Annotated in this window: 98 protein-coding genes, 2 tRNA genes and 1 pseudogene (2 of these 101 cut by a window edge); 41 read left to right on the forward strand and 60 right to left on the reverse strand. The window is 63.8% G+C overall.

Features of this window, described 5'->3' with window-relative positions:
• Nucleotides 1-1368, reverse strand: the 5' portion of a protein-coding gene (locus BLT92_RS02140) for a heavy metal translocating P-type ATPase (protein WP_231938979.1). 819 nt of this gene lie to the left of the window's left edge; the window shows 1368 of its 2187 coding nt (coding positions 1-1368); it begins with the start codon at nt 1366-1368; the stop codon falls past the left edge of the window.
• A gap of 580 nt (nt 1369-1948) precedes the next feature.
• On the opposite strand from BLT92_RS02140, the gene BLT92_RS02145 reads away from it, so the two are divergent.
• The 5 genes from BLT92_RS02145 to BLT92_RS02165 all read left to right on the forward strand — a co-directional run bounded on the left by BLT92_RS02145 (nt 1949) and on the right by BLT92_RS02165 (nt 7985).
• Nucleotides 1949-2881 carry a hypothetical protein gene (locus BLT92_RS02145; protein ID WP_092102626.1) on the forward strand — a complete coding sequence of 311 codons (933 nt, stop codon included), beginning with the start codon at nt 1949-1951 and terminating at the stop codon, nt 2879-2881.
• A 332-nt stretch (nt 2882-3213) separates the two neighbouring features.
• The gene (locus BLT92_RS02150) at nt 3214-4722 is read left to right on the forward strand and encodes a GntP family permease (protein WP_172802538.1); all 1509 of its coding nucleotides are present in this window, start codon (nt 3214-3216) and stop codon (nt 4720-4722) included.
• Nucleotides 4719-6104, forward strand: coding sequence for a four-carbon acid sugar kinase family protein (locus tag BLT92_RS02155; protein WP_092102629.1), 1386 nt, complete (start codon nt 4719-4721; stop codon nt 6102-6104). The genes BLT92_RS02150 and BLT92_RS02155 overlap by 4 nt, the downstream gene beginning before the upstream one ends.
• A gap of 76 nt (nt 6105-6180) precedes the next feature.
• A complete protein-coding gene (gene pdxA, locus BLT92_RS02160) occupies nt 6181-7224 on the forward strand; it encodes a 4-hydroxythreonine-4-phosphate dehydrogenase PdxA (RefSeq protein WP_172802539.1) in 1044 nt (347 codons plus the stop codon).
• A gap of 29 nt (nt 7225-7253) precedes the next feature.
• The gene (locus tag BLT92_RS02165) at nt 7254-7985 is read left to right on the forward strand and encodes a DeoR/GlpR family DNA-binding transcription regulator (RefSeq protein ID WP_092102632.1); all 732 of its coding nucleotides are present in this window, start codon (nt 7254-7256) and stop codon (nt 7983-7985) included.
• A gap of 44 nt (nt 7986-8029) precedes the next feature.
• Here BLT92_RS02165 and BLT92_RS02170 read toward each other — a convergent pair whose 3' ends face one another.
• From BLT92_RS02170 to BLT92_RS02185, 4 genes are read right to left on the reverse strand one after another with little or no spacing between them, the layout of a single operon-like run.
• Entirely contained in the window at nt 8030-9004 is a 975-nt protein-coding gene (locus BLT92_RS02170) for an NADP-dependent oxidoreductase (RefSeq protein WP_197679658.1), read from the reverse strand.
• Between the two features lie 49 nt (nt 9005-9053).
• On the reverse strand, nt 9054-9971 hold the full coding sequence (locus BLT92_RS02175; RefSeq protein WP_092102635.1) for a dioxygenase family protein: 918 nt from the start codon (nt 9969-9971) through the stop codon (nt 9054-9056).
• Nucleotides 9972-10011: 40 nt separating this feature from the next.
• On the reverse strand, nt 10012-11082 hold the full coding sequence (locus BLT92_RS02180; protein WP_092102638.1) for a maleylacetate reductase: 1071 nt from the start codon (nt 11080-11082) through the stop codon (nt 10012-10014).
• Complete coding sequence (locus tag BLT92_RS02185; protein WP_092102641.1) at nt 11079-12956, reverse strand: FAD-dependent oxidoreductase; 1878 nt, start codon at nt 12954-12956, stop codon at nt 11079-11081. Before BLT92_RS02185 ends, BLT92_RS02180 begins: the two co-directional genes overlap by 4 nt.
• A 33-nt stretch (nt 12957-12989) precedes the next feature.
• Between BLT92_RS02185 and BLT92_RS02190 the strand changes: the two genes are divergently transcribed.
• Together BLT92_RS02190 and BLT92_RS02195 are read left to right on the forward strand one after the other, a co-directional pair.
• Nucleotides 12990-14159, forward strand: a complete 1170-nt coding sequence (locus BLT92_RS02190) for a helix-turn-helix transcriptional regulator (protein ID WP_092102643.1) — start codon at nt 12990-12992, stop codon at nt 14157-14159.
• A gap of 17 nt (nt 14160-14176) precedes the next feature.
• Nucleotides 14177-15793, forward strand: a complete 1617-nt coding sequence (locus BLT92_RS02195) for a nuclease-related domain-containing DEAD/DEAH box helicase (RefSeq protein WP_092102646.1) — start codon at nt 14177-14179, stop codon at nt 15791-15793.
• Nucleotides 15794-15811: 18 nt separating this feature from the next.
• Here BLT92_RS02195 and BLT92_RS02200 read toward each other — a convergent pair whose 3' ends face one another.
• From BLT92_RS02200 to BLT92_RS02210, 3 genes are read right to left on the reverse strand one after another with little or no spacing between them, the layout of a single operon-like run.
• Nucleotides 15812-17374 (reverse strand): AMP-binding protein, encoded by a 1563-nt coding sequence (locus BLT92_RS02200; RefSeq protein WP_092102649.1) that lies wholly within the window; start codon nt 17372-17374, stop codon nt 15812-15814.
• 1 nt (nt 17375) lies between these two features.
• Nucleotides 17376-18041 carry a TetR/AcrR family transcriptional regulator gene (locus BLT92_RS02205; protein ID WP_092102652.1) on the reverse strand — a complete coding sequence of 222 codons (666 nt, stop codon included), beginning with the start codon at nt 18039-18041 and terminating at the stop codon, nt 17376-17378.
• Nucleotides 18038-18799, reverse strand: a complete 762-nt coding sequence (locus tag BLT92_RS02210) for an SDR family NAD(P)-dependent oxidoreductase (RefSeq protein ID WP_092102655.1) — start codon at nt 18797-18799, stop codon at nt 18038-18040. The genes BLT92_RS02205 and BLT92_RS02210 overlap by 4 nt, the downstream gene beginning before the upstream one ends.
• A 181-nt stretch (nt 18800-18980) precedes the next feature.
• On the opposite strand from BLT92_RS02210, the gene BLT92_RS02215 reads away from it, so the two are divergent.
• On the forward strand, nt 18981-20123 hold the full coding sequence (locus BLT92_RS02215) for a thiolase family protein (protein ID WP_092102659.1): 1143 nt from the start codon (nt 18981-18983) through the stop codon (nt 20121-20123).
• Between the two features lie 60 nt (nt 20124-20183).
• Entirely contained in the window at nt 20184-21350 is a 1167-nt protein-coding gene (locus BLT92_RS02220) for an acyl-CoA dehydrogenase family protein (RefSeq protein ID WP_092102662.1), read from the forward strand.
• Nucleotides 21351-21367: 17 nt separating this feature from the next.
• On the opposite strand, the gene BLT92_RS02225 is transcribed toward BLT92_RS02220, so the two are convergent.
• Entirely contained in the window at nt 21368-22339 is a 972-nt protein-coding gene (locus BLT92_RS02225; RefSeq protein ID WP_092108692.1) for an NADPH:quinone oxidoreductase family protein, read from the reverse strand.
• Nucleotides 22340-22527: 188 nt separating this feature from the next.
• Here BLT92_RS02225 and BLT92_RS02230 point away from each other — a divergent pair, with 188 nt between their 5' ends.
• The 4 genes from BLT92_RS02230 to BLT92_RS02245 all read left to right on the forward strand — a co-directional run bounded on the left by BLT92_RS02230 (nt 22528) and on the right by BLT92_RS02245 (nt 27487).
• Nucleotides 22528-23562: a phosphotransferase family protein gene (locus BLT92_RS02230; protein WP_092102665.1), complete on the forward strand. Its 1035-nt coding sequence runs from the start codon at nt 22528-22530 to the stop codon at nt 23560-23562.
• On the forward strand, nt 23559-24491 hold the full coding sequence (locus tag BLT92_RS02235; protein WP_092102668.1) for an SDR family oxidoreductase: 933 nt from the start codon (nt 23559-23561) through the stop codon (nt 24489-24491). The genes BLT92_RS02230 and BLT92_RS02235 overlap by 4 nt, the downstream gene beginning before the upstream one ends.
• On the forward strand, nt 24475-25680 hold the full coding sequence (locus BLT92_RS02240) for an acyl-CoA dehydrogenase family protein (protein ID WP_092102671.1): 1206 nt from the start codon (nt 24475-24477) through the stop codon (nt 25678-25680). The genes BLT92_RS02235 and BLT92_RS02240 overlap by 17 nt, the downstream gene beginning before the upstream one ends.
• A gap of 70 nt (nt 25681-25750) precedes the next feature.
• The gene (locus BLT92_RS02245) at nt 25751-27487 is read left to right on the forward strand and encodes a class I adenylate-forming enzyme family protein (RefSeq protein ID WP_092102673.1); all 1737 of its coding nucleotides are present in this window, start codon (nt 25751-25753) and stop codon (nt 27485-27487) included.
• A gap of 132 nt (nt 27488-27619) precedes the next feature.
• Here the strand turns inward: BLT92_RS02245 and BLT92_RS02250 are convergent, their stop codons facing one another.
• Entirely contained in the window at nt 27620-30268 is a 2649-nt protein-coding gene (locus tag BLT92_RS02250; RefSeq protein WP_092102675.1) for an AAA family ATPase, read from the reverse strand.
• Nucleotides 30265-31398 carry a metallophosphoesterase family protein gene (locus BLT92_RS02255; RefSeq protein ID WP_092102678.1) on the reverse strand — a complete coding sequence of 378 codons (1134 nt, stop codon included), beginning with the start codon at nt 31396-31398 and terminating at the stop codon, nt 30265-30267. Before BLT92_RS02255 ends, BLT92_RS02250 begins: the two co-directional genes overlap by 4 nt.
• A gap of 199 nt (nt 31399-31597) precedes the next feature.
• Here BLT92_RS02255 and BLT92_RS02260 point away from each other — a divergent pair, with 199 nt between their 5' ends.
• From BLT92_RS02260 to nhaC, 10 genes are all read left to right on the forward strand, one after another.
• The gene (locus tag BLT92_RS02260) at nt 31598-32506 is read left to right on the forward strand and encodes an ABC transporter ATP-binding protein (RefSeq protein WP_331712224.1); all 909 of its coding nucleotides are present in this window, start codon (nt 31598-31600) and stop codon (nt 32504-32506) included.
• Nucleotides 32507-32572: 66 nt separating this feature from the next.
• On the forward strand, nt 32573-33628 hold the full coding sequence (locus BLT92_RS02265; protein ID WP_092102681.1) for an ABC transporter substrate-binding protein: 1056 nt from the start codon (nt 32573-32575) through the stop codon (nt 33626-33628).
• Nucleotides 33629-33631: 3 nt separating this feature from the next.
• Complete coding sequence (locus BLT92_RS02270) at nt 33632-35767, forward strand: iron ABC transporter permease (RefSeq protein WP_092102684.1); 2136 nt, start codon at nt 33632-33634, stop codon at nt 35765-35767.
• Between the two features lie 328 nt (nt 35768-36095).
• Nucleotides 36096-37667: an ABC transporter substrate-binding protein gene (locus BLT92_RS02275; RefSeq protein ID WP_092102686.1), complete on the forward strand. Its 1572-nt coding sequence runs from the start codon at nt 36096-36098 to the stop codon at nt 37665-37667.
• 2 nt (nt 37668-37669) lie between these two features.
• Nucleotides 37670-38740, forward strand: a complete 1071-nt coding sequence (locus BLT92_RS02280) for an ABC transporter permease (RefSeq protein ID WP_092102689.1) — start codon at nt 37670-37672, stop codon at nt 38738-38740.
• On the forward strand, nt 38737-39678 hold the full coding sequence (locus tag BLT92_RS02285; protein ID WP_092102691.1) for an ABC transporter permease: 942 nt from the start codon (nt 38737-38739) through the stop codon (nt 39676-39678). Before BLT92_RS02280 ends, BLT92_RS02285 begins: the two co-directional genes overlap by 4 nt.
• Complete coding sequence (locus BLT92_RS02290) at nt 39675-40469, forward strand: ABC transporter ATP-binding protein (RefSeq protein ID WP_092102693.1); 795 nt, start codon at nt 39675-39677, stop codon at nt 40467-40469. The genes BLT92_RS02285 and BLT92_RS02290 overlap by 4 nt, the downstream gene beginning before the upstream one ends.
• Nucleotides 40466-41275 (forward strand): ABC transporter ATP-binding protein, encoded by an 810-nt coding sequence (locus BLT92_RS02295; protein ID WP_092102696.1) that lies wholly within the window; start codon nt 40466-40468, stop codon nt 41273-41275. The genes BLT92_RS02290 and BLT92_RS02295 overlap by 4 nt, the downstream gene beginning before the upstream one ends.
• Nucleotides 41276-41310: 35 nt before the next feature.
• The gene (iadA, locus tag BLT92_RS02300; RefSeq protein ID WP_092102699.1) at nt 41311-42453 is read left to right on the forward strand and encodes a beta-aspartyl-peptidase; all 1143 of its coding nucleotides are present in this window, start codon (nt 41311-41313) and stop codon (nt 42451-42453) included.
• Nucleotides 42450-43892: a Na+/H+ antiporter NhaC gene (gene nhaC, locus BLT92_RS02305; RefSeq protein ID WP_092102702.1), complete on the forward strand. Its 1443-nt coding sequence runs from the start codon at nt 42450-42452 to the stop codon at nt 43890-43892. The genes iadA and nhaC overlap by 4 nt, the downstream gene beginning before the upstream one ends.
• 40 nt (nt 43893-43932) lie before the next feature.
• Here nhaC and BLT92_RS02310 read toward each other — a convergent pair whose 3' ends face one another.
• On the reverse strand, nt 43933-44844 hold the full coding sequence (locus BLT92_RS02310; RefSeq protein WP_092102705.1) for a helix-turn-helix transcriptional regulator: 912 nt from the start codon (nt 44842-44844) through the stop codon (nt 43933-43935).
• Nucleotides 44845-44862: 18 nt separating this feature from the next.
• Between BLT92_RS02310 and BLT92_RS02315 the strand changes: the two genes are divergently transcribed.
• A complete protein-coding gene (locus BLT92_RS02315) occupies nt 44863-45282 on the forward strand; it encodes a VOC family protein (protein ID WP_092108696.1) in 420 nt (139 codons plus the stop codon).
• Nucleotides 45283-45293: 11 nt separating this feature from the next.
• Here BLT92_RS02315 and BLT92_RS02320 read toward each other — a convergent pair whose 3' ends face one another.
• From BLT92_RS02320 to BLT92_RS02385, 13 genes and pseudogenes are all read right to left on the reverse strand, one after another.
• On the reverse strand, nt 45294-45965 hold the full coding sequence (locus BLT92_RS02320) for a hypothetical protein (protein ID WP_092102708.1): 672 nt from the start codon (nt 45963-45965) through the stop codon (nt 45294-45296).
• A complete protein-coding gene (locus BLT92_RS02325) occupies nt 45958-47496 on the reverse strand; it encodes a sodium/proline symporter (protein ID WP_092102711.1) in 1539 nt (512 codons plus the stop codon). The genes BLT92_RS02320 and BLT92_RS02325 overlap by 8 nt, the downstream gene beginning before the upstream one ends.
• The gene (locus BLT92_RS02330) at nt 47493-47723 is read right to left on the reverse strand and encodes a hypothetical protein (protein ID WP_092102714.1); all 231 of its coding nucleotides are present in this window, start codon (nt 47721-47723) and stop codon (nt 47493-47495) included. The genes BLT92_RS02325 and BLT92_RS02330 overlap by 4 nt, the downstream gene beginning before the upstream one ends.
• 201 nt (nt 47724-47924) lie before the next feature.
• Nucleotides 47925-49517 (reverse strand): molybdopterin-dependent oxidoreductase, encoded by a 1593-nt coding sequence (locus tag BLT92_RS02335; RefSeq protein WP_092102717.1) that lies wholly within the window; start codon nt 49515-49517, stop codon nt 47925-47927.
• A gap of 79 nt (nt 49518-49596) precedes the next feature.
• The gene (locus BLT92_RS02340; RefSeq protein ID WP_092102721.1) at nt 49597-49944 is read right to left on the reverse strand and encodes a hypothetical protein; all 348 of its coding nucleotides are present in this window, start codon (nt 49942-49944) and stop codon (nt 49597-49599) included.
• 61 nt (nt 49945-50005) lie between these two features.
• Nucleotides 50006-50893 (reverse strand): LysR family transcriptional regulator, encoded by an 888-nt coding sequence (locus BLT92_RS02345; protein WP_092102724.1) that lies wholly within the window; start codon nt 50891-50893, stop codon nt 50006-50008.
• Nucleotides 50894-50974: 81 nt separating this feature from the next.
• Nucleotides 50975-52225 (reverse strand): annotated as a pseudogene (locus BLT92_RS02350) (aldehyde dehydrogenase family protein); the annotation flags it as partial.
• Nucleotides 52226-52246: 21 nt separating this feature from the next.
• On the reverse strand, nt 52247-52459 hold the full coding sequence (locus BLT92_RS02355; RefSeq protein WP_092102730.1) for a hypothetical protein: 213 nt from the start codon (nt 52457-52459) through the stop codon (nt 52247-52249).
• Nucleotides 52452-53354, reverse strand: coding sequence for a dihydrodipicolinate synthase family protein (locus BLT92_RS02360; RefSeq protein ID WP_231938980.1), 903 nt, complete (start codon nt 53352-53354; stop codon nt 52452-52454). Before BLT92_RS02360 ends, BLT92_RS02355 begins: the two co-directional genes overlap by 8 nt.
• 404 nt (nt 53355-53758) lie before the next feature.
• The gene (locus tag BLT92_RS02370; protein WP_092102736.1) at nt 53759-54577 is read right to left on the reverse strand and encodes a Bax inhibitor-1/YccA family protein; all 819 of its coding nucleotides are present in this window, start codon (nt 54575-54577) and stop codon (nt 53759-53761) included.
• A 220-nt stretch (nt 54578-54797) separates the two neighbouring features.
• Nucleotides 54798-56381: an AbgT family transporter gene (locus BLT92_RS02375; protein ID WP_092102739.1), complete on the reverse strand. Its 1584-nt coding sequence runs from the start codon at nt 56379-56381 to the stop codon at nt 54798-54800.
• Nucleotides 56382-56694: 313 nt separating this feature from the next.
• Complete coding sequence (locus tag BLT92_RS02380; protein WP_092102742.1) at nt 56695-57780, reverse strand: inositol-3-phosphate synthase; 1086 nt, start codon at nt 57778-57780, stop codon at nt 56695-56697.
• A 185-nt stretch (nt 57781-57965) separates the two neighbouring features.
• The gene (locus tag BLT92_RS02385) at nt 57966-59528 is read right to left on the reverse strand and encodes a peptide chain release factor 3 (RefSeq protein ID WP_172802646.1); all 1563 of its coding nucleotides are present in this window, start codon (nt 59526-59528) and stop codon (nt 57966-57968) included.
• Nucleotides 59529-59663: 135 nt separating this feature from the next.
• Between BLT92_RS02385 and BLT92_RS02390 the strand changes: the two genes are divergently transcribed.
• Complete coding sequence (locus tag BLT92_RS02390) at nt 59664-60038, forward strand: hypothetical protein (protein WP_092102748.1); 375 nt, start codon at nt 59664-59666, stop codon at nt 60036-60038.
• A gap of 202 nt (nt 60039-60240) precedes the next feature.
• Here the strand turns inward: BLT92_RS02390 and hrpA are convergent, their stop codons facing one another.
• The 3 genes from hrpA to BLT92_RS02405 all read right to left on the reverse strand — a co-directional run bounded on the left by hrpA (nt 60241) and on the right by BLT92_RS02405 (nt 66577).
• Nucleotides 60241-64518 carry an ATP-dependent RNA helicase HrpA gene (gene hrpA, locus BLT92_RS02395; RefSeq protein ID WP_231938981.1) on the reverse strand — a complete coding sequence of 1426 codons (4278 nt, stop codon included), beginning with the start codon at nt 64516-64518 and terminating at the stop codon, nt 60241-60243.
• A 61-nt stretch (nt 64519-64579) separates the two neighbouring features.
• On the reverse strand, nt 64580-65185 hold the full coding sequence (locus BLT92_RS02400; RefSeq protein ID WP_092108702.1) for a DinB family protein: 606 nt from the start codon (nt 65183-65185) through the stop codon (nt 64580-64582).
• A gap of 66 nt (nt 65186-65251) precedes the next feature.
• Nucleotides 65252-66577: an Nramp family divalent metal transporter gene (locus BLT92_RS02405; protein WP_092102751.1), complete on the reverse strand. Its 1326-nt coding sequence runs from the start codon at nt 66575-66577 to the stop codon at nt 65252-65254.
• Nucleotides 66578-66710: 133 nt separating this feature from the next.
• Here BLT92_RS02405 and BLT92_RS02410 point away from each other — a divergent pair, with 133 nt between their 5' ends.
• The 6 genes from BLT92_RS02410 (at nt 66711) to BLT92_RS02435 (ending at nt 70449) form a co-directional block, all read left to right on the forward strand.
• A complete protein-coding gene (locus tag BLT92_RS02410) occupies nt 66711-67124 on the forward strand; it encodes a YidH family protein (protein ID WP_092102754.1) in 414 nt (137 codons plus the stop codon).
• A complete protein-coding gene (locus BLT92_RS02415) occupies nt 67121-67471 on the forward strand; it encodes a DUF202 domain-containing protein (protein WP_092102757.1) in 351 nt (116 codons plus the stop codon). The genes BLT92_RS02410 and BLT92_RS02415 overlap by 4 nt, the downstream gene beginning before the upstream one ends.
• Before the next feature lie 59 nt (nt 67472-67530).
• On the forward strand, nt 67531-67848 hold the full coding sequence (locus tag BLT92_RS02420; RefSeq protein WP_092108704.1) for a hypothetical protein: 318 nt from the start codon (nt 67531-67533) through the stop codon (nt 67846-67848).
• A 28-nt stretch (nt 67849-67876) separates the two neighbouring features.
• A complete protein-coding gene (locus BLT92_RS02425; RefSeq protein WP_092102760.1) occupies nt 67877-68803 on the forward strand; it encodes an AEC family transporter in 927 nt (308 codons plus the stop codon).
• 88 nt (nt 68804-68891) lie between these two features.
• Nucleotides 68892-69941: a TIGR01906 family membrane protein gene (locus BLT92_RS02430; RefSeq protein ID WP_092102763.1), complete on the forward strand. Its 1050-nt coding sequence runs from the start codon at nt 68892-68894 to the stop codon at nt 69939-69941.
• 298 nt (nt 69942-70239) lie between these two features.
• On the forward strand, nt 70240-70449 hold the full coding sequence (locus BLT92_RS02435) for a hypothetical protein (RefSeq protein ID WP_092102766.1): 210 nt from the start codon (nt 70240-70242) through the stop codon (nt 70447-70449).
• A 71-nt stretch (nt 70450-70520) separates the two neighbouring features.
• Here BLT92_RS02435 and ppk2 read toward each other — a convergent pair whose 3' ends face one another.
• Nucleotides 70521-71423, reverse strand: a complete 903-nt coding sequence (gene ppk2 / locus BLT92_RS02440) for a polyphosphate kinase 2 (RefSeq protein WP_092102769.1) — start codon at nt 71421-71423, stop codon at nt 70521-70523.
• Between the two features lie 103 nt (nt 71424-71526).
• Entirely contained in the window at nt 71527-72993 is a 1467-nt protein-coding gene (locus BLT92_RS02445) for an MFS transporter (RefSeq protein ID WP_269457389.1), read from the reverse strand.
• Here BLT92_RS02445 and BLT92_RS02450 point away from each other — a divergent pair.
• Nucleotides 72947-73023, forward strand: a tRNA-Leu gene (locus BLT92_RS02450). The two genes, BLT92_RS02445 and BLT92_RS02450, sit on opposite strands and share 47 nt — an antisense overlap.
• A 339-nt stretch (nt 73024-73362) precedes the next feature.
• Complete coding sequence (locus tag BLT92_RS02455; RefSeq protein ID WP_092102775.1) at nt 73363-73821, forward strand: hypothetical protein; 459 nt, start codon at nt 73363-73365, stop codon at nt 73819-73821.
• Nucleotides 73822-73890: 69 nt separating this feature from the next.
• Here BLT92_RS02455 and BLT92_RS02460 read toward each other — a convergent pair whose 3' ends face one another.
• Entirely contained in the window at nt 73891-74268 is a 378-nt protein-coding gene (locus BLT92_RS02460) for a winged helix-turn-helix transcriptional regulator (RefSeq protein WP_092102778.1), read from the reverse strand.
• A gap of 79 nt (nt 74269-74347) precedes the next feature.
• Between BLT92_RS02460 and BLT92_RS02465 the strand changes: the two genes are divergently transcribed.
• Nucleotides 74348-74953, forward strand: a complete 606-nt coding sequence (locus BLT92_RS02465; RefSeq protein ID WP_092102780.1) for an NAD(P)-dependent oxidoreductase — start codon at nt 74348-74350, stop codon at nt 74951-74953.
• A 174-nt stretch (nt 74954-75127) separates the two neighbouring features.
• Here the strand turns inward: BLT92_RS02465 and BLT92_RS02470 are convergent, their stop codons facing one another.
• From BLT92_RS02470 to BLT92_RS02490, 5 genes are all read right to left on the reverse strand, one after another.
• Nucleotides 75128-76501 (reverse strand): NAD(P)/FAD-dependent oxidoreductase, encoded by a 1374-nt coding sequence (locus BLT92_RS02470; protein WP_092102783.1) that lies wholly within the window; start codon nt 76499-76501, stop codon nt 75128-75130.
• An 80-nt stretch (nt 76502-76581) separates the two neighbouring features.
• On the reverse strand, nt 76582-77877 hold the full coding sequence (locus tag BLT92_RS02475) for a S8 family peptidase (RefSeq protein ID WP_092102786.1): 1296 nt from the start codon (nt 77875-77877) through the stop codon (nt 76582-76584).
• The gene (locus BLT92_RS02480; RefSeq protein WP_092102789.1) at nt 77874-78821 is read right to left on the reverse strand and encodes a Ppx/GppA phosphatase family protein; all 948 of its coding nucleotides are present in this window, start codon (nt 78819-78821) and stop codon (nt 77874-77876) included. Before BLT92_RS02480 ends, BLT92_RS02475 begins: the two co-directional genes overlap by 4 nt.
• 9 nt (nt 78822-78830) lie before the next feature.
• Nucleotides 78831-79361, reverse strand: a complete 531-nt coding sequence (locus BLT92_RS02485) for a DUF501 domain-containing protein (RefSeq protein WP_092102792.1) — start codon at nt 79359-79361, stop codon at nt 78831-78833.
• Nucleotides 79361-79852 (reverse strand): FtsB family cell division protein, encoded by a 492-nt coding sequence (locus BLT92_RS02490; RefSeq protein ID WP_092102795.1) that lies wholly within the window; start codon nt 79850-79852, stop codon nt 79361-79363. The genes BLT92_RS02485 and BLT92_RS02490 overlap by 1 nt, the downstream gene beginning before the upstream one ends.
• Before the next feature lie 560 nt (nt 79853-80412).
• Between BLT92_RS02490 and BLT92_RS02495 the strand changes: the two genes are divergently transcribed.
• Nucleotides 80413-81375, forward strand: a complete 963-nt coding sequence (locus BLT92_RS02495; RefSeq protein WP_231938982.1) for a hypothetical protein — start codon at nt 80413-80415, stop codon at nt 81373-81375.
• Nucleotides 81376-81698: 323 nt separating this feature from the next.
• Here BLT92_RS02495 and eno read toward each other — a convergent pair whose 3' ends face one another.
• From eno to mfd, 5 genes are all read right to left on the reverse strand, one after another.
• Nucleotides 81699-82979 (reverse strand): phosphopyruvate hydratase, encoded by a 1281-nt coding sequence (gene eno / locus BLT92_RS02500; RefSeq protein WP_092102796.1) that lies wholly within the window; start codon nt 82977-82979, stop codon nt 81699-81701.
• Nucleotides 82980-83119: 140 nt separating this feature from the next.
• The gene (locus tag BLT92_RS02505) at nt 83120-83920 is read right to left on the reverse strand and encodes a tyrosine-protein phosphatase (protein WP_092102799.1); all 801 of its coding nucleotides are present in this window, start codon (nt 83918-83920) and stop codon (nt 83120-83122) included.
• Nucleotides 83917-84369 carry a MazG nucleotide pyrophosphohydrolase domain-containing protein gene (locus BLT92_RS02510; RefSeq protein ID WP_231938983.1) on the reverse strand — a complete coding sequence of 151 codons (453 nt, stop codon included), beginning with the start codon at nt 84367-84369 and terminating at the stop codon, nt 83917-83919. The genes BLT92_RS02505 and BLT92_RS02510 overlap by 4 nt, the downstream gene beginning before the upstream one ends.
• Nucleotides 84370-84528: 159 nt before the next feature.
• Entirely contained in the window at nt 84529-84723 is a 195-nt protein-coding gene (locus tag BLT92_RS02515; protein WP_092102801.1) for a CsbD family protein, read from the reverse strand.
• 120 nt (nt 84724-84843) lie between these two features.
• Nucleotides 84844-88437 (reverse strand): transcription-repair coupling factor, encoded by a 3594-nt coding sequence (gene mfd, locus BLT92_RS02520; RefSeq protein WP_092102804.1) that lies wholly within the window; start codon nt 88435-88437, stop codon nt 84844-84846.
• 85 nt (nt 88438-88522) lie between these two features.
• Between mfd and BLT92_RS02525 the strand changes: the two genes are divergently transcribed.
• Both BLT92_RS02525 and BLT92_RS02530 read left to right on the forward strand, forming a co-directional pair.
• A complete protein-coding gene (locus tag BLT92_RS02525; protein WP_092102806.1) occupies nt 88523-89983 on the forward strand; it encodes an arylsulfotransferase family protein in 1461 nt (486 codons plus the stop codon).
• Between the two features lie 106 nt (nt 89984-90089).
• Nucleotides 90090-90842 (forward strand): rhomboid family intramembrane serine protease, encoded by a 753-nt coding sequence (locus BLT92_RS02530; protein ID WP_092102809.1) that lies wholly within the window; start codon nt 90090-90092, stop codon nt 90840-90842.
• 15 nt (nt 90843-90857) lie between these two features.
• On the opposite strand, the gene pth is transcribed toward BLT92_RS02530, so the two are convergent.
• The 6 genes from pth to BLT92_RS02560 form a co-directional block, all read right to left on the reverse strand.
• Nucleotides 90858-91457, reverse strand: a complete 600-nt coding sequence (gene pth, locus BLT92_RS02535) for an aminoacyl-tRNA hydrolase (protein WP_092102812.1) — start codon at nt 91455-91457, stop codon at nt 90858-90860.
• A 183-nt stretch (nt 91458-91640) separates the two neighbouring features.
• Nucleotides 91641-92276 carry a 50S ribosomal protein L25/general stress protein Ctc gene (locus tag BLT92_RS02540; protein ID WP_092102815.1) on the reverse strand — a complete coding sequence of 212 codons (636 nt, stop codon included), beginning with the start codon at nt 92274-92276 and terminating at the stop codon, nt 91641-91643.
• Nucleotides 92277-92437: 161 nt separating this feature from the next.
• Nucleotides 92438-93475 (reverse strand): alpha/beta fold hydrolase, encoded by a 1038-nt coding sequence (locus BLT92_RS02545; RefSeq protein WP_092102818.1) that lies wholly within the window; start codon nt 93473-93475, stop codon nt 92438-92440.
• 103 nt (nt 93476-93578) lie between these two features.
• Nucleotides 93579-94550: a ribose-phosphate diphosphokinase gene (locus BLT92_RS02550; protein WP_092102821.1), complete on the reverse strand. Its 972-nt coding sequence runs from the start codon at nt 94548-94550 to the stop codon at nt 93579-93581.
• On the reverse strand, nt 94543-96000 hold the full coding sequence (gene glmU, locus BLT92_RS02555; protein WP_092102824.1) for a bifunctional UDP-N-acetylglucosamine diphosphorylase/glucosamine-1-phosphate N-acetyltransferase GlmU: 1458 nt from the start codon (nt 95998-96000) through the stop codon (nt 94543-94545). The genes BLT92_RS02550 and glmU overlap by 8 nt, the downstream gene beginning before the upstream one ends.
• 33 nt (nt 96001-96033) lie before the next feature.
• A tRNA-Gln gene (locus BLT92_RS02560) sits at nt 96034-96105 on the reverse strand.
• Nucleotides 96106-96168: 63 nt separating this feature from the next.
• On the opposite strand from BLT92_RS02560, the gene BLT92_RS02565 reads away from it, so the two are divergent.
• Nucleotides 96169-96606, forward strand: a complete 438-nt coding sequence (locus BLT92_RS02565) for a hypothetical protein (RefSeq protein ID WP_092102827.1) — start codon at nt 96169-96171, stop codon at nt 96604-96606.
• Between the two features lie 61 nt (nt 96607-96667).
• Nucleotides 96668-99199, forward strand: coding sequence for a UvrD-helicase domain-containing protein (locus BLT92_RS02570; RefSeq protein ID WP_092102830.1), 2532 nt, complete (start codon nt 96668-96670; stop codon nt 99197-99199).
• 102 nt (nt 99200-99301) lie between these two features.
• Here BLT92_RS02570 and BLT92_RS02575 read toward each other — a convergent pair whose 3' ends face one another.
• The 3 genes from BLT92_RS02575 to purN form a co-directional block, all read right to left on the reverse strand.
• Nucleotides 99302-99484 carry an antitoxin gene (locus BLT92_RS02575; RefSeq protein WP_092102833.1) on the reverse strand — a complete coding sequence of 61 codons (183 nt, stop codon included), beginning with the start codon at nt 99482-99484 and terminating at the stop codon, nt 99302-99304.
• Between the two features lie 479 nt (nt 99485-99963).
• Nucleotides 99964-101547 carry a bifunctional phosphoribosylaminoimidazolecarboxamide formyltransferase/IMP cyclohydrolase gene (gene purH, locus BLT92_RS02585; protein ID WP_092102839.1) on the reverse strand — a complete coding sequence of 528 codons (1584 nt, stop codon included), beginning with the start codon at nt 101545-101547 and terminating at the stop codon, nt 99964-99966.
• A 49-nt stretch (nt 101548-101596) separates the two neighbouring features.
• Nucleotides 101597-102217 (reverse strand): phosphoribosylglycinamide formyltransferase, encoded by a 621-nt coding sequence (purN, locus tag BLT92_RS02590; RefSeq protein ID WP_092102842.1) that lies wholly within the window; start codon nt 102215-102217, stop codon nt 101597-101599.
• A 107-nt stretch (nt 102218-102324) separates the two neighbouring features.
• On the opposite strand from purN, the gene BLT92_RS02595 reads away from it, so the two are divergent.
• Nucleotides 102325-102771 carry a hypothetical protein gene (locus tag BLT92_RS02595; RefSeq protein ID WP_092102845.1) on the forward strand — a complete coding sequence of 149 codons (447 nt, stop codon included), beginning with the start codon at nt 102325-102327 and terminating at the stop codon, nt 102769-102771.
• 64 nt (nt 102772-102835) lie between these two features.
• Here BLT92_RS02595 and BLT92_RS02600 read toward each other — a convergent pair whose 3' ends face one another.
• Nucleotides 102836-104113, reverse strand: a complete 1278-nt coding sequence (locus BLT92_RS02600; protein ID WP_092102848.1) for a cell division protein PerM — start codon at nt 104111-104113, stop codon at nt 102836-102838.
• Nucleotides 104114-104229: 116 nt separating this feature from the next.
• Between BLT92_RS02600 and BLT92_RS02605 the strand changes: the two genes are divergently transcribed.
• Complete coding sequence (locus BLT92_RS02605) at nt 104230-105897, forward strand: hypothetical protein (RefSeq protein WP_092102850.1); 1668 nt, start codon at nt 104230-104232, stop codon at nt 105895-105897.
• Nucleotides 105898-105928: 31 nt separating this feature from the next.
• On the opposite strand, the gene BLT92_RS02610 is transcribed toward BLT92_RS02605, so the two are convergent.
• From BLT92_RS02610 to BLT92_RS02650, 9 genes are all read right to left on the reverse strand, one after another.
• Nucleotides 105929-107332, reverse strand: a complete 1404-nt coding sequence (locus BLT92_RS02610; protein WP_092102853.1) for an amidase — start codon at nt 107330-107332, stop codon at nt 105929-105931.
• Between the two features lie 52 nt (nt 107333-107384).
• Nucleotides 107385-109142: a dipeptide ABC transporter ATP-binding protein gene (locus BLT92_RS02615; RefSeq protein ID WP_092102856.1), complete on the reverse strand. Its 1758-nt coding sequence runs from the start codon at nt 109140-109142 to the stop codon at nt 107385-107387.
• Entirely contained in the window at nt 109135-110037 is a 903-nt protein-coding gene (locus BLT92_RS02620) for an ABC transporter permease (RefSeq protein ID WP_092102859.1), read from the reverse strand. The genes BLT92_RS02615 and BLT92_RS02620 overlap by 8 nt, the downstream gene beginning before the upstream one ends.
• On the reverse strand, nt 110034-110981 hold the full coding sequence (locus BLT92_RS02625) for an ABC transporter permease (protein ID WP_092102862.1): 948 nt from the start codon (nt 110979-110981) through the stop codon (nt 110034-110036). Before BLT92_RS02625 ends, BLT92_RS02620 begins: the two co-directional genes overlap by 4 nt.
• 13 nt (nt 110982-110994) lie before the next feature.
• Nucleotides 110995-112497 (reverse strand): ABC transporter substrate-binding protein, encoded by a 1503-nt coding sequence (locus BLT92_RS02630; RefSeq protein ID WP_092102865.1) that lies wholly within the window; start codon nt 112495-112497, stop codon nt 110995-110997.
• 183 nt (nt 112498-112680) lie between these two features.
• Nucleotides 112681-113286: an RdgB/HAM1 family non-canonical purine NTP pyrophosphatase gene (gene rdgB / locus BLT92_RS02635; RefSeq protein WP_092102868.1), complete on the reverse strand. Its 606-nt coding sequence runs from the start codon at nt 113284-113286 to the stop codon at nt 112681-112683.
• Complete coding sequence (gene rph, locus BLT92_RS02640) at nt 113283-114044, reverse strand: ribonuclease PH (protein ID WP_092102871.1); 762 nt, start codon at nt 114042-114044, stop codon at nt 113283-113285. The genes rdgB and rph overlap by 4 nt, the downstream gene beginning before the upstream one ends.
• A complete protein-coding gene (locus BLT92_RS02645; protein ID WP_092102874.1) occupies nt 114041-114862 on the reverse strand; it encodes an MBL fold metallo-hydrolase in 822 nt (273 codons plus the stop codon). The genes rph and BLT92_RS02645 overlap by 4 nt, the downstream gene beginning before the upstream one ends.
• Nucleotides 114859-115343, reverse strand: partial view of a DUF2017 family protein gene (locus BLT92_RS02650; RefSeq protein WP_092102877.1) — the 3' portion only. 91 nt of this gene lie beyond the right edge of the window; the window shows 485 of its 576 coding nt (coding positions 92-576); the start codon falls outside the window, past its right edge — the gene reads right to left on this strand; it ends in the stop codon at nt 114859-114861. The genes BLT92_RS02645 and BLT92_RS02650 overlap by 4 nt, the downstream gene beginning before the upstream one ends.

Here is a 115343-nt window from a genome sequence, read left to right on the forward strand (position 1 = left end):
CGAGAAGTTCGTCGCCGTGGGGATCTCGAGACCACGCTCCTCTGCGGCGCGGACGATGGCGCGGGCCAGCGGATGCTCGCTGTCCGCCTCGGCAGCTGCGGCGAGCGCGAGGATTTCGTCGTCCTTGTTGCTCGTCTCGCTGTTTGTGTCGACCGTTTCGACGGCGGTGACGGTCGGTTCGCCCTTGGTCAGGGTGCCGGTCTTGTCGAAGAGCACCGCATCGACAGTGCGCATCGTCTCGAGCGCCAGCCGGTCCTTGATGAGGACACCGGCGCGGGCCGCGCGTTCGGTCGCGATGGACACGACGAGCGGGATGGCCAGGCCCAGGGCGTGCGGGCAGGCGATGACGAGGACGGTGATCGTGCGGACGACGGCCGAGTCCGGCAGGCCCACCAGGGACCACACGAGCGCGGTGATGACGGCCGAGCCGAGGGCGAACCAGAACAGCCAGGCCGAGGCCTTATCGGCGATCCGCTGGGCGCGTGAGGTCGAGTTCTGCGCATCGGCGACGAGTTTCTGGATGCCTGCCAGAGCGGTGTCGTCGCCGATGGCAGTGATCTCGAGGCGCAGCCCGGAGTCGGTGGCGACGGTGCCGGCCACGACGGTGTCGCCGGTCGAGCGGCGAACAGTGGTCGATTCTCCCGTGACCATGGATTCGTCCATGCTGGCCGATCCGTCGATGACCCGACCGTCGGCGGGGACGGCTGCGCCGGGGCGAACGACGACGGTGTCGCCGAGTTCGAGCTCGGCCGGGTCGACCATCACAGTCTCTCCGTCGACGATCGTCTCCGCCTCGTCGGGCAGCAGAGCCGCCAGGCTGTCCAACGCCGAGGAAGTCTGTGCCAGCGACCGCATCTCGAGCCAGTGCCCGGCGAGCATGATAACTACGAGGAGTGCCAGCTCCCACCAGAAGTCGAGCTCGGCGTCGAGAACGCCGAGTGAGGACCCCCAGGAAGAGAGGAAGGCGACGGTGATGGCCAGGGCGATGAGGAGCATCATGCCCGGGTTGCGGTCCTTCAACTCGCTCAGACCGCCGGTCAGGAACGGCTTGCCGCCCCAGAAGTACATGACCGTACCGAGTATCGGCGAAAGCCACCGCAGCCAGCCGAGGATGCCAGCCTCCGGAACCTCGTAGCCGACGAGGTGGCCGAACATCGGGCTGAAGGCGATGACTGGGATCGCGAAGATGAGCATGACCCAGAAGAGGCGTCGGAACTGAGCGACATGGTCGCCATGGCCCGAGTGACCTGCGTGGCCGGAGTGGTCGCCGTGGGTCGCGTGGCCTCCGTGCTCCTCGTGCGCCTCGTGATTGAGATGAGCGTCGTGATTGAGATGAGCGTCGTGATTGAGATGAGCGTCGTGACTCATTCGCTCGTCCACTCCCGAGTGACCGGAGTGATTCTCGTGTTCATGCGGTGTTCCCATACCGTCACCGTATACCCCGCAAGGGTATATAACAACGGGCTTCGACCTAGCTCTGCAGTCCAACACGACGCGGAGATCCGGAGGGCGGTGCGACAGCCCGCTGTCCAGCGACTACCGCAATTGCGGGCGGTCACGGCCAACGGTCGGTAAATGGTGGTCGAAGAACGAGCTTGGGTCGACCACCGGTTACCGACCGTAGGCGGATCAACGAGCGGCGGGAGGCGGATCAACGGGGCGCGAATATTGATTCACCGGCGGGGCCCATCAGCCACTTGCGATCGTTTCGCTGTGTAAAGGCTCGGTCACTGTGGGCTCAGTCCTCGCCGGTCAGCGCCGATGACGAGTCTGCCGCAGTCTGAAATCCCACAGTGCTCGACGGTGACCAGGACGTATATCCATGCAAACTCGACTCCCCTATCGCAATCGCACTTCGACACATTTCAGGTGTGGATGACGGTGGACTATCCACAGGGCACCACTGGCTCCTGGACGCACTGGGCCCGCAGGCCCAATGTGGTCGGGTATGACGCATTGGCATTCTCAGCCCATCATCTTCCAGAACGCGCCGAGACCGTTCACCCGGAGCGATCTTGGGTCCAGACGCATCACTGCCCACGCACTCAAGACGAACTCCCGGTATGTGCGGGTCTTCACCAACGTCTGGATCGACCGAGACGATGACTCGGCGATGCCCACACCCTTATGGGCGGGAACCACTTGGTTGCGCGAGGCCACCAGATTGAGCGGATTTCGACTGTTGCGTTCGGACGTCGTCGGCACACTGTGGACGGCAGCTCGCCTCTACGGCCTGCCCGTTCCGAATCGGATCCGAGACTATGCGCTCCATATCGCTGGAGACGCCACATGCATCAGGATCAGCCGGCCCGGGGTGGTCCTTCATCGTCACCAGCGTCTGAACTACTACGACTTCTTCGATCTTCCGCTTCTCGCCGTACCCCATCTGCTGATCGAAGTCGCACCGTTCCTCGACATTTCTGAGCTCGTGCAGATCGGAGATGCTGCAGTCTCCACGCGCTTCAGCGGCCCGAGAACATCTGTCGAACAGCTTCGGGCCGAGCTGCTCTCGCGCAAGCAGGTGCGGAACCGGAGACTGCTCGAACACGCGATTTCACTCATCCGACCTGCAGTCGACTCACCCCGAGAGACATGGCTGCGACTGTGGATCATCAATCACGGATTTCCTGAGCCTCAAGTTCACCCGGAGGTCCACTCTCGCATCAAGAACATCGCCCTCCGCCCAGACCTCGGCTACCCCGACATCAAGCTGGCCATCGAGTACGAAGGCGACCACCACCGCACTTCACCGGAACAATTCGCCAAGGACATCGAACGACGACAACTCATGGAGGCAGAAGGATGGACGATTCTGCGAGTGTCGAAACGCACCGACATGGCCGCTTTCGGCAATCTCCTCAGCCAACACCTGAGCAGGTAGCGCCAAGGAGCCAACGGTCGGTAACTGGTGGTCGACCCAAGCACGTTCTTCGACCACCAGTTACCTACTGTTCGCGTGCAGCCGACGCAGCGGGCCGCGACCAAACCCGGGTGGACCGTTTCGGGGTCACAGGGCCGCCTCATCTCGCGAGCTGTACACGAGGTGCTTCACTGAGGAGTGAACGCGCGGTCCTGTACATTGCATAGTTGTACATCTATACGCAATACTTGCTCATGCTGTTCAACTTCGTGTCACACTCATCGGCCTCGCTGAGTGTCGACTCGGTTCAACCCCGACTCGCTGACTGTGTCGGCCTCACTGCGGAGGATCTTATGGATCTGCAACTCATTCTGGCGCTCATCGCCGGGATCGCGACGATCGTCGTCATCGTCTTGGCGACCCGCCTCGATGCCTTCATCGCACTTCTGGCGGCATCGGTCGTCACCGGCATCGTCGCCGGTCAGGACCTACTCTCGATCGTCGACGCCATCACCACCGGCTTCGGCAACACGCTGGCCAGCATCGGCATCGTCATCGGCCTGGGCGTGGGCATCGGCAAGATCCTCGAGGTCTCCGGCGCCGCGGACTCGCTGGCGCGTGCCTTCCTGCGTGCCTTCGGCAAGGGCCGCGAACCCTGGGCCATGGGCACCGTCGGTTCGCTGGTGTCCATCCCCGTCTTCTGCGACTCCGGCTACGTGATTATGAACCCGCTGGCCCGCTCGATCTCCCGCGTCAAGCGCGGCGGCTATGTCACCCTCGCACTGGCGCTGGGCTGCGGCATGACGCTGACCCACCACATGGTGCCGCCGACCCCAGGGCCACTGGCTGCCACGGGCATCCTCGGCGCCGACATCGGCTCCGTCATCCTCACCGGTGTCATCTTCACGGTCTTTCTCCTGCCGGTCGTCGTCATCTACGCGCGCTGGATCGGCCCGAAGCTCGAACCCGTCCTCAACGCTGCCGTCAAGCACGACGTGTACGGCTCGGTCACGGCCACCTCGGCGCAAGCACAGGGCGTCGAAGGCGGCGGCGAAAACGCTGGGCCCGGAAGCGTTTCCACCATCACTGGTGAAGACTCGGACAACTCCAGCGAAGCAGGCTCGGATGACGAGACGCCGACTGTCAACAACGAAACCGGCGCCACGAAGCACCCGGGAGCCTTCCTCGGGTTCCTCCCGCTCATCGTTCCGCTGCTGCTCATTGTCGGCAACACCGTGTCGACGGCGATCGACAAGAATGCCCAGGGCGAGCTCTCCGGCGATACCTACGAGCCCTCGGCCTGGGTCGCTCCGCTGGCGTTCCTCGGCAACCCCGTCATCGCACTCATGATCGGCCTCATCCTCGCCGTCTACACCCTGCTGCCCCGCGTGACCCCACGCAATAAAGTGCAGAACTGGCTGGCCGACGGGGCAGCCTCTGCGGGACTCATCCTCCTCATCACCGGTGCCGGTGGCGCCTTCGGCATGGTGCTCACCGAATCGGGAGTCGGCGACGCCCTGGCCGAGGCGATCGCCTCGATCAGCCTGCCCGCGTTCCTCGTCCCTTTCCTCATCGCTTCCCTCGTGCGCATCGCGCAGGGATCGGGCACGGTCGCAATGATCACCGCCGCCTCGGTCACCGCCCCACTCATCGCACCGCTGGGTCTGAGCCCGCTGGTCGCCGTGATGGCCTGCACCGCAGGGTCGATGGTCTTCTCCTACTTCAACGACTCGTACTTCTGGGTCGTCACCCGCTTCACCGGCCTCGACGGCATCAATGCCATCAAGGGCTGGTCGGGCATCACCACCGCCGTGTGGGCAGGTTCCATTCCGCTGCTGTTCGTGCTCGACTTGATCGTATGAGCCAGGACAGCCCCCGGATCCTCATCGTCGCCGACGACCTCACCGGCGGCAATGCCTGCGGTGCCCTCTTCGCCGAGGCGGGGCTGTCGACGATGACGATCACCGGCACCGGCGGTGGCGGCTCATCAAGCGGCACCGGTCTGCCTGACAGTGGTGACGGTGCAGCCCGCATCGCGGGTGCCCTCGATGACTATGACACCGTCGTCGTCAATGCGAACTCCCGGCACATGCAGCCTGGAGACGCTGCAGCCTTGACCGATGCTCTCCTCCGCAGTGCCGGCCCGGTTGACCTCGTGGCCTGCCGCATTGACACGACTCTGCGCGGCAACGTGGGACCCACCGCCGAGGCGGCTCTGCGCGCCCGCCAGGATCTGGCCTCCACAACGGGGTCGGGCCGAGTGATGGGGCTGTGCATTCCTGCCTTCCCCTCCTCGGGGCGGGTCACGGTGGGAGGCAGGCAGCTGCTGAACGGCAAGCTGCTCGAAGACACCGAGCTGCGCAACGACGTCCGCTCCCCCATGCGCACCTCCGTCGTCGCCGATATCCTGCGGGAGAACACCAAACTCAGGTGCCACACCGTGGAACTGTCCACGGTGCTTGCCGGCGCCGAGGCGATCCGCGCCGACGTGCTCAAGGCGCTTGCCGCGGGCACCGAGGTCATCGTGGCCGACGCGCTGACGAACGATCACATCGATCTCATCGCCCACGCCGTCGCCGACCTCAGCCAGGAAGAGAACCTGGAATGGGTGGCCATCGATCCTGGGCCGGGCAGCCTTGCTCTCGCTCGAGCGCTCCTGCCGAAACGAGAGCCCGGGGTCATCCTCGGCGTCTCGGGTTCTGCAACCGAGGTCACCCGCGCGCAGCTGGCCAAGCTCGATGAAGATCCCACGATCACTGTGCTGCAAGCGGCACTCGATGCGGACAATCTGCCCGATGTGCAGGCCACGGTCGAGCGGGTCCGGATGGCCGCCTCGGCGAGGGCGACCACCCGGGCGAGCGCATCGGCACAGACCGAACCAGTCAGGGCCATCATCGTCGCCACCGTCGTCGATGCCTCCGATCTGCTCGAACTCACCGACGAACAGTCCGAACTCATCCCCCGCAGGCTCGCCCAGATCACTGCCGAGGTGCTGGCCACGGCCACCCTCACCGGCCTCTACACCACCGGTGGAGATGTCACCGCGGCCGTGCTCGGTGAGCTGGGCGCGCTCGGCATGGAGATCCACACCGAGATTGTGCCCTTGGCCGTGGGCGGGAGCATCGTCGGCGGAAGCGCCGCCGGAGTGCCGATCGTCACGAAGGGCGGCCTCATCGGCGATGCGGGCACGGGAGTCCTGTGCCTGGACCACCTCATGCAGACTGCAGGAATGGGCCGCGCATGAGCCCCCACAGTTTCGCGCATCGTCGCAATGTCGACGCGCGCACCACACCTGAGAACACAACGTTGAGGAGACTGACATGACCGCACCCGTACTCGCCATGACCGTGGGCGACCCGGTGGGCATCGGCCCCGAGATCACCGCGACGGTGCTCGCCGAATTCTCCGGCCGCGATGACCAGCACGGAGTCGCCGTGGCCGACCTGGCCGTGATGAAACGCGCCGTGGACGTCCTGGGACTCGACGTCGAACTGCGGGCGATCACCGACTGGTCGACACCATCGGCCGGTCAGGGCGTCATCGACGTCTTCGACATCGGTGTCCTCGGTGATGATCTTCCCGAATGGGGCGTCGTCGATGCCCGTGCCGGTCAGGCCGCCGTGACCGCGATCGAGATCGCCACGAAGGCCGCGATGAATCGTGAGATCGCCGGCATCGTCACCGGCCCCATCAACAAGGAAGCCGTGTGGAAATCCGGGTCGAAGCACCTGGGCCACACGGAGATGCTGGGCGAGCTCACCGGCGTGACCAAACAGGACACGATGTTCGTCGTCGAGAACACGAAGGTGCCCGAGCACAAGCTCCAGGTCTTCTTCGCCACCCGCCACATGTCCCTGCGGAAGGCCATCGACGCACTGACCGTCGACACCCAGGTCGACTCGATCGAACGCGCCCACCGTGCCCTGCAGCTCTACGGCGTGGCCTCACCAAGGTTGGCCGTCGCCGCGCTCAACCCGCATGGTGGCGAAAATGGTGCCTTCGGTGACGAAGAGATCGAGATCCTGCGACCCGCCGTCGAGCGCGTCGTCGACTCCGGTCTCGAGGTCGCCGGTCCGATCCCAGCGGACTCGGTCTTTCACCAGGGTCTGTCGGGCCGCTTCGACGGGATCCTCTCCCAGTATCACGATCAGGGCCACATCGCTTCGAAGACCTTCGACTTCGACGGCACGATCTCTGTCACCGTCGGGCTGCCGATCCTGCGCACCTCGGTCGATCACGGCACGGCCTTCGACATCGCAGGCCAGGGCATCGCCGATGCCGGGACGATGCGCTCGGCCTACACCGCTGCCATCGGCTACGCTCCGTTCGTCGACGGCATCCGCGCCGAGTACCTGCCGAAGTAACCAGCACCTGCCGAAGTAGGAGTCTCATCATGGCGATCCGCACGGGCACACAGAAGCGCCGCGAGGACATCCTGTCACTGCTCAAGACCGGTTCGTGGACCATCGCCCGTCTGGCCGCCGAGCTGGACACCTCAGAGTCGACGATCCGCCGGGACCTGCGTGAGATGTCCGAGACCGGTGAGGTCATCCGCACGATCGGCGGGGCCACCGCCGCCGGCTACATCGAGCCTCCGCTGGGACAGCGGATGGAAGCCAACGCCGAGGCCAAGGATGCGATTGCCGCGGCCGCGATGGACTACCTCGACGAGGGGAACGTTCGCATGGTCTTCCTCGATGCCGGTTCGACGACGGTGCGGGTGGCCCAGCGCATCCGCGATCGTTCCGATCTCACCATCATTACGCGCGGGCTCGAGATTGCCTTGGCTCTTGCCCACCCCATGGGTCCGAAGGTCATCATGGTCGGCGGTGAGGTCTCGACGATGTCGCATGGGACGACGGGAGCGCTGAGCGATCATGCGCTCGGCCGGCTCCACGTCGATGTCGCCTTCCTCGGTGCCGATGCGGTCGATCCTGCCCAGGGCCTCGGCGAACCGACCCTCGACGAGGCACGGACGAAGGAGCTCATCGCCGACCGTGCCAGACGCGTCGTGGTGCTCGCGGACAGTTCGAAGGCCGGACGCGATGTGGCTGCGTGGGCGCCTCTGCCCGAGGGGTGGATCTGGATCAACGAGCGTGGGGCGCACAGCCAGGGTCGAGGGTGAGTATCCTCGCGAAGTCCGCACCCTCCATCACTCCATGGTCAGTCTTACTCCATGGTCAGCACCAGTTTGCCTGTCGTCGTGTTCGTCTCACCTGCTTCATGCGCCTTGGCCGCATCTGACAGCGGGAACGTGTCTGCGATCGTCGCCCGCAGCTGTCCGCTCTCCACGAGGGCAGCGATCTCGAGCATGCCCGCCTGATCGACCTCGACGAGGATGGTCTCGGCCCGAACTCCCAGAGCCTCGGCCTCCTCGAAGAGTCCTTTAGTCGGGACAGGAACCGTCGACACCATGATTCCACCTGGTTTGAGAGTCCGGAGGGAGCGCAGCTGGTAGTCGCCGCCGATGGTGTCAAAGGCGATGTCGATGTCGCGAGCAGCCTCGGCGAAGTCCTTCTCGCGATAGTCGATCATCTCGTCTGCACCCAGCCCGCGGACGAAATCATGCTTCGGTGCACTTGCCGTTCCGATGACATAGGCGCCTCGCGTCTTGGCGATTTGCACGGCCATGTGCCCCACTCCGCCAGCCGCGGCGTGGATGAGAACACGGTCACCGGGGGCGATCTTCGCGGTGTCGACCAGGGACTGCCACGCGGTCAACGCCACAAGTGGAATGGCTCCGGCCTGCACGTGGTCGACAGTGCCTGGCTTCGGCACGAAGGCTCGTGTCGGACCCACAGCGTATTCGGCGTGCGCGCCGACGCCGAAGGGATAGGGCAACATCCCGAATACTTCGTCGCCTGGCTTGAACAGGGTCACGCCGACGCCCACCTGTTCGACCACCCCGGAGACGTCCCAGCCGAGGACGAAGGGCGGATCGGGGAGGAAACGGGGGCCGCTGCGGTGCTTCCAATCCGTGGGGTTCACGCCCGATGCCTTCACCTTGATGAGGAGTTGGCTCGGCCCCGGCTTCGGCTTGGGCAGCTCCACCTCGTGGAGGACCTCGGGGCCGCCGAACTCGGTCTGGTGCATGGCCTTCATCGTCGCTGCGTCTGCGTGGGCACTGCTGTTCTCTTCGTTCATGTCCTCATCATGTCGGATGCCGACAATCGACACCAGTGGGTCGGGATACTCAGGCCCCTTCCGGTGCGAGCACAATGTCGAAGCGGGTGCGTGACCAGGTCTGGCCCTCCAGGTCACGGCCGTCGGGTTTGGGAGCATCCGCTGGCTGCTGTTCGAAGTTCTTGATGAGTGACTCCTTGACTCCGAAGACGGTGTCGGAGGTTAGCAGCTCATCGCCCTCGACGAAGATGTGAGTGACCAGAGTGCGCATCCGAGGTGCTGTGACCATGAAGTGCAGGTGGCTTGCCCGCATCGGCGAGCGTCCGACGGCTTTGAGCATCTGGCCGACCGGTCCGTCGTCTGGGATCGGGTAGGGCGTCGGGGTCAGGCCCCAGAAGCGGAATGATCCGTCATCCTCGGCGAACAGGTGTGCCCGCCCATAGACCCGGTCGTCCTCGTGCTGGACGTCGTAGAGTCCTTCCTCGTCGGCTTCCCACACCTCGATGCGGGCACCGGGAATCGGGTTGTCGTCGGTGTCGCGGACGACGCCTTCGACCCAGCAGGGCTGCCCGGTCCCTCCCCCGGCGATGTCACCCCCGTTGTCGATCAACGGCGCATCGTCGACGAAGAAGGGACCGAAGACCGTCGCCTCGGTGGCGTTCTTGTACGGCTGATTGCTGACGTTGATCGTCTGCATGGAGGCGCCGAGGACGTCGGAGAGGAGGATGAACTCCTGCCTCTGGTCGTCGGTGATGTCACCGACCTTGGTCAGGAACTCGATTGCGGCGTTCCATTCGGCCTCGGTCAGACGCACGTCTCTGATGAAGCCGTGCAGGTGTCGGACAAGGGACGTCAGAAGCTCTTTGAGACGTTCGTCGGTGGCCTGAGCGAATGAGGCCGTCACCGTGTCGATGAGCCGTACCTCCACCTCGGCCGGGGTGAGTCCATGGCCTTCGTTGGCTGCTGTGGTGTCGTTGCTGTTCGTCATGATGTGTCCTCCCGTGGTGCTTCGAATCAGGGGTTCGTGGTCAGTTGAGGGCGGCGGGGTCGCTGCCGTTCAGCGCTGCGGTGAGCAGGGCGGTCAGCCCTTCAGCGGTGACATCACGCGGGTTGTTCGCCGGAATCGCCGGCAGTGACAGTTCCACCGCTTGGGCGATGTCGTCGGATGTGAAGCCGAGGTCGGCCAGTGCTGTCGGCGCGCCGACGGCGCTGCGCAGCCTCTGCAGCCCGTCGAGGGCGGTCAGTGCCCCGAAGGCTCCAGCCATGCGCTGTTCCGCGTCCCCGGCAGCCGGAGCATTGTAGGCGAGGACGTAGGGCAGGATCGTGGCGTGCGTCTGCGCGTGCGGCAGGTTGAAGGTTCCGCCGAGCACATGGGCGATCTTGTGATGCATTCCCGACCCCGCCGAGGCGAACGCCACCGCAGCGAGATAGGCCCCGTAGAGGGTGCGTTCGAGTCCGTCCAGGTCCGTCGAATCCGCACGCATTGACGGCAATCCCTCGTTCAGCGCCCGGATGCCTTCGACGGCGAGCGCCTGGTTGATCGGGTCGACCCGTGGACCCCAGAGCGAATCGATGCAGTGTGCGAGCGCATTGAGTCCCGAGGCCACCGCGAGGCCCCCGGGCAGGTCACGGATGAGTTCGGCATCGTAGACGACCGTTGTCGGCAAGACCGTGTCGTCGATGCCGGTCCTTTTGCGGGCGTTCTCTGTCCGGCCCCACACATTCGTCGCCTCTGAACCGGAGAACGTGGTCGGCACGGCGATGATCGGGACCCTCGTCTCCAGTGCCACCGCCTTGCCCAGCCCTGTTGCTGAGCCACCGCCGACGGTGACGACGAGATCGATGTCCTTGTCACGGGCTGCGGCAACGGCCCGATCGGCCACCTCGGCGGGCACGTGCATGACGACTTCCCGGTGCCAGAGCGCCACGGTGAAGTGATCGTCAAAGTCTGCAACCTTCTCACTCGCGGAATCGGATGCGATGACCATGACGTGCTTCGCGTCGAGGCGGTCGATCTCCGCGGCGATCTTCTTCGCCGCTGCTCCTGTACCGAAGATGACCCGTTGGCCCAAGGTGGTGTGTTCGAAGTCCATTGTCATGAGCGAGCTCCCTCTTTATCGTGGGATGGTGCGTGTGCCGGGTGGCTATCCTCGCTCGGCGCCCGACCGACGGTGAGGCCCGAGTCGCGGCCCAGGACCGACGACAGTGCGTTCCTCAGCTCCGCCGCCGGATTCTCCGGCAGGGTCTGGATCCTCCAGGCAATGTGCTTGTCGGGACGCACGAGTATGGCCCCATCCTCGGCGATGCCGCGGACTCGATCCCAATCGAAGTAGAGGTCGGTGGTGTCCCGGTCGGGTCCGATCACGACCGTGTCGATGCCGACGCCGAGGTGGTCGCTGACTTCGCGAGCCGCATCCTCCCATGCCGATCCGGTCGTGCCGGTGAACACGGTGAACCGTGAGTAGTCGGCGAGGTCGTGGGTCGAGTGTTTGTCGCGCGAGTCCCCCACCCAGACATGGGGCAGCCGGACTCCGGGGTCGGTGGACGCCTCGTAGTAGAGCTCAGGGTCCCGCGGGTTCGGGGTCGGGCCCCGTTCGTCGCTGACGACGGCGGTCGATGCGTAGCGTTGGCCGAGTTCGACGCCGTGAGCGTTGAACTCGTAGTTCTTCAGCTCCATGGCTTCCCTGACCTTCGTGCGTTTCCTCGCTCCTTCGACCGAATTGTCCTTCCGGGAAGCGATGGCGGCATGCATCTCGTCCTCGGATTGGCCCGGCTCGAGTCCGAGTGCCTCGAAGAGTTTGCCGAATTCGCGGCCGGACTGGTTGGCGCGGGTGACGATCTGCTTGGCCACCGGTGCTCGTTCGACGCTGTAGGTCTCAAGCAGCGAATCATCTGCCTGACCGTAGACGACGGCTGCGATCTTCCACGCCAGGTTGTAGGAGTCCTGGATCGAGGTGTTCGATCCCAGGCCGTTCGACGGCGGATGCTTGTGCACGGCGTCACCGGCACAGAAGACACGGCCGGACTGCAGGTGGGTCGCATACTGTTCGTTGTTGCCCCAAAGAGAGGTGCCGGTGATCTCCGCGTCGAGGTCGGGCACACCGATGAGGTTGCGCACCACCTGCAGCGCATCGGCTTCGGTCACCTCCGGGGGACCTTGGCTGATGTCGAATCCCCAGACGATGAGCCATTCGTCCCAGGGCCGGATCATGCGGACGAGTCCGGCTCCGATGCCGCCGATGTTCGATCCCGGCTGAACGACCCAGTAGAGGACGGAGGGACGGTGCCCGACCAGTTTCGCGAGGTCAGCCTTGAACGTGATGTTCATCGAGCCTGCGATGTCCATCTCACCCTCGAGCGGCAGATCGATGTCCGAGGCAACCTTCGATCGTGCCCCGTCGGCTCCGATGAGGAATTTGGTGCGGATGGTGTATTCGCTGCCGGTGAGCCGATTGAACACGCGAACATCGACACCGTCGGCGTCCTGGACGTGGGAGAGGTATTCGGTGGAGAACTGCGTCTGCGTCCCGCGCATCGTCGCATTCTTGACGAGGATGGGCTCGAGGTAGGTCTGCGGGATGTCGCAGTTGAGCGAGGGTGAGGCGAGTTCGTAGTCGGCGTGCCTGGCTGGATGATTGCCCCAGGTGAGGATCCGACCGATCTCATCACCGGCGATGGAGGTGCAGAAGACGGTGTCGCCGATCATGTGATGCGGGGTCGCCTCGGCCAACACCTGGTCTTCGATCTCGACATCGCGGAAGATCTCCATCGTGCGCTGGTTCGTGATGTGCGCACGTGGTGTGTTCGCCGTCCACCGATACTTCGTGATCATGATGTTGTCCACCCCGAGGGTGGAGAGGAAGAGTGCGGCCGATGCTCCGGCCGGGCCCGATCCGACGATGAGGACGTCGGTGTCGACGACCTGGGAGTCGGGAGTGCGGGTCTCTGCGACCCCGTCGTTGAAGATAACCATGATGATGCTCCTTGCCCGTTGCTGCGGTGAAACATGGCGTTGATCCAACAGCCTGGCACCCATGCGGCCCGGGAGCACGAGCTCGCAGCGAACCTGGCCGAAATCGTCAAAAACGTGAGTGAGCACACGTCGGCGCCTGACGCAGTTACCATTGTGGGCATGGTCAGCGGAGGTGGGACGACGGCGAGCGCAGTGGTCGGTTCACGTTCGCTGGTCACTCCCGAACAGACCTGGTTCTCCACTGATTCCGTGCCGCCGGGCCGTCGGGTCACCGAGTGGGAGACTCACCATGCCAGCATGCTCGTTGGGCTGAGAACGCGACTGGGCACAGGCACCCAGCTGCGCGCACAGACCGCAACTCTGCGACTGCCCCGCGTTCGGGTCGCAAAGGTCAACGGCAGCCCGCACTCTGTGCAGAGGACAGCGGACGACGTCGCCGCCCACCCGGTATCGGGCGTCGTCGTCTACATTCCGCTGCAGGGTATGAACGAGTTCAGACACCGCACCGGTTCGCTCACCGTCGGGCCCGGACGCGGTCTCATCTGCGACGGTGACACCGCGTTCTCCCGCACCTTCCCGCAGGGAGTCAGCGAACTGGTCGTCCAGATCCCCCGCGAGACGCTGGCCCAGCTCACCGACTCAGACTCCGTGCGACGGCCGATGCCACTCGACCTTGACCCCAACGACTCGCTCAATCCCGCAGCTCGTGAACTCACACAGCTGGCTGCCGGGGCCCTGGATCGCGGGCTGCGTCAGGGGCAGAGACTCGAGACTCGCCTGCTTGACCTACTCTCCGGGGTGCTCTCGCGACCGCTGGCCAATACCGGACCGATGCAAGAGGCGATGGCTGTGATCGCCGAGTCGCACTGCGATCCGGGACTCAACGCCTCTCGCCTCGCCCAGTTCCTCGGCGTGTCCGAACGCCAACTCTCCCGACTGTTCTCCGCCACTGGTCGCAGCGTCCCACAGACCATCAGCGATGCCCGCCTGGCCACGGCTCGCCGCATGCTTGCCGACCCATCGCGGGCTAACGCCCCGATGGTCGAAATCGCCTCCACTTGCGGGTTCGGTTCGCAGGCCCAGCTCTCGCGCGGCTATCGCCGACGCTTCGGAATCGGACCGCTGCGTCACCGAAAACAGCTGCTGGAGGAATCGGGGCAGCTGCTGCAGGCAGGGGGCTCGTCGTACTGTCAGCGCCTGTAGTGGGTTAGTCTCGAGCCATGGTCACGTTGATTCCGCAGCAGCCTGATTTCAATGGTTCCACCGCCGAGGCGAGCGTGTGGAAGGCTCTGTGCGAGCAGCTTCCCGAGGATGCGACGATGGTTCACGGCCAACGTCTGACCGGCGACGACAAGGACGTCGAGATCGACATTCTGCTGCTCTGGCCCGGTTTCGGCATCGCCGTCGTCGAGGTCAAGGGCGGTCGAGTCGGCGTCGAGGACGGTACCTGGATCACTCAGGACTCTCAGGGTCATCGAAACAGACTCAAGGTCTCCCCTCTTGAACAGGCGATGGTCGCCAAACACACCCTCGTGGACTATCTGCATTCGCGAGTCTCAACGTTGCCGGGACCCATCAGCCATCTTGCGGTGCTGCCCTACACGCAGCTGCCCCAGGACTGGGATCAGCCGGACGCACCCCGACGCCAGCTCGTCGACTCCACGCAGCTCGACTCGATCGCCGGTGCCATCTCCGCCCAGCTGAGATACGACTTCACCCCTGAGCGCGACAGCATCTCAACTCCACACGAATTCGTCCTCAAGAACCTGCGTCGGACGAACCAAGCCGTGGAGAACGTCAGCCTCAGGGCCACGGAGATCTCCGATCGGGCCGATGAGCTCAGTCGGGAACAGGCGAAGCTCATCAGCATTCTGCGGCATCAGAATCGGGCCGAGATCAGCGGCGGTGCCGGAACCGGGAAGACCTACCTGGCTCTGCTCAAAGCCCAGTCGCTGACTCGCGAGGGCAAACGAGTCGCCCTCATGTGCTATTCCCGTGGCCTGGGCCGGTTCCTTCAGCTCTTCACCGCGCAGTGGCCTGAGGAAGGTCGCCCCGCCTACGTGGGCCTGTTCCATGATCTGCCGATCTCGTGGGGAGCCGCCCCTGGCAGTGATGACGATTCCGAGTACTGGGAGCACCGCCTGCCGCGGCAGCTCAAAGACCTCGCCGATGAGCGTCCGCGGAACAATCTCTTCGACGCGATCGTCATCGACGAGGGACAGGACTTCAGCCTCCTGTGGTGGGAAGCTGTCCAGTCGTGCCTGCGCAGCCAGGTCGAGGGCACCCTCTATGTGTTCACGGATGAGAGACAGCGGATCTTCGGCCGCGATGGCGAGTCACCGATCACGATGAACCCGATCCAGCTCGATGAGAACCTGCGCAACTCCGAACAGATCGTGGCCGGCTTCGCCGATCTCGCCCTCGACCCGCCGATTCCCCGCAATGGTCCCGGTGAGGAGATCGAGTGGAGCGAGGTCGAGATCGATGACGCCCTCGCCGAGGCGGATTCCCAGGTGGAGTCACTCATGGACGCCGGGTGGAACCCCGGTGACATCGCTCTGCTGACGACAGGCAGTCGACACCCCGTTCAGCGCGAAATCGTCGAGAACGAAGGCCCGTCAGCCTATTGGGATCAGTTCTTCGCCGCCGAGGACGTTTTCTACGGCCACGTTCTCGGGTTCAAGGGCCTCGAGCGTCCCGTCGTGGTGCTGTGCATCAACGGCTTCCGCGACGTAGAACGGGCCGTGGACATGCTCTACGTCGGACTGTCGAGGGCGACGACCAAGCTCGTGGTCGTCGGCGACCTCAGCGTGTTCGACCGGATCTACGAGACCTGAGGCTCACTCCTCAACCGCTCACCCAGCAAGCTCCGCCGGATCGGGCAGCCTGCGTTTGACCAGCTTTCCCGTCGGGGTCCGCGGGACCTCGGGGACGAAGTGGAACTCCCGCGGGATCTTGAACCTGGCCAGCCTCTTCCCCAGCCAGCTGCGGATCTCCTCCGCTTCGCCTTCCGGTCCGATGCCCTCTGCCAGCTGCACGTAGGCAACGGGCACCTGTCCCAGCTCTTCGTCAGGTCTGCCCACAACGGCCACGTCTGCGATCGTCTCCCGCAGGACCAGCTCGTTCTCGATCTCCTGCGGGTAGATGTTGACTCCCCCAGCGATGATGAGGCCCGTAGTGCGTTCGGCGATGAAGAGATACCGGTCTTCGTCGAGGTAGCCCATGTCCCCGATCGTCGCCCAGCTGTCGGGATGATCGGGATGCCTCGAGTTCCTGGTCTTCGCGTCGTCCTTGTAGTACTCAAAGATCCGCCGTTCGGATTCGAAGTAGATGACTCCGATCTCGCCGGCCGGCAGCTCCTCTCCGTCTGGCCCGCAGATATGGACGATGCCTTTGGGCCCTTCGCGACCGACAGAGCCGGGTTTGGCCAGTGCCTGCTCGCTATTGATGACGGTCAGACCGATGCCCTCGGTCGCACCGTAGTATTCTTCGATGACCGGACCCCACCAGTCGATCATGGCTCGTTTGACCTCGGGCGGGCAGGGTGCGGCAGCATGGATGGCCACCTCAAGACTGCTGAGGTCATAGGAGTGCCGCACCTCCTCAGGCAGCTTGAGCATCCTGATGAACATCGTCGGCACCCACTGGGAATGCGTGGCCCCGTGCTTCTCGATCATCGCCAGGGAGTGCTCGGCGTCGAAGCCGGACATGACGACGGCCGTCCCGCCCTGTGCGTGAGTCGTCATCACGAATCGCAGCGGGGCGGCGTGGTAGAGCGGTGCCGGTGAGAGGTAGACCGTGTCGTCGTCGAAGCCGTAGAGGTCGGTGAACATCCGGATCAGGGGAACCGCTTCGTCCTCGATGCGCAGGTCGGTGGGGCCGGGGAGGATCCCCTTCGGCCGTCCGGTCGTGCCCGAGGAATAGAGCATATCGTCACCGCGCGGTTCGACTTCAGGTTTTCTCGCCGAGGCGGCCGCGAGCACCGCTTCATACTCGTCCCAGCCGGCGAAGACTCCCCCATTGCCACCATCGGGTGCGACGTCGATGCGGATTCGGTTCTCGACCTGCTGGCACTGATCGGCCACCTCGGCGGCCTTGTCCAGGCGCGTCGAGAGGAGGAATATCTTGGCGTCGCAGTCGTCGACGATATAGGCCGATTCCGCCGCGGTCAGGTGTGAGTTGACCACAGTGATGATCCCACCGGTGCGCAACGCGGCCCACAGTGCTTCGACGATTTCGAACCGGTTCTCGGCCATGACGGCGATGTGGTCGCCCTTGACCAGCCCCGCGGCCCGCATGTGGTTGGCCAGCCGCAACGATCGGTCCTCGAGTTGGCCGTAGGTGAGCACAGCCTCGGTGTCGGCCATGATGACGGCTGGCTTCTCGGGGTTCTCGGCTGCCCATTTTCCTGGATACATGTCACTTCCCTGTGATCGTCGGCGTCAAGAGTGTTCGTGCGACCCGCTGCCACGTGTCGATCATCGGCTCGGTTCTGGGGTCGAGGTGGGAGAAGGTGTAGGTCACGGCCATCCCGCGCATGCCGGAGAAGACCACATTGAACATGGTCTCGTACTGCTCAGTCGACGAGATGACCGGCCCGAACAGCTCCCGGGCGTTGTCTCTGACTCGTTCGAGCACCCTCTTCTCGTGGATCCGCACCTTCTCCGCCAGCAATTCGTCGGTGCGGGACGCACCCCAGAGTTCGAGCGCGGTGAAGAAGCTCGAATGCATGAGACCCGCCCACAGCGTCATCACCGCCCAATCGGAACGCGGACCGACCTCGGCGGCGGGAGGTCGCTTGCGTGCAAGGTCCCGGCTGAGTTCATCGGACCGATCCTCCAGATGTCGGTCGAGGCGCTGATCGCCGAGGCGGGTCACCGCTGCCGTGAGCAGTTCCCTCTTCGACGGGAAATGGTGGAGCAGTCTGCCTCGGGTCACTCCGGCCATGGCCTGGACCTTCGTCGTCGTAGTGGCCGCGTAGCCTTCGGCGAGGAGGCACTCGATCGTCGCATCGAGGATGAGCTCCCGCGACCGCGCGGTCCGATCAGCCTGAACCATGCGGTCAGCTGCTGCTATCTCGGTCATTTGGGCCCCATGCGGATCGCTCCGTCGAGCCGGATGACCTCCCCGTTGAGCATCGGGTTGGACACGATGTGCTCGGCAAGCGAGGCGTATTCCTCCGGCTCGCCCAGGCGGGAGGGATGGGGAACCTGTTCGCCGAGGCTGGCCAGAGTCTCCTCGGAGGCTCCCTGCATGAGCGGTGTCGTGAAGGTGCCGGGGGCGATGGTCATGACTCGGATCTTGGTGCTGGCCAGGTCGCGGGCCACCGGCAGAGTCAGTCCGACGATGCCTCCCTTCGACGCCGAATAGGCGGCCTGGCCGATCTGTCCGTCGAAGGCGGCCACCGAGGCGGTGTTGATGATGACGCCACGTTCTTCGCCGATCTCATCGAAGGACTGCATCGCCTCGGCGCCGAGGCGCAGAACATTGAAAGTGCCGATGAGGTTGATGTGGATGACTCTGGTGAAGGCATCGAGCGGGAATGGACCCTTGCGGCCGGAGACCCGGGCCGATCCTCCGATGCCGGCACAGTTGACAACGACTCGCAGCGGCCCCATGGCCACGGCCGCCTCGATCGCCGCGGCCACCTGCTCTTCGCTGGTAACATCGGCGGGAACGAACCGGACATCCTCGCCGAAGCGGTCCGCCACCTCCTCGCCGGCAGAGCCCGGCAGGTCGACGATGACCACCTTTGCTCCGGCCGCCAGCAGTCGTTCTGCCGTGGCCAGGCCCAGACCCGAGGCTCCCCCGGTGACGAGGGCGACCTGATTGCGAATGTCCATTTGATGACTCCTCTTCACTCTGCGGCCGACGTCGAAAACTTACGGTCTGTCTTGACTGTTTCTTGGCTTCGTGAAAATCTTAACGCACGATCAGTTACCTGGGTCACAATTTCTGCAAGAGATTTCAACACCGCCGACAACCGACTTCACCACCACCGGAGACGTCACCCGAGGAGCACAGATGAACGACGCAGTCATCGTCGCCGCACGGCGCACACCCACAGGCAAACGCAATGGAGCACTCTCCGGCATTCACCCAGCCGACCTGGGCGCCACCACAGTCGAAGACCTGGTTGCGCAGACCGGCATCGATCCGCACGTCATCGACGACGTCATCTTCGGCTGCGTATCCCAGGCAGGAGAGCAGACCGGCGATATTGCTCGCACAGTGGCGCTTTCGGCGGGCCTGCCCGAAACCGTCGCCGGAGTCTCGGTCGATCGTCAGTGCGGCTCGTCTCAGCAGGCGGTCCATTTCGCCGCGGCCGGCCTCATCGCCGGCCAGTACGATGTCGTCATCGCCGGTGGTGTCGAATCGATGTCCCGTGTGCCCATGGGCTCAGCGGCCGCAGGCGAGTCGCCGTTCGGGCAGAAGTTCAATGATCGCTATAACGGCGTCAAACCCAATCAGGGCATCGGTGCGGAGATGATCGCCGAGCAGTGGAAGCTGGGCCGCACTCAACTCGACGAGTTCGCCGTCAGGTCCCACGAACTGGCAGCCGCAGCCACGGATGCCGGCCGCTTCGACTCACAGATCCTCCCGGTGCCCACCGATGGCGGGGAGATCACCGCCGATGAGGGCATTCGCCGCGGTTCCACGACTGGGAAGCTCGCCGGGCTCGACACCGTGTTCAAGCAGGACGGAGTCATCACCGCAGGCAATGCCTCGCAGATCTCCGACGGCTCTGCTGCGCTGCTGATGATGACCTCGGCCAGGGCGAAGGAACTGGGCCTGTCCCCCATCGCGAGGGTGCACTCCGCCGTGCTCGCCGGTGCCGACCCCGTCATCATGCTCACCGCTCCGATCCCCGCCACAGCCAAGGTGTTGAAGAAGTCGGGACTTTCGGTCGATGACATCGGGGTCTTCGAGATCAACGAGGCCTTCGCCCCGGTCCCTCTTGCCTGGCTGGCCGAGACCGGTGCCGACATCGACCGCCTCAACCCCAACGGCGGCGCCATCGCTCTGGGCCACCCCCTCGGCGGTTCCGGTGCCCGTCTGATGACGACGATGATCCACCACATGCAGGATCAGGGAATCCGCTACGGCCTGCAGTCGATGTGCGAAGGCGGCGGTCAGGCCAACGCCACCATCCTCGAACTGCTGTGACCTGCCCAGCACCTTCTGAACCGACGAGAGACTGAAACAGACCGGAAGAGGACACCACCAGTGAAGAGAAACCTGTACAACGATGACCACGAGGCCTTCCGCGGCACCGTCGCCACCTTCCTCGACCGCGAGGTCATGCCGAACCTGGAACAGTGGGAGGCCGATCATCTCGTCGATCGGTCGATGTGGAAGAAGGCCGCCGAGGCGGGCATCATCGGCACGTCCATCCCCGAGGAATTCGGCGGCGGCGGAGTCACGGACTTCCGGTTCGAGATGGTCCGCAGCGAAGAGATCGCACACCGAGGCGCGAGCGGAGCCACGGGCGGGTGGGGTGTCTCCGACGGCATCGTCCCCGGCTACCTCATGGCGCTGGGCTCGCAGGCCCAGAAGGAGAAGTACCTGAGTGGCCTGGCAGCCGGTGACCAGATCGGTGCGATCGCCATGACTGAACCGAACGCCGGGTCCGATCTGCAGGCGATCACGACGAAGGCCGTACGCGACGGTGATGACTGGGTGATCAACGGGGCCAAGACCTTCATCACCAACGGCTGCAACTGTGACTTCGTCATCGTCGTCGCCCGCACCAACCTCGATGCCAAGCCATCCCAAGGCACCTCCCTGTTCATCGTCGAGGACGGCACACCCGGATTCGAACGCGGACGCAAGCTCAAGAAACTCGGCATGGATGCGCAGGACACTTCCGAATTGTCCTTCTCCGACGTCCGCGTGCCCGCTGACGCCCTCCTCGGCGAACTCGACATGGGCTTCATCCACCTCATGGTCAATCTGCCCAGAGAGCGACTCATCATCGGCTCTGGGACACTGGCCGGCGCACGAGCGGCACTGACATGGACCAGCGAATACGTCTTCGACCGGCCCGCCTTCGGCCAGACGATCGGCGACTTCCAGAACACACGATTCGAACTCGCCGAACTCGAAACCCGCGTCGATGCACTCGAGGCCTTCGTCGACCGCTGCGCCTTGGCGCTCAATGCCGAAGAACTCACCGCTGTCGACGCCGCGAAGGCGAAGTACCTGGGCTCGGATCTCGAGATCGAGGTGATCAACCGCTGTCTCCAGCTCTTCGGCGGATACGGTTACATGCTCGAATACCCGATCGCCCGTGCGTTCAAGGACACCCGGATCCAGGCCATCTTCGGCGGAGCCAACGAGGTGATGAAGGAACTCATCGGCCGCGACATCGCCAAGCGCCACAAGAAGCGGTAGCCACCGCCTCGGTGGGCCTACTCCCCCTTGAGCTCGAGCAGCACCTTGCCCCGCACGCTGCGGGAGTCCAATTCGCCGATGGCCTTCGCCGCCTCGTCGAGAGGGTGAGTGGCATGGATCGCAGGGTTGAGCTTGCCCGCCGCGACATACTCAGCAACTGCGCCCCACTGCTCGGCGATGTAGTCGGGCCGCTCGCGGGTCGCGGCTCCCCAGGCCACACCGTCGACGGAGATGTTCTTCAGCAGCAGGCGATTGACCTTGACCGAGGGGATCTCACCGGCGGTGAATCCGAGGACGAGGAGACGACCGTAGGGGGCCAGGACACGAGTCGAGTCCGTGAAGCGATCTCCCCCGACCGGGTCGAAGACATAGTCGACGCCGTTCGGGTAGAGTTCCTTGGCAGCATCCTTGAACCCCTCGGCCAAGACCACGTGTGTGGCACCGAGATCGCGCACGGTCTGGGCTTTGGCCTCGGTCGAGACCACGCCGATGACTTCGAGGCCCATGGCCAGGGCCATCTGCACGGTGGCCGATCCCAGCCCGCCTGCGGCACCGTGGACGAGGATGGACTGTCCTGCCTGCGCCTGTGCTCGCAGGCGCAGAGCGAAGTCCGCGGTGAGCACGTTCATCGGCATGCCGGCCGCGTGGGCCAGGCTGACGCCATCGGGCACGGGCACCGTCTGCTCGTCGGCGGCGACCATGAATTCGGCGAAGGTTCCCTTGCCGGGGATCGCGGCGACGCGGTCGCCGGCGGAGAATCGTGAACCGTCACCGGCTTCAACGACGACGCCGGCGGCTTCGGAGCCGAGGACGAAGGGCAGTTCATGCTTGGTCTGGTACATGCCCCGGGTCTGGAGCAGCTCGGGGAACGTGACTCCCGCATAGGCAACCTCGATGAGGACCTCGCCCGAGCCGGGACTCGGACGATCCACCTCGGCGATCTCCACATCGTCCGGACCGGTCAATGCGGCAACGCGAATGGCTCTCATGATTTCCTCACTTCTGGTGAAAGGGATGTGGCTGATGACAACTGATTGCTTGGCGAAAGTGCGTGGGATGACCCATTCATCACTATCACATTCGGCCGTGACGAGCATCACGATTTCAGCTTGACTCTCACGCCCGGTTTGAATACTGTAAACGAAACTGAACGATTGTTCACTCGGGAGGGTCGACGTTGACCACAGCACCTGCAGGATTCGATGCCAGAACCATCGGACGATGGATCTCGGACAGATTCGGGGTCACGGACTTCGATGTCGAAGTCATGTCCATCGGACGGTCCAACCTCACCTTCATCATCACCGTCGACGGACTGCCGCGCTGGGTGATGAGGCGCCCGCCGCTCGGCCACTCCGGGGGAAGCGCCCACAACGTCGCACGCGAAGGCCGGATCATGGCCGCGCTGGGCGAGAGCACCGTGCCGGTGCCCCACATCGTCGACATCGTCGACGACCCCGAGGTCCTCGATGTGCCTTTCGTGTTCATGGACCACTGCCCCGGCTTCGCGATCAATGAGCCCGCCGACTGGGCACGCATCCCCACCGGTCCCGGCCCCGACGACAAACGTGCGTGCGCATTCGGAATGATCGACACGCTGGCCGCCATCCATCGGGTCGATGTCGACGAGGTGGGCCTCGGGGATCTTCGCCGGCCCGGCGGACTCATCGAACGGCAGCTGCGTCGCTGGCTGGGCCAGGTCGAGGACATCGCACTGCGCGACATCCCGATCATCCGCGAGGTCCACGATGCCCTCCTCGAAACCATGCCGGATCCGGCCCGAAGCCCCGTCGGCCTGGCCCATGGTGACTACAAACCCAACAACATGATCTTCGCCCCCGAGGGCACGGTCAACGCCGTCGTCGACTGGGAGCTGACCGCCATCGGCGAGGTGCTCACCGATCTTGGATACTTCATCGCCATGCTCACCGTGCCCGAGCAGTACACGAGCGTCTGGGTCCCCACCCCGGAACTCGGCTTCCCCACCTCCGACGAACTCATCAACCGCTACCAGGAGGTCAGCGGCCACGAGGTCCACGACGTCGGGTACTACGAAGCCTTTGCCATGTGGAAACTGGCCTGCATCCGCGAAGGCGTCTACACCCGGCTGCTCACAGGCAAGATGGGCGATCTCGACCTCGACCCGGAAACTGCGGGCGCCGGCGTCGAGGACTTGGCCCGGCAAGCCCTGACCATTCTGGAGAAAGCATGAGCACCGCCGAGAACAGCGCGAGGAGCACCGCCGACAGCCCGAAGACCTCCGTGGTCGACAAGCGCGTCATCGTCACCGGCGCCGCCAGCGGGATCGGTGCTGCGTTGGCGACTGAGCTGATCGCACGCGGTGCCCGAGTGGTCCTCGCCGACCTCTCCCCCGCGGTCACCGACACGGCTGCGGCACTCGACTCCCCTGCAGAATCGGGCTCGAGCGCCGGTGTCAGTCCCGAACCCTGTGCCGAGACCAACGGCTCTGCCCACGCCTGGGTCGGTGACGTGTCCTCGGTGGCAGGCATCGACGAACTCATCGCCTTCGCCGACGACCGGCTCGGCGGGGTGGACATGTACTTCGCCAACGCCGGCATCATCGGGCCCGGCGAACTGGGCGAGAACGATGCCGACTGGGATGCCATCATCGACGTCAACCTGCGGGCACATATCCGCGCGGCCCAGGCCCTCATCCCCCGCTGGCAGGAAGCCGGTGAAGGACATTTCGTCGCCACCGCCTCGGCGGCGGGCCTGCTCACCCAGATCGGATCGGCAGCCTACAGCGTCACCAAACACGCCTCGGTCGGCTTCGCCGAATGGCTCGCTCTGACCTACCGCGACGACGGCATCCGTGCCTCGGTCATCTGCCCGATGGGAGTGGACACGAACCTGCTGAGCGCAGCGGGATCCGCGGGGCCTGCCCAGAGCGCAGTCACCGAGGCCGGAACGGTGCTGGCCCCCGACGATGTCGCGTCGATCGCCCTCGATGCGGTCGAAGCGGGAACGTTCCTCATCCTCCCCCACCCCGAGGTGCTCGATATGTATCGCATGAAGGGCAGCGACTACGACCGCTGGCTGGCGGGCATGAGCCGCTATCAGCACCGACTCAACGAAGCGAACCGACTCAACGAGGAGACCACACATGCTGGAAACGACTGACCGCGGCCGTGACTATCAGGAGCGTCTGACGACGTTCATGGAGGGCTTCGTCTATCCGGCGGAGCCCGTCTATGCCCAGCAGATGGCGGCGGCGAACAGCCCGCACACTCAGCCGCAGATCCTCGAAGACCTCAAGGCCGAAGCCAAGAGCCGGGGTCTGTGGAATCTCTTCCACCCCGATCCCCAATGGGGTCCAGGACTGACGAACCTCGAATACGCTCCCCTGGCCGAGATCACCGGCCACAGCATCGGGATCGCCCCGGAAGCCATCAACTGCAATGCCCCCGACACGGGCAACATGGAGGTCTTCACCCGTTTCGGCACCGACGAGCACAAGGAGAAGTACCTGGGGCCGCTGCTCGACGGCACAATCGCCTCGGCGTTCGCCATGACCGAACCCGCTGTCGCCAGCTCCGATGCGACGAACGTCGAGATGCGTATGGAGCCCACGGATGACGGGTTCGTCCTCAACGGCCGCAAATGGTTCGCCTCGAACGGCATGCACCCCAATTGCCGAGTCCTCATCGTCATGGGCAAGACCTCCCCCGACGCCGAGGTGCACCGACAGCAGTCGATGCTCGTCGTCCCGATCGACGCCCCCGGTGTCACCGTGGTGCGCAACCTGCCCGTCTTCGGCTACCACGATCGGGAGGGCCACGCGGAGATCACCTTCGACAACGTCCGCGTCCCGTCCAAGGACATCCTCAAGGGCGAAGGTGAGGGCTTCGCGATCAGCCAAGCCCGTCTGGGACCGGGGCGCATCCATCACTGCATGCGCGCGATCGGTGCCGCCGAGCGCGCCCTCGAACTCATGGTCAAACGCGCCGATGAACGTGTGACATTCGGTGAGAAGCTGTCGTCTCGGGCGAACATCCAGGAGTGGATCGCCGAGGCCCGGATCGAGATCGATCAGGCCAGGCTGCTGACGCTGCATGCGGCGGACATGATGGACAAGCACGGCAACAAGGTCGCGAAGAACGAGATCGCCGAGATCAAGGTTGTGGCTCCAGCCATGGCGCTGAAGATCATCGATCGCGCGATCCAGGTCCACGGCGGCGCCGGTGTCACGGAGGACTTCCCATTGGCCAGCATGTGGGCGCACATGCGCACCCTGCGCCTGGCCGACGGCCCCGATGAGGTGCACAAACGCAGCATTGCGCGCAACGAGATGAAGAAGTACCGCAAGTAGGCGGATCGGCTGTTCGAAACCCCCTTTCAACGATTTCGACACACCATTCAACGATGAAGGAAGTGAAGCGATGAGCACGTGGGCAGATACCCGTCCCTGGCTGAAGACCTGGGGAGATCTCGCGAACAAGCCGTACACCCTGGAGAAGTCCACGACCCTGCAGGACCTGGCGTCGACCGTGGCCACCCACGGCCACGAAGTGGCCATCAGCTACTACGGGTTCGGACTGACCTGGTCCGAGTTCGACCAGTATTCCACGGCGTTCGCTGCCTACCTGGTCGAGCAGGGGATCTCTGTCGGCGACCGCGTGGCCATCTATGAGCAGAACACCCCCGCCTTCATGATCGCCACCTACGGCATCTGGAAGGTCGGAGGCGTCGTCGTTCCCCTCAATCCCATGTATCGCGGGGAGCTCGAGCACATCTTCGCCGACGCCGAGGTGAAGGGGCTCGTGGTCTCGAAGGCGGCGTTCCTGAACCGTGTGGCCCCTTACGCTGCGGCACTGCCGGTCGTCGTTCTCAGCGACGACAGGAGCTTCCAGGTCGACGGGCCCGAGGCGATCTTCTCGATGTTCGCTGACCTGCCCGGTGCTCCCGGTGAGAATCCGGGCCCTGACCAGGTGCCGAATCTCCCCGACTTCCAGGCCGTTGTCGAGTCGCGTCTGGACACCGGTTTCACTCCTCTCATTCCCTCTCCCGAGGACGAAGCGATCGTCGTGTACACCTCGGGGACCTCGGGCAAAGCGAAGGGTGCGTCTGGGACTCACGCCTCGGTGTCGAGCAATGCCCGCTACTGTGTCCGGACGCCGACGTTCGAACCCGGCGACGGCTTCCTCACACTGGCCCCGATCTTCCACATCACCGGATTCGTCTGCCAGTTCATCGCCGGTGTCAGCGGTGGCGCGCGGCTGATCCTCAACTATCGATTCGATCCGGGCTCCCTTCTCGAACTCTTCCTGCGGGAGAAGCCGACGTATATGGCAGGCCCGGCCACGGTCTATACCGCAATGCTTGCCCATCCCAGCGCGACAGCGGAGCACTTCGCATCGTTCAAGCGCATCATGTCGGGTGGTGCTCCCCTGCCCGAGGGCTTGGTGACGAAATTCGAGGACAAGACCGGCGTCTACATCGGGCAGGGCTACGGTCTGACCGAGACCTGTGCACAGGTGGCGACCGTCCCACCGGGCTTGAGGGCACCGGTCGATCCCGATAGCGGCAATCTGTCCTGCGGTCTGCCCCAGCCAGACACCATGATTCGCATCCTCGACGACTTCGGTGAACCCTTGGGCCCGAACGAGATCGGCGAGGTGGCCATCTCGGGACCTGAGGTCGTCGCCGAATACATCAATAATGAGAGGGCCACAGCCGAGCAGCTCCCGGGTGGGGAGCTGCGCACCGGCGATGTGGGCTACATGAACGAAGACGGCTGGCTGTTCATCGTCGACCGGAAGAAGGACATGATCAACGCCTCCGGCTTCAAGGTCTGGCCGCGGGAGGTCGAGGACGTCCTCTACACCCACCCGGCGATTCAGGAGGCGGCAGTCGTCGGCGTCCCCGATGAGTATCGTGGTGAGAACGTTGCCGCGTTCGTGACTCTGCAGTCGGGTCCCGAGGCCGATGCCGTCACCGAAGCCGAGATCGTCGAGTTCTGTCGCGAGAAGTTGGCCTCCTACAAGGCTCCACGGCAGGTGACCATCATCGACGAGTTGCCGAAGACCAGCTCAGGGAAGATCCTGCGGCGCACGATCCGCGCCGATGCCGTGGCTGCCGCCGAGGAAGCGAAGGCTGGGGCAGTTGGCTCTGACTGATCCGGAATCGACTGCACGCTGCCAATGATGTCAGCTGGCCACGGCCGTCGCGTCTGCATGACGCGGCGGCCGTGTCTGTCCGCGAAGGCGACAGCTGTCGCATCCGGCTGGGTCTGCATGCGCGATGCTCGGTTACGTCAGGCTCACCGTCTTCGCTCCGCCGAGGCGGGCGAAGCGGTCCGGCTGGCAGGTGAGCAGAATGACCTGGGCGCTCTGGCCGACCGTGCCGAGGATGACGTTGAGTGCGTTGAGGCGTTCGGCATCGGCGAAGCCGAAGGCGTCGTCGAGGACCACGGGCGCTCCCGAATCGCTGTCGACGAGAGTGGCCACTGCGAGTCTGCCGATGAGTGCCAACTGTTCTTTCGTCCCTCCCGACAGTGATTCGAAGGGCACTGTGCGTTCATTCAAGGTGCGGGAGACGATCTCGAGGTCTTCGGACACCTCGACCGACAGTCCTTGTCCGAAGACCAGTCTGCCCAACTTCTCGATCTGCTCCTTGAAGGGAGCCACGTACTTCCTCTGGGATTCTTCCTTGTGTTTGAGGACAGTTGTGCGCAACAGCTTGATCGCCGTCGCCTGACGGCCTAGTCGTGCCTGCTTCTTGCGGGCCGACTCCATCGTCTCTTCGGCGTCCGCGAGTTTTTCATAGATGCCTTCGCTGGCACGATCGTCGATGAGAGCGGACAGGCGATCGACATCCTGACGCACTTCTTCTCGCTGTGCTTCCTTGCTGCCGACGAGTTGCCGCAAGTTCTGCAGCTGCATCTCCAAAGTCTCCGGATCTGCTGCTTCGTAGGCGACTCTCGCCTCGTCAACCTGAGAGCCCACATTCGTTGCTCGCGCCTCGGCAGACTTCACTTCTTCATCCAGATCGGCGTCAGAATCAGCCTTTCGGGCCTCAGCCAGGCTGCTCGTCAGTCGCTCGTGCTGAGTTTCGGCTTCTTTCAGGCTGGTTTGGGCCCGGACTGTCTCCACTCGCGCGTCATCTCGGCAGGTGCGAGTTCGTTCGAGCTCGATGCGAGTGGATTCCACCGCGGATTGAGCGTCATCGACAATCGTCTCGGACTCGGCGACTGCCGTTTCGAGTTCGCTGAGGCTCCGGTCACCAGTTTGACTGTCCGCCTCGGCGCCATTCCCAGCTTTGTCATCGGTGCTTGGGCTGGTTCCATCGGCTCCGAGGATCTGCTGTGCGCGAGCGAGTGCGGCTTCAAGCTTGTCGCGCTTGTCTTGGCCCAGGAGCACCTTGAGCGTCGAATCCGCTTCTGCCATGACAGCTTCTGCATCCGCGCGAACGTTCGATTTATCCCGGGCCTGGGACACAGAGTCGATGTCGAGGCGTTCCAGCTCCGCTTCGAAGGCCCCCTTTGCTGAGGCCAATGCTTTGTCCAACTCAATGGGAGATGCTCCTGGACGCACGGTGATGTCGGCGATGCCGTCGATCATGATTCGCACGTCCTTGAGCGCTGCGAATTCTCCGCTGTTGCCTTCGCCGAGTTCAGCTCCGTCGATGTTCAGGGCCCGTGTCCCGAGCTGTTTCGCTTCGATCTGCGCTGCAGCGGAAGTCTTTGCGTGCTCGGCGATCCGCACCTCCGTCTCGAGAGAGCTCAGCTTCTCGACGTCCTTGGTCGTGACCGTGATCGATCCGATCGTCGCCTGCGCACGGCTCTTCTTCTCATCATGCTCGCGGATAGCCTCGAGTCGGCGGGTGAGATCGGACAGTTCTGCCCGTGCACGGGCTTTGGCCAGGGTTTTGGCAGCAGCCTTCGCCTGGGCACGAGCATCGTCGACTGCGCTCTGCTTCTCCTCGAGGGCCTTCTGGAAGCGTTCGAGGTCGGAGTCCTTGTCACTCTGAGCCGATTCGAGGTCAGTGACGGTCTTCCGAGCCTCTGCCACCGCTCTCTGGGCATCGGTAGCGTCAGCAATAAGTTGTGTGCGTCTGTCCAGTGCCTCCCGCGCGATCTGTTCATCTCGCTGTGCCGACTTCGCGTGATCCACCGCTTGGTCGAGCACTGCTTTGAGTTCGGCCACCGCCTTCGCCGCCTGCTCGGCTTCATCACGATCGGCGTAGGCTTGGATCAGCTGGGTGCGCACCGATTCCAGGCGAGCAGCGGCTCGGGCATGGTTGTCGACGAGCTCGTCCATGCCACGACTGCGTTCACCCAGCTCCTCGAAGACAGCTTCGACGACAGGGACCTGCGCGTTGATGTCCTTGTACTCCCCAGTTTCTCTGCCGGACTTGGTGAAGTACTTCAAATACTCGGCTTCGACCTGGTCGAGGAAGTCATCGTGATCGGCGACCTCAACACCCGATTCGTTGAGCGCTGAGTGCAGAGCCTTGATCTGAGCCAGCGGAGCTTGTGCCAGACTCTCCCCCTGCGCCACGTCGAGTGCGACGAGGAGGTCGACGTCGACGGTGTCGGCGAGGATCGACAAGAACCGATCGTGGGCGTCATCGCTGCTCAGCTGTTCGGGCCTGGGTCTGATGACGCTGAGTTCGGTGAAGGGCTGTTTGATCCACCGCTTCCGGTACTTGAGCTCGTATTCACCGGTGCTCAGGTGCAGTTCCACCTCGGGGCCGGCATCGACACCGACCGGCTGTGTCTCTTTGACGCTGGCCTTGCGCGAGCTCGATTTGTCCTCCCTCAGATGAGTGATGGCTTCATGGATCGAGGACTTACCGACCTCATTCGGTCCTTCGACGACGGTCACGCCCTCGTCGAATTCGACGCGGGAGTCCGCGATGCCGCGGTAGTTGCGCAGGTGGATGGAATGGAATTTCATGATCCGCTCCTCGCAAATCGGTACAAGAGCCCCAACGCATCCTGTGCCGCTGCAGCAGCTGTGTCCTCTCCTGCAGCGGATTCCGCCAGTTCGTCGAGGGTCTCCTGCAGGTATCCGCTCAGGCCGAGCCCGGCGAAATCCTCGTCGGCGGCGACCACAGCAATGTCCGTGTGCCGCTCCCACAAGGACACGAGGGCGAACAGGTCAGTGGCGTGGTCGAGGATATCGTCGAGTCTCGACTTCGCTGCCGTGGACAAGGTTCCTCTGAGGACGAGCCACACTGCTGTGCTGTCTTTGTCCGGGATGTCTGCCAGCCGCTGTTCGAGGTGGCTGATGTCGTCCTCGGAGTTCACGTCCTCGTCGACGACCAGGTAGGACCAGCGACCGATATGCATCTTCTCCACCGAGCTCGCATGTGACTGTGCATCGATGTCGACGAGGAGAACATTGCCAGGATCGTCTTCGCGCCGGGAGGTCACTTCTGGAGCACCGGGGTACCAGATGCGCTCATCCACGGAGTAAGTGGCGTGCCTGTCCCCCAAGACGACGAACTGTGCACGGTCCTCTCGCAGCACGGCCTTGAGGCTGTCGGTGTCGATCGTGGCCAGAGATTCCCGATCGGGGTCCAGAGTGCTCACGGCGCCGTGACCGGCGATGATGCGCACTGTCCCGGGAGTCACCTCGGCGAGGTTCTGCGTTGCTTGAGCGACGAGGTCACCTTGGGGCCGTTTCGAGAACCAGGGGGCTCCGACGATCTCGACGCCGGGAAGGACCTCGAAGGGTTCACTGTCACGCAGGACATGGACATGGCCAGGCTGACGGGAGATGAAGGCTTGGGAGTCGTAGATGGAGGCGGCGTCGAGGGGGTCGTGATTGCCCGGCAGCAGAACGACGGGCACGGTGAAGGCGGCCAGGACTTCGAAGGTGCGGGAGATGATGGCGCGGTCGAGCTGGTTGGACTCGAACACATCACCGCAGACGACGACGAAGTCGCAGGACTGTGCGGCAGCGATCTCGCCGATGCGTTTGACGGCGTCGAGGCGGGCGCGGTGAAACCGCGGACGGGCTTCGGCACTGAGATAGTGCGCCGTCATGCCCAACTGCCAGTCTCCGGTGGCGACGAATCTCATGGGTTCCTCCTTGGCTCTCCCCCATCTTATGTATGCACACCCACCCTACGGACCGGCGCTGACATGAAAGGAGTGCGACCACCCGCTGGCCAAACGTGTGGAGGTAGCGCACAGATGACGCACCTGAGCACGTTCGCCAAGCGGTTCTCGCAAGGACGGCCGGTGCGAGGCGACCCTAACTTAGGTTAGGCTATGGTTCATGGGTGACTATGATTCTGTCCACACACTTGGCCGAGACGCGAACATGACGACTCTGCATGCCTCGGGCCTGCACCTGGGATACGAGCGCACACCGGTCGTCCATGATGTGTCGCTGACCATCGCCCCTGGGCGCGTCACCGCACTCATCGGTCCCAACGGCAGCGGCAAATCGACCGTGCTGCGATCCCTGGCACGTCTGCACCCGATCGGCTCCGGTGACGTCACCATCACAACCACAGGATCCGCCGCCCCGGCTAACCCAGCCGCCCCGGCCACCTCGGCCAGAGCGATGTCGGCACGAGAGTTCGCCCGCACGGTCACACTGCTCTCCCAGTCGCGGCCGCATCCTTCAGGGCTGAGCGTGCGCGAGATCGTCGCCTACGGCCGCCATCCGCACCGTCGCCGGTTCGCCTCACTCACCGACCCCGACAGGGCAGCGATCGACAAGGCCCTGGAACTGACCGGAACCGCACGGATGGCCGACCGCTCCGTCGACCAGCTCTCCGGCGGCGAACTCCAGCGCGTGTGGTTGGCTACCTGCCTGGCCCAGGAGACCGGGATCCTGCTGCTCGACGAGCCTACGAATCACCTGGATCTGCGCTACCAGGTCGAGATCCTCGACCTCATGCGCGATCTGGCCGACGACCACGGAACGGCTGTCGGAGTCGTCCTCCACGACCTCAACCACGCGGCCGCCGTTGCCGACGACATCGTCCTGCTCAAGCAAGGCCGGGTCCGCTCAGCAGGCACCTGCGAAGAGGTCTTCACCCCCGAGGTGCTCACCGAGGTCTACGGGCTGCCGATCACCACGCGCTTGGACGACGACACAGGATTGGTCCGGATCGAGGCTCTGTCCCGCCGTCGTCGCCCGGCCCGAGCCTCCGCGCAACTCGCGCGAGCGGTCTGACCATCCGAGCCGCACCCGCAGCACCACCAGCAGCATCACTGTCGAATCCACGCTCAGAAAGTAGCCATGTCCCTTTCAGCACTGCCCCGAACTCGTCCGCGCACTCCCAAATTCGTCCTTGCCTCCGTCTCTGTGGCCTGCGCTCTGACCCTGTCCGCCTGCGGCACCACCTCCACCGATGCCTCGGCGGAGGGCAACACGTCGTCCTCCGGAGACTGCGCCGAGGACTCGAGCAGCACCTCGACAGATCCGGTCTCCGTCACGGACGACACCGGGCACGAGATCGCACTCGACAAACCGGCGACCAAGGTCGTCTCACTCGAATGGCAGTACACCGAGGACCTGCTCTCCCTGTGCGTCGCCCCGGCCGCAGTGGCGGATGCACAGGGCTTCACCACCTGGGACACGGCGGAGAAGCTGCCCGAGGACACCGCGGACGTCGGCACCCGCCAGGAGCCCAACGTGGAATCGATCCTCTCGGCGAACCCCGATCTCGTCATCATCGAGACAACCTCCCGCGATGACAAGATCGTCGGGCAGCTCGAGGACCAGGGCATCCCCGTGATGGCGATGACCGGGGCCGACGGCAAGGATCCGATCGGCTATATGAAGGACACCTTCTCCACCCTCGCCGAGGTGACCGGCCGCGGCGAGCGCGCCGACAGTGTCCTCGACGACTTCGATGCCAAGGTCGAGGAGTCGAAGAAGGCGATCGAATCCGCCGACCTCGAGACTAAGGAATTCGTCTACTTCGACGGTTGGGTCAACGGCTCGAACGTGGCCCTGCGTCCCTTCGGTCAGGGATCCCTCTTCGGCGAACTGGGCGAGGAGCTGGGCCTGAAGAACGTCTGGACCGGTGAAGTCGATCCTGACTACGGTTTGGGACAGACCGACATCGAAGGCATTTCGAAGGTCGGCGACGCGAACTTCTTCTACACCGGAACCGACGATCCCGAGTCCGAGGACTTCGTCGACCTGCTGAAGAAGAACGACATCTGGTCGAACATCCCCGCCGTCAAGGACGAGCGCACCCATGCGTTCCCCTCCGGCATCTGGACCTTCGGCGGACCCAAATCCTCCGAGCAGGCCCTCGACGCCTACGTCGACGCACTGACCAAGTAGTCCATGACCGCACCCACGACGCTGCCCACCACCTCGGCGGATGGCCCCACCGAACGGACAGGTGCTGCCCCCGCGCGAGGAGTCGGGGCCATCGGGGCTCTCTCGGCCACCGGTGTCCTCCTCGGTCTGGTCCTCGTCCTCGCGCTGCTCTCGGCCTGGCACATCACACAGGGCACCTCGGGGATCGGTTTCAAGGACCTGTTCGCGGACCTGACCGGGACCGCCGGCTCTCCCGCCGAGGTGGGTCCGAGTGCGCGTGACATCCTCCTCGGATCCCGGCTTCCGCGCGTGGGTGCGGGGATACTCGTCGGCGTCGCCCTCGGCGTGGCCGGAGCGCTGTTCCAATCCTTGGCCCGCAATCCGCTGGCCTCCCCGGACACCCTTGCCGTCACGGGCGGTTCGTACTTCGCGGTCACCGTGGTCACGGCCTTCGGGCTTGCGATTCCGATGTGGGCCTCCGGAGGCGTCGCCTTCATCGGGGGTCTCCTCGCCGCGGCTCTCGTCCTCGGGCTGGCCGGTGGTGCGGCGTCGTCGACGACTCGCCTCGTGCTCGCCGGGACCGCGACGGCTCTGGCACTGCAGGCGGGGACGTCGACGCTGCTCATCCTCTTCGCCGAGGAGACGACGAGCCTCTATTCTTGGGGCTCGGGCACCCTCAACCAACTCGATGGGACAGCAGCAGTCCGCAGCATTCCTGTCATCGTCATCATCATCGCCGCCGCCATCGCCCTCTCACGACGCCTTGACCTTCTCAGCCTCGGCGATGATGCCGCCTCCGTCCTCGGTGTGCCGATCCGCTCGACCCGGGCGGTCGGGATTCTGCTCGCCGTCATCCTCACCGCCACGGCCGTGACCCTGGCCGGGCCGATCGGGTTCGTGGGACTCTGCGCCCCGGTCATCGCCCGACTGCTCGCCCGCCTGGTCCCGGTGCTGGGCAAGCATGCGGTGCTGATTCCGGCCACGGCCCTCATCGGCGCGATCATCGTCATCCTCGCCGATGCGCTGCTGCGTGCCATCGTCGGAGCCAACGAGGCGATCACCCTGCCCTCGGGTGTGACGACGACGGTCCTCGGCGCAGTCGTGCTCGTCCTGCTGGCACGGTCCATGCGGTCGTCGGGGCCCGCGCAGGCGACGTCGGCTGCTCGGTCGAGTGTGCACGGACCTCGTCGCGCCGGCCTCATCATCGCGTTCGCCGCGGTGCTGCTCATCGTCGTGGCGATCCTCGGTCTGCTCACGGGTGAACGGTTCTACCTCCTCGGCGATGTCGTGCTGTGGGTCCAGGACCAGGCGGCACCGGTCATCTCCTTCGCCTTCGACTCCCGGGCCCCGCGTGTGGCCGCCGCGTTGGCGGCTGGTGCTGCACTCGGGCTGTCGGGGACATTCGTCCAAGCCAGCGCCCGCAACCCACTGGCCGAGCCGGGCCTGCTGGGCATCACCGGCGGTGCCGGGCTGGGCGCAGTCATCGTCGTCACCCTGGTTCCCGGTGCCACCGTCGTCCTGATCTCGAGCGTCGGAGTTGTGGGTGCTCTCGTCGCCTTCGCCATCGTCTACGGTCTCTCGTGGCGCGGCGGGATGAACACCGACCGACTCGTGCTCATCGGCATCGGCATGTGGTTCGGCTTCACTGCGCTGACCACTCTGTTCCTCATCCGCGCGAACCCGTGGGACACACCGGCCCTCTTCACCTGGCTCTCCGGTTCCACCTACGGCCGGGTCTGGGCTCATGTCGCGCCCGTGGCCCTCGTCCTGCTGGCCGCGATTCCCCTGGCCATCGTGTGGACGCGCGAGCTGGATCTGCTGGCCCTCGACGACGATACGCCGAGGTTGGTCGGAGTCCCGCGTGAACCTGTGCGTCTGGGTGTGCTCATCACCGCCGCAGTGCTCGCCGCAGTCAGTGTCTCCGCGGTCGGCGTAGTCGGATTCATCGGCCTCGTCGCCCCACACGCCGCTCGCGCCCTCGTCGGCAGCCGGCATGCCCGAGTGATCCCGACGGCCATGCTCCTCGGGGCTCTGGGCCTCGTGGTCGCCGATGCCCTGGGCCGCACGATCATCGCTCCTGCGCAGATCCCTGCCGGCCTCATCGTCGCACTCATCGGCGCCCCGTACTTCGTGTACCTGCTGGCGCGCTCTCGGGCCTGAGTGGCAGGGGGCTGCGGCGCTGCGGCGGTGCGCTTGCCGGCATCCGCTTGCCAAACGTGTGGGAGTAGAGCACACATGACGCACCTGTGCATGTTTGGCACGCAAATACCTCAAGGCGCTCCGCAGGGTTCCCCAACGGGAATTGCCAGTTGCCTCAATAGTGGCTGCGGTGGACTCGGGGCCGCTCCCACCAGCGTCAAGGCTCCCACCTGGTGAGACATTGGCAGAATGCCACACCGGAAAACACTCAGCGTTGTGGCATGGCTGATTGAACGGGCGCTGATTGAGACTTAGTGTGATCTACAACACCTACTGTAAGGAAGCTCACATGAAGATCCGCCTCCCCCGCCGAGCGCTCGCGATCGGTTCTGCCCTTGCTCTCACATTCGGTCTGGCCGCCTGCAGCGGAGGAGACTCGGAGGGCGGAGGGGCGGGTGACGCGATCGTCGCTGAGACCGCCTTCAATCTCAAGACGATCGATCCCCACCGTCAGTTCGAGTTCACCGGCTCGACGATCGACAATGCGATCTATCAGACGGCCCTCGAATTCGAAGACGGCGACCTGACCAAACCGACCGACGGCCTGTGCTCGTACGAGATGTCGGACAACGACAAGAAGATGACCCTCACGCTTAAGCAGAAGGATGCGAAGTTCTCCAACGGAGATCCCGTCACAGTCGACGACATCGTCTTCTCCTTCAAACGTCTGCAGGGCATCGAAGGCAATCCGTCCTTCTTCCTCGACGGTGTCACGGTGAAGAAGGTCGACGATGAGACCATCGAACTGATCAGCAAGAACCCCAACCCTGCGCTTCCCTACATTCTGCCCAACTCCTCGATCGGCATCGTGAACGCCAAGGTCGTCAAGGAGAACGAGGGCACCACCGATGAGAACGACGGCGCCGAGCAGTTCCTCAACCAGAATTCACAGGGATCGGGCCCGTACAAGGTCGAGACCTACGACGCCGACAGCAAGGTTGTACTCACGGCCAACGAGCACTACAACGGCCCGGCGCCGAAGTTCTCCAAGGTCGTCCTGCGCAATGTCTCCGCCGAAACTCAGGTCACCGACATCCAATCGGGCCAGGCAGATGTGTCCTTCGATCTCAGCTCGGACCAGGTGGAGACCCTCGACAAGAACGCGGTCCAGATCTCGTCCCTGCCGTCGACGCGCAGCATCTACATCTTCAACAACACCGATGAGGAGATCGGCGGCCCCACGGCCGATCCCAACTTCAGGAAGGCCGTCGCCTCGGCGCTGGACTACGAGAAGATCCTCGACCTGGCCGGTGAGAACGGTCAGCGCATGGCCAGCCCGGTTCCGAATGAGTTCAACGGTGCCGTACCCAAGGACCAAGCACCGGACCGTGACTTGGACAGAGCGAAGAAGCTGTTGGACAAGGCCGGCTACGACGGCGAGGCCGTGCCCTTCCACTACGCCAGCGACCAGGCGGTCAACGGCATGGACATCGCCCAGTTGGCGCAGACGATTCAGGCCCAGCTCAAAGAGGCAGGCATCAAGCTCTCGCTGAAGCCGGCACCGAGCGCCACCCAGCTCGACGGCTTCCGGGCTGCAGAGCAGCCCATGGGAATCGGCACCTGGGGCGCCGACTACCCCGACCCATCGAACTACAACGTCTTCGTTCCCGGAGGCAGCGTCGCCGAACGTGTCAATTGGGCCGAGGGAGACAACCCCGAGATCGACAAACTGGCCGCGGCCGCTACCAAGGCCGAAGGCGACGACCGCGGTCCCGCCTACGCGGAGCTGTTCCAGGCGACCACGGAGACCGGCATCTGGGTGCCCCTGGTCCAGCCGGTGAGCACGGTGGTCGTGAGCAATCGCATCGAATCGTATGTCTCCAACGCCGACGTCACATTCGACTTCGCGAAAGCTGAGTGAGGATGTCGGTTTCGGCCACCGATCAGCAGAAGAACCTCAGGCCACCGAAGATCCACCCGCTCCTGCGATTCATCCTGGTGCGGATCGGAATCAGCATCCTCCTGATCTGGGGCGTGACCGTCGTGACGTTCCTGATGACGAACCTGGTTCCGACAGACCCGGTCGCCGCCATCCTGGGAGATCGTGCCGCCGCGGACCCTGAGATCGTGGCCCAGACACGTGAGCGACTCGGTTTGGATCAGCCGCTGATCGTCCAGTACTTCACCTATCTGGGCAATCTGCTCCAGGGTGACCTGGGTGTGTCCAACCAGACGCGGGTTCCGGTGCTGGAGTCGATCGGGCAGGTCTTCCCCGCGTCGATCGAACTCGGCATCGGAGCGATCCTCCTATCCGTGATCATCGGTCTGCTGCTGGGTCTGCTCAGTGCGCTCAAGCAGAACACGATCGTCGACCACGCCATCCGGACACTGAGCCTGATCGGCATCTCGGCCCCGACGTTCTGGATCGCTGCGGTCGGCTACTTCGTCTTCTTCTTCAAACTCAGACTCGTCGGCGGGGCCGGTCGGCTCGACCCCTGGATGACGCCGCCGCCCCGGGTGACGGGCCTGTACACGGTCGATTCCCTCCTGGCCGGTCAGATGGCGACCTTCACCAATGCTCTCGGCCATCTGATCCTCCCCTCCTGTGTTCTGGCGCTGTTCACGATCGGGCTGCTGACGCGATTCAGCCGCTCGAGCGTGCTCGACATCATCAAACTCGACTACGTCACGGCGGCCAAGGCGAAGGGGCTGGCCCCGCGCACGGTCGTGTTCAAGTACATCTTCCGCGGCGCTCTGGTTCCGATCATCACGGTCGTGGGTCTGGCCTTCGGGTCGCTGCTGTCCGGGGCGGTGCTCACGGAGACCGTCTTCGCCTGGAACGGCCTCGGGCAGTATGCCTACCGGGGCGCGACGACGCTCGACTTGCCCGTCATCATGGGTGTGGGTCTGGTCATCGGAATCGTGTACATCATCGTCAATTTCGTCGTCGACCTGATCTACGGCTTCGTGGATCCGAGAGTGAGGGTGCGATGAGCATCAGTTCACCCAAACAGCCACCGACGAATGCCGATTCCACCGGCGCCGAGGCGCTCGACCGCAATCCCGTCGACGCCGGTATCAAACGGTGGAGACTGAGATTCCCGAAGGCACTGCGCACGCCGCTCGGCTTCGTCGGGGCCGCCATCCTGCTCATCTGGCTGCTCGTGGCCCTCTTCGCGCCGCTGCTGGCGCCCTTCGACCCGCTGGCCCAGAACTTCGGCCGACTGGTTGCCCCCGATGGCCAGAACATACTCGGCACCGACACCCTCGGACGCGACGTCTTCTCCCGCATCGTCGTGGCCGCACGCACGACTCTTCCGGCAGCGGTCTTCGTTGTTCTCTGCTCCGCGGTGATGGGGTCCGTGCTCGGTGCCATCGCCGGCTACTTCGGACGCTTCGTCGATGAGATCATCATGCGCATCGCCGATCTCGTCTTCGCCTTCCCCACGATCATCCTCGCCATGGTGATCGCAGCCGCTCTCGGCCCCGGGCTGAAGAACGCGATCATCGCCATCCTCCTCGTGTCGTGGCCCTCCTATGCACGCGTCACCAGGTCACTGGTGATGACGGCGCGCAGCAGCGAATACGTCATCGCCGGTCGGCTGCTCGGCTTCAGCGCCGGCAAGTCGCTGCTGCGTGAGATCGCTCCCAACGTCGTCTCGCCCATCGTCGTCCTGGCCACCTTGGATGTGGGCACCGCGATCTTGACGATGGCCGGGCTGTCGTTCCTGTCCCTGGGCGTCGTTCCTCCGACTCCCGATTGGGGCGCGATGATCAGTGAGGGCGTCTCCCAGTTCTCCGCATGGTGGATCGCGTTCTTCCCCGGCCTGTGCATCCTCACCATCGTCGTGGCCTTCAATTTCATCGGAGACAGTCTGCGGGACACACTCGATCCGCACACCGCGCAGGAAGTGGGAGAGACAACCAAATGAGCGTCATCAGCATTCGCGATCTCAACCTGAGCGTGACGACCGGGTCGGAGGAGAAGCACATTCTTCGCGACGTGTCCTTCGATCTCGAAGCCGGGAAGATCACCGGTGTCGCCGGGGCATCGGGCTCCGGCAAGACCCAGACCGGGTTGGCCATCATGGGTCTGTCACCGGATCGGTCGACGCTGTCGGGCAGCATCGACTTCGCCGGCACCGAACTCGTCGGGCTGCCGTCGAAGAAGCACAATCGGCTGCGCGGTCGGCAGCTGGCGATGGTGTTCCAGGATCCGTCCTCGGCCTTCCACCCCATGCTCTCGATCGGCGACCAGATCACCGACCACCTCCGACACCACCGGAAGGTCTCGAAGAAGGAGGCCCTGCGTCAGGCCATCAGGATCCTCGGGCAGACGAAGGTGCCCCACCCGGAGGAGGCGGTCTCGAAGTACCCTCACCAGTTCTCGGGCGGGCAGCTGCAGCGCATCGCCTTCGCCTCGGCGATCATCTGCGAACCGAAGGTCCTCATCGCCGACGAACCGACGACGGCCCTCGACGTCACCGTGCAGGCGGGGATCCTGCGTCTGCTGCGTGAGCTCTGCGATGATCTCAACCTCGCCGTCCTGCTGGTCACTCACGACTTCGGGGTTCTGTCCTCGGTGGCCGACACCATCGTCGTGATGGAGAGCGGGCTGGTGGTCGAGACCGGCGATCGGGAGCCGCTGATCACAGCACCCCAGCACGAATACACCCGATCGCTCATCGAATCACTGCCCGGAGCGGAGGTCTCACCCCGATGACGACAACGAAGGACGACACCCGAACGCCCGCGCAGCCGCTGCTCGAACTCGACAACGTCGCCTGCGAGTACAAGCTCGACGGAGGCGGACGCTTCCGCGCCGTCAGCGACGTATCCCTGCAGCTGGGCCGGTCCGAGGTGCTCGGACTCGTCGGCGAATCAGGCTGCGGAAAGTCGACGCTGGCCAAACTCATCTGCGGACTCGAGAAGCCTGCCGCTGGACGCATCACCTTCGATTCGCACCCGGTGAAGCCACTCGGTCTGGGCCGCCGCCCCGATGAGCTGCTGGGGATCCAGATGGTGTTCCAAAACCCCTACGCATCCCTGAACCCACGCAGGCGCATCAGAGATCAGCTCACCGATGCCCTCGCCCTCGACCCGGACCAGACGTGGACGGTCGACTCCCTCCTCGAGGCGGTCGACCTGCCCCTCGATGCCGCCGGGAGGTTCTCCCATTCGTTCTCCGGCGGCCAACGACAGCGCATCGCCATCGCCCGCGCGCTCGCCGCCGGGCCCAAGGTGCTCGTGGGAGACGAGCCGATCGCCTCGCTCGATGCCTTCCTCCAGGCCAGAATCGCCACGATGATGAGAGACCTGGCCATCGAATCGGGCGCGTCGATGATTTTCATCAGTCACGATCTCTCCATCGTCCATGAGATCGCCGATCGGGTGGCAGTCATGGAGGCAGGTGGGGTCGTCGAAGTCGGCTCGACCGAACAGATCTGGAACGATCCCCAGCATCCCTACACGAAGAAGCTGCTGAGCGCCATCCCTCGGGTCGATGGCAAGGGGATCATTCCGGGGTAACCTTTGCAAGGAAAGTTGCGAGGAGGAGACAGACCATGGTGACATTGCTGCGCGGGGCCGATATCTGTGCCCCGGAACGGCTCGGGAAGCAGGACATCCTCATCGAGGGGCAGCAGATCACCTTCATCGGTGACCTACCCGCCGAGGCGATCCACGGACTTCCCAACGCCGCCGTCATCGATGCCGAGGGGCTGACGGCGATTCCAGGGTTCATCGACCCGCATGTCCACATCGCCGGTGGCGGAGGCGAAGGCGGGTATGCCAATCGCACCCCCGAGATCCTGGTCAGCGACATCGTGCGCTCCGGGGTGACCACTGTCATCGGCTGTCTGGGCACCGACGGAGTGACCCGCAGTCACGCCGATCTCCTCGCCAAGGCCAGAGGCCTCGAGGCGGAGGGCATCTCCACCTACATCTACACGGGCAGCTATCAGGTCCCGGCACGAACCCTGACCGGCGCTGTCGTCGACGACGTCGTCCTCATCGACAAAGTCATCGGCGTCGGAGAGGTCGCGATCTCCGACAGGCGTTCATTCCAACCCACCGTCGAGGCGCTGGCCGAGCTCGTCAGCCAGGCTCATGTCGGCGGGCTGCTGTCCGGCAAGGCGGGCATCACCCACTTCCACGTCGGGCCGTACTCGACTCGCCTTGCCCCGCTGCATCGGCTCCTCGACGAGTACCCGATCGCGCCGCAGGCCATCTACGCCACCCACATCACCCGGTCCCCCGAGCTCCTGGCCGACGCGGTGGACCTGGCGGCCAAAGGTGCCACGGTCGATATGACTGCGTCGTCCGCAACGACGGATTCGCTGAGAGACTACATCCGCCTCGGCGGGGATCTCAGCCGGCTGACGCTCTCCTCCGATGCCAACGGCAGCCTGCCGGAGTTCGACTCCGATGGGCGGCTCATCGGCATGGAAGTGGCCAAGCAGACGACTCTGTACGAACAGGTGTGGGCGTGTGCCGATATCCCTGGTCTCGACCTGTCCCAGGCCATTTCCCTCGTCACGTCCAATACGGCAGATGCTCTCGGGCTCGGGCACAAGGGACGCCTCCGACCCGGTGCCGATGCCGACATCCTCCTCACCGATGACCAGCACACCATTGCGCTCGCCTTTGCCCAGGGAGGCGAAATCGTCCGCAACGGCGAACCGCAGATCCGAGGCACTTTCGAATGAGCGACGAGCACGACACGACAACGGCCACTGACGACGTCGAGCAGAGGCGCCCGCCCTTGGGCTGGTCGCTCGTTCCACTGGCTGCGATGCTCGTCCTGCTGGCGGTGGGCTACGGCGTCCTCGGTCTCGCACCCGAACCGCTGCTGATCCTCTCAGCGATCATCGCCGGCCTGGTGGCACTGCGGATGGGGCTGACCTGGGAAGAGATGCTGCTGGGCATCAGAGAGAAGCTCGACACGGCGATGCCGGCTCTGCTCGTGCTCATCTCGATCGGCATCCTCATCGGCACATGGATGATCGCCGGCACCATTCCGATGATGATCTACTACGGGCTCGGGTTCATCAGCGCACAGTTCATCGTCCTCATCGCCTTCGTCATCTCCGCGATCGTCTCGGTCATCACCGGAACGTCGTGGGGCTCGGCCGGAACCGTGGGAGTCGCCCTCATGGGAATCGCCACTGGGCTCGACGCACCGCTGGCTGCCACGGCCGGCGCCATCGTCGCCGGCGCCTATTTCGGGGACAAGCTATCGCCGCTGTCGGATACGACGAACCTGGCACCGATCGCGGCCGGCACCACCCTGTGGGAGCACATTCGACACATGCTCTACACCACGCTCCCGGCTACGATCGTGGCGCTGGCGATCTACCTGTTCGTCGGCGTCAACCAGCCCTCGGGTGGGACCGATTCGGAGCGGATCGATGCTGTCACGGGGACGCTGAGCAGCCTCTTCGACTTCAACGTGCTTCTGCTGCTGCCGATGCTCATCGTCTTGGGCGGAGCGATCCTCAAGCTCCCGACCCTGCCGACGATCATCGGCTCCTCTCTGGTGGCCGGCATCCTCGCCGCAATCTTCCAGAAGGTCAGCCTCGAATCGATCTTCGCCTCGACCGTCGACGGATTCACCCCTGACATGCTCGAGGTCGGTGAGGAAACCATCGACGGTCTCGATCCCGACGTCACGGAACTGGTCACGCAGGGTGGGATGGCGTCGATGACCGGTGTCATCCTCATTGCGTTCAGTGCCTTCGCCTTCGCCGGCATCATGTCCAAGTCCGGTGCTCTCGAGACCATCATCCGATCGCTGCTGAAGTTCGTGAAGCGCACAGGAGATCTCGTCCTCTCCACGGTGCTCTCATGCATCACGATGGCCGTCGTGACCGGCAACTCCTATCTGTCGATCATCGTCCCGGGCGAACTGTTCAAGAAGGCCTACGCCGATCGTGGCCTGGATGCCAAGAACCTTTCCCGCACGCTCGAGGACTCCGGCACCGTCGTCGTTCCGCTCATCCCCTGGTCCTCGGCAGGCGTCTACATGGCCGGAGTTCTGGGCGTCTCCGTCCTCGACTACGCCCCGTGGGCAGTGTTCTGCTATGTCGGCTTCGCCTTCGCGATCATCCTCGGCTACACCGGAATCGGCATCGCCAAGCGCCGCTGACCGACCATGTCACGCCGCTGACCGAGCGCTCCTTGCGGATTCAGAGATGTGGCGGGCTGCTCCTCTCGTCGGCGCCGAGGTATTCGGTCGGGGTGTATCCGGTGACGCGGTGGAAATCGGCCGTGAAGTGCGATTGGTCGAACCACCCGAACATCGCTGCGAGCTCAGCAAACGACCGATCCCATCCCTGATCGATCGCCGCCACCGCATCGCGGACCCGCGCACGGGTAAGGATCCTCTTGACCCCCACACCGCAGTATTCGCGGAACATCCGCTGCAGGGATCGTTCGCTCATTTCGCAACGCGATGACAGCTCGCCGAGGCTGATGATGCTCGGGTCATCGAGGAGATCCAGCACCTGTGCGAACCGGGCATGGCCCTCGGTCATCCTCGGGTGCCGGGAGAGCAGCCAGGACTCGAGCACCTTCGCGGCCGAGCGCAGGTCAGTCTCCCGGACCTCGTCGACAGCAAGCTGCTCATTGAGGCCCAACTCCTCATCGATCCCCGAAAACCAGCCACCGGCCGGCACAGTTGTGTCCCGAATCAGTGACGGCGGTTCGTGCGCGAACGCCAGTGTGCCGCCGAGGTGGAAATTGACACCGATGACGCCGCCCCGACCGTACAGACCCACGTCGAATCGACGAGTGGTCACCGGGCCGGTCAGCCACGTCCCGGCTCCGCTCGTGTTCGCCCGATAGATGTCGCCGAACTCGACGGTGAGGTTGATTCCCGGTTCCGATACGGTCGCCGTGTGATAACGCTTGCCGTCCGGCAGGTCCCAGGTCACCGCCCAGTAGCGTCGCACCCAGGGACGCAGCTCCTCGGCCACAGTCATCGGCACCGAATAGCGTGCATGGTCGAGCAGCTCCGCGGGTTTGAGCACGCGGCCGAAGAAATGCTCGGGAGGAGCAGCCCTTCGTGGCGGGTTTTTCCTATCGACGACATCGTCCATGGAACAAGAATGACAGACATGACTGACACACAGATGAACGAAGCCCCTACCCCTTCCACCGTTGCCGATGCGGCGCCCGTCGCGAACCTGGCCATGGTCACGCTCGATGCCCCGGACGCCGCCGCACTCGGCGACTTCTACTCAAAGGTCCTGGACTGGCCGGTGGCATATTCGGACGAGAACTACGCCATGCTCACCGGCCCCAGCCATGCATTGGGTATCGGCACGATTCCGGACTACAAGCGACCTGACTGGCCCGATGACGGTCACAAACAGTTCCATCTCGACCTCGCTGCTGACGATGTGGAAGCCGCTGCTGCCAGGTGTGTGGAGCTCGGTGCCGAACGTGCCGATCCCCAACCGGGCGAGACCTGGATCGTGCTTCTCGACCCGGCGGGCCACCCGTTCTGCATCTCCGACGCCAAGAACTGGGGCTGAAGAGTGAGCGCCTAGAGTTTCGCCACCCGCACGATGTAGTGGGAGGAATCGAGACCGTCGACGAGGATCGTGGACGAGAATCTGTCGTTGGCCCCGGTGACCACCCAGTTGGGTTTGAGGATCCCACTGGGCGCGGCTGCCTCGGTGATGCTCAGGCCCATGCCCAGCTTCACCGTCTTGACGACTTTCGTGCGCACCAGCGAACGGGCTGTGCGCCGCACGTCCCCCGGTCCCGGCTGTGGACCGGCCTGGTCAGAGGACTCGAACGCGTCGAGCCACTCATCGACGGTCACGGCTTCGCCACGAGGATCGAAATCGGCGATGAAGCCCTTGCCCGAATAGGCATTGACGAGGACGTTCATCAGCTGCCCCGCCGTCGGGTCCACCGACTGCGATCCCGCCGCTGTTGGCTTCGGGGAGCGACGGAAAAGGCTGCGGGTCCGGGCGCTGAGCACGGTCCACCAGAACGGGTGGAGCGCCTCTCGAACCTCGGCCTCCGCGCCGGGCAGCTTGCGCCGGAAGACGGCGAGCGCCTCGGCGGCGGTGATGTTCGGTGCCAGCTTCAGCGCCGATTCCGGGGCCACCTTTCCGGTCGCGGGGCCCCGACCGGGGGGCGCACTCTGATCGGGTTCAGCAGGGCGTCCCGCTCCACCCGTTGCGTCAGATTCCGAATGTTCACGCATCCTTGGGCACCTGTCCGCCCAGCGCATCGTTCTGGCCGGTGAGCATATGAGCCGGAATGGCGCCGATCTTGTCGGTCTCGTGCATCGCTGCGATGACATGTTCCGGAACCGGATGCGACTTCTGCGTGGCCAGAGACACGACGATGAGGGCCAGGGTTGAGCAGACGATGCCCACACCCATCGGGTCGACGCCGGTGACGTCGACGAGACCGGCCAGCTGCCAGCCCACAGACGACACGGTGCCGAGGATCATGGACGTGATCGCGCCGGGCACGTTCGCCTTCTTCCACCACGCAGCGGCGACATAGACGGGAACGAACGCGGCACCGAGGACGGTCGTGGCGAAGATGGCCACCTCGGCGACGGAAGGCGGGTCGTTCACGGCCACCCAGTAACCGATGACGGCGAGGATGAGGACGGTGAACCGGGAGACCCACACGGACTGACTGTCGGTCATGTCCTTCTTGATGAAGCGTTGGAACAGATCCTGGCTGGCGATCGTGCCCGACTGCAGCAGCAGCGCATCGGCAGTCGACATGATCGCGGCCATGATGCCGGCCATGACGATGCCCACGGCGAAGTTGGGCAGGACGGTGGCGGCGACCTCGAAGACAGCCAGTTCGGGGTTGTCGAGGTTGGGCAGGATGATGAGTGCCATGATGCCCACGATGTAGGGCGCGGGGATGAACAGGAGGTTGAAGCCGGTGGCGTACATGCTCGCCGTGCGCGCGACCGAGGGTCGCTTCATCGCCATGTGGCTGACGTTGACGTGGGGCCAGCCCATGTAGCCGATGGAGAACACGAGCACGGCACCGATGATCACGCCCCACTGCACCGAGTCGATGCCTTCGGGACCCCACATGGTGAGCAGGTTCGGGTTGATCTGACCGACTGCTTCGTTTCCTGCGGTCCACCCGCCGATCGCCTGCAGGGTGCCGATGAGGATCCAGACCATCCCGATGAGCATGATGATGGCCTGCACGAAGTCGGTGTAGGCCACGGCCAGATATCCGCCGAGGAAGGTGTAGAAGACGATGACGCCGACCGCGATGAGCAGCGCCCAAGCGTAGGGGATGCCGGTGACCATCTCGAGACCGCGTCCACCGGCGATGAACTGCGTCATCACGTAGAAGAAGATGCAGACCACGGCGACGGGAGCGGCGATGGCGCGGATCCACCTCGACGGGTACCGGTGTTCGAGGTATTCGATCGAGGTCAGGGAGCCCAGGATCTGTGAGAGTTTGCGCATCCGTCGTCCGAGGATGGACAGGTTGAGCACGCCGCCGCCGATGTCGCCCATCGCATACCAGAGCGAGAAGTAGCCCTTGGTGTAGGCCAGGGAGCCGGCGCCTAAGAACATGTAGCCCGACATCGACGAACTCTGCAGACGCAATGCCGTCACGGCCGGTCCCAGGCTGCGTCCGCCCAGCAGGAAGCCCTCGCTGCCCTTGGTGCCGATCTTGAGCGTCCACACGCCGATGCCGGCCATGGCGATGAAGTAGATGACGAGGAACCACGTTTCAATGTTCATGCCAGTCCCCCGTTCTCGCTGCCCGGGCGTCGTTCATGATTCGCCGAGGTGGACGGACCGTTGGGTGTGTTTCCGCCGCGGGAATTGCGGGCAGTGTGCTCTTGATCTTCGGCGACGTCTTCGGCCTTCCAACCGCGGGAGAGGTAGACGAAGATGAGAGTGTAGATCACCCAAATCGCGGGGATGCCGAAGATGATGACGACAGTTGCCGTCGGTAGGCCGAACATTGAGACCACCTCGTTGTGTCGCTGAACAGAACTCACCGGAGCGTGTGCAACGGCGACGTGCGGCTGCTGAAGCAGCTCAGCCGACGCCGGAACCGGACACGGTGCTACAGGCGACCATACAACGTTTCCTCAGATGGCTCACACGGTGTTCACGCTCCGGAGTCGATGGTGTTCAGTCGTCTGGATCTCAGTCTGCTGTGCTCAGTCGACGACGAATTGGCGTTCGTGGAGTCCGGTGGCGCTGCCGGGGATCGCCGGGCGGCGTTCGGAGATCTGGACGTTGCCGTCTTCGTCGACTGCCCTGACCGTCACCGTGTGCGTACCGGGTTCGAGGTCGTCGAAGGCACACCGCCACTGGCGCCAGGTGTCGGTGTTGAGTTCTTCGCTCAGGTCGGCTGTGTGCCAGTCGCCGGTATCGATCCGGACTCGCACCTCGGCGATGCCGACGTGCTGGGCCCAGGCCATTCCGGCGGTGACGATCTGGCCGTCCTCGTTCGGGCTGACGTGGACACCGGCACGGGGAACGTCGACGCGCGAGGCCACGAGGATCGGTCCGTGCGTGGCCCAACCGCGCTTCGTCCAATAGGCGTCCTTGTCAGAGAAGCGGGTGACTTCGAGCTCGGTGACCCATTTCGTCGCCGAGACGAAGCCGTAGAGGCCGGGGACGACGAGTCGGGCGGGGAAGCCGTGGTCGCGGGGCAGCGGCTCGCCGTTCATGCCGACCGCCAACAGGGACGCCCGGTCGTCGGTGAGAACCTCGAGCGGTGTCGAGGCGGTGAAGCCGTCGTCGGATGTGGAGAGCACCATGTCCGCGTCGCTTGTCGGGGCGGCGCGTTTGAGCAGCTCGCGGACGGGGTAGCCCAGCCAGGTGGCGTTGCCGACGAGATCCCCGCCGACCTCGTTCGACACGCACGTCAGGCTCACGCGGTGCTCCTCCAGGGGCAGGTCGAGCAGCTCGGCCATGGTGATCGTCACTTCCTCGTCGACCATTCCGTGGATGCGCAGCGACCAGGAGGACGCGTCGACGGCAGGAGGGATGAGTGCGGTGTCGATGCGGTAGAAGTCCTCGTTGTCAGTCATGATCGGGGCGAGCCCGTCGATGCCCAGGTCGGCTCCCGCTGGGATCTCCGGCGCCGAGGTGGCCGGGGGTGGGAGCACGAGTTTCGTCACCGCTCCTGCCGCATTCCTCGCCAGGATCGATGCGGATTGTCCCGCGGCGATGGCGGCGACGCCGACCGCGCTCAGTCCGGCGGCGAGGCCGAAGAAGGCCCGTCGGTCGGTGCCGAGACGTTGATCGGTCGCGAGACTTTGATCGGCGCCGATGCGCTGATCGGACCTGGTTGAGCGTCCGGCTGGTGCTTGGGCGCCCTCGCCGAGGCGGATCAGCCCCATGTAGGCCCCGCATCCCAGGGCCACTCCCCCGAGTGCCGGGATCGAGTCGAGGATCGTTCCGCCCGTGCTCAGCAGCAGAACCACGGGCAGGATGCCGAGACCGATGAGGAGGACGAATGACAAGGTTCGCCGGTTCAGCCCGATTCGTCCGATCACGCCCCCGAGGACGGCTCCGACGATGACGAGGGTGATGACGAGTGCGAGTTTGTCGTTGGTGCCGAAGACGCTGATTGCGGCCTTGATCATCGCGGTGGGCACGAGTGGGATGATCGTCTGCCCCAGAATAAGCAGAGGCGCCGAGGCGGCGGAGAAGGCACCGGCGATGAACTCGGCGGCACCGAAGTAGACGAGGGTCGCGACAATGCCGGCGAGCGTGAAGAGCAGTGGACGGCGATCGGTCATCGTGAGTGTGACACCTTCTCGGGGCAGCGGATGGTGTTCTCGATTATCCTCCCTCGCCGGCGTCAGCGTGCAGATGATCTTAGGCGAGGCTTCGGCGCAGTCTGATTGCGGCGTCGAGCAGCAGCTCCAGACTTTCCTGCCGTTGTGTTTCCGGCAGGTCCGCTGATGACGCCATCCCGTCTTCGATGAGGACGACGACCTGGTCTGCCAGGCTCTGATCGCCCAGGTCCGGGACCGGACGGCCACCGGAGCCGATGGACGAGAACTGGGCGAGCGCCTCGGCGATGGTGTCTCGACGGGACAACATGCCAGCTCCTGTTTGGGGAGAATTCGGGCCCGCCTCGGCGAGCTGACGAGGGTTGAGACCGATGATGCGGATGCGCAGACGCCGAACCTCTGTCTCAAGATCCGCCTCTGCTGTGCTCATGAGCCCATAATAGTCCGGGTGCGCGCCAGTTCCCGACTGCGCCCGTCTCCGACGTAACTGTTCACTCCCCGGGGACGGTGAGCCCGGCGTCACGGACAGCGTCGTGGAGGAATGCGATGACCCTGTCGGTGACTTGCCAGCGCAGCTGTGCGGCCGGCAGCACGGTCCAATAACTGCCGTGGAAGCTCACATCGTCGGGCAGCACGCGGACGAGCTCTGCATGGCGAGCGGCAGTATAGGTCGGCATCACCGCCAGGCCCACTCCCGCCAGAGCCGCCTGTTCGTGGACGTTGAGACTGTTCGACTGCAGGCGAATCGACCTCGGCATCTTCTTCCGCAGGGTGTCGTACTCGGGGATCCCTGCCATAGGATCATCGGAGTACCAGCTGATGACGTGGTCCTCCAGATCGGTGAGATCGCGAATGGGCCGGTGACTGTCCATATACTCTTCGGTTGCGAACAGACCGATCTCGTATCGGGCCAGCAGCTTCGAGCGCACCGACGGCGCCGAGGGGCGCGAGCGCACCACCGCGACATCGTATGAGACCCCGTCCCGAGAGGCCAAGGAGGGCGCAGAGACGATGCGGAGAATGGCCCGACCGTCAGCCAGAAGCGGCCCGCACCGCGGGGCGAGAATCGTCGAGGCGAACCCGTCGGACGTGAGCACGGTCCACTCCTCGGGGCCGATCTGAGTCGGGTCGCCATCGGTGAACACGTCATAGCCGAGCGCGAGAGTTCGCGCCGCCGGCAGCAGGTTCTCACCGTTGGCATTCAACTCCCACCCGATCCGAGTGCGTGTGAACAGCCGCATGCCGAGAGCGTGCTCAAGACGCTGGATCCTCCGGCTGAGGGTCGTATGATCAACACCGAGTTCGGCTCCGGCCCGGGCGAGGGTGCCGGCGTTGGCCACCACGTGGAAGTATCTGACATCTTCCGCGTCTGCCTTCATGCCAACGCTCCTCCCCGATACATCTCCTTCTGCGACTCTACCGGGTGACTCGGGTCTGTGCTCGACGCGCTGGGGTCGCCCTCAGCTCTGCGCAATCCACACGCTCATCGACTCCTGATAGGTCCCGAGGGCCTCCGGTCCGTTGTCTCGGCCCCAGAACCCGGATTCGCGCATTCCTCCGAAGGGGGTCGCAACCGTTCCCTCGCTGTAGCCGTTGATCGCCAGTGTCCCCACCCGGATCCGGTCTGCCCACCATTTGACAGTGGACAGGTCCTCACACCACACCGTCGAGGCAAGGCCGTAGGGCTCATCGTTGATGGCGCTGACGGCTTCCTCCCGCGACGACATGCGCAGCAGCTGGGTGACCGGACCGAAGATCTCACCCCGACCGAGTTCACTGTCACCGGGCACTCCTTCGAGAATGGTCGGCGGGACCCAATAGCCCTCGGTGGGAACCTCGACCCGATCGTTGACGACCTTGGCGCCCTTCGCGATGGCCTCGTCGATCCACGAGATGATTCGCTGGTGGGCCTTGGAGTTGATCACCGGCCCCATGTCGACCCCGTCGGTGAAGGGATCGCCGACGGTGATCGAGCCTGCCGCTGCGACCAGGGCCTGACTGAAACGGTCGTACTCGGTCTCGTCGCCGATGAATATCGTCCGCGATGAGGCCGTGCAGTTCTGTCCGCTCTGCCCGAAGGCGGCCCCGACGATGTCAGCGGCAATGGTCGTATAGTCCGAGGCGTGCTCACTGTCGACGATGTAGCCAGCCCGTCCCCCGAGTTCGAGGGAGACCTTCTTGAGGTTCGATCGTGCCGAGGACTCGAGGAAGGATCGGCCAGTTGGTCCGGAGCCGGTGAAGGTGAGGACGTCGATCCCCGGGTGGAGACCCATCGCCCGGCCGATGCTCGGACCTGTGCCTGTGAGCACGTTGACGATCCCCTCGGGCACACCCGCCTCGGTGGCCAGATGTGCGAAGTGCAGGGCGCTGAGCACGGAGTCCTCGGAGGGTTTGAGCACGAGCGCATTGCCGGCGGCCAGAGCGGGAGCGACCTTCCAGCCGAGCATCGCGATGGGGAAGTTCCACGGCAGCACCACGCCGACGACGCCGACAGGCACCTTTCTGACCCACCCCCAGCCGGAATCGTCCTGGAGGAAGCGCCCCTCCTCGCGGGCGAGCAGATCGGCGAAGAAGCGAAGGTTCGCCACGACGTCCGGAACATCCTCAGCGACGCTTCCGGCGAACACCTTTCCCGCCTCGACGGCATCGAGGTGAGCGATGACCTCCGCATCCGCGTCGACGAGGGCGGCCAGTCGACGAAGAACGTCCGCCCTGTGCCCGGCGTCGCGGGCTCAATCACCGGACGCGAACGCCTGCCAGGCGTGCCCGACCGCGGCGTCGAGCTGATCGGTCGAGGCCTCCGACAGCGACCCCAACGGAGTGCCGGTCATCGGCGAGAGGAGGTCGAGGCGCGGACCCTCGCCGGGGAGACTGCGGCCGTTCATATGCACGCCGAGGTTGCCCTCGAGGATGCGGGTGACGGCGACTTCGCCCTGCTCAGACATGTGCGGTCTCCTTCTCCAAGTCCGCGATCGAAGTCAGCAGCGCCTCGACGGTGTCGGGGGATGCGGTGGGCAGTGGTGCCCGAACGGGCCCCTGCTCAGCACCTCGGCGGCTCAACGTCTGTTTGATGAGGGAGATGAAGGCAGGGCTGCCCTCGATCTGTCCCAGTGGACCGGCCAGACGATTCCACAGTTCCACGGCCTCGGCCCATCTGCCCTCGTTCGAGAACTCCCACAGCTGCTGGCACTGCTGCGGCAGGAGCCAGGCGGAGGCGGCGACCCAACCGCTGGCTCCCTGGGTGAATCCTTCGAACGCGATGCCGTCTGCGCCGACGAACACCTCGACGTCGTCGCCCAGTTCCCCGCGCAGCTCGCGGATTCGAGTCGCGGCTCCGGAGGTTTCCTTCACGCTCCAGAAGCTGCCGGTGTCCAGAAAGGTGCCGAGATGCTGCGGCAACAGGTCGACCCCTGTCGAATGCGGGTTGTTGTAGACCATCACCGGCAGTTCGGAAATCGACATGACCGAATGGAGTGCGGCAACCGCCGTATCAGGTTCCAGTCCACCGTAGAACGGAGGAGTGATCATTGCCGAATCGGCTCCCCACTTCTTCGTCTTCGCAATGAGGTCGCTCATCTCTGCCGGTGTGTAGGCCATGCAGCCGACGACCACCTGGGCCCGGTCGGCGGCAGCGTCGACGACAGCGCGCACCCGGGCCTCACATTCTTCTGCGCTCAGGGCCAGGGCTTCACCGGTGGCCCCGAGGCACAGAATTCCGCTCACTCCTGCGTTCAGCGCGTTCTCGACTCCGGCAGCGCTCTGTTCGATGTTCTGTCTGCCGTCTGCACGGTACGGGGTCGTCGGCACGGCGAAGACGCCGCGCATATTCTGCTGATTCACATGAAATCTTCCTTCCTGCTCCTCGGCTTCGACCGTGGAAGCAATTCTGAGGTGAAGGCGCATCGATGTATGCCGAAGTCAACGTCGATGTTGAAGTCCGCGCTGCGTATTCGGCTGTTCGCGGGCTGTCTCACCTTCGAGCACTGTAACCGTGACATCCACGAGCTTAAGAGCGCGAGGGGCCGGCCTCAATAGCCGAAAGCACACGTCGAGGTGGAAAATTGCACCACCTCGATCGACACGGGGCTCCTCTCGGCAGAAAACTGAAAGCCCAGTGCAGAACAGCGAAATGGAAGTCATGACGCGCAGAAGGGCGGGCCCCAAGAGTGGGGCCCGCCCCTGCAGACCGTTTGTGACAAGAACCGGACGCCGCAGTGGTGCGGTCGGCGTCCGAGGTCTATCGTCTAGTTCCTGAAGTAGGAAATGAGGCGCAGGATTTCGATGTAGAGCCACACGAGGGTGACCATGAGGGAGAAGGCGCACATCCAGGAGTACTTCTCCGGGATCCGCTGCTTCACACCCTGTTCGATCATCTGGAAGTCCATGATGAGTGTCATGGCCGCGAGCACTGTGGCGACGATGCCGATGATGACGCCCAGCGGCATGGTCATGCCAAGGATGTTGATCTCGATGCTGCGGGCGCCGCCGGTGCCGGTCATCATCGCAATGCCGAAGTTGATGAGCGAGAAGATCGCATAACCGCCGATGGCGATCATCATGAACTTCTTCATCTTCGAACCGAAGCGCACACCCTTGAACTTGAACAGTGCGAGCATGACGCCGAAGACACAGAGCGTGGCGAGCACGGCCTGGATGACGATGCCCGGGAACGCGCTTTCAAACGTGAAGGAGATCGCGCCGAGGAAGACTCCCTCGAACGCGGCGTAACCGATGATGAGTGCCTTGTTCGGTTCCCTCTTGAAGGCGTTGACCAGGCCGAGGACCAGCGCGATGAGCATCGCTGGCAGGGCGATGACCATCGGCGAAATGCCGAGGACAGCCGGGACGAACCAGCCGAACAGGGCGCCGGCGAGAAGAATGGTGAAGAGAAAACCGGTCTTCATCATGACATCGTCGTAGGTCATTGCCCGTTCGGCAGCCTGCGGACCTGCATTGCGGTTCTGCGCGGCGGGCTTGTCGAACAGGTTGTTGAGCTCCTGGTCGGACATGACCGGTTCGTTGCGGCCGGCCTGAACTCCCTGGTTGAGAGCCCGGTTCATCATGGGGTTACTCACGGTCGAGATCCTTTCGATCTGAGTAGGTTGCTCGCGCGGGCGAAATGCCGCACGAGAGTCGAATCACGTTCTCAGTCTAGCCACTTGAGCTGGACAGTCACTGAAGATCCAGCGCTCGAGTCAACGAGCGTTGCACGATCGTAACGCTGGCGCAGGGTCTCGTTATTCCTGGGTTCAGGTCAGAAGTAGTCCGAGTCTGTTCGCGGCATCAGCCCATCTGGTAGCTCGTGGCCGAGCCCGGCCCCCAGGGGATCCCGGTGGACCACCAGATGAAGAACAGCAGTCCCCAGAAGACGAACATCGCGAACGACAGCGGAATCGTGAACGAGAGCAAGGTCCCGATTCCCGAGTCCTTCTTGTACCGCTGGATGAAGCCGAGAACGACGACGAAGTACGGGCTCATCGGCGAGATGATGTTCGTCGTCGAATCACCGATGCGGTACAGGGCCTGCGTGGTCTCCGGGGCGATGGACAGGAGCATGAACATCGGCACGAGCACCGGCGCCATGAGCGTCCACAGGCCCGAGCCCGAGGTCAGGAACAGGGCGCCCAGGGCCACGAGCAGCCATCCGCCGATGAGGATGACGAACGATCCGGTGTCGAGGGAGCCGAAGAACTCCGCTCCCCTGATCGCGAGGATCTCGCCGAGGCTGGACATCTTGAACAGCGCCAGGAACTGGCTGGCGGCGAAGAACAGGACGATGACGGGCACGAACGGCAGGAGCCCCTTGCCCATCATGTCGGGAATGTCCGAGGTCTTCTTGATCGATCCGGTGGCGTAGCCGTAGACGATGCCGACGATGAAGAACCCGAAGCCGATGATGGCGGCGATGCCCGACATCAGTCCCGATTCTGGGCCGAATGCCCCGGCCTCATCACGCAGGAAGGAGTCCTCAGGCAGGGCGAGGAAGAACAGGATCGCCGCGCAGGCGACGATGGATGCCACGGCGATGACCATGCCGCGCTTCTCGTTGGAGTCCAGGGCCATCTTGACGTCGAAGTTGTCCGGGTCGTTCTCGTCTGGTTCGTCGAGTTCGATCTGGTCGGCGCGTTTGGTCAGCAGAAGTTCGGTGACCAGGGTGATGGCACCGGCGACGACGAACATCGAGATGAAGTTGAAGTAGAAGTTCGCGAGCGGGCTGACCACGTAGTCGGGGTCGATGATCTGAGCCGCCGAGGTGGAGAGCCCACCGAGGATCGTGTCCATGGAGTTGACCATGGGTGCTGCCGAATACCCGCCCGAGGTGGCGGCGTAGGCGACGACGCAGCCCAGCAGAGGGTTGCGTCCCACCGCTTTGAACGCGAGTCCGCCGAGGGGAATCATGATCATGTACGAGGCATCCGAGGCGATCGACGCGGCAGTGCCGGCGAGGGCGACGATGAACGTGATCCACTTCGGTGAGGCACCGGCGATCGTTGCGCGCAGCATCGCCGGGATCAGTCCGGACTGCTCCGCCACGGCCACGCCGATGAGGACGATGAGGACGAGGCCCAGCGGTGGGAACGTGACGAAGTTGTTCGTGGCTCCGGCGACGATCTCCCTCAGGGACTCCGTGCTGAAGAGATTGGTGACACTCACCGTCTCGTCGGTGGCGGGGTTGACCGCCTGCAGTCCGGTGGCGGAGAAGATCGCTGAGAGCACCATGACCACGACGGCCAGTGACAGGAACAGCCAGAAGGGGTGCGGAAGTTTGTTGCCGGCCTTTTCGATGATGACCAGCAGACGCATGAGCCAATTGAGCTCGCCAGGCTTCTTCGGTGTGGTGTCGGTGACAGCGGCGTTGCGCGACATCGATGCTCCTCAGTGATTCGTAACGGGGTATGCAGATGAGCCGGTGGGAGCCGCTCACCCAGTCGTCGGCCACGACCAATATGTGGCAGGGACCACTGTCTGCAAGTCCCCAGTGTTATGGACAACTCCGATTGCGGCGAGGCGATCTCATATCCTGGATCGCCATCGCCATCGACCGAGGTGGTGGTCGGCGAAATCTGGCACCCGATGCTCACCGACTGCTTCCTCCGCAGGAACGACCGGGCAAAGGCAATGCCGGCCACACAGTGCGTGCGACCGGCATTGCTGAGGTCAGATCAGGTGAACGCTCGTATCAGCTTTCGAGATTTCCTTGGATGAAGGCTTCGACTGCCTCGTGGGCGGCGTCGTCGCCCTTCTGCTCAGGGGGCGACTTCATGAAGTACGACGATGCGGAGATGAGTGCGCCGCCGACGCCGCGATCGAGTCCGATCTTCGCCGCACGGACGGCGTCGATGATGACTCCGGCCGAGTTCGGTGAGTCCCAGACCTCGAGCTTGTATTCCAGTGACACCGGTGCGTCACCGAAGTTGCGACCCTCGAGTCGGACGAAGGCCCACTTACGGTCGTCGAGCCATTCGACGTAGTCGCTGGGACCGATGTGGACATTGCGGTCCGAGAGCTCGGCCGAGGTGTTCGAGGTCACGGCCTGGGTCTTCGAGATCTTCTTCGACTCGAGGCGCTTGCGTTCGAGCATGTTCTTGAAGTCCATGTTGCCGCCGACATTGAGCTGGTACGTGCGGTCGAGGACGACTCCGCGGTCTTCGAAGAGTTTGGCCATCACACGGTGGGTGATGGTCGCACCGATCTGGCTCTTGATGTCGTCTCCGACGATCGGCACACCGGCGGCACGGAACTTCTCATCCCATTCCTTGGTGCCGGCGATGAAGACGGGCAGGGCGTTGACGAAGGCGACCTTCGCGTCGATGGCGGCCTGCGCGTAGTATTCCACGGCTTCCTGCGAACCGACGGGCAGATAGCAGACGAGGACGTCGGCCTTCGCATCGCGCAGAGCCTGTGCGACGTCGACGGGTTCGGCGTCGGATTCGTCGATGGTCTCACGGTAGTACTCGCCCAGCCCGTCGAGGGTCGGTCCGCGCTGCACTGCGACGCCCGTCGAGTCCACATCGGCGAGTTTGATCGTGTTGTTCTCACTGGCGGTGATCGCCTCGGCGATATCGGCGCCGACCTTCTTGCCGTCCACGTCAAAAGCGGCGACGAATTCGATATCACCGACGTGATAATCCCCGAATTCAACGTGCATGAGTCCCGGAACTTTAATTCCTGGGGCCGCATCCCGGTAATACTCAACACCTTGGATCAGGGAAGAGGCGCAGTTGCCCAATCCGGCAATCGCGACTCGAATCGATTTCGTTCCCACGTCTGTGATCTCTCCTTTGTCAATTCGGGTCTCCCCGAGCGTCGGGTCTCCCCGACTGGGGCCACCTTGAAATGACCCCGACTATTCATCTTAATGTCCTCGTCAAAACGGCGAGACGTCTTCGTCGAATCGGCGAGACGGGTGATCGGCTGAAACATGGCACCAGACGATCACGGTATTGGGATTCAACTGACGACGAGCGGTTCCAAAACCACATCCGGGTGGTTCTTCTGCACGCCCTGCAGTCGCCACCTGTCCGAGAACAGTGCAAGCAGTTCACCGTCGGAGCGGTGAAGAACCTCGACTGATCGTTCCCTCGCCAGGGTCGGCACACATTCCGGTGTGGTGCGTCGGGCCAGGGAGAAGTTGAGGCGCTCCAGCGCACAGGGTGCGTGGAATTCATTGTTCATCCGGTCTTCGGCAACCTCGAACTGCATCGGTCCGACGGCGCCGAGCACGGGGGCCTGGTCGCCGCGCAGGTCAGAGCGCAACACCTGGATGACGCCTTCGTGGTCGAGCTGTTCGATGCCGCGGCGGAACTGTTTGTACTTCGAAGAGTCTTTGGCCCTGATGACCATGAAGTGCTCGGGAGAGAACGTCGGGATCCCGGGGAACTCGACCTTCTTGTCCAGGTAGAGCGAATCGCCCACGCGCAGAGCACTGGCGTTGACCAGGCCGACGACGTCCCCGGGGAAGGCTTCGTCGACGACGTCGCGGTCACGGCCGAAGACCTGCTGCGCGTACTTCGTGGCGAAGGGTTTGCCGGTCGCGGCGTGGGTGAGCACGGACCCGCGCTCGAAGACGCCTGAGCACACACGGATGTAGGCCAGCCGGTCGCGGTGGTTGGAGTCCATGCCCGCCTGGACCTTGAAGACGAATCCGGAGAACGGGTCGTCGACAGGCCGCGGAACATCGTTCTTGTCGAGCCGAGCCTCAGCGGCAGGCGCCAGGTCGACGAGCATGTCGAGGAGTTTGTGGATGCCGAAGTTCAGCACCGCCGAGGCAAACATCACCGGTGTCGATTTGCCCGCCAGGAACGTCTCCTGGTCGTGGTTCTGATCCTCCATGTCAAGCAGGTCGGATTCGTCGACGGCGGTCTCCCATGCGTCGCCTTCGAGATCGATGGCCTTGTCTGCCGAGTAGGTTTCCTCACCGGCGATGGCGGCTCCGGCACCTGCGCGGTCGTACTTCGTGTAGTCGCCGGTGAGCCGGTCGAGGACTCCTCTGAAATCACCGGACTGTCCGACGGGCCAGGTCAGCGGGGTGGGCAGGAGGCCGGTGCGTTCCTGGACCTCATCCATGAGTTCCAGGGCGTCGAGACCGGCACGGTCCCATTTGTTGACCACTGTGATGATCGGGATGTTGCGGTGGGCACAGACTTCGAAGAGCTTCATGGTCTGGGCTTCAAGACCCTTTGCCGCATCGATGAGCATGACGGCGCAGTCGACGGCAGAGAGCACCCGGTAGGTGTCCTCGGAGAAGTCCGCGTGACCGGGGGTGTCGACGAGGTTGAAGACCGCATCCCGATACTCGAACTGCAGCGCGGCCGAGGAGATCGAGATGCCGCGGTCCTGCTCCATCTTCATCCAGTCGGAGACGGTGGCGCGGCGGCCGGCCTTACCATGGGTTGCGCCGGCCTTGCCAATGGCTCGCGCGTGCAGGGCGAGCGCCTCGGTGGTCGTCGATTTACCCGCGTCGGGGTGCGAAATGACAGCGAACGTCCGGCGGCGGGCCGCCTCGGTTCGCATGTCCTTGTCAGAATACTGGCCAGAAGTCACCAAAATATCCTATCTCTCTTCTGTCGGTGACCGGGTGTCCGGTCAGTCACAGTTGTGATCGTGCGTCCAGCGTCCTGTCGGATTCCGCGTTTATGCTGGGTGGCGATGACTGAGGAATTTGTTGAATATGCCGGTCGCTCGGAACCGAAGGAACGCTTACTCAAGGCTTTGCCGCTGATTCTCGCGGCGGTCCTCGGGATCCCGTTCCTGGTGCTGGCGATCAAGTTCTCTCTCGAGATCGGTCAGGTCACCAGCTACCTCTTCGACCTCGGAACCTCCGGCTGGGAGGCGTTCTCCATGGTGATGCTCAGCCTCTCCGGTGCATTCTGTCTCGTCTTCTACCTCGTATTCCTCTTCTTCGGCACCCGTCGGCACACGTGGAAGTGGCGCATCTGGTGGTCCGCCGCTGCTTTCCTCGCCGCCGCGTGTCTCCCCATCTGGTGGCTCCTCAACGGCTACTTCACCACCGGCGCTGCGTAACCGCGGCATCCTGCACTCAGCACCACCTCTTCCACACCTGCGCCCTGCCTGCAGCACCGCGTCCTACCCGCGGCACCGAGTCCTACACTTAGCTTCGCTTCTCACCATGAGTTTCGCACCGCACACCCGCAGCACTAAAACCTCTCGTTGCAACGGCGCACTTAGCGACTACCGGTGAGGGGTGCCCCACCAACCCGGCCCATCACAGCTGGGCAAGGGCCTTCGCGATCCTCTTCTCCGACACCGGGTGGGCCGTCCCCAGTGAATTCGCGTAGAGGCTGACGCGCAGCTCTTCGAGCATGACGACTACGTCCCGCCAGTCGCTGGGCACCGAGGCTACGATCCGTGACCAATCCGCCTTGGCCAGGTCGGGATATCTGTTGCCGATCTTCTTCACCACAGCCTCGGTGCTGCCGCTGATGCGGTCCATGAGCTGCTTGTCACGCATCGGCGAGTTCTGCATTCCATCGATGCGGACTACTTCGGCCTGCACCCATCGCGGCAGGTCGCGGACCATCTGCCCGGTCATCGCGGCCACCGATTCCCCCGTGATTCGCGTTCCTCGCCATGCCTGCACATCGGCGAGGTTGGATAGGATCGCCAGCGACGAGGCTTTCGATACGAGCCTGTCGAGTTCGGTCGCAGACTGCAGCGCCTTCATCAAGAAGGGCAGCAGCCCCGAGCACATCTCGGTCAATGTTGCGTGCATCGCGGTCTCAACACGCCCGAATTCCTCGGCATCGGCCACCCAGCCGGTCTCCGCGGGCCCCAACTCGGTCTCGACGACACTGCGTATTCCGGCCCTGATCAGGGCGTGGAGCATTTCGTCCGAGGTTTTCTGGTGACCGGCGAGGACGAGCTTCTCATCGGTCGTCAGTCCCTCGCGCAGGTACTTCAGCGCCTCGTTCGTGCGCAGGCTCAGCAGTGTGATGAGTCCTTCACGTGAGGCCAGCCGAGCTTGGGCAGCGGTGTCGAAGGCGATGAGGTCGACGCTGGTGCCCCGGTCCACGAGGCCGGGGACAGCGCCGACCTCCGCGCCATCGGTGTTCGTCAAGGCACCGAATGACCATGAGGTCAGCCCGGCTTCGGCATTGAATGAGACCTGCTTCGCCCGAGCCTTGCGCACCTGGGGTTTCGCAGTCTTCGTCAGCGTGGTCAGGTCCTCACCGATACCCACGGTGGTGGTGCCGTCGATGACGCGGAAGCGGATCCGCAGATGGGGTGGGATGCGGTTCTCGTCGAAGTCCTGCGAGCTGACGGTGATGGGCACCAGGTCGTTCAGGCCTCCCCCGCCGGCACGTTCACTGAGATGTGCGGCGAGCACTTCGGGCAGGGACCCACGATAGGGGGTGAGTACGGGCAGGATGTCGCGGGCGACGTCCGGTGCGGGCACGAAGTATCGGCGCTTGTTCTTCGGCAGCGAGCGAATGTAGGCGGCGACGAGTTCCTCACGCAGCCCAGGGACCTGCCAGGAGAATTCCTCGGAATCCACCAGGGGCACGGCGGCTGCGGGCAGCTCGACGGTCACTCCGTCCTCCGTGCTGCCGGGTTCGAAGGAGTACCGCAGCTTGGCCGTCGAGCCGTCGGCCAGTTCCCATTCCATCGGGAAGTCATCGGCCACCGAAGCGGTCAGTTCCTCGCTGTCGTCGCTGAGCAGGATCGAGGTGCTCAGATCCAGAATGTGCGAGTCGCGACGTTTCTGTCTCTTCCACCAGGAACGGAAGTCCGCCGCAGAGGTGATCGTGGCCGGAATCCGCTCATCGTAGAACTCGAAGAGCGCATCGTCCTGGTCGAGGACCCTGCGGTTGCGTGTGCGTGAGGCGAGCGCTTCCGCCTCATCGATGACCGTCGCATTGTGTTCGAGGAACCCGAAGCGTTCGTGCCAGTCACCGTCGATGAGGCCCTTGCGGATGAACATGTCACGCGCGGCCTCCTGGTCGAAGGTCCCGTATCCGACCCGGCGGTCGGTCACGAGGGTGACGCCGTAGAGCGAGATCTTCTCGTAGACCATCGACCCACCGGCCTTCTTCGACCAGTGCGGGTCCGAGTGCTGCCTGGTCACCAGGTCACCGGCGGCTTCGACGACCCAGTCGGGTTCGATCGCTGAGACCGTGCGGGCCCACAGCCTGGAGGTTTCGACGAGTTCGGCCGCCATGACGAAGTCGGGCTTCTTCTTGAACAGGCCGGAACCGGGGAAGATCGCGAAACGGGTTCCGCGGGCTCCCTGATAGTCCCTGTTCTTCTCCGACCGGGAACCGATCATCGACAGCAGCCCCGTCAGCAGCGCACGGTGGATGGCTGCCGCATGTGGGTCGAGCCTGGCGCTGGCAGCACTCTGCCCGGAGTCCTTCTCGGCCTCCTGGCCGCCGGTCTTCATCGCGCTGTGCTTCTGCGCACTGAGTTCGGCGAAGCCGATCTTGCCGTTGGCGCTGCCCGACCCGGGCCTCGCTGCGACGGCGTTCGCAGCAGTCTCGTTCGAGTGCTTCGCCTTCGACCCCTTCGCATCCGACGCGGACCCAAGGCCCGCCTCGGCGCTGGCAGATGTTTCGACCGGGCGCCACACGGACTTGTTGACGCGGATGCCCGCGGACCCGAGCAGGGACCGCAGCTGGCCGACGAGGTCCTGCCATTCGCGGATGCGGACGAAGTTGAGGAACTCGGCCTTGCACTGACGGCGGAACTTCGAACTCGTCAGCGCCGACTGCTGATCATCCAGGTAGTTCCACAAATTGAGGTAGGACAGGAAGTCACTTCCCGGGTGGGTGAACCGGGCGTGCTTCTCATCGGCGGCCTGGCGCACCTCGGTGGGGCGTTCGCGGGGGTCCTGAATGGACAGGGCGGCCACGATGACGGTGACCTCTCCCCCGCATCCCGCCTCGGCGCCGGCGATGACCATGCGCGCCAGTCTCGGGTCGATCGGGAGCAGGGACAGCTGCCGACCGGTCGGGGTGACAGTGATCGTGCCGGTCTTGTCGCTGGTCAGGGCGCCCAGTTCGGAGAGCATGGTGCGTCCGTCACGGACTGCTTTGGCCTCCGGCGGGGTGAGAAACGGGAATTCGAGGATCTCTTTGTCACTCGCCGCGAACCCGAGGTCGGCCATCTGCAGGATGACGCTGGCGAGGTTGGTGCGCAGGATCTCGGGGTCGGTGAACTCCTGTCGCGAGTCGAAGTCGGCTTCTGAGTACAGGCGGATGCAGATGCCGTCGCTGGTACGACCCGAACGGCCCTTGCGCTGATTCGCGCTCGCCTGGGAGATGCGCTCGATGGGCAGGCGCTGGACCCGGGTGCGGTTGGAGTACCTCGAGATGCGGGCGGTGCCGACGTCGATGACGTACTTGATGCCGGGCACGGTCAGCGAGGTTTCGGCAACGTTCGTGGCCAGCACGAGGCGTGGCCTGGAGTGGGGTTTGAAGACCTTCTGCTGTTCGCCGGCGGAAAGGCGAGCGAAGAGCGGCACAACGTCCCAATTGCTCAGGCGTGGTCGTGTGCGCAGGTGAGCCTCGAGAGCGTCGGCGGTGTCACGGATCTCTCGTTCCCCGGAGAGGAAGACGAGGATGTCGCCGGGGGCTTCGGCGCTGAGTTCGTCAAAGGCTGCGATGATGCCCTCTGTCTGATCCTCGGGCCCCGTTTCGTAGCTTCCCGACTCCCCGGGCCCATCGACGTCGTCGTCCTCCTCGTCCTCGACGAGGGGACGATACCGGACCTCGACGGGATAGGTCCGTCCCGCGACTTCGATGATCGGGGCGTCGTCGAAGTGGGCGGCGAAGGACTGCGGGTCGATCGTCGCCGAGGTGATGATGACCTTGAGTTCGGGTCGCTTCCCCATCACTTCTTTGAGGTAGCCGAGCAGGAAGTCGATGTTGAGGCTGCGTTCGTGGGCCTCATCGATGATGATGACTTCGTAGTCGCGCAGCAGTTTGTCGCGGGAGAGCTCCGAGAGCAGAATGCCGTCGGTCATGACCTTGACCCGGGTCGAATCCGCGACCTGCGCGGTGAATCGCACCTGGTAGCCGATGGTGTTGCCGAGGTCTTCGCCGAGTTCGTCGGCGATACGTTCGGCCACGGTCCTGGCAGCGATTCGCCGAGGCTGGGTGTGCCCGATCAGTCCGTTGACTCCCAGCCCCAGTTCGAGGCAGATCTTGGGCAGCTGGGTGGTCTTTCCCGATCCGGTCTCGCCGGCGACGATGATGACCTGGTTGTCGCGAATCGCCTCGGCGATCTCGTCCTTGGCTGCGGAGACCGGCAGATTCTCCGGGTAGGTGACATCGACGGGCTGGGCCTTGCGGGCAGCAGTCAGCCGTGCCCGACGTTCGCGGTGTCCGGCCCCGGTGTTCTTGCGTCGCTGATTCTTCCGCCGAGGTGACCGCTTCGCTGGCTCCCTGCGCTGTGGCTGCGTGTCAGGGCGTGGAGACGGCGTATCCGTCTGCGGGGTCGAGTCGCCCGTGCGCGGGGTCGACGATGCTGAGTTCTCATGTGCCATTTCAGACCCCAGCTTAACGTCTGCCTCGCCGAGGTGGTCGTCGGCGCTCGTGCGGGTGCGCTCAGGCGTTGTTCGCCAAGGTCCGGAGTTTCGCAAGGTATGCATCCCAATCCCAGCCCGATTCGGGTTTATGGTCCTCGGGCATGTTCGGGTTGCGGGGGTTGAGTCCCACCTGTCCGTCGATGCTCTCGCGAACGATGTCGACCTGCCCCAGATGCCGGGTCAGGTCCACGATGACGTGCACCATCATCTGCTGCAGCGACACCGCAGCCTTCTCGGGCCGCCAATGGGGCACCGTCCCCTGCGCGTCGAGCGTGTGCGTGTCTATCGTCTCGTCGGCGAAGACCCACACCCGTCGGTAGAAGTCGAGGATGGAGCCCGCAGTTTCCGTCTCCGTGGCATACCAGTCAGCCTGCGGGTCGGACTCGAGCTGTTCGTCGGTAAAGGTCTCGTCCGGATTCGGCCACGGCCTGCCGAAAGTGTCGCCGAAATACCCGATCTCCACGAGCGTCATGTGCTTGACGACGCCGAGGAGGTTGAACCCCGTGGGCGTCTGCGGCATCCGCAGCTCCCGTTCGCTGAGTTCTTCAAGCTTCCACATCAGATCATTGCGGCTGGTCTGCAGGTGGTTCTTGAGGATCGTCTTCATCGCATCGTCGCGGGGCATGTCTCCATTCTGCCGCGGATGAGGGAAGAAGGACATCCCTCTCCCCTCATCCGCGGCAGAGATCCCTCATCCGCCCCAGAGCGGTGCCAGGCTCGAGATGAGCTTCTGGCCGCCGAGGACGATGAAGAGCAGCGCGGTGATGGCCAGCGCTATGTTGGTGTGCAGCTTGTTCGCCCATTTCCTCGGAATCCTCTTGCCGTTGAGGAGGCCGAGGAGCGTGATCGCCAGGAACGGCATGAACAGCGACCCGAGCACGCCATAGGCCAGGATCAGGCCGATCGGTTTGCCCAACAGGAACAGGATCATCGGTGGGAAGGTCAGCCACAGCACATAGAACTTGAAGTACTTTCCACCTGTCAGAGTGTCAGGGTGCCCGGCAGGCTTCTTGCGCATGTGTCCCCAGAAATCGGCGAACATGAGCGAGACACCGTTCCACACTCCGATGATCGAGGAGAAGGATGCGGCCCAGAATCCGACGAGGAATCCGGTGCCGACCACCTCGCCGTATTCGGCCTTGAGCACATCCGAGAGCTCGAGCAGTCCCTTGTCATCGGCAGAGATGGAGACTCCGGCGGCGCGGACGACCTCGGCTCCGACGATGAGCATGGCGATGACGAAGATTCCGGTCAGCACGTAGGCCATGGAATTGTCGATGCGCATCACCCGCATCCACTTGGGTGTGTGCCAGCCCTTCTCACGCAGCCAGTACCCGTAGGCGGCGAGAGTGATCGTACCGCCGACGCCACCGGCCAGAGCCAAGGTGTAGATGACGCCGCCTTCCGGGATCAGCGGGATGAGCCCGGTGAGCATGGCCGGCACATTGGGTACGGCGATGATGGCCAGGCCGACGACGGTGACGAACATGATTCCGACGAGAGCCGCAGTGATCTTCTCGAACACGGAGTACCGCCCGAACCACACCATGGCGAAGCCGGCCAGTCCCATGACGATCGCCCACACAGTGAGGTTGACCCCGGGGAACAGCGCGGCCAGGGGAAGTGCGGCCGAACTCATCGCGGTGGCACCGTAGACGAATCCCCAGATGATGATGTAGGGCCCGAAGTACCAGGTCGTCCATCGGCCCAGAGAGGTCCATCCCTCGAAGATCGTCTTCCCTGTGGCCAGGGTGTAGCGGCCCGCGCCTTCGACGAGGACGATCTTGAGGATCACACCGACGATCACCGCCCACAGCAGTCCGTATCCGAACTGGCTGCCGGCCACCAGGGTCGCCACCATGTCGGCGGCGCCGACACCGGTCGCAGCAACGACCAGACCGGGTCCGACCACCTTCCATTTCGCTGGACCCTGGGCTTCGGCCACGCCCGTACCGGCATCGGCGCCGGTTCCGTCACCAGGCCCGGAATTATGCGGGCCGTTGTCATTGTCAGTCATGTCTCGTCTTCACCTTCGTCATCAGCTCTGCCTGTTGCCGTCACCACCGTCGAACTCTCCGTCGCGCCCGAGGCGCAACGCCGGCGAACTCACGCCAGCAGGCGAACTTCAGCAGAAATCGTCTTACTGTGACATGGTATTCGACCACAGCGGTTATCCTCGATACGTGACCCCCGACGACTCACGCAGCAGGATCGCCCGACGGATGTTTCCCGACGGCGAGGATCCCGACCCGCGATTCACCCTCGCCAACGAACGCACGTTCCTGTCCTGGATTCGCACAGCCCTGGCGTTCATCGGCGGTGGCATCGCTGTCGAAGCCTTCACCTCGGCGATCTTCACCTCTGGACTGCGGGCGACTCTGTCGATCGTGCTCATGACCATCGGATTCATCCTCGCTGCGGGTGCGGCCTTCAGATGGCATCGCATCGAATCGGCGATGCGCCATAAGACCTCGCTGCCGCTGCCCCTCATCATCCCCATCGTCAGCCTGGCCTCCGCGCTGGGCGCCGGCCTTCTCGTCCTGGTCTTCGCCGGAGTCCTGTGACCACGCCGCGTCCCAGACGGCCCCAGCCACACGCCGATCCGGGGCTGCAGCCCGAGAGGACGACCCAGTCGTGGCTGCGCACCAGCCTGACGATGACCGTCGTCAGCCTGTTGTTCATCCGCTGGATCAATGTGTTCGGAGGACTGTCCGTCGTCGTCTTCGTCGTCTGCATCGGACTGGCGATCGCCGCGATCGCCCTGCAGGTCAGACGCTACCGTCTCGGAGCGGTGTCCATTCGCGCCGAACGGGGTCGCCCGACTCCCTGGGCGATCCTCTTCCTTGCCAGTTCGGTCTGCCTCATCGCGGTTCTCAGCATCGCCTCGGTCATCAAGATCACTCTCGATTGATGTTCCTCGTTGTGAGACCGCCGTCCGGTTCCCGGCCGGCGTTGCCTAAACTGGGTGCCATGAAGGATGCACGTGAAGTTTCGACCGCCCCACTTGTCGCCGTTGGCCTCGTCGGCGGATTCCTGACGGCCCGCGAGACCGGGATCCGTCCCCTCGGTGGAGTCGTGCTCGCAGCCGCCGGCGCCTACGCGGCCCGCACCTGGTTCGCCAAACAGGGCTGGCCCATCGGCACAGCGCTGACCCTGGGCTACCTCGGCGGGTTCGGTGCCTCTCACCCCCTGGCGAAGAAGATCGGCGCATGGCCCGCGGTGCTCAGCGTCGCAGCCGGCACTGCCGCGGCCGCCTACCTGGCCGTCGACGCTGCCGAAGCCGCCTGAACCGGAAAGCGAGGACCACCGGTAGCCCATGCTGGCAGTTTTCGAAGGCTTCGCCGTCATCGCAGGGGTCATCCTGGTCGGGTTCGTGCTGGGACGATCCGAGGTTCTGGGACCCACTGGGCAGCAGGTCATTGCGAAGCTCGTCTTCTATGCCGGCACCCCCGCCCTCCTCTACGTCACGGTTGCCGACACCGACCTGGGCCTGATCTTCAACACAGCACTCCTGGCCACAGGAGGGTCCGCGCTCATCGTGGGCATCCTGCTGTTCGTCCTCACCCGATACATCCGCAGACGCAGCACCGGCGAGGCGATGTTCTCCGCCTGGGCCGTCAGCTACGTCAACATCGGCAACCTGGGCATCCCGATCGCGGCCTATGTGCTCCACGACATCGGATATGTCGCTCCCGTGCTGCTGTTCCAGCTGCTCATCCTCGCCCCCATCGGCATGGCCGTCCTCGACGCTGCGGGCAAGAAGAAACCAGACCAGCATTGGTATTCGGGCCTGTTCCAGATCATCAGGAACCCCATCGTTCTGGGCGCGGCCGCGGGTGTGGCCGCCTCGGCGACGGGCTTCGAACTCCCACGCTTCATCTTCGAACCCATCGACATGATCGGCGCCACCGCAGTCCCTGGAGCCCTCCTGGCCTTCGGGATCTCACTCAAGGACGGGTGGGGGCTGCCGGCTCCCGGAACTCGGAAGCAGCTGACCTACATCACGGTCGCCAAACTCGTCATCCAACCGGTCCTGGCGTGGGCCATCGGCGGTCCCCTGCTGGGATATTCCGACATCGCGCTGTTCGCCATCGTCGTCACCTCGGCTCTGCCGACGGCACAGAACGTCTACATCTACTCCATGCAGTACCGACGATCCGAAGCGCTCATGCGTGATGCGGTCTTCATCACGACCGTGCTGGCGGTGCCGACTCTCGTCATCGTCGCAGCCCTGCTGGGCTGAGCCTCGGCGGTCCCGACCACCTCGGTGATCTGGTGCTCAGTGGCGTGTCGGAGCCAGCTTGCCCTCCCGGGTCGATGACAATGGGAACGTGGCTGGAGACGAGAAGAACGAGACCGAAGACCTCCTGAGCAGGCGGATGAGTTCAGGGTCCGGTAACGCTGCCGAAAAGCAGACGGAACCTCCCCTGGAGGCAGCGAACGATCCGTCCACCGACACCGAGGCGTTCGACCCGATCAGGGAACCGATCGCCAAGGACGAGCCCAAGCCCTCAACCGGGCCCGTGCACGTGGCACCTGCCCATTCGTCGAACCCTGCCGAGACCGCCCGGACCCGCGAGGTTCCCGCCAGCTCCCGCACAGCTGTGATGAGTGAAGCAGACTGGGCCGCCGTGACCCAGGCTGCAACGTCAACCGAAACCCACGATCCCGAGGTGCCCGAGCGGCGCCGCAGCGTCCTCGATGTCATCGGCACCATCTGGATCACCCTGGCCACACCGTTCATTCTGCTGGCCCTGGCCGTGCGATTCGTGGCCTCGGGACTGTTCCTCAAGTTCGAGTACTTCCGGCCCGGATTCCCTGCCGACCAGTTCGGCTTCGGCAGCGCCGACCGCGAACACTACGGCACCTACGTCATCGACTACCTGTCGAACCTCGACTCCCGGCGCTACCTCGCCGACGTCATCATGCCCAACGGCGAACCCATCTTCATCTCCGAAGAGCTCAACCACATGGCCGACGTCAAGGCCCTCATCTCACTGCTGTACCTGATCGCAGTGATCGGCCTCATCGGCGCGGTGCTCTTCGGGCTCTACATGTCGCGCAGGCACGGAATGGGCATCCACGTCGGTCTGCGCCTCAGCGCCATCATCAGCATCGTCGTCATGGCCGCTGCAGCGGTACTGGCGTTCCTCGGTTGGGACACCTTCTTCCGCGGTTTCCATCAGATCTTCTTCTCCGACGGGACCTGGGAGTTCTACGCCGATGATTCCCTCATCCGTCTCTTCCCACCCCAGTTCTGGGTCGACGCGGGCATCGCCGGAGGCGGCCTCTTCGTCCTCCTCGCCATCATCCTCTTCTGGCTCAGCTTCGCCGGCCACAAGAAGCGTCGCGCGCTGAAGAAGTCTCGGCGCCAAGCCTGAGCGTTGCGGGCTTCGCGCCCGTTCGAACACAGCGGGCTCCAGGCCCGCTCCACGATTCCGGCCGGGTGGTCTTTCCCCTTCTACCCGGCCGCAGCTCTTTCCTGGGGCGCGACATGGATGTCGGCTCCGCGCCAGATGCAAATTCCCACCGATCGCAGGTCAGCGCCTTGATCCCCCACCACCGTGTGACTAGCGTCGAGAACACAGATCGTGATGCCCGGATCACGGGCACCCGGCCGAGCATCGATCGGTTTGATTGCCTCGAACACAGCTCGAGTGCAGAGAGGAGCAGAAGACCATGAGCGATGAGCAGAAGAATGCGGAAGGCAGCGTGGAGACTCCCGAGGAACAGCTCGAGCGCATTGCCGCAGAGCACGACGTGCCGATAGAAAAGGATCCGAAGGAGGCCCAGGCCGAGGCCGAAGCTTCCCAGCCCGACGAAGAACGCGACATCCGCGGTGGAGACACGAAGGAAGATGAGGACACCGCATCAGAACCACCGGACTGAGCAACCTCGGCGCAGACAGCCTCGGCGCAGACCGGGGAGGTCGGACCGTGCAGGTGCCCTGGCGCTGATCCTCAGTCGTCGACGGCGTCGCGTCCACGCCGGACGATGATCGGATCAGGTTCGTAGACGACGGAGGTGTCTTTGTCCTCGTAGTCGAACTGGTTGAGGAAGTAGCGCATGGCGTTGAGCCGTGCGCGCTTCTTGTCATTGCTCTTGATCGTGATCCACGGAGCGTGATCGGTGTCCGTGCGTCGAAACATCTCTTCCTTCGCCGCGGTGTAGTCGTCCCAACGATCCAGGGATTCGAGGTCCATGGGAGAGAGCTTCCACTGTCGCACCGGGTCGATCTGCCGGATCGCGAAGCGAGTCCGCTGTTCGCGCTGGGTCACGGAGAACCAGAACTTGGTGACGTGGATATCGGAGTCGATGAGCATCTTCTCGAACACCGGAGCCTGTTCCATGAACGTCTCGTACTCGTAGTCGGTGCAGAAGTCCATGACGCGTTCGACGTTGGCCCTGTTGTACCAGGAGCGGTCGAACATGACGAACTCGCCGCTGGTGGGCAGGTGGCTGATGTAGCGCTGGAAATACCACTGCCCTGCTTCCTTGTCCGAGGGTTTGTTCAGGGCCACGACCCGTGCCGCTCGCGGGTTGAGGTGTTCGGTGAAGCGTTTGATCGTCCCGCCCTTGCCGGCAGCGTCACGGCCTTCGAAGACGATGACGTGTCTGGCGTTGGTGTCCTGCCCCCAGTATTGGAATTTCAGCAGCTCCACCTGCAGCTGGTACTTCTCGAGTTCGTATTGTTCCCGGTCCATGAGTTCCGGGTACGGGTATCCCTCACGCCAGGTCTCGACCGCACGCCCCAGCGGGTCGATGAGGTGCGGATCGGTGGTGTGGGAGTTCTCGACCGCGTAGCCTTCGAGTCGAAGTTTGTCGATGTATTCGCGCAGATTCTCATTGAGCAGGCTATTCACGGGCGCTCCTTAGCATCGACGGCATCGGTCTTCTTCAGCGGCTTGGCCCATCACGTCGCGGTCGTCACCAATCCTCGGGCAGGGTACCGAGCAGAGGTGAACATCAGGTTATCCGATCTATGTCCCGTTTCGGAATGATTCCCAGACTGAGCAGAGGGGCGATCGCGACGAGGGCAAAGGACAAGGGGTAGCCGAACACGGTGACCAGGGCGCCGAATCCCGGCCCGAGGATCGCGGACATGACGAACTGTCCCGTGTTCTGCATGCCCATGGCTTTGCCCGACCATTGGGGTCCTGCGGCCTCGGCGACCGAGGCGAAGGCCAGACCGTTGTCGGCCACCGAGACCGTTGCCGCCAGGATGAACACCACGCTCGCCACGATCGGCATCGGGGTCAGTGAGATCAGCGCGATCGCCGCGACGAGGACCATCGCCGCAATCGCCACGACCCGCATCAGCCCGACCCTGGAGCCGAGACGATCGGAGAGGCCCCCGACGATCATGCGTCCCAGCGCCCCCACGATCTGGGAGGCGGCGACGATGCCGCCGGCGATGCCCGCGCTGATGTGCTGGTTCGCGATGAGCCAGATGAGGCCGTAGGTGGAGAAGGCGAACTGTGGGATCACCAGCAGCGCGGAGACTGCGTGGATCCGCCACAGGAACGAGTCCATCCGGTAGGGGTTGCTCGTCGAAGGCGGCGTTTCGACCTCTCCCCCCGCCGAGGTGGGGCCTGGCCGGGAATCGTCCGTGGACGTGCCTACGGGGCTGGGAGCCGCCTCGGCGCGGGGAGGGTCCCGGACGAGGCCGAGGCAGATGACGGCCATGACACCGGTGACGATGACGACGAACCACAGGTATCCGACAAAGCCGTCGGACGCGGCGATCGGTGGGACGGCCAGGGCCGCCACGCTCGTGCCCAGTGGCTGCGACATCTGTCTGATCCCCATGGCCAGACCACGGCGGTGGCGGGGAAACCAGCCCATGACCACGCGCCCGCTGGCCGAGTTCACGGATGCGGCGGCAGCGCCGGAGGCCGCGATGATGATGACCATCCACACTGGTGAACCGACCACCGCCACCGCCACACCTGAGGCCAGGGCCGTCAGACCGATGCCCAGCGTCATAGCCAATCGTTCACCGAACCTGTCGGCAAAGGCACCCCAAGCGATGAGGGTGAGGATGAGACCGAAACTCGGGGCCGCGGCCACGGTGCCGGCCTGAGTCAGCGTATAGCCGAGATCAGTGTGCATATACGGAATGAGAAAAGCCGGCCCGGTGATGGCGACAGTGGCCGCCATCTGGGACAGCACCCCGACGACGAGGATCACCCAGGCCTGTCTGCTGGGCGGATTCTCGGTCATGAGTTTGAGACTAGTCGTCTCACGACTGGTGCGTCGGTGTGTCTCAGATCGCGGTGTCGGCCTGGTCGTCGTGTCTCTGATCGCGGCAGTCCCAGGTACGCTATATGGTACGTGCTGGCGCTGTGTTTCCAGTGCCGATGCGGCGCAGGCAGCGTCCGCATGGCCCCCTATAGCCCAATCGGCAGAGGCAGTCGACTTAAAATCGATCAAGTGTGGGTTCGAGTCCCACTGGGGGGACCATAGAAACAGCCTCTCACCTGCATTGATGCAAGGTCAGAGGCTAACTCATATCTGACTGGGAATCGAGTACCTCATGTTTACCTATCTTCTTCACTTCGGTTTTGGCCGAATTGGCTCACAGTTGCCGCTCTGGGCCACCGCCGAGCCTTGATTCCAATCAAGCACAGTGAAACTGTGGTAGTGCCAGCGACAAGAACGCCAGGGATGCTCCTCCCAGACGGGATAGCTGGCATTCATCTTTCCGTTTGCCCGAAAGGGTAGAACTCAGTCCCGAGCATGCAGGCGTCGTGAGTAAGCTGGAGGTTCGCATCCGGCCGTTCACCCGGGCAAGATGGTGATATGACGAATGTGCTGCTCACCCCGCAGGGTCCGCCTCTGTCCGTCGGCGATATGGGAGATCTCAGCGTCGCTGCCACACCGGGACCTGCCGTTCTCTTCGCGTCTCCAGCCACCTCGGGCGACGTCAGCCCAGGCTCAGCTCCTGAGACACCCGAGGCAGAAAGCACCGTGGCCACTGCATCCAACCGCCCGCTCGCTTACCGTGAAGCGGACGCCGATTGGCATGAGCTCGGATACGAAGCTGCCGATCACTGGGAGGGCCTCTCCCCCGAGCTGCGCGATCGACTCATCGCCGATCGGACGGCGAAGCTCAGCCGTGAGGAGTACTCCGTCACCACCAGCGGCGCGAGCGCGTCGATGATTACGAGCAATTGGACGTACTCAGGTTCTCCTCGCATGTATCGCATCGCAGGTGAGCTGCGTGAACTCGCCGAGGTGCTCGCGGAGATCGGCGACTGATTTCTGCTCTCCTGACCAGCATCGACCGACGGCCAGCATCGTGACCCTGTCAGGCCCACCTCAGAGTGCTTAGAGACTGCTGTTCAACTGACGATCTCTGCTCTCCGAGATGGTGGCCACGTTGAGTTCAGCCCACCTGCGCAGAGTTGCCACGGGCACCTGAAGGGACCGGCCCAGGTCGGTCAGCGCGTATTCCACACGTGGAGGAGCCTCGGCGAAGACCTCTCTGGTCACGAGTCCATCGGCCACCAACGACCGAAGTGTCGAGGTGAGGACCTTCGGTGTGATTCCACCGATCGCCAAACGGATTTCACTGAAGCGCTTCGGGCCCTCGTCGAGTGTCTCGATGATGAGGACCGTCCATTTGTCACCGACTCGGTCGAGGACGATCCGGGTCGGACATTCGGGATCGAAGGCATCGCCCTCCCAAGAACTGCTCGTGCTCATAGCTCAATAGTATCTTTGAAGTACTCGATATCCAACGGGTACCTTTGTGGCAGTATCTGCTTCAACGAAAGGACACACCATGAAGATCGCACTGTTCGGCGCATCCGGAATGATCGGATCCCGCGTCACCAAGGAAGCCGCCGAGCGCGGCCTCGAGGTCACTGCCATCACTCGAACCGGCGTTGAGGTGCCGGGAGCCGCAGCGAACCTTAAGGGCGACATGGGAGACGCTGAGTTCGATCGACAGGCCGTCGACGACCACGACATCATCGTCTCGACAACCGGCCCCAGCCGCACCGGAGGATCCCACGACGACTGGCTGAAGGCCCTGGAGACACTGGCTCAGGCCAGTGGCGACAAGCGTGTCTTCGTCGTCGGCGGTGCCGGATCGCTCCTCGTCGGAAACGCCATGCTCAAAGACACCGAAGGATTCCCCGAAGCCTATAAGGCTGAGTCAGAGACCGGCACGAGGGCACTCGAGCTGATGCGCGCGGGCAGGTACTCACCGTGGACGCTGATCTCCCCTGCCCCGGAGATCGGTCCCGGTGAACGCACGGGAACCTATAAGACCGAATTTGAGACGCCTGCCGGCGATTCGATCTCGGCCGAAGACTTTGCTGTGGCCATGGTCGATGAGATCGTCGACGCGAAGCACATTGACGCTCGCTTCACCGTCGCGAACTGAGGTTCTCGGGGCCGAGCACTCATCGGTTCGGGGCCGATCCCCCAGACTCTGCGTGTCCGTCCATCGGTGAATGACAAGAACGCCGGGAGTGCAGCAGATGCATTCCCGGCGTTCTTCAGACCTCATCAGGCTTCACGTCACGATGAGACCCCAACGCGAACCTGCACTCAGGCATCAGGCCTTGGCGGTTTCCTTCTTAGGAGCCGGCTTTGAGTTGGCTGCCTCGACGAAGTTCTTACGAGGAACGTCGAGATCGGCCAGCGGCATGGCGTCGCGGCCGACGATGGCGTTGAGGATCCAGTTGCCGAAGACCTTGACCTTGCGGTCCACTGTCGGGATCGCGTAGCCGTGGTAGGCGCGGTGCATCAGCCAAGCGAGGACGCCGCGGGCTTCGAAGTCGCCCATCTGCGAAACGCCCTTGTACAGGCCGAGACCTGCAACGGTGCCGATGGTCTTGTGGAAGTACTGCTTGAACTCTGTCTCTCCGCGCAGTCCGGCGAGAACGTTGGCAGCAAGCACTGGTGCCTGGCGCACGGCGTGCTGAGCGTTGGGCACGCAGTAGCCGCCCACACCGCCACCGGAGAGATCGGGCACGGCGGCGTTGTCGCCGGCGGCCCATGCGCCTTCGACAACACCGTTGTCACCCTCGACGCGCAGATCGGCGCGCACAGTCACACGGCCGCGCTCATCGAGAGGCAGGTCCGAGTCGACGAGGATCGGGTTGGCCTTGACGCCAGCCGACCACACGATGGTGTCGGCGTCGAACTCTTCGCCGCTGGAGAGCTTGACGTGCTTGTCGGTGCAGTCCTGGAGGAAGGTCTCGAGGTAGACATCGATGCCGCGTTCGCGCATGTGCTCGACGACCCAGCGAGCCTGAGCCTCGCCGACCTCGGGCATGACACGCTCAAGGGCTTCGACGAGGACGAAGCGGACATCTGCTTCGGTCAGCGTCTCGTACTGAGCCACAGCGGAGCGGACCACGTCTTCGAGCTCGGCGAGGAGCTCGATGCCTGCGAATCCGCCGCCGACGAAGACGAAGGTCAGCGCTTTGCGACGCTCATCATCGTCTTCCATCAGCGAGGCGTCGGCCAAGCGGCTGAGGAGATGGTCGCGCAGTGCGACGGCCTCCTCGATGCGCTTGAGCGCGATGGCGTTCTCCTTGAGGCCGGGGATCGGCAGGGCACGCGCCACCGAACCGGCGGCCATGATGATGTGGTCGTAGTCGAGCTCGAACGCTTCGTCGTTCTCGGGCTCGACGGTGACGAACTTGTCGCCGTGGTTGATTGAGGTGACCTTCGCGGTGATGACCTCAGCACCGGAGAGGTTGCGACGCAGCGGCACGACAGCGTGGCGCGGCTCGATGGACCCGGCTGCGACCTCTGGCAGGAACGGCAGGTAGGTCATGTACGGGTTGGGATCGACCACGGTCACTGTGGCTTCGCCACGACCGAGGTTCTTCAACAGATTCTGAGCGGTAACGAGACCAAGGTAGCCGCCACCAACGACGAGGATTCGAGGACGCAATTTTGAGTTTCTGATGAGTGCCATATTCCCATCTTAGGCCCTTGTGAAAACTTTCACGAATTGCATCTCGACGCTCGAGATCAGAGGTTTGGCACCCGGTTCGATCACCGTCGACGGCGGATGAAAACCACTGCTGAGAGCGCGAAGAGGATCACCGCGATGAGGCCTCCGGCACCCAGAACCGAGAAGCCCAACATGGGTGTCGACTGCGATGAGACGACGTCCTTGGGCGCGACCGCTTTCGGGTTGTTGTCCTCGGCTGGGGCCGCGCTCTCGGTCTCGGACGGATCGGATTTCGCGCGCCTGTGCATCGTCACCCAATCGGCGAGAGCATCGGCCGCGCTGGGCACCGTCTTCGGGACATCGGACTTCATTGCGGCTTTCGGATCGAGCCGGCCCCAGCCGACGATCGGATCCGGCTTGCCCTTCTTGCTCTGCCCCTTGTGTCCGGGGACGGGCTTGGCCGTCGAGGTCAGTTTGGCGGTGACCTCGTCGGCGCTGAGGTCTGGATTCTCGGCCCGGATCAGCGCAGCGACGCCGGAGACGATGGGTGAGGCGAATGAACAGCCTTGTCCTTCCGCATAGCCGCCGGAGTAGTACGGAATCGGAATGTCGGACGCGGGCCCCATGAGGTCCACGGCTGTTCCGGGGGCGGTGGATTCCTTGAGCACCTTGTCGTTCTTGCCCAGCCCGCCGACGCCGATCACTCCGGGGACCGTCGACGGCGACCACGCCTGAGTCGCCCCCTGGGAGGCGTTGCCGACGCAGGCGACGATGACGACGTCCTTCTCATAGGCGTAGGCGAAGGATTCGTCCCAGCTGGAGGGCCAGGCGGGATCGTCCCAGCCCAGCGACATGTTGATGACCTTGGCTCCGGAGTCGACGGCCCATCTGATCGCCTCATCGGCCTGCTCACGGGTGGAGCCGGAATCCTCCGGCCGGTCGGGCCCCAGCCACATCGATGCGGACAGGATGTCGACGTCAGGGGCCACTCCGGTCGGGCCGGCCCCCTTGCCTTGGCCCGCGATGACACCGGCGACGGCGGTGCCGTGATGGATCGTGGTCTTGCCGCCGATCGGGGTCTTCCCATCCTTGTCGAGTCCGCTGAAGTCCTTGGACTTGCTCACAACGTCCTTGAGGTCGTCATGTTCGGCATTGACGCCGGAATCGATGACGGCGACCTTGACACCTTTGCCGGTGGTCTTCTTCCACAGATCGTCGATGCCGTAGTCCTCGATGAACCACTGGCCCGGCCCGGGCTCAGGTGCTGCCAGCGCAGGCTGGGTCGTCCCTATGACCAGACCGAGCACGAGGGAGCCGACGACGGCGAGTTTCGCGGTGCGCTTTCCTGCGCGTGGACGCTTGGCTGCTGTCGCTGTCCGCGCGGTGGCGGACCTCACGATTGCTGGCGCGCGAGATCGAGCGCGGTGCCGTCGAGGATGTCCGTTTCCGAGACCATGATGTCGAGTTCAGCCCCCGCGGCCTTGACTGCTGTGTCGATGCGGGCCGCGATCCGGGCGAACAGCAGTCCCCCGGCTGCGATGACGTCGACGCGTCCGGGGTGCATGTAGGGCAGCGCCGCGCGAGCCTCTCGCCCCATACTCAGCAGCTCGTCGGCCTCATTGTCGATGTCGGCCACACGCAGATGCGTGCCGTGGATGCGCTCGCGCTGATAACTGTCGAGGTCGAGGATTCCCGCGGTCAGCGTGGTGACGGTGCCTGCGACTCCGATCATCGTCCGCGGTGCGGACAGATCGACGATCTCTGCAGCCTTGTCGAGATTGGCATCGATGTCGTCGAGGGCCGCTCGGATCTGCGTCTGGTCTGGGATGTCGACGGACATGTGGCGTTCGGTCAGGCGCACGGACCCGATGTCCATGCTGACCGCCGAGGTGACTCCCTCGGTTCCGAGGACCAGTTCGGTTGACCCGCCGCCGAGGTCCATGACCATGAACGGGCCGCTGTCGGCACCGTGTCCGACGGTGGCGCCGAGGAATGACAGGTGAGCCTCTTCGTCACCGGAGATTACGTCGGGCACGACGCCCAGGATGCCGAAGATTCCGGCGAAGAACTCGTCCCGGTTCTTCACGTCGCGGCTGGCGGAGGTGGCGACGAATCTCAGCTTCTCCGGCGAATACTCGGCCGCCACCTCGGCGAATTCCCGGGCTGCGGCGAATGTGCGTTCGAGGGCTTCGGGGGCGAACTCCCCCGTCGCGTCCACTCCCTGGCCGAGTCGCACGATCCGGGTCTCACGACGAAGCTCGGCCATCTGGCCCTGCTCGTCGACCTCGGCGATGAGCAGGCGCAGGGAATTGGTCCCACAGTCGAAGGCGGCAACTCGCATGAGTCTCTCCTATTCGCTTGCCTCGGGCGAGGCGTTTTCCGCGCCCGCCGGCGTGGGGACGTCGGTCATGAAGGAGATCGCACGGTCCCCGATCGGGTTGAGCCCTGCCCCGGCCGCCAGGGAGTGCCCAACGAGAGCGTGCAGGCACTTCACACGGGTGGGCATGCCACCGGCGGAGTAGTCCTCGATCTCTGTCACCTCGGCGATGCCGGCCTTCTCACCGATCTCAGACCGTGTTGCGAGGTAAGCAGCGTGCGCCTTGGCGTAAGCGGCTGCGAGCTCGTCGTCCTCGGCGACCTCAGCGGACCATTCGGCCATGATTCCCGAGGCCTCGAGCCGTGAGCACTCGGTGACGAAGGCCGGATGGGTCAGGTAGAAGGTGGTGGGGAACGGAGTTCCGTCTTCGAGTCGAGGGGCCGTGGCGACGACCAGAGGCTCGCCCGATGTGCTGCGAGCTGCGATCCCGACGACGCCGCGCGGAATCCGTCCGAGCTGGTCCTTCAGGATGGCGAGGTCCGCCTCGGTGCACTCTGTGATCATCAGCCCTTCTCCACGGTATTGCCGACCTCTTGAATCGACTCCAGCAATTCAAGGTACCAGGCTTGCTTGCGCTGCGGGCGGTCCGTATCCGAATCGTCACCGTTGATCGCCTCCTGATTGATGACGATGACCGCGTTCTCACCCTCCTCCACGTAGTACTGGTCTTTGCGGGCCTTGCGTTTGATGTAGGCGGGGTCTTTGAGGTTCTCGTTCCTCTCCTGCAGTCCCTCGACTTCGGACTTCGTCGATTCGATCTCGCTGTTGAGTGCCGCGATCTGCTGCGCCTGCTTGAGTGCGGAGTTGATCGATGGCAGGAACGTCACGAGCACGATAGCGATGACGAGGAGGAAGACGCCGGTCTGCCAGGACAGCTTCCGCTTGCGGGTGTCTTCGGTGGGCTGAGCCTCGACAACCGGTGTGGGACGTCGACGGGGAGCGGCTCTGCCCGGAGCCGATTTGGGGGCACTGCTTCTGGGCTTGCTCGGAACCATGTCTCTTTCCTCTGCGACCGGGGATGGGAAGGCAATCGCAACACGTCTAAGTCTGCCGTGTCAGCATCCGGACTGCGAGGATTTGGCCGTCGTGGCGTGTTCTATTTTTCGAGCACCCACTTGCATCGCTCCCTTTCGGCCGCATCTCTCCCACCCCCTGCAGCTCCTGCAACTCCTACCATCCCCTACAGCTCCTCTCAACCCCTACAGTTACGGCCTACCCCTACAACTGGTTCACCAAAAGGCACCACGAGCACCAACTCCTCCCTGTGCAAAGAGACGTTTCAGCACTCAGAGTGAGGGGTGCGAACTCTGGCGGCCCCGCGACTTGGGCCAGCGCCCAGTTGACTGCTTAACAACACTCGCGTTCGGGCAGCCGCACAGTCTTTATCCACCGCCGAGTACGTCGATCCACAGACTTATGCACAGGCAGATTCTTTTCTATTGCGCTTTGATGTCACTAGATGCAGATTATTGTCATGTATAAGATTCTGACGACACAGCAGATCCTCCGACTCGGGTTCAGTCACGAAGATATTCGGCGTGCAAGAAGTTGCTGTGTGCGCCGACTCTCTCGCGGCGTCTATTCCGTCAGACACATCTGCGACCGGGACAGGCACCGAGCGCTGTGGGCGAGCATCGAGGAAGGAGCGCACTCAGAGTTCACAGAATACGGGGACATCCGTGACGAGATCGAAGAGCTCGATGCGGCGGTGATGGCGCGATGCGAGGTCAGATTTCAGAAACAAGGAATGGTCGATGCGAGATCGGACGCCACACCGCAATCGGCCACCTCAGCCCAGTCGTCAGCTGCGCCTCCCCCACCCGAGGTGTTCTCTCACATTTCCGCCGCCCTCATCCACGGTCTGCCAGTCGCCTACCCCGTCACGCACCAGGTCGAAGTGGTGCGTCCCGGGACCAACCGCAGATTCAAGAGCATCCATGTCAGGGGCGGGACAATACCGAAGAATCACCGCCTGAAGGTTCGCGGGACCGAGATGACCACGCTCGAACGTACCCTCATCGATGTGGCGCGCACATACAACCCCGATATCTCAGTTTCCATGCTCGACAGCGCTCTTCGCCGTGGCCTGACGACGATGGAGAAGATCTTCACAACACTTTCGCAGTGCTTCGAGTCCAGAAACACCAAGAAGGTTCACCTGGCGCTCGACCTGGCAGATGCTCGACGCGAATCCCCAGCCGAATCGATCGCGGCGGTGAGGTTCTTCCAGCACGGAATCAATGGGCTCGTCCCCCAAGTCGAGTTCGATGCGGCCTCACTTCATTCGAGACTACGCGTCGACTTCTGTCACAAGGCAGCTCGACTGATCATCGAAATCGACGGCATCGGGAAACTGTATCTCGGCTCGGGAGTGCCCCGTGACGAACTCGAGAGGGAACGGCGTCGCGAACAGTGGTTTCGAGATCGGGACTGGCGAGTCGTCAGGATCAGTTGGAAAGAGCTGTTCAAGGAGACAAAGTTCGAGGAGATCAAACGCATCCTCATGAAAGTCCGGTGATCTCGCGAGGATGCCCCCGCCGCCACGGCAGCACCCCTCGCCCGCAGCCCCTTGAACAACCTCTGCAGATGTATGAATTGCGAGGGACAGGAGGAGTTATGCAGTTCCCGAAAGGTTGTGTGAGCGACGGGATGTTTTGCGAGCGCCGGGAGGAACTGGCGTTGAATATCGCCGAGGCGGGGTCAGGTGACCATGGTTGATCACCTGACCCCGCCTCGGGGACGAAGCCAGCCGGCTGCGCGGTGCCTCAGCGTCTCGGCACCGCCACAGCCCGAATCTTCTCAGCGCAGTCGCGCAGTCACTCAGCTGCGCCGCAGAATCGCTCAGCCGTCGAAGCGCGGGAAGGCTCCCCGGCCGGCGTAGCGGGCGGCATCACCGAGCTGCTCTTCGATGCGCAGCAGCTGGTTGTACTTGGCCACGCGCTCCGAACGGGCAGGAGCTCCGGCCTTGATCTGGCCGGCATTCGTGGCCACGGCCAGATCGGCGATCGTCGTATCTTCGGTTTCACCCGAACGGTGCGAGATCATCGTCGTGTAGCCGTGGGTCTGAGCCATCGACACTGCGTCGAGCGTCTCTGTCAGCGTGCCGATCTGGTTGACCTTGACCAGCAGCGAGTTGGCAGTGTTGTTGTCGATGCCTCGCTGGAGTCGTTCGGGGTTCGTCACGAACAGGTCGTCGCCGACGAGCTGAACCTTTGAGCCGATTGACTCGGTCAGGGTGGCCCAGCCCTCCCAGTCGTTCTCGTCGAGAGGATCTTCGATGGACACCAGCGGGTACTTGGCGAGCAGGCCCTCATAGTAGGCAGCCATGTCCTGTGCCGACTTCTTCTCGCCTTCGAACTCGTAGGCTCCATCGGTGTAGAACTCGGACGAGGCCACATCGAGTGCCACTGCGATATCGCGGCCAGGGCGGTGTCCGGCAAGCTCGATGGCTTCACTGATGAGGTCGAGTGCAGCGGCGTTGGAGTCGAGGTTCGGTGCGAATCCGCCTTCGTCGCCGAGTCCGGTGGACAGTCCGCGCTCCTTGAGCACGCCCTTGAGCGCGTGGTAGACCTCGACACTCCACTGCAGCCCTTCGTGGAAGCTGGCCGCACCGATCGGTGCGATCATGAATTCCTGGATATCGACGTTGGAATCGGCGTGCGATCCACCGTTGAGGATGTTCATCATCGGGACTGGCATGACATGGGCGTTCGGGCCGCCCAGGTATCGGTAGAGCGGAAGATCTGCGGACACGGCGGCTGCGCGAGCCACTGCCAGCGAGGTGCCGAGGATCGCATTGGCACCCAGGCGGGATTTGTTCTCGGTGCCGTCGAGCTCGATCAGGGCCTGGTCGACCAGACGCTGATCATCGCTTTCGAGACCGACGATGACTTCGTGGACTTCGTCGACGACAGCGTCAACAGCACTGGTGACGCCTTTGCCCAGGTAGCGCTCCGGGTCTCCGTCACGCAGCTCCACGGCTTCGAACTCGCCGGTGGAGGCTCCGGAGGGGACACCGGCACGACCGACGGACTCATCGGCCAACAGCACTTCCACCTCAACGGTGGGATTTCCCCGGGAATCCAGGATTTCACGGGCATTTGCGGCAACGATCTCAGCCACTGATTACTCCTTCGCAATTGGTTTCACATGGGGAACATGTGCCTGCAGGACAGCTTAATGCACCGAAGGACTGGGCTTCGTCCTCGCCCAGGGCCATTCCCGCCCAGTCCCATTCCCGGCCCGGCTCATTCCCAGTTGCCTCAATCCCGGTCGGCAGGCGCCAACAGTTGATCGCGCAGCTTCCCCGGGCTTTCCGGATCCATTCCGTGCTCGAGCAGATAGGCTTCGACACCGTTCTCGCCGTACTTCGCATCGATCGAGTCGAGGAGCTTCGCCATCAGCTCCGGCGGTGCCGCCGTTGCGGTCTCGGCGAGGTTTCCGCCGATGCCGGCATCGGCGAAGTTCCGGGTGATGTTCTCCAGGAACCCTCCTGCCAGATGCCGCGAGGTGATCGAATATTCCTCGAGGATCTCGTGACGCCCCACGCCGAGGAGGGTGAGGACGAACGCAGCGACCACACCGGTCCGGTCCTTGCCGGCAGAGCAGTGGAAGACCACCCCGCCTTCACAGCTCTGGGCCACGACGTCGACGGCCATGGCCAGACGGGTTCCGAAGTGCTCGATCATCAGGTCGTAGATCTTGCTCAGCGAGCGATCGGAGAGGTCCATTCCGGTCGCTTCGGCGGCCTGCTTCATCTCCTCGACGCTCAGACGTTTTGCGGGGAAGAAGTGATCGTCGAAGATGGGTAGTTCGACATAATTCACGTCGAGCCCCTCAACGGCGTCGGGCAGCTTCGAGCGTTCCCCGATGTCACGTAGGTCGACGACGGTTGTGATGCCCAGTGCTCGGATGTCGGCTCGCGCTTTGTCCGTGAGTTGGGCGAGACCGTCGGCACGGTAGACCTTCCCCGTTCCGACTCTGGATTCCCCCGCCGAGGTGGGGCTGCCTCCGATGTCACGGAAGTTGAATGTGCCTTCGATGTCGATGCGATCCAAGCTCACTGATTCGTATCTTTCTGCTGTTCTTCTGCTGCCTGCTGTTTCTCGTCTGTCTTGATCCGGCGGTATTCCCGCTCGACGTCCTCGAGCGAGGCCATCTGTCCGTCGGCGGCGCCCTCGCCGAAAGCCAGGGGATGGCGTCGGACGAGTTTGGCTTCAAGTCCGTCGACGATCATTCCCAAGGTGTGTCCATACGGGACGGATCCGCTCTCGTCCAGCAGAGCTGAGTGGAACAGCACCTGATAGAAGACGTCGCCGAGCTCGTCGACAACGGCCGAACGGTGGTGCGGGCTCGGATCACCTCGATAGTCGTCAAGTGCCTCGATGAGTTCTTCGGTCTCTTCACGGGCATACTTCTCCAGGCTTCCGTGGTCCTGTCTGCTCGACCACGGGCACCTGCGCCGCAAGGTCGCCATCGCCTCGATCACGCCGGCTGTCCGTGCCTCACTCATGTGGCTGTGCCTCACACTCATGTTCTGCTTTTCCACCGGGGTTCCTGCCTCTCGAATCCGCACACTGACATTCGACGGTTTCTCGCCTGACGACTGCAAGGAGTCATGCGCCCATAGGAACGACCCCCACCGCGGGCGCGATGGGGGCCGAATTCCTCACTACTTGGAGAACTTGTCCTTGACGTCTTTGCCGAGGTCCTTGACCTGTTCTCCGACCTGCTTGGTTTTGCCCTTGAGCTCATCGGTGGAGCCTTCTGCCTTGAGCTCGTCGTCATCGGTCAGGTCACCGACCGCTTCCTTGGCCTTACCGGAGAATTCTTCAGTCTTGTTGTCGAACTTGTCGTCAAAACCCATGGTGTCTCTCCTTAAGTCTCACGGTACGTCTGTATCCGTATTCGCACTCTACGCTAGGAAGAGCGACTGAATGTGAACTTTCAGAATACGTGCAGATTCCGCCTCTGGCACGAGTCGTCGTCAGACGCCTGCCTCAACGACCTCGGAGGCAACGACCGGGACGATTGCGTCGAGGAACTGGTGGGCCCAACGCAGGATGTCGGAGTCTGTCATCTCCTTCGCATCGAAGCCGCTGCCGGCCATCGGCTTGGGCACGAGCACCGACCGGATCGCCGGCTTGAGCAGAGACTTCGGGTACAGGCGTTTGAGGCGCACGACCTGCGAATCCTCGAGCTCGAGCGGACCGAAGCGAACGAAATTGCCCTGCATGACGATATCGTTGACGCCCGAGGCCTTGGCCCTGATCCGCAGTCTGGCGACATCGGCGAGCACACCGACGGCATCTGGGTAGGGTCCGTAGCGGTCGACGAGCTCGTCGAGGACTTCCTGCAGTTCGCTCTCGTTGGCCGCTGCAGCGAGTTTCCGGTAGGCCTCGAGGCGGAGGCGTTCGTGGGCGACGTATTCTGCCGGCAGGTGCGCGTCGACGGGCAGCTCGATGCGCATGTCCGCTTCGGGTTCCGTGTCCTCACCGCGGAAGTTCGCGACGGCCTCCCCCACGAGGCGCACGTACAGGTCGAAGCCGACCCCTTCGATGTGTCCCGACTGCTGACCGCCGAGGAGGTTGCCGGCACCGCGGATCTCGAGGTCCTTCATGGCGACCTGCATGCCGGCGCCCAGCTCTGTGTGGGCGGCCAGTGTCGTCAGTCGGTCGTGGGCAGTCTCGGTCAGTTGGGTGTCGGCCGGGTAGAGGAAATAGGCGTAGGCGCGTTCCCGGCCGCGACCGACGCGACCCCGCAGCTGGTGCAGCTGCGAGAGTCCGAATCGATCGGCGTGGTCGATGATCAGCGTGTTCGCGTTGGCGATGTCGATGCCGGTCTCGACGATCGTCGTGCACACGAGCACGTCGAACTTCTTCTCCCAGAAGTCGACGATGACCTGTTCCAGGCGATTCTCGTTCATCTTTCCGTGCGCAATCGCGACCCTGGCTTCGGGAACGAGTTCGGCGATGTGGCCGGCCACGGCTTCGATGTCCTTGACGCGGTTGTGGATGTAGAAGACCTGTCCCTCGCGCATGAGCTCACGGCGGACAGCAGCCTTGATCTGCTTGTCCTCCTTCTTGCCCACGTAGGTCAGGACCGGGTGACGTTCCTCGGGCGGGGTGGCCAGGGTCGACATCTCCCGGATGCCGGTCACCGCCATCTCCAGGGTTCGCGGGATCGGGGTGGCCGACATGGCGAGCACATCGACGTTCGTGCGCATCGCCTTGAGCGTCTCCTTGTGCTCGACGCCGAAGCGCTGCTCTTCGTCGATGATGACGAGCCCCAGGCTCTTGAACCGCACCTCACCGCTGAGCAGCCTGTGCGTGCCGATGACGAGGTCGAGCTTGCCCGCGGCCAGATCCTCGACGACCTTGTCCGACTCCTGCTTCGTCTGGAAGCGCGAGAGCGCACCGACGGTGACGGGAAAGCCCGAGTAGCGTTCGGCGAAGGTTTCGAAGTGCTGCTGGACGAGCAGGGTCGTGGGCACGAGGACGGCGACCTGTTTGCCCTCTTGGATCGCCTTGAACGCGGCTCGGACTGCGATCTCAGTCTTTCCATAGCCGACGTCACCGCAGATCAGACGGTCCATCGGCACCGACTTCTCCATGTCGCCCTTGACTTCGTCGATGGTGGTGAGCTGATCGGCGGTCTCCACGTAGTGGAAGGCATCCTCGAGTTCACGCTGCCACGGAGTGTCGGGGCCATAGGTGTGGCCGACGGTGGCCTGGCGGGCGGAGTAGAGACGGACGAGTTCGCCCGCGATCTCCTTGACCGCCTTTCTGGCCTTGGCCTTCGTCGTCTGCCAGTCGGCACCGCCCATCTTGTTCAGGCTCGGGCTCTCCCCGCCGACATAACGGCTGACCTGGTCGAGCGCATCGCTGGGCACGTACAGCCGATCGCCGGGCTGACCGCGTTTGGCCGGAGCGTATTCGACGATGAGGTATTCGCGCGTGTGCTTGTTCGCGCCCTTGCCAGTCGTCCGCTGTGTCATCTCTACGAACTTGCCGACACCGTGCTGGTCGTGGACGACGTAGTCGCCGGGAGCCAGGTTGAGCGGATCCACCTGGTTGCGTTTGCGGCGGGTGGGCAGACGACGCATGTCCCTCGTCGAGGTGGCTGCGGCGCGACCGAGCACATCGGCTTCGGTGAGGACGGCCAACTTGAGGTCGTCGAAGACGAATCCGCCGAAGGGCGCGGCCGTGGTCACGGTCACCAGGGCATCGCCGAGGTCCGTCGGGTCGTCGACGAAGGTAGCGGGCACTCCCGCCTCCGAGAACACCTCGACCATGCGCTGGCCCGGCCCCTGCCCTTCGGTGAGGACGAGGATGCGCCATCTGTCGTGGATGAGTCCCTTGACGTCGGTGAGGATCGCCTCGACGTCACCGGCATATCCCCGTGGTGCGCGAGCCGGGACGGGGAACAGATTCTCCGCGGGTGAGACGAGCTCTTCGTCGGTGGCGAATCCGCCGAGCTCCCACCAGGCCAGGCCGATGAGACGAGCGCCTTCCTCCATCTCCTCCATCGTCCGGAACGTCGCTGCGGACAGATCGATCGGCGATTCGCCACCGGCGGCGGCACCTGACCATGCTGCCTCCAGGAATTCGTTCGTCGTCACGACGAGGTCGGCCGCCCTGGCCTGTACCCGTTCGGGTTCGGTGATGATGATCTTCGTGGACTCCGGCAGCAGAGCGATGATCGGCTCCATGCCATCGGCCAGTACCGCGGACAGCGACTCCATGCCTTCGACTGCGACTCCACCGGCGATCTTGTCGAGCATGTCCGAGGCTGCCGGCAGCGTCTGCGACAACTCGGCCGCACGCTCCCGAATGGAGTCGGTGAGCAGGAGCTCCCGACAGGGCGGAGCCGACAGCTGCAGGGACCCTGCATCCGCCTCGGCGGGGATGGACCGCTGGTCGCTGACGGAGAACTCGCGGATCTCGTCGACCTCGTCACCGAAGAATTCGATGCGCAGGGCATGGTCTGCCGTCGGTGGGAAGATGTCGACGATGCCGCCTCGAACTGCGAACTCACCTCGGCGGGAGACCATGTCCACACGTGAGTACGCCAGTTCGGTCAGTCGCTTGGCCAGCTGGTCGATCTCGTATTCGTCTCCGACGGTCAATTCCACCGGTTCGATGTCGCCGAGCCCCTTGACCAGCGGTTGGAGGAATGCGCGGACGGGGGCGATGATGAAGGCCAGGTGCCGGTCCGGGCTCGGGTGGGCCAGGCGGTGCAGAATCTGCAGACGCTGACCGACGGTGTCGGATCGGGGTGAGAGCTTTTCGTGTGGCAGGGTCTCCCAGCTGGGGAAGATCGCGATCGAGTCCTCGGGAACCCAGTCCGCCAGCGACCGGGCCAGATCCTCGGCCTCACGTGTGGTGGCCGTGACGATGAGCTGCGGCGCCGAGGTGGATGGATCGTTGTCAGCGGACACGAGGGTTCGGCGCAGGATCGATGGCCACAGTCCCCTGATCGCATCGATCGTTCCACCTGCTGTCTCCGGGTCGTTGAACGCTGCGACGAGGTCAGTGATGGTGGAGTTCTGGCGTGTGAGATCGAGTCCGTTGAGCACCATGCAATTCTAAGGCACGGGCCTGACTCGAGAAACGGGGACGACCGCGCTGACTCCGCTGACGGCGCATACGTGTGAAGATGAGTACATGACTTACCGCACTCTGTTCGCGTCTGTGGCGGCCGCAGCGCTGCTTCTGTCCGGATGCACCGCCGGCGAGGAAGTCCCCCAATCCGAACGTTGGGTCTTCCACAGCCGACCCGAGTTGGATCCGCCGAAGATCGAGCTCGACGTCAGCGCACAGCCGCCCGAGGAGGAGAAGGACCTCAAGACGTTCCTCGGTCCCAAGGGCCAGACCGCCGATGACGACGAATCCTGGGTCGGCGGTCTCATCCTCGACTCGGCCGGGGAACCGGTCTGGGTCCGGCAGGGCGAGGGACAGGTGTGGGACCTGCGAGTCCAGGAGTACGAGGACGAGCCGGTGCTGACCTGGTGGGAGGGCCTGGCTGAGACCCCGCACACCGCAGGTGAGGTCGTGATGCTCGACGACAGCTACAACGAGATCGCTCGAGTCGGCATGGGCGGCGATCTGGCCCACAAGACCGCCGATCTGCACGAGACGACGATCACCGACGACGGCACCATGTTCCTCCTGTCCTACATCAAGTCACCGACGGATCTCACCTCGGTCGGCGGTCCGAAGGACGGCTGGGTCTGGGAAGGAGTGGTCCAGGAGGTCGACATCGACTCCGGTGAGCCGGTCGTCCAATGGCGGACGCTCGACGACGTGCCCGTCGATCAGACGGAATCGACGATCAAGGACGGCGAGGGCACCGAGGATGAACCATTCGACTACATCCACCTGAATTCGGTGTCCGAAGACGATGACGGTGATTCCCTGCTCGTCTCCGCCCGCAACACCCACGCGGTCTATCAGCTCGATCGCAAAAGCGCCGACCTCAACTGGGTGCTGGGCGGATCGGCCAGTGACTTCGAGATGGGCGAGGGCACGCCCTTCGCCTGGCAGCATGATGCTCAACGCCGTGACGACGGAACGCTCACGCTCTTCGACAATCATGCCGCACCCCGCCTGGGCGACTCCCGTGGACTGCGACTCGATCTCGATGAGAAGGCGATGACCGCCGAGGTGGTCACCGAGTATCCGGCCCCCGATGATCGCTCCTCGGGCAGTCAGGGCAATATGCAGGAGCTCGACAACGGAAATGTGTTCATCGGCTGGGGGTCCGAACCCTATTATTCGGAGTACACCCACGACGGGAAGCTGCTCTACGACGCGACGTTCACGGGCGGATCCAACTACCGCGCCTATCGCTTCGACTGGCAGGCGACCCCGTCGGCGCCGCCGACGGCGACGAAGTCCGAACCTGGTGAGGGCGTCACGCGGGTGCATATGAGCTGGAACGGAGCGACCGAGGTCACAGCCTGGCGCATCCTCAGCGGAGACAGTGAGGAGCAGCTGACAGAGACCACGGTCGTCGACCGTACGGGCTTCGAAACCGCGGCCGACATCGAACCGGCCGGATCCCAGATCGTCGTCGAGGCATTGGACGGGAACAACGAGCGAATCGGCAGCACCCGGGTGAGCTGACACAGCGGAGATCTCAAGTCCGTAACGAGACTAACGGATCGGTCACGATTGCACTCGGGCCCCGATTCTTCGGCGTTCTCCAAGCTTCATCACTGACAATTGAGGCATGAGTTCCGACCGATCCCCTCGCTTCACCTCCGAAGAATCCCACTTCATCTTCGGCAACGATTCAACCGCCCCCGATTCGCCCAGGTCAGTCGGCCGCCCATCCGCTGGGCAGCCCAAAGTCGCCAACCTGCGCACCACCGTCAGCCACAACCACCGGCTCTCGCGCTTCGTCCCCGTCCTCGTCCTATTGGCGATCATGTGGGTCATCGAGATCATCGACACCGTCCTGCCCGCTGACCTCGATGTGCTCAGCCTGCAGTCGTGGAACCCGCTGTCCCTCTACGGAGTAGCGACGTCTCCCCTGCTGCACTCGGGATTCGGACACCTCACGGCCAACACGTTCCCGTTCCTCATCCTCGGCCTGTGCATCGCCGTCGAGGGGGCCCGCCGCTTCTGGCTCGTCACCGTCATCACAGCAGTGGTCTCCGGGCTCGGTGCCTGGCTGACGACGCTGCCGGTCGGCCAGCACATCGTCGGTGCCTCCGGCATCGTGTTCGGCTTCTTCGGCTATCTGGCCGTCCGCACCTGGTTCACCGATGACGTGCTCCGCAAGATCATCTACTTCGCCGTCGGCTTCTTCGTCTTCATCACCTACGGTGCGTCAATGGTCTTCGGAATGCTGCCGCAGGACAATGGGATTTCCTGGCAGGGGCACCTGTTCGGCTTCGCCGGCGGCATCCTCGCCGCTTGGCTCATCCACCGCAAGCGTCCGAGCCTCACGCGTGAGAAGCGGCCCACCTCACAGGAGTGATGCCGGCCGCCGCTCTCATTTCGAGTGGTGTTTGAGCTGGACTTTCCCGAGTCCGTCGACGATGTACATCTCGACGGCATCGGCGATGTCGGAGATGAACATCGGCAGTGTTGCGCGTTCGTCCTTGGAGAAGGGTTTGAGTACGTAGTCGGCGGTGTCCTGACGCCCCATGGGCCGTCCGACACCGGCCCGGATGCGCGGATAGTTCTTCGTGCCCAGCGCCGAGGTCATCGATCGCAGTCCGTTGTGTCCGCCCTCTCCCCCGCCGATCTTGGCCTTGATCGTGTCGAAGGCGATGTCGACATCGTCATGGACGGCGATGATCCGGTCGGTGTCGATCGAGTAGAAGTCGGCGAGCTGTCTGAGTGGTCCACCGGATTCGTTCATATATCCGGTTGAGGTTGCGAGCACCACTCGCGGTCCCGGAACGCCGGGGACCGCGCCTGTCGGCAGGCGGGCCGTGCCGACATTGGTGCGCAGCTTCGTTCGCGTCAGATTGACGCCGATGCGATGTGCGAGTTCGGCGATGACCATCTGCCCGATGTTGTGTCTCGTCGTTTCGTATTTGGGGCCCGGATTGCCCAGGCCGAAGACCAGCCACGCTTCGTTCGTCATCGTCGTCCTTCGCTCACATTGTGTCGTTGCTCATCGAGGCCGCCTGAACACCCGGGAGGCCTCGCCTGCTCTGTGCGCACAGACTCATTCTCTGCTCACAGAACGAATTCGGTGGGTCGTTTCTGCAACGACCCACCGAATTTCAGAACTCAGGCTGTGCCCAGAAGCTGGGCGCAGACGGGGTCACTCGTCCTCGGACTTCTCCTCGGACTTCTCCTCTGCGGCCTCGTCGGTCGACTCTTCGACGTCCTCTTCCGCATCCGACTCGGTGTCCATCTCGGCTTCTTCCGAGACGTTGACGACGAGAAGTTCCGGATCGGCAGCGAGCTCGACGCCCGAATCCAGTTTCACCTCTCCGGCCAGAACGTGCTCACCGGCGGCGCGGCCGTCGACGGTGACCTCGATGTACTCGGGCAGCTTGGTGGCGTCGGCCTTGATGAGGATGGTCGACTCTTCCTGCTGCACCATGGTGCCCGGAGTGGATTCGCCGATGATGTGAACGGGCACGTCGACCTCGACCTTCTCGCCGCGCTTGACGATGATGAGGTCAAGGTGCTCGATCTCGCGGGTGACCGGGTCGGTCTGCACGTCGCGAGCAATTGCGAGAATATTCTTGGCACCATCGGTGCTTTCGATCTCGAACAGAGCGTTGGCATGCTTGAGGGCCATCATGGTGGCGTGGCCCTCGACCGAGATGTGCACCGGATCTCCACCGTGTCCGTAGACGACTGCGGGGATGCGTCCTGCGCGGCGGGTCCGGCGGGCAGCGCCCTTGCCGAATTCATTGCGGGGTTCGGCGATGAGTTTGAAGTCAGCCATTTTCTCTCCTTCGTGGTGTCCTTATTTTTCAAGCACCACGGCGAAACAGCCTTCAACCGCACTGTCGCTGTCTCAATTCGGCTCCGAAGAGCCAGTCAGCGCTGTGGGTCAGGACCGCGTCGATAACGGAAACACGTGTTTCCCTCGCCGAGGCAACCCCATCATTCTAAGTCACGCTCGTCAGTGGCACCAAGTCGAGCCGTGACCGCTTCGGCACAGGCGTCGATGCCGGTCTCGGTGAGCAGGATGTCGAAATGGTTTGTGCCGGGGGCCTCGACGACGGTCATCGCCTCCCACCGCTGCTGGTAGGAGGCCACGAGTTCAGGCGGGTAGAGCCCCGGCTCGGCCGCGATGAGGTCACGTTCGGCGAAGAGGAATGTCACCTCCGCCTGGCGCCGTTGGCTGCCCATGACCTGGGCCAGCGCATTCTTGAAGGCGCCACCGGTGTACATGTCCGCGGAGTCGGCCTGCATCACCGCAACGGAGGTCGAGGGTTGGAAGCTGTGGTCGTCCTTGGCTGCGAGGTCGTAGACAAAGCTCTCCGTGGCCACTGTGTCGAGACCGTCGACAAAGGCCGGATGCGCGGCAAAGAACGCGAGATATTCCTCCACCGAGGCGAAGGTCATCGACAGTCTGTCGGCGGCGGGCCCGAGAACTGCGGCGATGAGGTCGTCGGTGTCCAGATCATTGTCGTTGAGATCGTCGAGCGAATCGGAGTCCTCATCGCCTCCGGGTGCTGGCACCGGCAGCGGAAGTCCGCCGTCGATGAGGACAGGACCACGGAAACGATCGGCCACCTCGGCGTCGGGATCGGCACCTGCCCCCATGCCTGCCAAGGTCATGGCGACGAACCCGCCCATGGAATGTCCGACCAGCGTGACCGGTCCCGGCTCGGCGAAGGTGTCGATGGCGGTGAGCACGTCCTCGGCGTGGGCCTTCATTCCGAACGGCGGTCCCAGCAGACGCGAGTCGGCGCGTCCGCGCAGGTCGGGTCCGATGATGCGCACGCCGGGAAGTGCTGCGACCAGACCGGCGAAGAACAGATGATTCGAGGTGATGCCGTGGATGACACACACGGTGGGGACGCGGCCGGGCCCATAGGCCACAGGTTCCCAGACCCCGACGGACAGCTCACCGCCGGTGACGCTGACCCGGTAACGGTTGTAATCGTGGGACGACATCGTCACGGTTCCCTTCACTCGATTGTCTCCAGTGTAGATGGAACCCTCCGGTGCAGAACGAACCCCGTGCCGAAAGATCGGCTCGGGGTTCGTTTCGGATGGAACGCTCGCAGAAGGCGTCTCAGACCTCGAAGAGGCTGGTGACCGATCCGTCCTCGAAGACTTCGTGCACGGCGCGGGCGATCAGCGGCGCGATCGAGAGCACGGTGAGCTTGTCGAACATCTTGTCCTCGGTCAGCGGCAGGGTGTTGGTCACGATGACCTCCTGCGCCACAGAGTTCGACAGGCGCTCAACGGCCGGGCCGGAGAACACTGCGTGCGTCGAGACGACGATGACTCCGGTGGCACCGGCGGCCATGCAGGCGTCGGCGGCCTGGACGATGGTCCCACCGGTGTCGATCATGTCATCGACGAGAACACAGGTACGGCCCTCGACTTCACCGACGACGCGGTTGGCCTTGGTCTCATTCGGCCGCGTGATGTCGCGAGTCTTGTGGATGAAGGCCAGCGGCACTCCGCCCAGCGAGTTCGACCAGTTCTCGGCGACCTTGATGCGGCCCGCATCCGGTGAGACCACGGCGAGGTCACCGGGGTACTTGTCCTTGACGTAGCCGGCCAGGATCGGCATCGCGAGGAGGTGATCGACCGGTCCGTCGAAGTAGCCCTGGATCTGTGCGGTGTGCAGGTCGACGGTGATGATGCGGTCGGCACCGGCCGTCTTGTAGAGATCGGCCACGAGGCGAGCCGAGATGGGCTCACGTCCACGGTGTTTCTTGTCCTGCCGGGCGTAGGGGAAGAACGGTGCGATCACCGTGATGCGCTTGGCAGAGGCTCGTTTGAGCGCGTCGACCATGATGAGCTGCTCCATCAGCCATTCGTTGATGGGCGCGCTGTGCGACTGCAGGACGAAGACGTCGCAGCCGCGGACCGATTCGGAGAACCGGACGTAGATCTCTCCATTGGCAAAGTTGTAAATGTCAGTGGGGAGAAGTTCTGTCCCCAGGTTCTCAGCGACTTGTTCAGCGAGCTCATTATTCGCGCGCCCACTGACCAGGACGAGCTTCTTCTCGCTCGCCGTCGTAATTTCATTCACTTGCCGGTTCCCCTTCAGATGCGGCCTCGGCCGCCTGCGCTGCAGACGTACCGGGGCGGTTGCTGACGACCCAGCCCTCCAGGTTACGCTGTGGCGCCACGGTCATGGCAAGCGCTCCCGCAGGGACATCTTTGCGCACCGTTGTACTCGCACCGGAATAAGCGCCGTCGCCTACCGTGACAGGGGCGACGTACATGTTGTCCGAGCCCATGCGTGCGTGCTTTCCGACGACGGTGCGGTGCTTGTTGACACCGTCGTAGTTGACAAAGACCGATGCGGCGCCGATGTTGGAGCCTTCACCGATCTCGGCATCGCCGACGTAGGACAGGTGCGGCACCTTCGCGCCCCGTCCGATGTCAGCGTTCTTCGTCTCCACGAACGTTCCGATCTTCCCATCCTCGCCGAGGTTGGTCCCAGGTCGCAGATAGGAAAACGGTCCGACCTTGGCGCCGGCTCCGACGACGGCCAGTTCCGAGTGGGTGCGCACGACCTGTGCCCCAGCACCCACCTCGGTGTCCTTGAGAGTGGAATCCGGGCCGACGACGGCACCGGAGCCGATGTCGGTGGCGCCGAGGAGCTGGACGCCGGGAAGGATGGTGACGTCTTCACTCAGGGAGACGTCCATGTCGATCCAGGTGGTGTCGGGGTCGATGATGGACACACCTGCGCGCATCCACTTCTCGCAGACGCGGCGGTTGAGCTCCTTGCCGAGGTTGGCCAGCTGCACACGGTCATTGGCTCCCTCGACCTGCCACAGGTCCGCGGTGGCGGTGGCGGCCACGGACTGACCGGCATCGCGGGAGAACCCGATGACGTCGGTGAGGTACTTCTCACCCTGCGCGTTGTCCGTGGTCAGTGAGGCGAGGCCGGCTTTCAGCGCCGCGGCGTCGAAGGCGTAGATGCCGGAGTTGATCTCCCGGATGCTGCGCTGGTCGTCGCTGGCGTCCTTCTGCTCGACGATGCGCAGCAGGGCACCGGAGGCGTCGCGGACGATGCGTCCGTAACCGTTGGGATCGTCCACCTCGGCGGACAGGACCGTCGCGGCGTTGTGTGAGGACTCGTGGACCTCGACGAGGCTGTTGATCGTGTCTGCCGTCAGCAGCGGCACGTCGCCGTAGGTGACGACCACGGTGCCGGTCAGGTCGTCGGGCAGCTGAGTCAGAGCACATTCGGTGGCGCGGCCGGTGCCGGGGATCTCATCCTGATCGGCGATGAGGAGGGTCTGCGTCGAGTTGATCGGCAGTGAATCCAGGTGGGAGACGAGCTGGTCGCGTTCGTGTCGGACGACGACGACGAGGTGCTCGGGAGTGGCACCCGCTGCTGCCGTGATCGAGTGGTGGAGCAGGGACCGGCCGCCGATCGGGTGCAGAACCTTCGGCAGGGTCGATTTCATCCGGGTGCCCTGGCCCGCGGCCAGAACGATAACGGCGATGGGTCTGGTCTGCGACATCTGTTGCATCCTTCGCAAGTCGGATTGGGCCAGCTCCGCCCATAGGATTCGAACCTATACCACACGGCTCCAAAGGCCGGCGTGCTGCCATTACACCAGGGCGGAACAGCGTGCACCAGTTGAGGGCCCGCGCTCACGAGACACCATCATGCCACTACGATGAACCGTATGGAAATTCTTCGCGAGATTCTAGTGGCCCTGCACCTGCTCGGGATGGCAATCATCGTGGGTGGATATTTCGCTTTCATCCGCACCCCCAAAGTCGCTCCCGGCATGCTGCACGGCTCCTATTTTCAGCTGATCACCGGGCTTCTCCTGCTGACCATCGCTGAACTGGGTGACGACGACGTCAACCATATGAAGATGGGCATCAAACTGCTCATTGCGATTCTCGTCACCGTCTTCGCAATCATCGGCAACAAGAAGCAGAAGGCCTTCACCGCCGGAGCGTCAGCAGGTGGTGCACCGGCTGGAACCGGTGCCGATGGCGTCGGCACTGCAGATGGGGCTGTGGCCACCGCGGTGAAGAACCCCTCAGCGACGATGGCGCATCTGGTCTTCGCCGGAGCGATCATCAACGTCCTGGTGGCCGTCTTCGTCAGCTGAGCCGGCTCCGCCGTCTCCCCTTTTCTCTGCGTCAGCGGCTGACGGTATCGTTGATCCGGACATGACTGCTGCAGCTGAAAACATCGAAGAGACCACCCCGGGAGCCGACTCACGTGCGGCCGAACTCCTCACCGGACTCAACCCGCGACAGCGCGAAGCCGTGGCCCACACAGGCTCACCGCTGCTCATCGTGGCGGGTGCCGGTTCCGGTAAGACGAGCGTTCTGACCCGGCGCATCGCCTATGCCCTGGCGACCGGTCGGGCACACCCCGGTGAGATCCTGGCGATCACATTCACCAACAAGGCAGCCAAGGAGATGGTTGAGCGCGTACGTTCGATCGTCGGTCCGGCCTCGCGAGCGATGTGGGTCTCAACCTTCCACTCCTCGTGCGTGAGGATCCTCCGCCGTGAGGCGAAGGTGCTGGGCATGAAGTCGAACTTCACGATCTACGATGCCCAGGATGCTCAGCGACTCGTGTCCCAGATCCTCAAGGAACTCGGATTCGACACCAAGAAGTACACGCCCCGGTCAATGCTGCACCGGATCTCCAACCTCAAGAACGATCTGCAGACGCCGGATGACTTCGCGCCCCGGCCGAACAACCCCGCCGATGAAGTCCTCGCCGACGTGTTCAAGCGCTACACCGCTCGCCTGCGCCTGGCCAATGCCTTCGACTTCGATGACCTCATCGCTGAGACCGTCCATCTCTTCGGCGCCTTCCCCGAGGTAGCCGACTTCTACCGCAGACGGTTCCGGCACATCCTCGTCGACGAGTACCAGGACACGAACCCGGCCCAGTATGCTCTCATCAAGTCTCTGGCCGGCGATGGTGCCGGCGGCGCCACCGGTGCTGAGCTGACTGTCGTCGGTGACGCAGATCAGTCGATCTACGCCTTCCGCGGGGCGACCGTGCGCAACATCGTGGAGTTCGAGAAGGACTTCCCCGACGCGGAGACGATCCTGCTGGAGCAGAACTATCGCTCGACGCAGAACATCCTCGATGCTGCGAACGCTGTCATCGCGAACAATCAGGACCGCAAGGACAAGAAGCTGTGGACCTCGGAGGGCACAGGCGAGTCCATTGTCGGCTGGGTGGCGGAGAACGAGCAGTCGGAGGCCCGCTTCATCGTCGATCGGGTTGACGAACTCATCGACAACGAGAAGTACACCTATGGAGACTTCGCCGTCTTCTACCGCACCAATGCCCAGTCCCGTGCCATCGAGGACGCACTGGTCCGCTCCGGCATCCCCTACAAGGTCGTCGGCGGCACCCGGTTCTATGAGCGCAAGGAGATCAAGGACGCCCTCGCGTATCTGCGTGTGCTGGCCAATCCAGATGACGATGTGAATCTCCGTCGCATCCTCAACGTCCCCAAGCGAGCCATCGGAGATCGCACCGAAGGCATCGTCGCGGACTTCGCCGATAGGGAGGGCATCAGCTTCTATACGGCGCTGGGACGTCTTGACGAGATCGTCCATCTGTCTGCCCGGGCGAAGACCTCCGTAGCGAAGTTCTACGATCTCATGCGCGACCTTGCGGCCACCGCTGAGGCGGCTCCCCTCTCCCGGGTCATCGAGGCGATTCTCGAGCAGAGCGGCTATCTCGAGTCACTGCAGAAGAGCACGGACCCGCAGGATGAGTCGCGGGTCGACAACCTCGCCGAGCTGGTGGCCGTGGCCGAAGACTTCGTCGCCACTCAGGCTCTGGCCGGCACCGGCGATGCCGACGAGGATAAGGCTGAGGGCGAAGCCGCGACTGAGGCCGAGGCTGGGGCTGCCGCAGCCGCTGAGGGCGAAGGAGCCGCGAGTGAGGAAGTCGAGGCTGCGGATGGGCAGGGCTCCGAGACTCCTGCGTCCGGCAGTTCATCGATCGAGGCGTTCCTCGAACAGGTGGCGCTGGCCTCCGACACGGATCAGATCCCTGATGCCGAGCTGGGCCAAGTCACGCTCATGACATTGCACACGGCGAAGGGTCTGGAGTTCCCCGTCGTCTTCCTCACCGGACTCGAGGACGGCGGTTTCCCGCATGCCCGGTCCTTCGAAAACCCCCATGAGCTCTCTGAGGAGCGTCGGCTGGCCTATGTCGGTCTGACTCGGGCTCGGCAGCGACTGATCGTCACTCGTGCGGAGACTCGCAGCATGTGGGGACAGCCGCAGTACAATCCGCCGAGCAGGTTCCTGTCGGAGATTCCGGAGAATCTCATCGAATGGGAGAACACCGGATCCTTCTCCTCCAGCATGGGAGGCGGATTCTCCTCGGGCGGTTACAGCGGCGGAGGCTATGGCGGCGGCTACAGCGGCTCTCACGGCGGCGGGCTCAGTTCCTCACGGGGATCGAGCAGTTCATCGCGCTCACGTTCAGGTTCCGCCAACTCCTCGTCCCCTGTAGCCGGTTTCCCGAACCGGATCCGGCCCAATCGAGAGATCATCACCGTGTCGGTGGGCGAGAAGGTCTCACACGAGTCCTTCGGCCTGGGGACCGTGACAGAGGTCAACGGCGTCGGCGACAAAACGGTGGCCGTCGTGGACTTCGGCTCCTTGGGCACGAAGCGCCTCCTGTTGCGCTACGCCCCCATCGAAAAGCTCGGCTGAGATCCACCGGCGGGCACAGAAACGGACACAAAAAGAGGCGCCGAGGTGAAAGTACATTCACCTCGGCGCCTTCCCATGCCGGACGCGGCTATGGGTTAAAGATCACTCGCTGCCAAGATTTTCGTCGGCTCCGTCGCGACCCTGATTAATCTGGTCTTCGAACTTGCCGCCGGTCTTCTCGTTGGCAAAGTCAGCAGCCTTATCCAGACCCTGATCGCTGAACTCTTCACCCTTTTCGCTATTCATGGCGTCCTTGGCTTTGTTTGTAAGATCGTCGAGTCCCATGCTGTCTCCTTTCGCTGGAAAAGGTTCTTGCGAACCTTCTGACACCACCCACCCTGCCACTGTTTTTGGTCGGGTGAAACCGAACCCTCCCGTTTCTCAGGGAATGCACAAACTGACCGTAGGAGCACGGCCTGTAGCATCAGCGCGTCTCCGGCACGATGAACGCCAAAGCCACGAGAACCAGGGCGAAAATCAGCCCCGTTGCGATGTCGACGGTCTTCGAACGGTTTGTCCACACCTCGTCCCACGGCTCAGGCATCGCACGCACCATCGCGAGGCCGGCGGGGACAATCGCCAAGACGATCGCGCCCAGACGGAAGTCAACGACAGTGCATGCGGCGGCGAGGAAGATGCCCAGCAGACAGGCCAGGAGAACCCAGTCGCGTGGGACGGGATTCGAGTAGCGCCGTTTCCAATAGATCCAGCGCTTGGCGAGCGGGCCTCGTCCGCGCCGGGCGTGGCGCGGGTAGGCCTTCTTCTCAGTGGAAGAAATGGCGGCTCCCGGTCAGATACATGGTGACCCCGGCCTTCTCGGCCGCTTCGACGACCTCATCATCGCGGATCGAGCCACCAGGCTGCACAACCGCACTGATGCCCCCGTCGATGAGGATCTGCAGCCCGTCGGCGAAGGGGAAGAATGCGTCCGAGGCGGCAACGGCTCCGGTCGCCCTCTCCTCGCCGGCGCGTTCGACGGCCAGCTTCGCGGAATCGACTCGGTTGACCTGGCCCATTCCCACTCCGACGGAGGCACCGTCCTTGGCCACGAGTATGGCATTGGACTTCACCGCCCGGCAGGCCTTCCACGCGAATTCCAAGTCGGCCAGAACCTCAGCGGACGCGGCCGTGCCCGCTGCCAGTGTCCAGTTCTCCGAGGCATCGCCGTCGGCCTGGAACGCGTCACGGTCTTGAACGAGGAATCCGCCGGTGATCGGTTTGATCTCCGCGGGCGCAAAATCGACATCGCCGAGTTCGAGCAGTCGCAGATTCTTCTTGCTCGATAGCAGGTCCAGTGCTTCGGCGGAGAACGACGGTGCGGCCAGGCACTCGGTGAAGATCGGCTTTATCGACGCGGCCAGTTCGACGTCGACCTCGCGGTTGGTTGCGATGACGCCACCGTAGGCGGACAGGGAATCGCATTCGTGGGCTGCTTTGTGGGCGGCTGCAGCACTGTCAGCCACGGCGATTCCACAGGGGTTGGCGTGCTTGACGATCGCCACCGCGGGACGATCGAAGTCGAAGGCCGCGCGGATCGCTGCATCGGTGTCCGTGTAGTTGTTGTACGACATCGCCTTGCCGCCCAGCAGCGTCGCACCGGCGATTCCACGGGTTCCATCGGAGTACACGGCCGCTGCCTGGTGGGGATTCTCGCCGTAGCGCAGATCGGTCAGCTTCTCCCCCGTCACCCCTGCGAAGGCCGGCTTGCCGGCGACCGACGATGCATCATCGGCTCCGACGTCCTCAGTGCCCGAAGCGAGCTCTGCGGCGAACCAGGAGGCCACGGCCGTGTCATAGGCAGCGGTGTGGGCAAAGGCGCGGGCGGCGAATCCCTGCCTGGCCCCGAGGTCGAAGCCCTGGCCCTGAGCCGCTTCGATCACGGCGGGATAGTCGGCGGGATCGGTGATGACGGAAACGGTCGGATGGTTCTTCGCCGCTGCCCGCACCATGGACGGCCCGCCGATGTCGATCTGCTCCACGCAGTCGTCGAAACCGGCTCCGCTGGCCACGGTATCGGCAAATGGGTAGAGGTTGACGATGACGAGGTCGAAGGGCTCGATTTCGAGCTCGTCGAGCTGGCTCATGTGATCCGACTTGCGCGAATCGGCGAGGATGCCGGCATGGACCCGCGGATGCAGGGTCTTCACCCGGCCTTCGAGGCATTCGGGGAACCCTGTCAGCTCTTCGACCTTCGTGACCGCAGCACCCGCCTCGGCGATCTTCGCTGCTGTCGAACCGGTGGACACAATCTGGACACCGGCGGCTTGCAGTCCGCGGGCCAGGTCCTCCAATCCCGATTTGTCGTATACGCTGACGAGCGCTCTCTTAATCGCGCGGGTTCCTGTCACAAGTCCTCCTTGAAGGCTCGATTGCCGTTTCGTGCGGTTGGTGAGTGGGTCAGACCGAAGCCGCCGAGGTGGCATATCCGCTGACATGCCGTCCTTCGATGACGAGGTCGTGGTGGGCGAGGTGTGCGAGGAGACGGACGAGTTCGGTCCTCTCCTGAGTTTTGATGCGTTCGTGGACCGTGTCTTCTGTATCCGCGTCGCTGACGGGAACCGCGAACTGGGTGATGATCGGGCCCGTGTCGACCCCGGTGTCGACAAGGTGGATGGTGCCGCCGGTGATGCGCACACCGTGGGCGAGGGCGTCTCTGACCCCGTGTGCGCCAGGGAACGCCGGCAGCAGGGCCGGATGCGTATTGATGATCCGGTTGTCGAAGGCTGCGATGAACGCGGGCCCGAGGATCCGCATGAATCCGGCCGAGATCACCCAGTCGGGTGAGAACTCGGCGACGGCATCGCGCAGGGCCAGGTTCCATTCCTCACGGTTCGCGAAGTCTTTGGGTCGTGCAACGAAGGTAGGGATCGAGTGCGCTTTCGCGCGGTCGAGAACTCCCGCTGTCTGGGAGTCGGAGCCGACCCCGACGATCTCGACACCATGGTCCGATTCAGCGAATGCGTCGATGACTGCCTGCGTGAGGGTACCCGAGCCGGATGCCAGAAGAACGATGCGCACAGACCCATTCTAACGTTTGAATCTTCGACTGTCGGTCGTGGGCGTCAAGAATGCGGACTCTGACTTCCGTCAAGGCTTTTGTCAGTGGACTGTGACAAACTATCGGTGTGACGTCACCAAACAATACTGAAGAGAAAAGCGCGCCCACTCCAGAAGAGGAGAAGCAGGCCGCGCCCGCTCGCCATGGCCTGGTCCTGATCCTGCTGATCCTCGCCTCGGTCCTGACGTTCACGTACCCGTTGCCGTTCAAGGTTGCGGCGATCGCGTTCGCCATTGCCGCCGTCGTGTGGTCGATCCGCTATATCATCGCCGTGGTCAGGACGAAGCAGAAGCGCAATATGTCTCTGGGCATTCTGGGCGGACTGCTCGCCATCTACCTCATCTTCTCGACGATGTCGTCGGTCGTTCTCTGGCCCGTTCAGTCGAAGTATGAAGAGTGCGTGCGCGATGCCATCACCCAGCAGGCCCAGCTCTCGTGCACGACGGAGTATCAGACTGGTCTTGGCGATTGGTTCAAGCAGCTGACCGGCCAGGACCTGCCCGGCTCGAACTGAGGCTTCTCGCCTCGCACCTGACCGACGGTGTCGTTGGCGGTCGGCGTCGTCGTCGCTGGTCGGATCAGTCGTCGTCCGAATAGTCGGCGCTTCGTTCGTCGGCGATGCGACCGAAGGGTTCTTCGTCCTCGTCGAACCCATCGTCATCAGCCGAACTCGGCCCGCCCTGCATGTCGGACAGCCGGGTCAGCACCAGCCCTCCGATCATGCCCAGCCCCAGCCAGGCGGTGATGACGACTGCAGATGTCAGCGCCGAAGGCCCGAATGCAGACAGCCCCACCGGCCCCATCGATCCTCGTGCGAAGACCGCAAGGATCTCGAGCACGACGAAGAGTTTGACTGCCGCAACGCCGAGTCCGGCCCAGGACGCCATCATCACCTGACGGGCATGATCGCGACCGATGATGACGCTGAGGATTCCGAGCAGGACGAGCAGCGCCGGCGCTGCGTTCGTCCACGCCGGGTAGTCGCCGACGAGCAGTTGGAGCACCGGAACGTGTGGCACCGGCCCGGCCACGGCGTGGAACACCGAGCTCGGGTCCCCGGCTCCCACGTTCACGCCCGTGCCTGCGATCCAAGACAGCGAGGCGAACAGGATCCCCGGCGCAAAGAGAATCTGAATGATGAGCAGGCCGACACCGGCTGACAACGGTGAGCTGTAGACCTGCAGTGATTCGGCAAGCTCGTCCCATCTCAGCACGATGCCTGTGGCGATGACGAGGGCGGAGAGGAACGCCGACCCCCACAGCAGCCTCTTGACCAGGTGTGCGCCGACGCCCCATGCATCGTCGTCTAGATCCTGCAGACGCGGGATGTCGTCGAGACCGCGAACCCAGAGATACCCGGCCGCCGAGGCGGACAGGAGCATGAGGGCCAGCCGGAGGAAGCCCAAGGGTGTCAGCGCCCCGTCCCCGAGCAGAAGTGTCAGCGTGACCAGAGGGCCGCCGTAGACGATGACGTACGTCGCCAACGCGGCGAGGATCGACTTCCACCAGGATGCGTCGACGCTGTCGATGCCCTCGGCATCTGTTTCTGTGACACCAGCGACCAGACGTTTGGCGCCTGCGGCGAACAGGAGCCACACGCCCAGTGTGATCAGGCTCGGCGCCAGCGAGAAGTCAAAGCCCATCGTCGAGACACTCAGGCCGTGGACGACTCCCCACAGGGCGAACGCCCACTCGGGGATGATCGAATACGGCAGCTGTGAGCCGAGTCCGATGAGCCAGAAGACGGTGGCGATGACGAAGGCCGCAGGGACGGTGATGAGGTCGATTCTCAGTACCTCCATCAGCCCCAGCAGAACAGGATGGCGGCGGGTGCGGGTGTGAGGAGAAGTGTGCATTACTCTCATTTTCGCTGACGCTGTGCCCGCTTCCTGGTATTGACCACGCGATTCTTAGCAGCGGGAAGTACAATTGCGCCAGGACACGCTTGTAGACACGAAGGATGCATCCAACGATGAGCAACGGGAACGACGAACCGAATCTCCCGCCACCTCCCACGAACCCTCCCGATAACGACAGAACGGGATCCGGTGCGGAGACCCCGGCGGACAACACTGCTGATGAATCGGTGGATACAGGCAGCTCCGGTCCGCAGACGCCCGCCAGCGGATCCGAACAAGCTCCGTCCTACCACAACGATCAGGCTCCGCCGTTTCCGGCGAACAATCAGGCCAGCGGTAACCAGCCTCCTCCTGCGGGCCAGGGCAATCAGCCCGAGCAGCACCAGCCGCCGCGCCCCGAGGTGCAGCAGGCCAACTCGAACCAGCCGCCGCAATACAACGGCGGTCAGTACCAGGGCGGCCCGCAGCACAGCGGACCGCAGCAACCTGGCCAGCCCCAGGGCGGGGCCCCCTACCCCGGCGGCCCCTACCAGTCGGGGCCCGCACAGAATGCGCCCTATCAGTCCGGTCAACCAGGGCCGTACCAGACCGGTTCCGGCCCCAACGCTCAGCGAACAGGTTCGGGCCCGGGACAGTCTCAGGCGATTCCACAGCCGGCCCCGGCCCCCGGTTTCGCCGGGCCGGCGACGACCGCGACTCGTGCCGATGCCCACCCCGAAAAGAAGAAGAGCAGGATGCCTCTCTTCATCGCTCTGGGTTCGGTGGCCCTGGTGGTCATTCTGGTGGCCGTCGGATTCCTCGTCGTCAATACGGTCAATAAGAACAACTACGGCCCCGACAAGGTTGCCGAAGACTACGTGTCGGCCTTGAGCAAGGGCGACTTCGCGGCTGCCGAGAAGATCGCGCCCTCCCCTCGTCCGGAGGGAACGAACCTGGACCTCCTGTCGAAGGAATTCACCGAACCCTCCTCGGCGAAGGTCGAGAATGCGAAGGTCGAGTCCTCGAAGGTCGAAGGCGACAAGGGCACTGTCATCGTCTCCTACGACCTCGACGGCACCAAGTACAACGTCGAGCTGCAGGCGAAGAAGGACGGCAAACAGGACCTGTTCTTCGACAAATGGTCACTCACGGGCCCCGCGCTCAATGTGATCTCGCTTGATATTCCGGCCACGGACAGTCTCAGTGTCAACGGCAAGGACTACAAGGCGAAGGCAGGGACCACCTCCTTCGCTGTGTATCCGGGCAACTACGAATTCACGATCCCGAAGAGCAAATGGGTCAGTGAAGCCAAGGACACGGCAGCGGTGAATTTCCCGAAGGCCTTTGCCCCGGGCGATAAGCCCAGCGAAGAGGAAGTGTCTCCGATGACGCTCAATCTTGATCTCGCACCGACGAGCGCCTTCCAGAAGGAAGTTCAGAAGCAGGTCGAGAAGGAGCTCAAGAAGTGCTTCGACAACAAGGACATCAAGCCCAAGTGCAAGTTCATCAAGTTCGACCCCACCGAGATCCCCGTCGGCGGCTCGGATAAGAAGCTGGCCGATCTGGCCAAGAAGGACACCGCCAAATGGGAGATGAAGGACATGCCCAAGGTGAAGGCGGACTTCGGCTCCGGTGACACGAACACCGGTTCGTTCTTCACCGAGGATCCGGGCAAGTTCGATTTCACCGTGCAGGGTAAGAAGTCCGGTTCGTCCTATTTCTCCAACGGCAACACCCTGTCGGTCTCGGGCAGTGTGAAGATCGACGGAGACAAGCTCTCGGTCGAGTTCTTCGACTTCTGAGTCGAGTCGTCGGCGACGGCAGTCGCTGACCTCAGTTCATCGCGGCCCGCACGGGCGCTGACACTCCGGCTGCCTGTTCGAACCAGGATCCGGCAGCCATCACGAGCTCGTCGGCGAACCGTCGCCCCGAGACCTGTGCACCGATGGTCCGACCATCCTTCGTGTAGCCGGCCAGGACGGTCCCTGCCGGCTGTTCTGACATGTTGTAGGGCATGGTGAAGCCGATATGGCCCATCGGTTCGTCGACCTTCGGGTAGGGCATGGGCTGTTCCGCCGGAAATGCCGCGTCGGGTGAGACCGGCGAGATGACCAGGTCGTAGGCTGCTGTGGCTGCAACGCTGCGACGTCGGATCTCCTGAACACTGTGGTAGCACTCCATGAGCCGCACCCCCGTGACGTCGGCGCCGCCCTGAGCCCATTGCTGGATGTAGGGCAGGATGAGGGCCTGTTCCTCGATGGGCAGGGCGCGCAGGTCACTCCACGAACGCACCCTCCAGAACAGGTCCATATCGGTCAGCAGCCCATCGTCGATGAAGGAGTCGAGCGTGTCGACCACGGCCCCGGCTCGTGCGAAACGATCGGCAGCCTCGGCGATAGCAGATGCGATCTCCGGGGTGACGGGCTCTCCGCATCCTGCATCGAGCTGGAGCCCGATCCGCAGCCCCTTCGGGTCGAAGTCGGGTAGGCCAGCAGGCCCTTCTGCTGCAGATCGGGGAAGGCGGGAGTAGTCACGGTCGTCGGGGGCGGAGATGATATCCATCGCAGTCTTGACGTCACCCATGGTCCGCGCCAGGGGCCCAGCGCAGCGGCCCATATACGGCGCGTCGAGCGGGACCCGGCCGAAGCTGGGTTTGAGCCCGGCCAGTCCCAACCAGGTGCAGGGCAGGCGGATCGATCCGCCGATGTCGGAGCCGATGTGGATGGGACCGTACCCGGCAGCGGCTGCGGCACCGGCGCCCGCACTCGACCCGCCGGTGGTCAGCGACGGGTCCAGGGGCGAGCGGGTGATGCCGTGCAGGGAGGACACGCCGGAGGAGAGCATGCCCCAGTCGGGCATGGTCGTCGATCCGACGATGACGGCGCCGGCTTCTTCGAGGCGCTGCGTGATCGGGGCGTCGTGGCTCGACACCGGAACCTCGACCCAGGCGTGGCCGCTGGGCATCGGAACTCCCCTGCGTGCGACGTTCTCCTTGATCGTGACCGGGACTCCGTCGAGGGGACCCAAGGCTCGGCCCTCACTCCAGCGGCCGGCGCTGGCTTCGGCCGCGGTCCGTGAGCGGGCGTCGTCTCGGTGGTGGAGAGCGTTGATGACGGGTTCGCATTCGTCCATCCGGTCCACGACCGCGGTGAGGACCTCGAGCGGATCGAATTGTCCGGACTCGTAGCCGCTGGTCATGGCGTGTGCTGTGTGGTCGGCAAGCGTGGTGTGGCTCATCTGCCGTCCTTTCTTCTCGTGCATCTGGCGAGGCCGTGGCGTGGTGTCGGGCTCAGGTTGCTGAGGCGAGCGCTCCGGCCAAGCTGGGGGTGGCCGCGATGAGGCTGCGGGTGTAGTCCTCGCGAGGGTTGGCATAGATGTCCTCGGTCGACCCGGATTCGACGATGCGGCCGTCCTTCATCACGATCACATCGGAGCATAGGTGTTTGACGACGCCGAGGTCGTGGGAGACGAAGAGCAGGGTCAGGGCATAGTCGTCGACGAGGTCGGTGAGCAGGTTGAGGACCTGAGCGCGCACGGACACGTCGAGGGCGGAGACCGGCTCATCGGCGACGAGGATCTGTGGTCGGGTCACCAGCGCTCGAGCGATCGAGATTCTCTGTCGCTGGCCGCCGGAGAACTGGTGTGGGTAGCGCCGCATTGCCGTGGTGTCGAGATCGACTGCCAGCAGCATCTCCTCCACCCTGGCTAGCCGTTCGTCCCTGGCCATACCGCGGGCGACGAGTGGTTCGGAGACGATGTCCTCGACCCTCATCCGGGGATCGAGGGAGGCGAAGGGGTCCTGGAAGACGATCTGGAGATCCTCGCGCAGAGACTTCAGCGCCGTCGAGCTCGCCGACTCCACCCGGATGTCACCGACCCTCACTTGGCCCGAGGTTGGTCGATCGAGTCCGGAGAGGATGGTGAGCAGGGTCGATTTGCCCGAACCCGACTCCCCCACAATGCCGAGGCGCTGCCCGGCCGCGACACTGAAGCTGACGTCATCGAGCGCGCGAACCGGAGATCGGCGACGCAGCAGCAGTCCGCGTGAGCGAAAGTGCTTCGAGACTCCGCTGACGTCGATGAGAGGTGCGGATGTATCTGTACTCAGGCCCTCCCCCGTCGAGGCGGTCGCCGGCTCGTCCGCGTCGTCCGACGCAACCTCCTTGCCTGACCCGGCCACGCCGGTCGGGTCCGCTGCCTCGGTCGGTCCTGCGTATGACAGTGCTGTCTTGAGTGTGTAGAGCTTTCCGCGTGCATCGGTGGATTCGAGGTCAGAGGAGGCCAACAGCCCGCGCGTGTATTCGTGCTGGGGGTCAGTGAAGATCTGCGCTACACTGCCGGTCTCGACGATGCGGCCCGCGTACATGACGCTGACCCGGTCACAGACTCCGGCGACGACGGCCAGGTCGTGGGTGATGAACAGCAGTCCCGCCTGCACCGCGGCGACGCGTTCGGCGATGAGGTCGAGCATGTGCTTCTGCACCGTCACATCGAGTGCGGTGGTCGGCTCGTCGCAGATGAGCAGCCGCGGCGAGTTCGCCAGGGCGATTGCCAGCATCACCCGCTGGCGTTGCCCTCCCGACATCTGGTGCGGGTACGCGAAGCGGGCACTGGCCGGATCGGGCATGTGCACGCTGGTCAGCAGGTCCAGAACCCGCCCGGGAATGTCCCCGCGGCGGACCTCGCCGTGGATGCGCAGAACCTCGGCGATCTGGTCTCCGATGCGCATCAGCGGGTTGAGTGCGCTCATCGGCTCCTGGAAGACCATCGACACGAGGTCCGAGCGCATGCGTGCCAGCGTCTTCTCCTTGGCAGCCAGGACATTGCCGTCGAAGCCCTGCAACGACACGCTGCCTTCGGCTCGCAGCTCTTCGGGCAGCAGTCCCATCACGGATTGTGCCGTCAGTGACTTCCCCGAGCCTGATTCACCGATGAGTCCGACCCTCTCCCCGGGTGCCAGGCTCAGTGACACGTCCTGGAGAACCGGTGCCTGCGCGCCGGCCGGGGTGATGGTGAGGTCACGGACCTCGAGCAGGTTCTCATCCATTGCCGCGGGCCTCCATCTTCGGGTCGAATCGGTCTCGGAGGCCATCGCCCAAGAGGTTGAAGCCGAGCACGGCGATGGCGATGAACAGCCCTGGCCACAGTGCGAGCCCGGGCTGGGTGGACAGGAACTGCTGGGACTCCTGCAGCATCCGCCCCCAGGAAGGAACCGGGGCCTGTGTGCCCAGTCCCAGGAAGGACAGACCCGCCTCGGCGAGGACCGAGATCGCGAACGCCACGGAGGCCTGCACGATGACCATGCTCGCGATATTCGGCAGCACGTGGACGATGGCGATCGCCGGGACGCTGCGGTTCGAGGCCTTGGCCGCACGCACGTATTCGGAGCCGAGCACCTGCATCGTTCCCGAGCGGGCGACGCGGGCGAATCCGGGGATCGCGGCGATTCCCACGGCCACCATGGCCGGCCCGGTTCCCGGCTGGTAGACGGCGGCGAAGACGATCGCCAGCAGCAGCGCGGGGAAGGCGAGCAGGATGTCGTTGGCGCGCATGATCACCGCGCCCAGCCACGCGCCCCAAGGGTACTGTGCGAAGACGGCGGCGACGATGCCGACGGGGGTGCCGATGAGAACGGCGATGCCGACGGCCACGATGCCCACCATCAGGGTGATCCGGGCCCCGTACATGATCCAGGTCAGGGTGTCGCGACCGAATCTGTCCGTGCCGAACAGGTGCTCGGGGCTCGAGGGCTGCAGCCGTGCGACCGGGTCGACTGCGCTGGGACCGTATGGGGTCCAGATGAAGGACACGAGCGCGAGAGCGACGATGAGGAGGATGAGGACGCCACCGATGATCATCGAGGAATTGAGTCTCAGCTTCGTGCGCCTGCGCCGATCCGCGGACGCCTCCCCCGCCGAGGTGGTGCTCGGGTTCTCGCTCATGACGCTTTCCTGATCCGTGGGTCGACGATGGGGTAGAGCACGTCGACGATGAAGTTGATGACGAGCACGAGGAGGACGAGGACCATGACGATGCCCTGGACCGTGACCAGGTCACGGTTGGCCACGGAACGCACGAGCTCGGATCCGATGCCGGGGATGACGAAGATCTGTTCGATGATGACGGCGCCGACGAGGAGCGTCGCGAGTTGGACGCCGGCCACGGTGATGACGGGGATCGCCGCATTGCGCAGGCCGTGGACGAACAGCGCCTTGGTCCGAGTCAGCCCCTTGGCTCGGGCTGTGCGGATGTAGTCCTCGCGCATCACGTCGAGGACGGCCGATCTCACGTAGCGGGTGAGGATCGCGGCCTGCACGAGTGCCAGGGAGACGACGGGCAGCACCAAGCGGATGAGGAACCCGCCCAGTCCTTCGACCGGGGCCATCCACCCCTGGGAAGGGAACCAGCCGAGGGTCAGGGAGAAGACGATGACGAGGATGATGGCGGCGAGGAAGTTCGGGACGGCGATGCCGATCTGGCTCAGCGCGGAGATCGTCACACCGATCCAGTTGCGCTGTTCGAGGGCGGCGAAGGTGCCCAGCGGGACGGCGATGACGATCGCCAGGATGATCGCGGCGATGACGAGGATGCCGGTGACCTGGACGCTGCCGAGGATGACCGGGGTGATCGGCGCTCCGGTCACATACGAGGTCCCGAAGTCCCCTGCCAGCATCCCGCCGACCCAGTCGAAGTATCGGATCAGCGGCGGCTGATCGAGTCCGTACTGGGCTTCCAGCGCCGCCACCGCCTCAGGAGTGGCATTCGTTCCCAGCGCGACCTGTGCGGCGTTGCCGGGCAGGATGCTCATGAGTGCGAAGACCACCACCGAGGCCACCAGCAGTGCCAAGACAAACTGGATCGCACGGTTGGCCACATAGCTGATCATGGAGGAGAGTACTTCAGTTCCAGCTCAGGTCAGCGATCCGGAATGCGTCGGAGACCCGGTTGGCGGGGATTCCGGCGACGTCGGATTTCGCGATGACGAGGTTCGGGAACAGGAACAGGAAGTCTGCGGCGGCGTCTTCGGTGATCGTCCTCGCGATCTTCTTCATGCCGGAGATGTATTCCTCTTCCGTGCCGGTGTCGGCCTTCTCTGCGATCTTCTTGATCTTCGAGTCGTCGTAGCCGATGTAGTAGTCGTTCGAGAACACGGTGAGGATGTCACGAGGTTCGGCATGGTTGATCACCGACATGTCGAAGTCGTGCTTCGTGAAGGTCTTGTCCAACCAGACTGCGGGAAACTCCTGGGTCTCGATGTTCGCCTTGAGTCCGACCTCTTTGAGTTGGGCGGACACGATCTCGGAGATCGCCTTGGCATAGGGCAGGTTCGGCACTGTGAAGGCGAATTCCTCCCCCTCGATGCCAGCTTCCTTGATCAGGTCCTTGGCCTTCTGCGGGTTGTAGTCCCAGACTCCCGTCAGATCCTCGTAGTACGGATCTGTCGGCGGGACCATCGAGCCGATGAGTTCGCCGTAGCCGGCCCATGCTGTGTCGAGGACTGCCTTGCGGTCGATGGCATGCATGACCGCAGCGCGCGCCTTCTTGTCCTTGAAGATGCCCTTCGCGTTGTTCATCGACAGCACTACCTCTCCGTTCGTGGTGCCGGAGATGATCTGGTAGTCGTCGCTTTTGAATTCTCCGGCCAGTTCGGGGGCCTGGAGGTTGGAGACGACGTCGATCTCTCCCGACTTCAGAGCGTTCGAGGCTGAGACCGCGTCTTGGAAGTACTTGAATGTGACGTTCTTGACCGCTGGGGTCTCGCCCCAGTAGCTATCGCGCGCCACGAAGTCGATCGACTGTCCGCGAGTGAATTCCTCGATGGAGAAGGGTCCGGTGCCGATGGCCTCGTTGGCCAGGTCATCGGTGCCTTCGGTGTCGAAGACCGCTCCGACGAGACTGGTCATATTGAACAGCCACGTGTTGGACGGCTTCTTGAGCGAGATCTCCACGGTGAGGTCGTCAGGGGTTTCGATCGAGTCGACGATGTCCATCTTAGACTTCAGCGCGTTCTTCCAATCGTCCTGCACCCGCTCATAGGAGAACTTCACGTCCTCGCTCGTCAGGTCGGCGCCGTTGGAGAACTTCACGCCTTTCTGCAGATGGAAGGTGTAGGTCTTGCGGTCCTCGGACACGTCCCAGTCCTCGGCGAGGCTCGGTTGGATCTCGCCCTCACCGTCGACGCGGACGAGGGATTCGTAGACGTTTTCCATCAATGCCTCTGGGATCGCGATTCCCGAGGTGGAGGTGAAGTCGAGGTTGACCGGTTCAGCGGTGAACGCGATCGTCATCGAATCCTTCTTCGCCTGCTCACCGGAGTCCGAGGCTCCCGCCGAGCACCCTGCCAGCAACAGGCTCGAGGCAACCACTGCTGCCATCCACGAACTGACACTCGGAGTCTTCATCGCTCTCCCAAATTCACGAACCCACATCGGCTCACTCGTCTTCTCTGACCGGACACCGCACAGATGCCCACCGGCCTCGCCAGTTTAGCGGAAGTTCTCACCAGTTGAAGCGTCGGTGCTCAGATAGTGGAGAAGAACGAACGAGGAGGATCCGGAACCTGTCCGAGACTTGAGGAGCAGGTCTCAGAGCCCTGACTGTGCGGCGAGGATTGCGGCCAGTTTGTCGAAGGCGATCTTCCGGTGTGAGCGGGAGTTCTTCTCCTCGGGTGTCATCTGCGCTGCGCTGATGTCACCGCCGTCGGGGACGAAGATCGGGTCGTAGCCGAACCCCAGGTCTCCCGTCGGGTTTGTGGCCAGACGTCCCGGCATGACGCCTTCGGCGGAGAACTCGCGGCCGTCTAGGCTGACTGCTGCGGCAGCGCAGCGGAACTGCGCCCCGCGGTGCTCGCTCGAAATGTCGGAGAGCTGGGCGAGCAGGAGCTCGAGGTTCGCCCTGTCGTCTCCGTGTCTTCCCGCCCACCTGGCGGAGAAGATTCCCGGCGCCCCACCGAGAACGTCGACCGCGATCCCCGAATCATCGGCGATGGAGGTGCGGCCGGTGGCCTGCGCTGCGGCGCGAGCCTTGATCAGCGCGTTCTCCGCGAACGTGACCCCGGTTTCCGGGATGTCGCCCAGGCCCGCCTCGGCGGCGGTCATGACGTGGATGTCCTCCCCCAATGCGGGGAGGAGGATCGCGGCGAGTTCGCGCCTCTTCCCCTCATTGTGGGTGGCCAGGACGAAAGTAGTCATTTGGCTAGGACCTCGGTCTGGATGCGGGTGAGGTCGGTGCAGCCCTTGGCCGCGAGGTCGAGCAGGTGGCCCAGTTCCGCACGATCGAAGGGTGCGCCTTCGGCTGTGCCCTGGACCTCGACGAACTGTCCGCTGCCGGTCATGACGACGTTCATGTCGGTTTCGGCACTCGAGTCTTCGACGTAGGGCAGGTCGAGGACCGGTTCGCCGTCGACGATGCCGACGCTGATGGCCGCGATCGAATCCTTGATCGGGTTGTTTGCGGCGGGGATGATGCCGGTCGAGCGGCCCTTGTCGATCGCATCGGCCAAAGCCACATAGGCGCCCGTGATCGATGCAGTGCGAGTGCCGCCGTCGGCCTGGAGGACGTCGCAGTCGAGGACGAGAGTGTTCTCGCCGAGCTTCTCAAGGTCGATGACGGCACGCAGGCTGCGACCGATGAGGCGGGAGATTTCGTGTGTGCGTCCACCGAGCTTGCCCTTGACGGACTCGCGGGTGTTGCGGGAGTCGGTGGCCCGCGGCAGCATCGCGTATTCGGCGGTGACCCAGCCGCGGCCCTGACCCTTGAGCCAGCGCGGCACGCCCGCTGTCAATGAGGCCGCGACCAGGACGCGGGTGTTGCCGAATTCCACCAGAGCGGATCCTTCGGCGGTGTTGATCCAATTGCGGGTGATTGTGACTTCGCGGAGTTCATCGACGAGTCGTCCGTCTGCGCGCACTGTGTGCCTCTTTCGGTTGTCGGTGCTGGAGGCAGTCATACGGTCCAGCTGTTGCCTGGTTTTGCCAGTTCGATGGGTCCCCTGTATTCGCGGGCGGCTTCGCCGCGGACGATGGAGCAGTCCGTCCAGGAGGGAATGTGGGTGAGGACGAGGGACTTGGCGTCTGCCGCTTGGGCCACGCGTCCGGCGCGTTTGCCGGTGAGGTGGATGCCGCGAGCACTGTCGCGGTCTTCCTGGAAGGCTGCTTCGCAGAGGAACAGGTCTGCCCCGCGTGCCGCCTCGATGAGGTTGTCGCATTCGTCGCTGTCACCGGAGTAGGTGATCACTGCCCCCTTGGCATCGGTGATCCGCAGGGCGTAGGCCTCAACCGGATGGTCGACGAGGAAGGATTCGATCCGCAGGCCTCCGACCTGGTGGCTGGTGCCGTGGTCGAGGTCGGCGAAGTCGAAGGCATGGCTGAGGTCGGTGTCATTTCCGCTGGCGGCGACTGGGGACTTTCCGGGGTCGGTGTAGTAGGCCCGGGTCAGTCGTTCTTGCGCGCCGGCCGGGGCGAGGACGCTTGTCCTGGTGCGGATCGACCCGGTGTCGGAGATGTTGCCGTTGAAGAACTTCGGGTCATAGCAGTGCTTGACGTACAGACCGGTCATGTCCATGCAGTGGTCGGGGTGCAGGTGGCTGAGCACAACCGCGGTCAGCCCATCCGTGTCGACGGCGCGCTGCAGCGGGGACAGCGCACCGGACCCGAGGTCGAGCACGATGCGTGTCGGTGACTCCTCGTCGGTTTCGATGAGGTAGCAGCTGGCTGCGGAATCGGGTCCGGGGAAGGAACCAGCGGTGCCGATGGCAGTGAGTTTCATGTGTCGTCGTCCCCCGGCAGATCGCTGAGCAAGGTTGTGGTGAGCCTGTCCTGAATCCAGGTCAGGAAGTCGTACAGAGTCAGTGTGAGCTCTTCGGACTCTTCGAGTTCGTCTCGGTGAGCGTACTTCGCCTCCTGGGATTCCTCGGTGTCGATGCCCATGCGCACGGCCAGGACCAGGCGCAGGTCATTAAGTCCTTTCATCCACGCCAGGACCTCATCGTGGCTCAAGGCGATCGAGGGGCCCTTGGCGAGTCCGTTGAGGACGATGCGCACGTTGTGAGCCTTCGCCTGCTGGAGATCGAATTCGGTGAGACGCCGGAACTCCTGTGAACGCTCCTCGTCGAGGGGGTCGACGTCGGGAAACAAACGCAGCAGTGCAGGGTCCTGGGGGCGTGGCCGTTCGACCAGCCCGAGACGCGCTTCCCAGTTCTCCGAATCGGGGCGTCCGTCGTTGTCGTCGTCTTCTGCCAGCAGTGCTG

This window comes from Brevibacterium picturae, assembly GCF_900105045.1.
GTDB lineage: Bacteria > Actinomycetota > Actinomycetes > Actinomycetales > Brevibacteriaceae > Brevibacterium > Brevibacterium picturae.

Bases quoted from the DNA above. Each gene is read 5' to 3' on its own strand.
- BLT92_RS02145 (WP_092102626.1), top strand. From the start codon at position 1,949: ATGACGCATTGGCATTCTCAGCCCATCATCTTCCAGAACGCGCCGAGA.
- BLT92_RS02150 (WP_172802538.1), top strand. From the start codon at position 3,214: ATGGATCTGCAACTCATTCTGGCGCTCATCGCCGGGATCGCGACGATC.
- BLT92_RS02155 (WP_092102629.1), top strand. From the start codon at position 4,719: ATGAGCCAGGACAGCCCCCGGATCCTCATCGTCGCCGACGACCTCACC.
- pdxA (WP_172802539.1), top strand. From the start codon at position 6,181: ATGACCGCACCCGTACTCGCCATGACCGTGGGCGACCCGGTGGGCATC.
- BLT92_RS02165 (WP_092102632.1), top strand. From the start codon at position 7,254: ATGGCGATCCGCACGGGCACACAGAAGCGCCGCGAGGACATCCTGTCA.
- BLT92_RS02170 (WP_197679658.1), bottom strand. From the start codon at position 9,004: ATGAACGAAGAGAACAGCAGTGCCCACGCAGACGCAGCGACGATGAAG.
- BLT92_RS02175 (WP_092102635.1), bottom strand. From the start codon at position 9,971: ATGACGAACAGCAACGACACCACAGCAGCCAACGAAGGCCATGGACTC.
- BLT92_RS02180 (WP_092102638.1), bottom strand. From the start codon at position 11,082: ATGACAATGGACTTCGAACACACCACCTTGGGCCAACGGGTCATCTTC.
- BLT92_RS02185 (WP_092102641.1), bottom strand. From the start codon at position 12,956: ATGGTTATCTTCAACGACGGGGTCGCAGAGACCCGCACTCCCGACTCC.
- BLT92_RS02190 (WP_092102643.1), top strand. From the start codon at position 12,990: ATGGCGTTGATCCAACAGCCTGGCACCCATGCGGCCCGGGAGCACGAG.
- BLT92_RS02195 (WP_092102646.1), top strand. From the start codon at position 14,177: ATGGTCACGTTGATTCCGCAGCAGCCTGATTTCAATGGTTCCACCGCC.
- BLT92_RS02200 (WP_092102649.1), bottom strand. From the start codon at position 17,374: ATGTATCCAGGAAAATGGGCAGCCGAGAACCCCGAGAAGCCAGCCGTC.
- BLT92_RS02205 (WP_092102652.1), bottom strand. From the start codon at position 18,041: ATGACCGAGATAGCAGCAGCTGACCGCATGGTTCAGGCTGATCGGACC.
- BLT92_RS02210 (WP_092102655.1), bottom strand. From the start codon at position 18,799: ATGGACATTCGCAATCAGGTCGCCCTCGTCACCGGGGGAGCCTCGGGT.
- BLT92_RS02215 (WP_092102659.1), top strand. From the start codon at position 18,981: ATGAACGACGCAGTCATCGTCGCCGCACGGCGCACACCCACAGGCAAA.
- BLT92_RS02225 (WP_092108692.1), bottom strand. From the start codon at position 22,339: ATGAGAGCCATTCGCGTTGCCGCATTGACCGGTCCGGACGATGTGGAG.
- BLT92_RS02235 (WP_092102668.1), top strand. From the start codon at position 23,559: ATGAGCACCGCCGAGAACAGCGCGAGGAGCACCGCCGACAGCCCGAAG.
- BLT92_RS02240 (WP_092102671.1), top strand. From the start codon at position 24,475: ATGCTGGAAACGACTGACCGCGGCCGTGACTATCAGGAGCGTCTGACG.
- BLT92_RS02245 (WP_092102673.1), top strand. From the start codon at position 25,751: ATGAGCACGTGGGCAGATACCCGTCCCTGGCTGAAGACCTGGGGAGAT.
- BLT92_RS02250 (WP_092102675.1), bottom strand. From the start codon at position 30,268: ATGAAATTCCATTCCATCCACCTGCGCAACTACCGCGGCATCGCGGAC.
- BLT92_RS02255 (WP_092102678.1), bottom strand. From the start codon at position 31,398: ATGAGATTCGTCGCCACCGGAGACTGGCAGTTGGGCATGACGGCGCAC.
- BLT92_RS02260 (WP_331712224.1), top strand. From the start codon at position 31,598: ATGGGTGACTATGATTCTGTCCACACACTTGGCCGAGACGCGAACATG.
- BLT92_RS02265 (WP_092102681.1), top strand. From the start codon at position 32,573: ATGTCCCTTTCAGCACTGCCCCGAACTCGTCCGCGCACTCCCAAATTC.
- BLT92_RS02270 (WP_092102684.1), top strand. From the start codon at position 33,632: ATGACCGCACCCACGACGCTGCCCACCACCTCGGCGGATGGCCCCACC.
- BLT92_RS02275 (WP_092102686.1), top strand. From the start codon at position 36,096: ATGAAGATCCGCCTCCCCCGCCGAGCGCTCGCGATCGGTTCTGCCCTT.
- BLT92_RS02280 (WP_092102689.1), top strand. From the start codon at position 37,670: ATGTCGGTTTCGGCCACCGATCAGCAGAAGAACCTCAGGCCACCGAAG.
- BLT92_RS02285 (WP_092102691.1), top strand. From the start codon at position 38,737: ATGAGCATCAGTTCACCCAAACAGCCACCGACGAATGCCGATTCCACC.
- BLT92_RS02290 (WP_092102693.1), top strand. From the start codon at position 39,675: ATGAGCGTCATCAGCATTCGCGATCTCAACCTGAGCGTGACGACCGGG.
- BLT92_RS02295 (WP_092102696.1), top strand. From the start codon at position 40,466: ATGACGACAACGAAGGACGACACCCGAACGCCCGCGCAGCCGCTGCTC.
- iadA (WP_092102699.1), top strand. From the start codon at position 41,311: ATGGTGACATTGCTGCGCGGGGCCGATATCTGTGCCCCGGAACGGCTC.
- nhaC (WP_092102702.1), top strand. From the start codon at position 42,450: ATGAGCGACGAGCACGACACGACAACGGCCACTGACGACGTCGAGCAG.
- BLT92_RS02310 (WP_092102705.1), bottom strand. From the start codon at position 44,844: ATGGACGATGTCGTCGATAGGAAAAACCCGCCACGAAGGGCTGCTCCT.
- BLT92_RS02315 (WP_092108696.1), top strand. From the start codon at position 44,863: ATGACTGACACACAGATGAACGAAGCCCCTACCCCTTCCACCGTTGCC.
- BLT92_RS02320 (WP_092102708.1), bottom strand. From the start codon at position 45,965: ATGCGTGAACATTCGGAATCTGACGCAACGGGTGGAGCGGGACGCCCT.
- BLT92_RS02325 (WP_092102711.1), bottom strand. From the start codon at position 47,496: ATGAACATTGAAACGTGGTTCCTCGTCATCTACTTCATCGCCATGGCC.
- BLT92_RS02330 (WP_092102714.1), bottom strand. From the start codon at position 47,723: ATGTTCGGCCTACCGACGGCAACTGTCGTCATCATCTTCGGCATCCCC.
- BLT92_RS02335 (WP_092102717.1), bottom strand. From the start codon at position 49,517: ATGACCGATCGCCGTCCACTGCTCTTCACGCTCGCCGGCATTGTCGCG.
- BLT92_RS02340 (WP_092102721.1), bottom strand. From the start codon at position 49,944: ATGAGCACAGCAGAGGCGGATCTTGAGACAGAGGTTCGGCGTCTGCGC.
- BLT92_RS02345 (WP_092102724.1), bottom strand. From the start codon at position 50,893: ATGAAGGCAGACGCGGAAGATGTCAGATACTTCCACGTGGTGGCCAAC.
- BLT92_RS02355 (WP_092102730.1), bottom strand. From the start codon at position 52,459: ATGTCTGAGCAGGGCGAAGTCGCCGTCACCCGCATCCTCGAGGGCAAC.
- BLT92_RS02370 (WP_092102736.1), bottom strand. From the start codon at position 54,577: ATGATGAACCGGGCTCTCAACCAGGGAGTTCAGGCCGGCCGCAACGAA.
- BLT92_RS02375 (WP_092102739.1), bottom strand. From the start codon at position 56,381: ATGTCGCGCAACGCCGCTGTCACCGACACCACACCGAAGAAGCCTGGC.
- BLT92_RS02385 (WP_172802646.1), bottom strand. From the start codon at position 59,528: ATGCGAACCGAGGCGGCCCGCCGCCGGACGTTCGCTGTCATTTCGCAC.
- BLT92_RS02390 (WP_092102748.1), top strand. From the start codon at position 59,664: ATGACTGAGGAATTTGTTGAATATGCCGGTCGCTCGGAACCGAAGGAA.
- hrpA (WP_231938981.1), bottom strand. From the start codon at position 64,518: ATGGCACATGAGAACTCAGCATCGTCGACCCCGCGCACGGGCGACTCG.
- BLT92_RS02400 (WP_092108702.1), bottom strand. From the start codon at position 65,185: ATGCCCCGCGACGATGCGATGAAGACGATCCTCAAGAACCACCTGCAG.
- BLT92_RS02405 (WP_092102751.1), bottom strand. From the start codon at position 66,577: ATGACTGACAATGACAACGGCCCGCATAATTCCGGGCCTGGTGACGGA.
- BLT92_RS02410 (WP_092102754.1), top strand. From the start codon at position 66,711: ATGGTATTCGACCACAGCGGTTATCCTCGATACGTGACCCCCGACGAC.
- BLT92_RS02420 (WP_092108704.1), top strand. From the start codon at position 67,531: ATGAAGGATGCACGTGAAGTTTCGACCGCCCCACTTGTCGCCGTTGGC.
- BLT92_RS02425 (WP_092102760.1), top strand. From the start codon at position 67,877: ATGCTGGCAGTTTTCGAAGGCTTCGCCGTCATCGCAGGGGTCATCCTG.
- BLT92_RS02435 (WP_092102766.1), top strand. From the start codon at position 70,240: ATGAGCGATGAGCAGAAGAATGCGGAAGGCAGCGTGGAGACTCCCGAG.
- BLT92_RS02455 (WP_092102775.1), top strand. From the start codon at position 73,363: ATGACGAATGTGCTGCTCACCCCGCAGGGTCCGCCTCTGTCCGTCGGC.
- BLT92_RS02460 (WP_092102778.1), bottom strand. From the start codon at position 74,268: ATGAGCACGAGCAGTTCTTGGGAGGGCGATGCCTTCGATCCCGAATGT.
- BLT92_RS02465 (WP_092102780.1), top strand. From the start codon at position 74,348: ATGAAGATCGCACTGTTCGGCGCATCCGGAATGATCGGATCCCGCGTC.
- BLT92_RS02470 (WP_092102783.1), bottom strand. From the start codon at position 76,501: ATGGCACTCATCAGAAACTCAAAATTGCGTCCTCGAATCCTCGTCGTT.
- BLT92_RS02480 (WP_092102789.1), bottom strand. From the start codon at position 78,821: ATGCGAGTTGCCGCCTTCGACTGTGGGACCAATTCCCTGCGCCTGCTC.
- BLT92_RS02485 (WP_092102792.1), bottom strand. From the start codon at position 79,361: ATGATCACAGAGTGCACCGAGGCGGACCTCGCCATCCTGAAGGACCAG.
- BLT92_RS02490 (WP_092102795.1), bottom strand. From the start codon at position 79,852: ATGGTTCCGAGCAAGCCCAGAAGCAGTGCCCCCAAATCGGCTCCGGGC.
- BLT92_RS02510 (WP_231938983.1), bottom strand. From the start codon at position 84,369: ATGAGTGAGGCACGGACAGCCGGCGTGATCGAGGCGATGGCGACCTTG.
- BLT92_RS02515 (WP_092102801.1), bottom strand. From the start codon at position 84,723: ATGGGTTTTGACGACAAGTTCGACAACAAGACTGAAGAATTCTCCGGT.
- mfd (WP_092102804.1), bottom strand. From the start codon at position 88,437: ATGGTGCTCAACGGACTCGATCTCACACGCCAGAACTCCACCATCACT.
- BLT92_RS02525 (WP_092102806.1), top strand. From the start codon at position 88,523: ATGACTTACCGCACTCTGTTCGCGTCTGTGGCGGCCGCAGCGCTGCTT.
- BLT92_RS02530 (WP_092102809.1), top strand. From the start codon at position 90,090: ATGAGTTCCGACCGATCCCCTCGCTTCACCTCCGAAGAATCCCACTTC.
- pth (WP_092102812.1), bottom strand. From the start codon at position 91,457: ATGACGAACGAAGCGTGGCTGGTCTTCGGCCTGGGCAATCCGGGCCCC.
- BLT92_RS02540 (WP_092102815.1), bottom strand. From the start codon at position 92,276: ATGGCTGACTTCAAACTCATCGCCGAACCCCGCAATGAATTCGGCAAG.
- glmU (WP_092102824.1), bottom strand. From the start codon at position 96,000: ATGTCGCAGACCAGACCCATCGCCGTTATCGTTCTGGCCGCGGGCCAG.
- BLT92_RS02565 (WP_092102827.1), top strand. From the start codon at position 96,169: ATGGAAATTCTTCGCGAGATTCTAGTGGCCCTGCACCTGCTCGGGATG.
- BLT92_RS02570 (WP_092102830.1), top strand. From the start codon at position 96,668: ATGACTGCTGCAGCTGAAAACATCGAAGAGACCACCCCGGGAGCCGAC.
- BLT92_RS02575 (WP_092102833.1), bottom strand. From the start codon at position 99,484: ATGGGACTCGACGATCTTACAAACAAAGCCAAGGACGCCATGAATAGC.
- BLT92_RS02600 (WP_092102848.1), bottom strand. From the start codon at position 104,113: ATGCACACTTCTCCTCACACCCGCACCCGCCGCCATCCTGTTCTGCTG.
- BLT92_RS02605 (WP_092102850.1), top strand. From the start codon at position 104,230: ATGAGCAACGGGAACGACGAACCGAATCTCCCGCCACCTCCCACGAAC.
- BLT92_RS02610 (WP_092102853.1), bottom strand. From the start codon at position 107,332: ATGAGCCACACCACGCTTGCCGACCACACAGCACACGCCATGACCAGC.
- BLT92_RS02615 (WP_092102856.1), bottom strand. From the start codon at position 109,142: ATGGATGAGAACCTGCTCGAGGTCCGTGACCTCACCATCACCCCGGCC.
- BLT92_RS02620 (WP_092102859.1), bottom strand. From the start codon at position 110,037: ATGAGCGAGAACCCGAGCACCACCTCGGCGGGGGAGGCGTCCGCGGAT.
- BLT92_RS02625 (WP_092102862.1), bottom strand. From the start codon at position 110,981: ATGATCAGCTATGTGGCCAACCGTGCGATCCAGTTTGTCTTGGCACTG.
- BLT92_RS02630 (WP_092102865.1), bottom strand. From the start codon at position 112,497: ATGAAGACTCCGAGTGTCAGTTCGTGGATGGCAGCAGTGGTTGCCTCG.
- rdgB (WP_092102868.1), bottom strand. From the start codon at position 113,286: ATGACTACTTTCGTCCTGGCCACCCACAATGAGGGGAAGAGGCGCGAA.
- rph (WP_092102871.1), bottom strand. From the start codon at position 114,044: ATGACTGCCTCCAGCACCGACAACCGAAAGAGGCACACAGTGCGCGCA.
- BLT92_RS02645 (WP_092102874.1), bottom strand. From the start codon at position 114,862: ATGAAACTCACTGCCATCGGCACCGCTGGTTCCTTCCCCGGACCCGAT.